The sequence below is a fragment of the Streptococcus dysgalactiae subsp. dysgalactiae genome, from assembly GCF_900459225.1.
GTDB lineage: Bacteria > Bacillota > Bacilli > Lactobacillales > Streptococcaceae > Streptococcus > Streptococcus dysgalactiae.
In genome coordinates, this window is sequence record NZ_UHFH01000003.1 from 1,775,343 (window position 1) to 1,890,685 (window position 115,343).

At 40.6% G+C, this 115,343-nt stretch carries 103 protein-coding genes and 3 pseudogenes (2 of these 106 cut by a window edge); 25 read left to right on the forward strand and 81 right to left on the reverse strand.

The features are described from left to right. From DYD17_RS09135 to DYD17_RS09145, 3 genes are all read right to left on the reverse strand, one after another. Positions 1–340: the 5' portion of a GNAT family N-acetyltransferase gene (locus tag DYD17_RS09135; RefSeq protein WP_003052483.1), read on the reverse strand. 182 nt of this gene lie to the left of the window's left edge; 340 of the gene's 522 nt are visible here — the first part of the coding sequence; it begins with the start codon at positions 338–340; its stop codon lies beyond the left edge, outside the window. Next, a complete protein-coding gene (gene tsaE / locus DYD17_RS09140) occupies positions 333–776 on the reverse strand; it encodes a tRNA (adenosine(37)-N6)-threonylcarbamoyltransferase complex ATPase subunit type 1 TsaE (protein WP_115253266.1) in 444 nt (147 codons plus the stop codon). Before tsaE ends, DYD17_RS09135 begins: the two co-directional genes overlap by 8 nt. Before the next feature lie 180 nt (positions 777–956). Further along, entirely contained in the window at positions 957–2,417 is a 1,461-nt protein-coding gene (locus DYD17_RS09145) for an NCS2 family permease (RefSeq protein WP_115253099.1), read from the reverse strand. A 260-nt stretch (positions 2,418–2,677) separates the two neighbouring features. Here DYD17_RS09145 and DYD17_RS09150 point away from each other — a divergent pair, with 260 nt between their 5' ends. The 5 genes from DYD17_RS09150 (at position 2,678) to DYD17_RS09170 (ending at position 7,146) form a co-directional block, all read left to right on the forward strand. Beyond that, on the forward strand, positions 2,678–3,490 hold the full coding sequence (locus DYD17_RS09150; RefSeq protein WP_003052488.1) for a Cof-type HAD-IIB family hydrolase: 813 nt from the start codon (positions 2,678–2,680) through the stop codon (positions 3,488–3,490). 352 nt (positions 3,491–3,842) lie between these two features. Continuing rightward, positions 3,843–4,835, forward strand: coding sequence for a PTS sugar transporter subunit IIB (locus DYD17_RS09155; protein WP_003052490.1), 993 nt, complete (start codon positions 3,843–3,845; stop codon positions 4,833–4,835). Positions 4,836–4,920: 85 nt separating this feature from the next. Next, complete coding sequence (locus DYD17_RS09160; protein ID WP_003052492.1) at positions 4,921–5,730, forward strand: PTS mannose/fructose/sorbose transporter subunit IIC; 810 nt, start codon at positions 4,921–4,923, stop codon at positions 5,728–5,730. Positions 5,731–5,746: 16 nt separating this feature from the next. Next, positions 5,747–6,658, forward strand: a complete 912-nt coding sequence (locus DYD17_RS09165; protein WP_003052494.1) for a PTS system mannose/fructose/sorbose family transporter subunit IID — start codon at positions 5,747–5,749, stop codon at positions 6,656–6,658. A 113-nt stretch (positions 6,659–6,771) separates the two neighbouring features. Then, complete coding sequence (locus DYD17_RS09170) at positions 6,772–7,146, forward strand: DUF956 family protein (protein ID WP_003052496.1); 375 nt, start codon at positions 6,772–6,774, stop codon at positions 7,144–7,146. Between the two features lie 106 nt (positions 7,147–7,252). On the opposite strand, the pseudogene DYD17_RS09175 reads toward DYD17_RS09170, so the two are convergent. Next, a pseudogene (locus DYD17_RS09175) lies at positions 7,253–8,319 on the reverse strand (acyltransferase). A gap of 422 nt (positions 8,320–8,741) precedes the next feature. Between DYD17_RS09175 and serS the strand changes: the two are divergent. Further along, complete coding sequence (gene serS, locus DYD17_RS09180) at positions 8,742–10,019, forward strand: serine--tRNA ligase (RefSeq protein ID WP_003052500.1); 1,278 nt, start codon at positions 8,742–8,744, stop codon at positions 10,017–10,019. Positions 10,020–10,250: 231 nt separating this feature from the next. On the opposite strand, the gene DYD17_RS09185 is transcribed toward serS, so the two are convergent. The 32 genes from DYD17_RS09185 to DYD17_RS09340 all read right to left on the reverse strand — a co-directional run bounded on the left by DYD17_RS09185 (position 10,251) and on the right by DYD17_RS09340 (position 40,893). Beyond that, the gene (locus tag DYD17_RS09185) at positions 10,251–11,021 is read right to left on the reverse strand and encodes an acetyl-CoA carboxylase carboxyl transferase subunit alpha (RefSeq protein WP_003052502.1); all 771 of its coding nucleotides are present in this window, start codon (positions 11,019–11,021) and stop codon (positions 10,251–10,253) included. Beyond that, positions 11,018–11,884: an acetyl-CoA carboxylase, carboxyltransferase subunit beta gene (gene accD, locus DYD17_RS09190; RefSeq protein WP_046177769.1), complete on the reverse strand. Its 867-nt coding sequence runs from the start codon at positions 11,882–11,884 to the stop codon at positions 11,018–11,020. The genes DYD17_RS09185 and accD overlap by 4 nt, the downstream gene beginning before the upstream one ends. 8 nt (positions 11,885–11,892) lie before the next feature. Continuing rightward, positions 11,893–13,257 carry an acetyl-CoA carboxylase biotin carboxylase subunit gene (locus DYD17_RS09195; RefSeq protein WP_003052506.1) on the reverse strand — a complete coding sequence of 455 codons (1,365 nt, stop codon included), beginning with the start codon at positions 13,255–13,257 and terminating at the stop codon, positions 11,893–11,895. Positions 13,258–13,288: 31 nt separating this feature from the next. Continuing rightward, on the reverse strand, positions 13,289–13,711 hold the full coding sequence (gene fabZ, locus DYD17_RS09200) for a 3-hydroxyacyl-ACP dehydratase FabZ (protein WP_003052508.1): 423 nt from the start codon (positions 13,709–13,711) through the stop codon (positions 13,289–13,291). Next, complete coding sequence (gene accB, locus DYD17_RS09205; RefSeq protein ID WP_115253100.1) at positions 13,708–14,208, reverse strand: acetyl-CoA carboxylase biotin carboxyl carrier protein; 501 nt, start codon at positions 14,206–14,208, stop codon at positions 13,708–13,710. The genes fabZ and accB overlap by 4 nt, the downstream gene beginning before the upstream one ends. A gap of 1 nt (position 14,209) precedes the next feature. Further along, positions 14,210–15,442 carry a beta-ketoacyl-ACP synthase II gene (fabF, locus tag DYD17_RS09210; RefSeq protein ID WP_003052511.1) on the reverse strand — a complete coding sequence of 411 codons (1,233 nt, stop codon included), beginning with the start codon at positions 15,440–15,442 and terminating at the stop codon, positions 14,210–14,212. Positions 15,443–15,456: 14 nt separating this feature from the next. Then, entirely contained in the window at positions 15,457–16,191 is a 735-nt protein-coding gene (gene fabG, locus DYD17_RS09215) for a 3-oxoacyl-[acyl-carrier-protein] reductase (protein WP_003052513.1), read from the reverse strand. A gap of 11 nt (positions 16,192–16,202) precedes the next feature. Next, a complete protein-coding gene (gene fabD / locus DYD17_RS09220) occupies positions 16,203–17,123 on the reverse strand; it encodes an ACP S-malonyltransferase (RefSeq protein ID WP_003052515.1) in 921 nt (306 codons plus the stop codon). Positions 17,124–17,147: 24 nt separating this feature from the next. After that, the gene (gene fabK / locus DYD17_RS09225; RefSeq protein ID WP_003052517.1) at positions 17,148–18,119 is read right to left on the reverse strand and encodes an enoyl-[acyl-carrier-protein] reductase FabK; all 972 of its coding nucleotides are present in this window, start codon (positions 18,117–18,119) and stop codon (positions 17,148–17,150) included. Between the two features lie 198 nt (positions 18,120–18,317). After that, positions 18,318–18,542 (reverse strand): acyl carrier protein, encoded by a 225-nt coding sequence (locus DYD17_RS09230; protein WP_003045024.1) that lies wholly within the window; start codon positions 18,540–18,542, stop codon positions 18,318–18,320. A 60-nt stretch (positions 18,543–18,602) separates the two neighbouring features. Further along, entirely contained in the window at positions 18,603–19,577 is a 975-nt protein-coding gene (locus DYD17_RS09235; RefSeq protein ID WP_115253101.1) for a beta-ketoacyl-ACP synthase III, read from the reverse strand. Beyond that, a complete protein-coding gene (gene fabT / locus DYD17_RS09240) occupies positions 19,578–20,012 on the reverse strand; it encodes a fatty acid biosynthesis transcriptional regulator FabT (RefSeq protein ID WP_003052521.1) in 435 nt (144 codons plus the stop codon). Between the two features lie 76 nt (positions 20,013–20,088). After that, positions 20,089–20,880, reverse strand: a complete 792-nt coding sequence (locus tag DYD17_RS09245; protein ID WP_115253102.1) for an enoyl-CoA hydratase — start codon at positions 20,878–20,880, stop codon at positions 20,089–20,091. Positions 20,881–21,101: 221 nt separating this feature from the next. Beyond that, positions 21,102–22,238, reverse strand: a complete 1,137-nt coding sequence (dnaJ, locus tag DYD17_RS09250; RefSeq protein ID WP_003052525.1) for a molecular chaperone DnaJ — start codon at positions 22,236–22,238, stop codon at positions 21,102–21,104. A gap of 233 nt (positions 22,239–22,471) precedes the next feature. Then, positions 22,472–23,113, reverse strand: a complete 642-nt coding sequence (locus DYD17_RS09255) for a DJ-1/PfpI family protein (RefSeq protein WP_003052526.1) — start codon at positions 23,111–23,113, stop codon at positions 22,472–22,474. Positions 23,114–23,328: 215 nt separating this feature from the next. Continuing rightward, entirely contained in the window at positions 23,329–25,155 is a 1,827-nt protein-coding gene (gene dnaK / locus DYD17_RS09260; RefSeq protein ID WP_115253103.1) for a molecular chaperone DnaK, read from the reverse strand. A 117-nt stretch (positions 25,156–25,272) separates the two neighbouring features. Then, positions 25,273–25,815, reverse strand: coding sequence for a nucleotide exchange factor GrpE (gene grpE / locus DYD17_RS09265; RefSeq protein ID WP_003052530.1), 543 nt, complete (start codon positions 25,813–25,815; stop codon positions 25,273–25,275). 41 nt (positions 25,816–25,856) lie between these two features. Next, complete coding sequence (gene hrcA, locus DYD17_RS09270) at positions 25,857–26,891, reverse strand: heat-inducible transcriptional repressor HrcA (protein ID WP_003052532.1); 1,035 nt, start codon at positions 26,889–26,891, stop codon at positions 25,857–25,859. 134 nt (positions 26,892–27,025) lie between these two features. Beyond that, complete coding sequence (locus DYD17_RS09275) at positions 27,026–27,595, reverse strand: glucosaminidase domain-containing protein (RefSeq protein ID WP_115253104.1); 570 nt, start codon at positions 27,593–27,595, stop codon at positions 27,026–27,028. Continuing rightward, positions 27,592–28,335, reverse strand: coding sequence for a M15 family metallopeptidase (locus DYD17_RS09280; protein ID WP_003052536.1), 744 nt, complete (start codon positions 28,333–28,335; stop codon positions 27,592–27,594). The genes DYD17_RS09275 and DYD17_RS09280 overlap by 4 nt, the downstream gene beginning before the upstream one ends. Further along, positions 28,325–29,032, reverse strand: a complete 708-nt coding sequence (locus tag DYD17_RS09285; protein ID WP_003061134.1) for a histidine phosphatase family protein — start codon at positions 29,030–29,032, stop codon at positions 28,325–28,327. The genes DYD17_RS09280 and DYD17_RS09285 overlap by 11 nt, the downstream gene beginning before the upstream one ends. 305 nt (positions 29,033–29,337) lie before the next feature. After that, positions 29,338–29,574, reverse strand: coding sequence for a GlsB/YeaQ/YmgE family stress response membrane protein (locus DYD17_RS09290; RefSeq protein WP_003052537.1), 237 nt, complete (start codon positions 29,572–29,574; stop codon positions 29,338–29,340). Positions 29,575–29,644: 70 nt separating this feature from the next. Then, entirely contained in the window at positions 29,645–30,586 is a 942-nt protein-coding gene (locus tag DYD17_RS09295) for a DMT family transporter (protein ID WP_003052539.1), read from the reverse strand. A 223-nt stretch (positions 30,587–30,809) separates the two neighbouring features. Then, a complete protein-coding gene (gatB, locus tag DYD17_RS09300) occupies positions 30,810–32,249 on the reverse strand; it encodes an Asp-tRNA(Asn)/Glu-tRNA(Gln) amidotransferase subunit GatB (RefSeq protein ID WP_003052542.1) in 1,440 nt (479 codons plus the stop codon). Continuing rightward, a complete protein-coding gene (gene gatA / locus DYD17_RS09305; protein WP_003052543.1) occupies positions 32,249–33,715 on the reverse strand; it encodes an Asp-tRNA(Asn)/Glu-tRNA(Gln) amidotransferase subunit GatA in 1,467 nt (488 codons plus the stop codon). The genes gatB and gatA overlap by 1 nt, the downstream gene beginning before the upstream one ends. Next, the gene (gene gatC, locus DYD17_RS09310; RefSeq protein ID WP_002988561.1) at positions 33,715–34,017 is read right to left on the reverse strand and encodes an Asp-tRNA(Asn)/Glu-tRNA(Gln) amidotransferase subunit GatC; all 303 of its coding nucleotides are present in this window, start codon (positions 34,015–34,017) and stop codon (positions 33,715–33,717) included. Before gatC ends, gatA begins: the two co-directional genes overlap by 1 nt. A 231-nt stretch (positions 34,018–34,248) precedes the next feature. Beyond that, complete coding sequence (ppdK, locus tag DYD17_RS09315; RefSeq protein WP_115276462.1) at positions 34,249–36,894, reverse strand: pyruvate, phosphate dikinase; 2,646 nt, start codon at positions 36,892–36,894, stop codon at positions 34,249–34,251. Between the two features lie 13 nt (positions 36,895–36,907). Further along, complete coding sequence (locus DYD17_RS09320) at positions 36,908–37,747, reverse strand: pyruvate, water dikinase regulatory protein (protein ID WP_003052547.1); 840 nt, start codon at positions 37,745–37,747, stop codon at positions 36,908–36,910. A gap of 20 nt (positions 37,748–37,767) precedes the next feature. Beyond that, positions 37,768–38,361, reverse strand: coding sequence for a helix-turn-helix transcriptional regulator (locus DYD17_RS09325; protein WP_309543649.1), 594 nt, complete (start codon positions 38,359–38,361; stop codon positions 37,768–37,770). Positions 38,362–38,592: 231 nt separating this feature from the next. Then, positions 38,593–38,892, reverse strand: a complete 300-nt coding sequence (locus tag DYD17_RS09330; protein ID WP_003052552.1) for a rhodanese-like domain-containing protein — start codon at positions 38,890–38,892, stop codon at positions 38,593–38,595. Further along, the gene (locus DYD17_RS09335) at positions 38,885–40,537 is read right to left on the reverse strand and encodes an FAD-dependent oxidoreductase (RefSeq protein ID WP_115253106.1); all 1,653 of its coding nucleotides are present in this window, start codon (positions 40,535–40,537) and stop codon (positions 38,885–38,887) included. The genes DYD17_RS09330 and DYD17_RS09335 overlap by 8 nt, the downstream gene beginning before the upstream one ends. A 17-nt stretch (positions 40,538–40,554) precedes the next feature. Continuing rightward, positions 40,555–40,893, reverse strand: a complete 339-nt coding sequence (locus DYD17_RS09340; RefSeq protein WP_115253107.1) for a rhodanese-like domain-containing protein — start codon at positions 40,891–40,893, stop codon at positions 40,555–40,557. Positions 40,894–41,105: 212 nt separating this feature from the next. Between DYD17_RS09340 and DYD17_RS09345 the strand changes: the two genes are divergently transcribed. Then, positions 41,106–41,366: a metal-sensitive transcriptional regulator gene (locus DYD17_RS09345; protein ID WP_003053835.1), complete on the forward strand. Its 261-nt coding sequence runs from the start codon at positions 41,106–41,108 to the stop codon at positions 41,364–41,366. Positions 41,367–41,432: 66 nt separating this feature from the next. On the opposite strand, the gene DYD17_RS09350 is transcribed toward DYD17_RS09345, so the two are convergent. From DYD17_RS09350 to DYD17_RS09360, 3 genes are all read right to left on the reverse strand, one after another. Further along, a complete protein-coding gene (locus DYD17_RS09350; RefSeq protein ID WP_174221711.1) occupies positions 41,433–41,984 on the reverse strand; it encodes a cysteine hydrolase family protein in 552 nt (183 codons plus the stop codon). Between the two features lie 137 nt (positions 41,985–42,121). Next, positions 42,122–42,904, reverse strand: coding sequence for a GTP-sensing pleiotropic transcriptional regulator CodY (codY, locus tag DYD17_RS09355; protein WP_003053880.1), 783 nt, complete (start codon positions 42,902–42,904; stop codon positions 42,122–42,124). Between the two features lie 264 nt (positions 42,905–43,168). Continuing rightward, entirely contained in the window at positions 43,169–44,383 is a 1,215-nt protein-coding gene (locus DYD17_RS09360) for a pyridoxal phosphate-dependent aminotransferase (protein ID WP_115253109.1), read from the reverse strand. Positions 44,384–44,719: 336 nt separating this feature from the next. Here DYD17_RS09360 and DYD17_RS09365 point away from each other — a divergent pair, with 336 nt between their 5' ends. Further along, a complete protein-coding gene (locus DYD17_RS09365; protein WP_003052566.1) occupies positions 44,720–45,172 on the forward strand; it encodes a universal stress protein in 453 nt (150 codons plus the stop codon). A 162-nt stretch (positions 45,173–45,334) separates the two neighbouring features. Here DYD17_RS09365 and DYD17_RS09370 read toward each other — a convergent pair whose 3' ends face one another. After that, entirely contained in the window at positions 45,335–46,723 is a 1,389-nt protein-coding gene (locus tag DYD17_RS09370) for a Cof-type HAD-IIB family hydrolase (protein WP_003052568.1), read from the reverse strand. Between the two features lie 389 nt (positions 46,724–47,112). After that, a complete protein-coding gene (locus tag DYD17_RS09375) occupies positions 47,113–47,610 on the reverse strand; it encodes a staphylokinase domain-containing protein (RefSeq protein ID WP_003052572.1) in 498 nt (165 codons plus the stop codon). A gap of 659 nt (positions 47,611–48,269) precedes the next feature. On the opposite strand from DYD17_RS09375, the gene DYD17_RS09380 reads away from it, so the two are divergent. Beyond that, the gene (locus DYD17_RS09380) at positions 48,270–49,235 is read left to right on the forward strand and encodes an asparaginase (protein WP_003052576.1); all 966 of its coding nucleotides are present in this window, start codon (positions 48,270–48,272) and stop codon (positions 49,233–49,235) included. Between the two features lie 49 nt (positions 49,236–49,284). Here the strand turns inward: DYD17_RS09380 and DYD17_RS09385 are convergent, their stop codons facing one another. The 19 genes and pseudogenes from DYD17_RS09385 to DYD17_RS09475 all read right to left on the reverse strand — a co-directional run bounded on the left by DYD17_RS09385 (position 49,285) and on the right by DYD17_RS09475 (position 75,698). Beyond that, a complete protein-coding gene (locus tag DYD17_RS09385; RefSeq protein ID WP_003052578.1) occupies positions 49,285–50,202 on the reverse strand; it encodes an aldo/keto reductase in 918 nt (305 codons plus the stop codon). A gap of 197 nt (positions 50,203–50,399) precedes the next feature. Continuing rightward, entirely contained in the window at positions 50,400–52,415 is a 2,016-nt protein-coding gene (gene recG, locus DYD17_RS09390; RefSeq protein ID WP_115253110.1) for an ATP-dependent DNA helicase RecG, read from the reverse strand. A 100-nt stretch (positions 52,416–52,515) separates the two neighbouring features. Further along, positions 52,516–53,970, reverse strand: coding sequence for an ATP-binding cassette domain-containing protein (locus tag DYD17_RS09395; protein ID WP_174221712.1), 1,455 nt, complete (start codon positions 53,968–53,970; stop codon positions 52,516–52,518). Next, positions 53,907–54,587, reverse strand: coding sequence for an energy-coupling factor transporter transmembrane component T (locus DYD17_RS09400; protein ID WP_003052587.1), 681 nt, complete (start codon positions 54,585–54,587; stop codon positions 53,907–53,909). The genes DYD17_RS09395 and DYD17_RS09400 overlap by 64 nt, the downstream gene beginning before the upstream one ends. Further along, positions 54,584–55,177 (reverse strand): MptD family putative ECF transporter S component, encoded by a 594-nt coding sequence (locus tag DYD17_RS09405; protein ID WP_115253112.1) that lies wholly within the window; start codon positions 55,175–55,177, stop codon positions 54,584–54,586. The genes DYD17_RS09400 and DYD17_RS09405 overlap by 4 nt, the downstream gene beginning before the upstream one ends. After that, positions 55,174–56,844, reverse strand: a complete 1,671-nt coding sequence (locus tag DYD17_RS09410; protein WP_115253113.1) for an amino acid ABC transporter ATP-binding/permease protein — start codon at positions 56,842–56,844, stop codon at positions 55,174–55,176. The genes DYD17_RS09405 and DYD17_RS09410 overlap by 4 nt, the downstream gene beginning before the upstream one ends. Next, entirely contained in the window at positions 56,837–58,600 is a 1,764-nt protein-coding gene (locus tag DYD17_RS09415) for an ABC transporter ATP-binding protein/permease (protein ID WP_115276463.1), read from the reverse strand. The genes DYD17_RS09410 and DYD17_RS09415 overlap by 8 nt, the downstream gene beginning before the upstream one ends. A gap of 12 nt (positions 58,601–58,612) precedes the next feature. Then, positions 58,613–59,434 (reverse strand): ABC transporter ATP-binding protein, encoded by an 822-nt coding sequence (locus DYD17_RS09420; protein WP_115253115.1) that lies wholly within the window; start codon positions 59,432–59,434, stop codon positions 58,613–58,615. Further along, a complete protein-coding gene (locus DYD17_RS09425; RefSeq protein ID WP_115253116.1) occupies positions 59,431–60,453 on the reverse strand; it encodes a FecCD family ABC transporter permease in 1,023 nt (340 codons plus the stop codon). The genes DYD17_RS09420 and DYD17_RS09425 overlap by 4 nt, the downstream gene beginning before the upstream one ends. A gap of 1 nt (position 60,454) precedes the next feature. Next, complete coding sequence (gene isdE, locus DYD17_RS09430; protein ID WP_115253117.1) at positions 60,455–61,339, reverse strand: heme ABC transporter substrate-binding protein IsdE; 885 nt, start codon at positions 61,337–61,339, stop codon at positions 60,455–60,457. After that, on the reverse strand, positions 61,323–62,204 hold the full coding sequence (locus tag DYD17_RS09435; RefSeq protein WP_003052605.1) for a heme-binding Shp domain-containing protein: 882 nt from the start codon (positions 62,202–62,204) through the stop codon (positions 61,323–61,325). Before DYD17_RS09435 ends, isdE begins: the two co-directional genes overlap by 17 nt. A gap of 212 nt (positions 62,205–62,416) precedes the next feature. Continuing rightward, positions 62,417–66,241: an NEAT domain-containing protein gene (locus DYD17_RS09440; RefSeq protein ID WP_115276464.1), complete on the reverse strand. Its 3,825-nt coding sequence runs from the start codon at positions 66,239–66,241 to the stop codon at positions 62,417–62,419. Between the two features lie 200 nt (positions 66,242–66,441). Continuing rightward, entirely contained in the window at positions 66,442–67,917 is a 1,476-nt protein-coding gene (locus tag DYD17_RS09445) for a CHAP domain-containing protein (RefSeq protein ID WP_003052610.1), read from the reverse strand. A gap of 88 nt (positions 67,918–68,005) precedes the next feature. Then, positions 68,006–69,106, reverse strand: coding sequence for an alanine racemase (alr, locus tag DYD17_RS09450; protein ID WP_115253119.1), 1,101 nt, complete (start codon positions 69,104–69,106; stop codon positions 68,006–68,008). Continuing rightward, the gene (gene acpS / locus DYD17_RS09455; RefSeq protein ID WP_003052615.1) at positions 69,103–69,459 is read right to left on the reverse strand and encodes a holo-ACP synthase; all 357 of its coding nucleotides are present in this window, start codon (positions 69,457–69,459) and stop codon (positions 69,103–69,105) included. The genes alr and acpS overlap by 4 nt, the downstream gene beginning before the upstream one ends. A 120-nt stretch (positions 69,460–69,579) precedes the next feature. Further along, complete coding sequence (gene secA / locus DYD17_RS09460) at positions 69,580–72,108, reverse strand: preprotein translocase subunit SecA (RefSeq protein ID WP_115253120.1); 2,529 nt, start codon at positions 72,106–72,108, stop codon at positions 69,580–69,582. 134 nt (positions 72,109–72,242) lie between these two features. Then, on the reverse strand, positions 72,243–73,196 hold the full coding sequence (gene manA, locus DYD17_RS09465) for a mannose-6-phosphate isomerase, class I (protein WP_115253121.1): 954 nt from the start codon (positions 73,194–73,196) through the stop codon (positions 72,243–72,245). Positions 73,197–73,290: 94 nt separating this feature from the next. Continuing rightward, a pseudogene (locus DYD17_RS09470) lies at positions 73,291–73,554 on the reverse strand (ROK family protein); the annotation flags it as partial. Positions 73,555–73,814: 260 nt separating this feature from the next. Beyond that, on the reverse strand, positions 73,815–75,698 hold the full coding sequence (locus DYD17_RS09475) for a sucrose-specific PTS transporter subunit IIBC (RefSeq protein WP_003052633.1): 1,884 nt from the start codon (positions 75,696–75,698) through the stop codon (positions 73,815–73,817). A gap of 242 nt (positions 75,699–75,940) precedes the next feature. On the opposite strand from DYD17_RS09475, the gene DYD17_RS09480 reads away from it, so the two are divergent. After that, positions 75,941–77,380 (forward strand): sucrose-6-phosphate hydrolase, encoded by a 1,440-nt coding sequence (locus DYD17_RS09480; protein ID WP_115276465.1) that lies wholly within the window; start codon positions 75,941–75,943, stop codon positions 77,378–77,380. A 4-nt stretch (positions 77,381–77,384) separates the two neighbouring features. Further along, on the forward strand, positions 77,385–78,350 hold the full coding sequence (locus tag DYD17_RS09485) for a LacI family DNA-binding transcriptional regulator (RefSeq protein WP_003052639.1): 966 nt from the start codon (positions 77,385–77,387) through the stop codon (positions 78,348–78,350). Positions 78,351–78,482: 132 nt separating this feature from the next. On the opposite strand, the gene nusB is transcribed toward DYD17_RS09485, so the two are convergent. The 5 genes from nusB to DYD17_RS09510 all read right to left on the reverse strand — a co-directional run bounded on the left by nusB (position 78,483) and on the right by DYD17_RS09510 (position 81,579). Continuing rightward, entirely contained in the window at positions 78,483–78,932 is a 450-nt protein-coding gene (gene nusB, locus DYD17_RS09490) for a transcription antitermination factor NusB (RefSeq protein WP_003052643.1), read from the reverse strand. Further along, positions 78,925–79,314, reverse strand: coding sequence for an Asp23/Gls24 family envelope stress response protein (locus DYD17_RS09495; protein WP_003052647.1), 390 nt, complete (start codon positions 79,312–79,314; stop codon positions 78,925–78,927). The genes nusB and DYD17_RS09495 overlap by 8 nt, the downstream gene beginning before the upstream one ends. Before the next feature lie 45 nt (positions 79,315–79,359). Next, positions 79,360–79,917, reverse strand: coding sequence for an elongation factor P (efp, locus tag DYD17_RS09500; RefSeq protein WP_002993230.1), 558 nt, complete (start codon positions 79,915–79,917; stop codon positions 79,360–79,362). An 87-nt stretch (positions 79,918–80,004) separates the two neighbouring features. Further along, entirely contained in the window at positions 80,005–80,472 is a 468-nt protein-coding gene (locus DYD17_RS09505) for a deoxycytidylate deaminase (RefSeq protein ID WP_003052653.1), read from the reverse strand. A 33-nt stretch (positions 80,473–80,505) separates the two neighbouring features. After that, a complete protein-coding gene (locus DYD17_RS09510) occupies positions 80,506–81,579 on the reverse strand; it encodes a M24 family metallopeptidase (RefSeq protein ID WP_115276466.1) in 1,074 nt (357 codons plus the stop codon). Positions 81,580–81,947: 368 nt separating this feature from the next. Here DYD17_RS09510 and DYD17_RS09515 point away from each other — a divergent pair, with 368 nt between their 5' ends. Further along, entirely contained in the window at positions 81,948–82,697 is a 750-nt protein-coding gene (locus DYD17_RS09515) for an excalibur calcium-binding domain-containing protein (RefSeq protein ID WP_236593270.1), read from the forward strand. Between the two features lie 490 nt (positions 82,698–83,187). Here the strand turns inward: DYD17_RS09515 and uvrA are convergent, their stop codons facing one another. Beyond that, positions 83,188–86,013 (reverse strand): excinuclease ABC subunit UvrA, encoded by a 2,826-nt coding sequence (gene uvrA / locus DYD17_RS09525; RefSeq protein WP_115253124.1) that lies wholly within the window; start codon positions 86,011–86,013, stop codon positions 83,188–83,190. Between the two features lie 202 nt (positions 86,014–86,215). On the opposite strand from uvrA, the gene DYD17_RS09530 reads away from it, so the two are divergent. Together DYD17_RS09530 and DYD17_RS09535 are read left to right on the forward strand one after the other, a co-directional pair. Then, complete coding sequence (locus tag DYD17_RS09530) at positions 86,216–87,160, forward strand: magnesium transporter CorA family protein (protein WP_003052672.1); 945 nt, start codon at positions 86,216–86,218, stop codon at positions 87,158–87,160. Positions 87,161–87,291: 131 nt separating this feature from the next. Next, the gene (locus tag DYD17_RS09535; RefSeq protein ID WP_115245696.1) at positions 87,292–87,951 is read left to right on the forward strand and encodes a DUF1129 domain-containing protein; all 660 of its coding nucleotides are present in this window, start codon (positions 87,292–87,294) and stop codon (positions 87,949–87,951) included. A 136-nt stretch (positions 87,952–88,087) separates the two neighbouring features. Here the strand turns inward: DYD17_RS09535 and rpsR are convergent, their stop codons facing one another. From rpsR to DYD17_RS09560, 5 genes are all read right to left on the reverse strand, one after another. Beyond that, positions 88,088–88,327: a 30S ribosomal protein S18 gene (gene rpsR, locus DYD17_RS09540; RefSeq protein WP_002983142.1), complete on the reverse strand. Its 240-nt coding sequence runs from the start codon at positions 88,325–88,327 to the stop codon at positions 88,088–88,090. 117 nt (positions 88,328–88,444) lie between these two features. Continuing rightward, positions 88,445–88,936 carry a single-stranded DNA-binding protein gene (locus DYD17_RS09545; RefSeq protein WP_003052678.1) on the reverse strand — a complete coding sequence of 164 codons (492 nt, stop codon included), beginning with the start codon at positions 88,934–88,936 and terminating at the stop codon, positions 88,445–88,447. A 21-nt stretch (positions 88,937–88,957) separates the two neighbouring features. Beyond that, a complete protein-coding gene (rpsF, locus tag DYD17_RS09550; RefSeq protein ID WP_002983117.1) occupies positions 88,958–89,248 on the reverse strand; it encodes a 30S ribosomal protein S6 in 291 nt (96 codons plus the stop codon). 545 nt (positions 89,249–89,793) lie between these two features. Continuing rightward, positions 89,794–90,123, reverse strand: a complete 330-nt coding sequence (locus DYD17_RS09555) for a hypothetical protein (protein ID WP_003052681.1) — start codon at positions 90,121–90,123, stop codon at positions 89,794–89,796. A gap of 647 nt (positions 90,124–90,770) precedes the next feature. Further along, positions 90,771–91,064, reverse strand: coding sequence for a hypothetical protein (locus DYD17_RS09560; protein ID WP_003052683.1), 294 nt, complete (start codon positions 91,062–91,064; stop codon positions 90,771–90,773). A gap of 166 nt (positions 91,065–91,230) precedes the next feature. Here DYD17_RS09560 and mutY point away from each other — a divergent pair, with 166 nt between their 5' ends. Continuing rightward, positions 91,231–92,397, forward strand: a complete 1,167-nt coding sequence (gene mutY / locus DYD17_RS09565; RefSeq protein WP_115245695.1) for an A/G-specific adenine glycosylase — start codon at positions 91,231–91,233, stop codon at positions 92,395–92,397. Positions 92,398–92,444: 47 nt separating this feature from the next. Here mutY and DYD17_RS09570 read toward each other — a convergent pair. Both DYD17_RS09570 and trxA read right to left on the reverse strand, forming a co-directional pair. Further along, positions 92,445–93,793 (reverse strand): IS3 family transposase gene (locus DYD17_RS09570; protein ID WP_115276319.1). Its coding sequence is split into 2 segments (ribosomal slippage): positions 92,445–93,352 and positions 93,352–93,793, totalling 1,350 coding nucleotides; the frame shifts between segments, so codons are not numbered across the junction. Positions 93,794–93,884: 91 nt separating this feature from the next. Then, positions 93,885–94,199 carry a thioredoxin gene (gene trxA / locus DYD17_RS09575; protein ID WP_003052691.1) on the reverse strand — a complete coding sequence of 105 codons (315 nt, stop codon included), beginning with the start codon at positions 94,197–94,199 and terminating at the stop codon, positions 93,885–93,887. Positions 94,200–94,425: 226 nt separating this feature from the next. On the opposite strand from trxA, the gene DYD17_RS09580 reads away from it, so the two are divergent. Continuing rightward, positions 94,426–95,745: an FAD-containing oxidoreductase gene (locus tag DYD17_RS09580; protein WP_115253125.1), complete on the forward strand. Its 1,320-nt coding sequence runs from the start codon at positions 94,426–94,428 to the stop codon at positions 95,743–95,745. A 91-nt stretch (positions 95,746–95,836) separates the two neighbouring features. Here the strand turns inward: DYD17_RS09580 and DYD17_RS09585 are convergent, their stop codons facing one another. The 3 genes from DYD17_RS09585 to DYD17_RS09595 all read right to left on the reverse strand — a co-directional run bounded on the left by DYD17_RS09585 (position 95,837) and on the right by DYD17_RS09595 (position 99,185). Next, positions 95,837–98,173 (reverse strand): endonuclease MutS2, encoded by a 2,337-nt coding sequence (locus DYD17_RS09585; RefSeq protein WP_115253126.1) that lies wholly within the window; start codon positions 98,171–98,173, stop codon positions 95,837–95,839. A 155-nt stretch (positions 98,174–98,328) separates the two neighbouring features. Further along, positions 98,329–98,874 (reverse strand): CvpA family protein, encoded by a 546-nt coding sequence (locus DYD17_RS09590; protein WP_115253127.1) that lies wholly within the window; start codon positions 98,872–98,874, stop codon positions 98,329–98,331. A gap of 2 nt (positions 98,875–98,876) precedes the next feature. Then, positions 98,877–99,185: a hypothetical protein gene (locus DYD17_RS09595; protein ID WP_003052702.1), complete on the reverse strand. Its 309-nt coding sequence runs from the start codon at positions 99,183–99,185 to the stop codon at positions 98,877–98,879. 156 nt (positions 99,186–99,341) lie between these two features. On the opposite strand from DYD17_RS09595, the gene rnhC reads away from it, so the two are divergent. From rnhC to DYD17_RS09615, 4 genes are all read left to right on the forward strand, one after another. Next, positions 99,342–100,250: a ribonuclease HIII gene (gene rnhC, locus DYD17_RS09600; RefSeq protein WP_115253128.1), complete on the forward strand. Its 909-nt coding sequence runs from the start codon at positions 99,342–99,344 to the stop codon at positions 100,248–100,250. An 11-nt stretch (positions 100,251–100,261) separates the two neighbouring features. Further along, positions 100,262–100,855: a signal peptidase I gene (gene lepB / locus DYD17_RS09605; RefSeq protein ID WP_003052704.1), complete on the forward strand. Its 594-nt coding sequence runs from the start codon at positions 100,262–100,264 to the stop codon at positions 100,853–100,855. 59 nt (positions 100,856–100,914) lie between these two features. Beyond that, positions 100,915–103,389: an SF1B family DNA helicase RecD2 gene (recD2, locus tag DYD17_RS09610; RefSeq protein WP_115276467.1), complete on the forward strand. Its 2,475-nt coding sequence runs from the start codon at positions 100,915–100,917 to the stop codon at positions 103,387–103,389. A gap of 72 nt (positions 103,390–103,461) precedes the next feature. Further along, the gene (locus DYD17_RS09615; protein ID WP_037585028.1) at positions 103,462–103,950 is read left to right on the forward strand and encodes a hypothetical protein; all 489 of its coding nucleotides are present in this window, start codon (positions 103,462–103,464) and stop codon (positions 103,948–103,950) included. 88 nt (positions 103,951–104,038) lie between these two features. Here the strand turns inward: DYD17_RS09615 and dinB are convergent, their stop codons facing one another. After that, on the reverse strand, positions 104,039–105,136 hold the full coding sequence (gene dinB / locus DYD17_RS09620) for a DNA polymerase IV (RefSeq protein ID WP_003052709.1): 1,098 nt from the start codon (positions 105,134–105,136) through the stop codon (positions 104,039–104,041). A 208-nt stretch (positions 105,137–105,344) separates the two neighbouring features. On the opposite strand from dinB, the gene pflB reads away from it, so the two are divergent. Next, positions 105,345–107,672 (forward strand): formate C-acetyltransferase, encoded by a 2,328-nt coding sequence (gene pflB / locus DYD17_RS09625; RefSeq protein ID WP_003052713.1) that lies wholly within the window; start codon positions 105,345–105,347, stop codon positions 107,670–107,672. Between the two features lie 103 nt (positions 107,673–107,775). Continuing rightward, positions 107,776–108,219: a GNAT family N-acetyltransferase gene (locus tag DYD17_RS09630; protein WP_115253267.1), complete on the forward strand. Its 444-nt coding sequence runs from the start codon at positions 107,776–107,778 to the stop codon at positions 108,217–108,219. Between the two features lie 181 nt (positions 108,220–108,400). On the opposite strand, the pseudogene DYD17_RS09635 reads toward DYD17_RS09630, so the two are convergent. From DYD17_RS09635 to DYD17_RS09645, 3 genes and pseudogenes are all read right to left on the reverse strand, one after another. After that, positions 108,401–109,334: pseudogene (locus tag DYD17_RS09635) on the reverse strand (IS30 family transposase). A gap of 268 nt (positions 109,335–109,602) precedes the next feature. Then, complete coding sequence (locus DYD17_RS09640; protein WP_115253130.1) at positions 109,603–110,526, reverse strand: serine hydrolase domain-containing protein; 924 nt, start codon at positions 110,524–110,526, stop codon at positions 109,603–109,605. Further along, entirely contained in the window at positions 110,523–111,275 is a 753-nt protein-coding gene (locus DYD17_RS09645) for a CppA family protein (protein ID WP_115276468.1), read from the reverse strand. The genes DYD17_RS09640 and DYD17_RS09645 overlap by 4 nt, the downstream gene beginning before the upstream one ends. 214 nt (positions 111,276–111,489) lie before the next feature. On the opposite strand from DYD17_RS09645, the gene DYD17_RS09650 reads away from it, so the two are divergent. Further along, positions 111,490–112,838, forward strand: a protein-coding gene (locus DYD17_RS09650; RefSeq protein WP_115276469.1) for an IS3 family transposase whose coding sequence is annotated in 2 segments (ribosomal slippage) — positions 111,490–111,931 and positions 111,931–112,838 — 1,350 coding nt in all. Because the reading frame shifts where the segments join, the coding sequence is not laid out codon by codon here. A 132-nt stretch (positions 112,839–112,970) separates the two neighbouring features. Next, positions 112,971–113,876, forward strand: coding sequence for a sulfite exporter TauE/SafE family protein (locus DYD17_RS09655; protein WP_003052723.1), 906 nt, complete (start codon positions 112,971–112,973; stop codon positions 113,874–113,876). Positions 113,877–113,978: 102 nt separating this feature from the next. Here DYD17_RS09655 and gla read toward each other — a convergent pair whose 3' ends face one another. Further along, positions 113,979–114,827, reverse strand: coding sequence for an aquaglyceroporin Gla (gla, locus tag DYD17_RS09660; protein ID WP_003052725.1), 849 nt, complete (start codon positions 114,825–114,827; stop codon positions 113,979–113,981). A gap of 126 nt (positions 114,828–114,953) precedes the next feature. On the opposite strand from gla, the gene DYD17_RS09665 reads away from it, so the two are divergent. Next, positions 114,954–115,343 carry the 5' portion of a Xaa-Pro dipeptidyl-peptidase gene (locus DYD17_RS09665; protein WP_003052727.1) on the forward strand. 1,893 nt of this gene lie beyond the right edge of the window, so only the first 390 of its 2,283 coding nucleotides appear in the window; the start codon lies at positions 114,954–114,956; the stop codon falls past the right edge of the window.

The following is a 115,343-nucleotide window of genomic DNA, read 5'->3' on the forward strand; positions in this document are numbered from 1 at the left end:
CCAGTGCAACTTCTAGCAGTAACTGACCGATACCATAACCACGATAAGGCTCGGCTACTAACATAAACAAGTCAACTGCAGCTTTTTTGGCAGACAGCATTTCTCCAGCAAGATTAAGAAGGCCTATGACTTGGCCATCTATTTTCGCCAACAAGCAAAAATCAATCAAAGACTCTTGGCTTCTTGCCAGAAAACTGGCTAAGTCTTGAGGAGTTGCCTCTAACATCGGTTCAATACCAGTGATAAAATCAGTTTCCTCAGCTGCGGCTGATATCAAAGACAATACTGCATTTGCATCTTGCGGCTGTCCTTCTTCAAGCGTAACAGTTTTCTCACTCATGGGAAATTGCCTCAAGTAACTGTTGTGAATGCTCACCATGAGCAACCACGTATAGCCGTCGTCCATCGTTTTGTTTGGTAATGGTAATCTCCAAATAATCCTCTAGCAACCCTTCACCTAACAATTCTCCCCATTCAATAATAGTAACACCGTTACCAAATAGAAAATCATCTAGGTCAATAGAGTCTGGGTCATCGCCAATTCGATAGACATCTAAGTGATACAGCGGAAGCCGCCCTTCGTATTCTCTGACAATGGTATAGGTGGGACTTTTAATCATTTGGTCAATACCTAAACCTTTGGCAATGCCTTTGGTAAGAGTTGTTTTTCCTGCACCTAAATCACCAGTTAAGACAATGACATGTCCCGCCGATAAGCAATTCCCAATCATTTGCCCATAGGCAATCAGGCTATTTTCATTTTCACTATAAAACATAGCCATATTATATCAGAAAAGAAAGAGACTTCCAAGCGCCACCCTAAGGTGTCTTTCAGATTGAAGCGTCCCCTCCTTTCTAAACGTCAGTTGAGGTAGAACAACAATGAAAAATACTCCCTTAATTGGAAACCAAATCCAACTACGAGAGTATTCTCTATGAGTATCATTTTCTTTTTGTTAAAGAATAGCTAAAATAATGAAGTTTAGGATAAACAAGAAGGTTGATCCCCAAAGAATTGGGTGGATTTTGTTAGCTTCTCCCTTCACGATTTTCACTAAGCAGTAAAAGATAAAGGCTGCCGCAATACCATATGAAATAGAATAGCAAAGCGCCATAAAGAAAGCTGCGAAGAAAGCTGGAAGAGCATCTTCAAATCTACTCCAATCGACATCAAGGAAAGAAGAGACCATCATCACTCCAACAATAATTAAAGCTGGCGCTGTTGCTGCTGCCGGAACAATACCTACTAATGGCAATAGTAATGTTGATAAAAGGAAGCACACAGCTGTTGAGACAGCCGTTAAACCTGTACGCCCACCCTCAGCGATACCTGCGGCTGACTCGACGTAAGTTGTCGTATTTGATGTTCCAAACAAGGCTCCGATTGACGTACCAATAGCGTCTGCAAAGAGAGCACGGTCCATTTTTGAACTAAATCCAGTACTGTTTTCAAGGGCGTTCTCATCTTCTTGCGAGAAGATACCTGTACGGCGACCCGTACCGATGAATGTCCCAATGGTATCAAATGTATCTGATAAACTAAAAGCAAAAATAGTCATCAAAACAAGTGGCAGGCGGCTAGAATCACTAAAGAGTGACTGCATACCTCCAAAGGCAGCTAAGAAGGTGGTTCCAAGTTCTGAAAAAGCAGATCCAATGTGATTGCCATCAAAGTTAAGAGTTGATAAATCAACAACTCCCATAGGAATTCCCGCAAGCGTTGTCGCAACTATCCCAATCAAAATAGCACCACGAACATTTCGGATAACCAACACTGCTGTTAATAACAATCCAAAAATAGCTAATAAAACACTTGGATCAGTGAAAGTTGAAATAGCTGGCACTACTCCCCCATTCGCATTAATCGAAAACACACCGTCAGCAAATGTTTTAGCGGTAGCTTTGGCAGGCTCGACACCGTTCACAGTTACAATATTAGCGGCTGAAGCAGAAAAAGTAATGATGTTTGCGTTTTTAAATCCTAAATAGGCTACAAAGACACCAATCCCACCACCAATCGCATGTTGTAAGCTGACAGGAATAGCCTTAATAATACTTTTACGGAATTTGGTAACGGTAATAAAGACATTAAACAAACCACAGACAAAGACCATTGCCAAGGCTTCTTGCCATGAAAACCCAAGTCCAAAAACAACTGTGTAAGTAAAGAAAGCGTTAAGCCCCATCCCTGGTGCTAATGCATAAGGAACATTGGCAAATAGTCCCATAATCAAAGTTGATATAGCAGCTGCAATAATGGTTGCTAAAAACACTGCCTTAGAAGGCATCCCTGAAGCACTCAAAATGCTAGGGTTAACAAATAAAATATAGGACATGGCAAAGAATGTTGTTAAACCAGCCATAATCTCAGTTGAAACACTGGTTCCATTCTCTTTTAACTTAAAAAACTTTTCCATTTAAATGGAGTCTCCTTAACTAATCTTAGGTAAAATCAAAAAAGCCCCTATCTAACCAATAGATAAGCTCGGATTACCTTATTATTAATTGTTCGTATTTTATCGAACGATAAATTTATATTACCATCTTATCGTTCTTATTTCAATGCTTTTTAATTATTTTTTTGATTAAAAAAATAAATTTTAGAATATTTCCTTAATGAATGCGCTTAATTTAGCTTTCTTCTTCCACTGACGACAAAATCTGATATAATTTAACCATGACTAAAAAAATGATTGCTATCGATTTGGATGGAACTTTGTTGCACCATGATAATACCATCTCTACTTATACCCAAAAGACTATCAAAGCCGTTCAAGACAAGGGCCATCAGGTCATTATTTCAACAGGAAGACCTTATCGCATGGCCTTGGATTATTATCTCCAACTTGATTTAAAAACCCCTATTATCACTTTTAACGGCTCTTTAACTCATATGCCAGAACAAAAATGGGCCTTTGAACATAATGTCACCTTAGATAAAGACTATTTGTTAAAGTTACTCAAATATCAAGATGACTTTCAAATGGACTTCATTGCCAGTGAGTATCGTCGAAACTTCTATATTACGATGACTAAACCTGAAAGCATCGATCCTCAACTTTTTGGTGTTGACGAAATCACGCCAGATATGGCTTTGGAAATTACTAAAATTACTCGAAACCCAAATGCTTTACTGATGCAAACGCATCACGAGGACAAATATGCTCTTGCCAAAAACATGCGTGCTTTCTTCAACGATGAGATTGAAATTGATTCTTGGGGCGGTCCTCTTAATATCCTTGAAATTTCATCCAAAAACATTAACAAAGCTTACGCCCTGAATTACCTTCTAGGTATCTTCAATATGGATAAAAAAGACTTAATCGCCTTTGGTGATGAACACAATGATACTGAGATGTTAGCCTTTGCTGGAACTGGCTATGCTATGAAAAATGCAAGTCCAGTCTTACTTCCTTATGCGGATCAACAACTCGATTTTTCAAATGAAGAAGATGGTGTGGCCAAAAAATTGGAAGAGCTTTTCTTATGACAACAAACGAAACCTCTTGTTTTCAGAAAACAAAGGGGTTTCTTGTTGTGGCGTTTACCCAAAAATGAAAACAGCTCTAATTATTTCAACATTTTTCAGCATATTCTTCATTTTATACAGCATGAAAATACCTGTTATATCAATAATCTACCTATTCAGTACTAAATTCTGAAAATTTTTTCATATTTTGTACTATTTTTCCGAAAGGGCTTGATTTTTTAGTGAAAACGTTTTAAAATAGAAACGTTCTTGAATTTCGTTTAAGTGAAAAAGAATTGCCAAAATTTAGTTTTGGAAGGAGATTATTCTTCTTCATTTCAACGAAAAATATTTTAAAGGAGGAAGAACAAGAATGGGTATCGGTATTATTATTGCCAGCCATGGTAAATTTGCTGAAGGTATTCATCAATCAGGTTCTATGATTTTTGGTGAACAAGAGAAAGTTCAAGTTGTTACTTTCATGCCAAATGAAGGACCAGATGATTTGTATGGACACTTCAACAATGCTATCGCACAATTTGATGCTGATGATGAAATCCTTGTACTAGCTGACCTTTGGAGCGGATCTCCATTTAACCAAGCTAGTCGTGTGGCAGGAGAAAATCCTGATCGCAAAATGGCAATCATCACTGGTCTCAACTTGCCTATGCTTATTCAAGCTTACACTGAACGTCTTATGGATGCTGGTGCAGGTGTTGAACAAGTTGCTGCAAACATCATTAAGGAATCTAAGGACGGTATTAAAGCCCTTCCTGAAGAACTTAACCCAGTCGAAAAAACTGCTGCAACTGAAAAAGTTGTTAACGCACTTCAAGGAGCTATTCCTGCTGGAACTGTCATCGGAGACGGTAAATTAAAAATCAACCTTGCTCGTATTGACACACGTCTTTTACACGGTCAAGTGGCAACAGCGTGGACACCAGCTTCTAAAGCTGATCGTATCATTGTTGCTTCAGATGAGGTTGCTCAAGATGACCTTCGTAAACAATTGATCAAGCAAGCGGCACCTGGTGGTGTTAAAGCTAACGTTGTGCCAATCAGCAAATTGATTGAAGCTTCTAAAGATCCTCGTTTTGGTAACACACATGCACTTATTCTCTTCCAAAACCCTCAAGATGCTCTTCGGGCGATTGAAGGTGGTGTTGAAATTGAAGAATTGAACGTTGGTTCAATGGCTCACTCAACTGGTAAAACAATGGTTAACAACGTTTTATCAATGGATAAAGAAGATGTTGCTACTTTTGAAAAATTGCGTGACTTGGGTGTTAAATTCGATGTCCGTAAAGTACCTAACGATTCTAAGAAAAACTTATTTGATCTTATCCAAAAAGCTAACGTTAAATAAGGTTCAAACACTATAAGGTTTTAAAACGGTTGCTCATTACTTAGCTAATAGCCAATCGTTTACTACACTTCGAAAGGATTACAAAATGTCAGATATTTCAATTATTTCTGCAGTTTTGGTCGTTGTCGTTGCCTTCTTTGCTGGTCTTGAAGGTATCCTCGACCAATTCCAAATGCACCAACCACTTGTTGCGTGTACGTTAATCGGTCTTGTAACTGGTCACCTTGAAGCTGGTGTCATCCTCGGTGGTACACTTCAAATGCTTGCTCTTGGTTGGGCAAACATCGGTGCTGCCGTTGCCCCTGATGCTGCACTTGCTTCTGTTGCTGCTGCTATCATCATGGTTAAAGGTGGCGACTTTACTCAAAAAGGAATTACATTTGCTTATTCAACAGCTATCCCACTTGCTGTTGCTGGTCTTTTCCTTACAATGATCGTTCGTACTTTGTCAACTGCCCTTGTACACGCTGGTGACAAGGCTGCCTCTGAAGGTAACTTCGCAGGTGTTGAACGCTTCCACTTTATCGCACTTCTTCTTCAAGGATTGCGTATCGCTATCCCTGCAGCTCTTCTTGTTGCTGTTCCTACTTCAGCAGTGCAATCTGTTTTGAACGCTATGCCAAACTGGTTGAACGAAGGTATGCAAATCGGTGGTGCGATGGTTGTTGCCGTAGGTTATGCTATGGTTATCAACATGATGGCTACTCGTGAAGTATGGCCATTCTTCGCCCTTGGTTTTGCTCTTGCAGCTGTTACTGACTTAACCCTTATTGCTATGGGTGTTATCGGTGTTGCAATTGCCTTCATCTACCTTAACCTTTCTAAAAAAGGTGGCAACGGTGGTAATGCAGCAGGTTCAGCTGATCCAATCGGCGACATCTTAGAAGACTACTAGAAAGGGGTAAGAACAAATGACTGAACAAATTAAATTAACTAAATCAGACCGTCAACGTGTTTGGTGGCGTTCACAATTCTTACAAGGTTCTTGGAACTATGAACGTATGCAAAACATGGGTTGGGCTTACGCACTTATCCCTGCTCTTAAAAAATTGTATACATCTCCTGAAGACCGTGCTGCTGCTCTTGAGCGCCACATGGAATTCTTTAACACACACCCATACGTTGCTGCTCCAATCATCGGTGTAACACTTGCCCTTGAAGAAGAGCGCGCAAATGGTACTCCAATCGATGACAAAGCTATCCAAGGGGTTAAAATTGGTATGATGGGACCTCTTGCTGGTATCGGTGATCCAGTATTCTGGTTTACAGTACGTCCTATCCTTGGTGCGCTTGGTGCTTCTTTAGCTCAATCTGGTAACATCGTTGGTCCTCTTCTATTCTTCATTGGATGGAACCTTATCCGTATGTCATTCCTATGGTATACTCAAGAATTTGGTTATAAAGCTGGTTCTGAAATCACTAAAGACATGTCAGGTGGTATCCTCCAAGACATCACTAAAGGGGCATCAATCCTTGGTATGTTCATCCTTGCCGTTCTTGTTCAACGTTGGGTATCTATCAACTTCACTATTGACCTTCCTGGTAAACAATTGTCAGAAGGCGCTTATGTGGTCTTCCCAGACGGTGCTGTAAAAGGTGCTGAATTGAAAACTATCCTTGGTCAAGCAATGGGTGGTATGAGTCTTGATAAAGTTCAAGCTCAAACCCTTCAAGGTCAGTTGAACTCACTTATCCCTGGTTTAGCTGGACTATTGCTTACATTCCTTTGCATGTGGTTATTGAAGAAAAAAGTTTCTCCAATCGCAATCATCATTGGCTTGTTTGCATTTGGTATCCTTGCTCACGTTGCACATATCATGTAATCAATCTATTGAAGTCTGGGACTCTCTCAGACTTCTTTTTTGATGAGATTTTGAGCAAACTCATGTTTAAAATATGGTATAATAACTAAAACTAATCAGTGAAAGGAACTCACATGGCTCAATCTTTAAACACAAGTGTCGAGTACAAGACAAAGGCCGTTTCCTACCTAGGAATAGGAGGAAAAGTCGGTCACATCTTACTGGGTGACAAGGCCCTTGAATTTTATAACGATAAAAATGTCAATGACTACATCCAAATTCCCTGGTCAGCCATTAATCACATTGGTGCCAATGTCTCAGGAAAAAAAGTCAGTCGTCACTTTGAAATTTTTACAGATCAAGGCAAGTTTTTATTTGCTTCTGGAGACTCTGGAAAGATTTTAAAAATCACCCGCCAACATATTGGCAATGATAAAGTGATCAAATTGCCAACCTTGATTCAAACACTTATAGCAAAACTATTTCCAAAAGCAAAAAAATCAGAGTAGACTAGCTGCTCTGGTTTTTTATCGGTTATTTTTTTACTTTTTGAAGAAGCAATTGAACGAAAATTGAGATCAGTTCACCTAGTGAACCAGTTGTTCTTACAATCCTTTAGTCTTCAAATGGAAAGGTACGATCCACCCACGACAAGACCTGTTGAAAACCAAGTTGTCTAAAAAGAACAATTCGCACCTTTTCAAGCCCAAAAGCTAAAACGTAAATAATAAAACTCACGCCAAAAATCAAAAAAGGATAGACAAAAATAGGAGCGTTGACAAAGGGTTCTGCAAAATCTCGGATAACAAATTTAACGAGCAAAGGATGAAGATGCCCTAAATAGACACCTAAAGTTGTTGGCGAAACTAACAGAATAAAAGACCTCAACAAACTGTTAGGTTGGATAGTCATTTTAGCGAAAAGGATAAAAAGAGCAATGGCCCCCAAAGTTAACGTTGGAGAAACATACCAGTACCAAATATTACCTACCATAAATTTCATGACATAAGTCGCAATCAAGGACAAGAGATAAGTCATTACCAAGTACCTTGTCTTGAAGACCTCTAGGTCAATCCTTCTCAAATAGGCACCAATGATATAAAGAATGATGAGCCAAGTCATTTCAAATCCTTTACTCAAGGAGAATTCTGCTACCCTGTTATTCATGAGTGCAGGCACCAATGAGAAGATCGTCAACATCAGTATCACAAGCCGTTTTAATTGACGATCAGACATGGCTTTCAAGCCACCATTTATCATGGGCATAAAAATCAAGAGCCCAAAGTAAGCTGTCATGTACCAGTAATTACCGCTAACAATAGGAAAAAGAGCTTGTCGCCAGTTAGTTAAGCTCACTGGAAATCCCAGCAAAGCGAAAACCAAGGTCATTCCGAAAGTGTAAAAAAGACCTGCACCCAAACAGAGAGTAACTTAGAGTATCTATAGTGAGAGTGTAGGCCAACATAGCCACTGATTAAAGCGTAACAATTAACCGCACCATAAACAAAAACTTGAATGGCCCAGGTTGTAATAAAATAAGCATCTGCTTGACCTTCTACACTTGACCTCAGACCACCTTTTCCTAAAACATGTGTAATCACAATCATAAACATGGAAATGATACGTAAAAGGTCTAAGCCATAGTGATGCTTATTAACCAATAATGTGTTTTTTTCTGACATAATCTTAGTTTACCACAAGTCTCTTTCTTAAAAAAACATTAAGGTTCTTTTACGACTAGCTTTTTAAGGCTTTACACAAACACTAGTGTTTGTGAATTTAGGAAAAAAGTTCTCCTTATTTGAGTTTACTTTTTCTTGTTTTTTGTTATAATAGTGCTAACGGATAAGTAATATCCCTTTTCCTTTCAGAAAGTCTGTGGTCGCTGTGAACAGATAGGAAAACGATATGAAATTCTACCGTGTCGTCAACAAAATAACAATTAAGTGCACAGATTGTGAAGCTGGATGGAACCGCGCCAAAGCGCTCCAGCAGCTTCATCATCTGTGTTTTTTTATCGTCAGAGAATAACGGACTTAGCCACTTGACTCAGTCTGGTTCACTGACAGCTACTAATAACTATCTATCTCAAAGGAGTTTATTTATGCTAGATCTTAAACGTATTCGAACCGATTTTGACGCTGTCGCTGCCAAATTAAAAATCCGTGGGGTTTCAGAAGATACTCTAACACACCTCAAGAATCTTGATGAAAAACGTCGTGCTCTTCTCGTTCAATCAGAAGAATTAAAAGCAGAGCGTAATATTGCTTCTGCAGCCATCGCCCAAGCAAAACGCCAAAAAGAAGACGCTAGCCAACAGATTGCTGACATGCAAAACGTTTCTGCCGACATCAAAACCATTGATAGCCAGCTCGCTGATATCGACCAGCAAGTGACTGACATCATCACTGTTTTACCTAATACTCCTCACGATTCTGTTCCTGTTGGTGCTGATGAAGAGGACAATGTCGAAATTCGCCGTTGGGGCACTCCTCGTGACTTTGACTTTGAGGTTAAGGCTCATTGGGATTTAGGTGAAGATCTCGATATTCTAGACTGGGAACGTGGAGCAAAGGTTACAGGTGCTCGTTTCTTATTCTATAAAAATCTTGGCGCTCGTTTGGAACGTGCCCTATATAATTTTATGTTGGATGAACATATCAAAGAGGGTTATCAGGAAATCATCACGCCATACATGGTCAACCATGATTCTATGTTTGGTACAGGTCAATATCCAAAATTCAAGGAAGATACCTTTGAGTTATCAGACACAAACTTTGTTCTGATCCCAACGGCAGAAGTTCCATTGACCAATTATTACCGTGGGGAAATTCTAGATGGCAAAGAGCTCCCAATTTACTTTACAGCGATGAGCCCGTCATTCCGCTCTGAAGCTGGTTCTGCAGGACGTGATACACGTGGTCTTATCCGCCTACACCAATTCCACAAAGTTGAGATGGTCAAGTTTGCTAAACCAGAAAAATCTTACCAAGAGTTGGAGAAAATGACAGCCAATGCTGAAAATATTCTTCAAAAGCTCGGCTTACCATACCGTGTTATCGCCCTTTGCACTGGCGACATGGGCTTCTCAGCTGCTAAAACTTATGACCTTGAAGTCTGGATTCCAGCTCAAAATACCTATCGTGAAATTTCATCATGTTCAAATACAGAAGATTTCCAAGCACGTCGTGCTCAAATCCGTTACCGTGATGAGGCTGACGGTAAGGTCAAACTTCTTCACACCCTTAATGGGTCAGGACTTGCTGTCGGTCGTACCGTAGCAGCCATTTTAGAAAACTACCAAAACGAAGATGGTTCTGTTACCATCCCTGAAGTACTCCGCCCTTACATGGGTGGCGAAACCGTCATTTCACCTAAATAATAAACTCACCCCAGAGATCAATTAAAATGATTTCTGGGGTTTACTATTTTAAAGAGTTACCACATCACTTGAAACTCACTACATTGCCCCTTTAACAACACTTTTCTTCACACTAGTTTATCAAAAGTCTTATTAGTATACTTATTTCCTTATTTACGAGACCAGTTAAAAACCCTTTTGGAAAGGCCTCCCTTAGCTTGATAAACACGTAGGGAGACTCCAAAAGGATTTTTAATAGCGACGAAAACGTTGGTAACGTTCTTCTAATAATTGTTCAAGCGGTTTCGCTTGTAAATTGCCCATTTCTTCGATGAGATGGGCTTTTATCATCTCAATAATTTCACTTGAAAAATAACCATGTTCTGGAATAATACGGTCTACTATTCCCATTTTGTAGAGTTCACCCGCTGTGATTTTCATCAATTCAGCGGCCTCGGTCGCCCTTGAACCATCCTTCCATAAAATAGAAGCAAAGCCTTCTGGGCTAAGAACCGCATACATAGTATTCTCAAGCATCCAGACCTGATCGGCAACCGCTAAGGCCAATGCGCCACCAGAGCCTCCCTCACCGATAATGATGGCAATAATGGGAACCTTGAGGTCACTCATTTCCATCAAATTCTTAGCGATAGCTTCTCCTTGGCCACGTTCCTCGGCACCAACACCAGGATAAGCACCAGCTGTATTGATAAAGGTCACAACTGGTCGTCCAAATTTCTCTGCCTGTTTCATTAAACGTAGGGCTTTCCGATAACCTTCAGGATTGGGCTGCCCAAAGTTTCTTGCTAAGTTATCCTGTAAGTTTTTACCTTTTTGGATACCAATAACCGTGACTGGTTGACCTGCAAGGTAAGCTAAACCACCAACGATAGCACCATCATCTGAAAAATGACGATCCCCATGCAGCTCCATAAAATCATCAAAGATAAGGCTAGCGTAATCCAAGGTGGTTAAACGCCCTTGATCACGCGCTTCTTTCAAAACTCTTGATACATCTGTCATTGGCCACCTCCATGAAATGCTACCAAGTGAGCAACCTTGTCTCGCAATTCTGTTCGTTTCACGATAGCATCTACAAAACCATGGTCTTGTAAAAATTCTGCTTTTTGAAAATCATCCGGCAAATTCTCACGTACTGTGGTTTCAATAACACGGCGTCCAGCAAATCCAACCAAGGATTGAGGTTCTGCTAAAATAATATCCCCTTCCATGGCAAAACTAGCTGTTACCCCACCAGTAGTTGGATCTGTCAAAATAGTGAGGTAAAAGAGGCCTGCATTAGAATGTCTTTTCACAGCTGCAGAGACCTTGGCCATTTGCATAAGGCTCATAATCCCCTCTTGCATACGGGCGCCTCCTGAAGCCGTAAAAATCACCACCGGCAGGTTTTCTTCGATAGCCAATTCAAACAATCGGGTAATTTTTTCCCCAACAACAGTTCCCATACTAGCCATAATAAAGTGAGAATCCATAATAGCAAGAGCAATCTTTTGCTCCTTAACCATAGCCTTCCCTGTCAAAACAGCTTCATGCAGACCAGTTGTTTCCTTGGCTTTTTGTAATTTTTCCTGATAACCTGGAAAACGTAACGGATCCTTGGTTTCAATACTTGTAAATAATTCCTGGAAAGAGCCTTCATCAACTGTTAAGATCAGCCGCTCTTGGGCAGAAATCCTAAAATTATAAGAACAAGTCGGGCAAATCTTGGCTAAACCTAAATCTTTTTTGTAAATCATATGCTTGCAAGCTGGGCATTTGGCAAAAAGTTCATCTGGCACTTCTGGGATAACCTGACTCACCGAGCCTTTGAGGGAATTATTGGGAGTAATACGGATGTATTTATCTTTTTTACGAAATAAGGCCATACCTTCTCCTAATCTTTATTGTAATGTGGTAAAAATGTTTCCATCAAGAAGGAGGTATCATAGTCTCCTGCAATCACTCGTTTATCGGAAATCAAGTCCAATTGAAAATCAGTATTCGTAATGATACCTTCAATTTCCAATTCAAACAAGGCTCGCTGCATTTTCATCAAAGCATCAAAACGATTATCCCCATGAACAATGATCTTGGCAATCATACTATCATAATAAGGAGGAATAGCGTAGCCACTGTAAACAGCCGAATCCACGCGTAGCCCTACACCACCACTTGGCATATACAAATCTGTAATCTTTCCTGGGCTCGGCGCAAAATTAAAGGCAGGATTTTCCGCATTGATACGACATTCAATAGCATGTCCAGTAATGGTGATGTCATCTTGAGAGACAGAAAGAGGTTGCCCTGCTGCAATTCTGATTTGTTCTTTGACAATATCAACTCCTGTTACAAATTCTGTGACAGGATGCTCAACTTGAACACGGGTATTCATTTCCATAAAATAGAATTCCCCACTGTCCTCATCCAACAAGAACTCAATGGTTCCTGCATTTTCATAGGCTACAGCTTTAGCTGCTCTAACCGCTGCTTCTCCCATTTCTTGGCGAAGCGTATTGCCAATAGCAATGGACGGACTTTCTTCCAAGACTTTCTGGTTATTCCGTTGCAAGGAGCAGTCACGTTCACCCAAGTGAATAATCGTTCCGTGAGCGTCACCTAAAATTTGCACCTCAATGTGTCTAGCTGGATAGATGACTTTTTCTAGATACATGGCTCCATTTCCGAAAGCACCTAGGGCTTCTTGACTGGCAGCATTAAAAGCTGCTTCCAAATCTGCCTCTGTCTCCACTTTACGAATCCCTTTACCACCGCCACCTGCCGATGCTTTTAACATAACAGGATAGCCAATCTTATTGGCAATAGCTAAGGCTTCTTGGGCGTTATAAACTTCACCATCTGATCCTGGAATAACTGGCACTCCTGCCTTGATCATTTCAGTACGGGCATTGATTTTATCACCCATTTTATCCATAACCGATGCGGAAGGGCCGATAAATTTGATGTTCATCTCCTCACACATGGTCGTAAATTTTGAATTTTCACTTAAAAAGCCGAAGCCTGGATGAATAGCTTGCGCTCCTGTCACAATAGCTGCTGACAAGACGGAATTCATGTTCAGGTAAGATTCCTTGGAACGGGCTGGTCCAATACAGACAGCTTCATCTGCCAAAATCGTGTGAAGAGCTTCCTTGTCTGCTTCTGAATAAACAGCAACTGTGGAAATCCCAAGTTCACGCGCTGCGCGGATAATACGCACCGCAATTTCCCCACGATTGGCAATTAAGATTTTTTTAAACATAAGGGTTTCTTCCTCCGGAGAATCGTTATTCTCATTGCCCGAAGGCAAAGGTCAATATCCCGCTTGCTGCTAGCTTGCCATCCACTTCTGCCTTAGCTTCCACAACAGCAATCGTGCCACGGCGCTTGATAAAAGTGGCTGTCATGACAAGTTGGTCCCCAGGAACGACTTGTTTTTTAAACTTCACTTTATCCATGCCCGCGTAAAAAACCAACTTCCCTTTATTTTCTTCTTTTGACAATTCCAGTACACCGGCTGTTTGAGCCAGAGCTTCCATAATCAGAACACCTGGCATAACCGGATACTGAGGAAAATGCCCGTTAAAGAAAGGTTCATTAATGGTCACATTTTTAATGGCAACAATGCGATCCTCTGACACCTCTAATACACGATCAACCAATAACATCGGGTAGCGATGAGGCAAAACTGCTTGAATTTCTCTAATATCCATCATTTGATCCGCACCAATCCTTGTCCAAATTCAATGACATCTTCATTTGATACCAAAATTTCTGTAATCACACCATCACATGGCGCTGGCACTTCGTTCATCACCTTCATGGCTTCGATAATCACAAGGGTTTGTCCTTTTTTTACGGTATCTCCGACTGCCACAAATGGCGGCTTGTCAGGACTAGCTGCAAGATAGGCTACACCAACCAGAGGACTTTCAATAATATCACCTTCAGCTACAGCTTTTTCTGATGGTATTGTTTCCTCAACGATACTCTCCGACGGTGGGGTTGAAGCAGGCGTCTCCGAAATGACTGGACTCGGGACATTAGTTACCTGCGGCGCAGGCGTTCCTTGCTCTTGACTAGATACAGCTTGGACAAAATGTTGTTCATTTTTACTAAAGGCTAACTCACCTTCATTTGTTTTAAATGAAAATTCACGTAGGCTTGAGGCATCAAACTGTGCCATCAAATCCTTGATTTCTTGAATATTCACGTTAATCCTCCCAACGCTTGAATGCTAGTACCGCATTGTGACCACCAAAGCCAAAGGTATTTGAAATAGCATAGTTGATAGCCGCTTCTTTTCCTTCTCCAAAGATGACGTTTGCTTCAATATCTTCTGACAAGGCTTGAGTACCAGCCGTCATTGGAACGTAGTGATGGCGCATAGCTTCAATAGTTGCAATAGCTTCCACCGCTCCTGCAGCACCAAGAAGGTGACCCGTAAACGATTTTGTTGAAGACACCGGAACATCCTTACCAAGAACGGCTACAATCGCTTGACTCTCGCCTTTTTCATTGGCTGGCGTTGATGTTCCATGAGCATTGACATAATTAATATCACTCGCCTCAATACCAGCTTCTTGTAAGGCTAGGTGAATAGCTTTACGCGCACCCAATCCTTCTGGATGAGGAGAGGTCATGTGGTAAGCATCGCAGGTATTTCCATAACCCACAATTTCTGCTAAGATCGTCGCCCCGCGTTCTTGCGCATGCTCTAGGCTTTCTAAAACGAGCATTCCTGATCCTTCTCCCATGATAAAGCCATTACGATCTTTATCAAATGGAATAGAACTTCTGCTTGGGTCTTCAGTTGTTGACAAGGCTGTTAAACTTTGGAAACCAGCAATCGCAAATTTTGTGATAGCCGCTTCTGAACCGCCAACCATCATCACATCCTGCGTTCCAAATTTAATGGCACGGAAAGCATCTCCAATCGCATCATTGGAAGAAGCGCAGGCAGTATTAATTGATTTACATACTCCTTGTGCTTTCAATTTCATGGCCACATTACCTGCAGCCATATTTGGCAAGGCTTTTGGCAAGGTCATTGGTTTCACACGTTTTGGCCCTTTTTCATGTAGGCGAATGACTTGTTCTTCAATCTCTTGGATACCACCAATTCCTGAGGCAACAATAACCCCAAAACGATCGGCATCAATGCTATCAATATCTAAGTTAGCATGCTCAACAGCTTCCATCGCTGCATAAAGAGCATAAAGAGAATACATATCAAAACGGTTCAAATCTTTTTTCACAAAGTATTTGTCAAATGGAAAATCTTGAATTTCAGCCGCATTTTTGACCGCATAATCAGTGGTGTCAAATTTAGTAATAGGACCAATACCGATTTGACCAGTTTTCAGATTGTTCCAAAATGTTTCAGGATCATGCCCTATTGGAGATGTTAATCCATAACCTGTTACTACTACTCTTTTAAATGTCATTTCACTACGTCTCCTTATTGCATTGTCATACCGCCATCAATAGCGATAACTTGTCCTGTAATATAGTCTTGTCCAGCTAAGAAACTTGCTAGTTGGGCAACTTCTTGCGCTTTTCCGATGCGTTTCATAGGAATCTGTCCTAAAATTTGCTCCTGCATCTTCTCAGAAAGAACGTCTGTCATATCTGATTCGATAAATCCTGGTGCAATAGCGTTTACTCGAACATTCCGAGCAGCAACTTCACGGGCAACAGACTTGGTAAAACCAATCAAACCTGCTTTTGAAGCAGCATAGTTCGCTTGACCAATATTTCCTGTTAAACCAACCACACTAGAAACATTAATAATAGCTCCTTGGCGAGCCTTGGACATCGGCTTCAAGACTGCTTGTGTCATGTTAAAGGCTCCAGTCAAATTGATTTTCAAGACGCGTTCGAAATCTTCTTCCGTCATTTTAAGCATTAATTTATCATTGGTAATCCCAGCATTATTCACCAAAACATCAACTGAACCTAAATGTTCAATAGCTTCGCTGACCATGCGTTTAGCATCGGATGCTTCTGAAACATCTCCAGAAATAGCGACGACAGTTACCCCGTAATCTGCAAAGCTGGCAACGAGGTCATCAGAGATAGCAGAGCGACCATTCAAGACAATATTAGCTCCTAAGCTGGCAAATTGATGAGCCATCGCTAAACCGATACCTCTTGTTGAACCTGTAATAAAGATATTTTTCCCTTTAATTTCCATGAGTTTCCTCTCTATCTATCTAAAAATGAGCGTAAGCTTACCATGTCTTCGATACTGCTGCATGGCAATTGTTTGTTAATTTTCTTCACAAATCCTGTCAAGACCTTACCTGGTCCAATCTCAATAGCCTGAGTCACTCCGTTTTCAGTCAAAGTGGCAATGCTATCATAAAAACGCACAGGCTCCATGACTTGACGGGCTAATAGTTCTGGGATACGGTCTTTTTCCATAATACTTGCTTCAGTATTACCAACAAGAGGAATATTAAAATCATTAAAGGTATAATGTTCTAATTCTCTCGCCAATAAACGGCTAGCTGGTTTTAACAAGGCTGTATGGAAAGGCCCTGAAACATTCAAAGGAATTAAGCGTTTAACACCTTTTTCCTTCAATAATTCAACGGCAACATTCACGGCTTCTGCCTGCCCACCGATGACAATTTGGCTTGGGGTATTATAGTTAGCCGGAGATACCACTCCGTGCACAGCTGCTAGTTGACAAGCTTCTTCGATAATCTGAGCATCTGTATTCATCACAGCAACCATCTTACCAGACCCCGATGGGGCAGCTTCTTCCATCAAGCGACCTCTTTTAGCTACCAAAGCTAACGTGTCTTCAAAAGAAAGAGCTCCAGATGCCACCAAAGCAGAATACTCTCCTAAAGAAAGTCCTGCTACCATATCTGGTTTAATGTGATGCAAACCTAAAACACGATAGATAGCAATCGACGAGGTCAAAATAGCTGGCTGAGTGTAGCTGGTTTGGTTGAGTTTTTCCTGATCACTGTCAATGAGACGACGCAAATCATATCCCAATACTTGACTAGCTTGGTCAAAGGTTTCGCGAACAATAGCAAAGTGATCGTAAAAGTCTCTTGCCATTCCTAATTTTTGAGCACCTTGGCCAGCGAATAAAAAGGCTGTTTTTGTCATTGTCATTATCCTTTACCTTGTAGCTCAGTTATCTAAAGAAGCTGCTTGCCAGCGCTTAGATTCTTCTTGGATAACACTGGCAGCACCGTAGTAAATGTCTTTTAGAATAGCTTCGCAGCTCTCTTCTTCCTTCACAAGACCAGCAATCTGACCTGCCATAACAGAACCATTTACCACATCACCGTCGACAACTGCGTTTCGAAGAGACCCTGCTCCCATTTCCTCAATATCATCTGCCGTTTTTTGATTTGTTAAAAATTCTTTTTCAGCCTTGGCATAAGCTGAGGTCAATTTGTTTTTAATAGACCGAACAGGATGACCCACAACCTGAGCAGAAATCACCGTATCGATATCTTTTGCTTTCAAAATTTTATCTTTAAAATTTTGGTGGGCATTAGATTCTTTAGCCACAACAAAGCGTGTGCCAACTTGGACAGCTTCAGCACCTAGCATAAAGGCTGCTGCTGCTCCACGGCCATCGGCAATCCCTCCTGCCGCAATCACAGGGATAGAAACAGCTTCGACCACTTGTCTCACGAGAGTCATAGTTGTTAATTTACCAATGTGTCCTCCAGCTTCCATGCCTTCAGCAATCACTGCATCGACACCAAGTTTTTCCATCCGTTTGGCAAGAGCCACACTTGGAACCACTGGAATAACAATAATACCTGCCTGATGCAGACGTTCCATGTATTTTCCTGGATTTCCTGCACCTGTTGTGACAACTTTGACACCTTCTTCAATAACCAAATCAACAATATCATCGGCAAAAGGTGACAACAGCATGATATTCACCCCAAAGGGTTTGTCCGTAATCGCTTTAACACGGTCAATGTTGGCTTTAACAACTTCTTTTGGAGCATTTCCCCCACCGATGATACCTAGCCCACCAGCATTGGACACTGCTCCTGCTAAATCACCATCTGCGACCCAGGCCATACCTCCTTGAAAAATGGGATAATCAATATTAAGTAATTCTGTAATATGTGTTTTCATAATAACCTTCTATAAGTAATAAGGAGAATAATTTGATAATCAAACTATCATGATAAGAAGAAAGAGTGAGCTAGATCCTAAAAAGGGTCTAATCTCACCCCAACGGTTTGACTAATACATCTTATATTATCCAGTCATGATAGAGACAGGGGACAGCTCACTTTTAATCAGTTGCTGCTATATCAGTCAATCCTAGTTTTATTTTGTTTTTTCTTCAACGTAGGCAACAAGATCACCCACAGTGTTCAAACCTTCTTCAGTTTCAATTTGGATATCAAAGGCATCTTCGATTTCTGAAATAACTTGGAAAACATCAAGTGAATCAGCATCAAGATCATCAAAAGTTGTTTCTAATGTTACTTCTTCTGTTTCCTTACCAAGTTCTTCAACGATAATTTCTTGTACTTTTTCAAATACTGCCATTTTTATTTCTCCTTAAAAATATAAATTTATTTTTATAAATGTGCTAGGCACATGATATAACTAGATTTTAACAATTAGACTTCCCCATGTCAAACCTCCACCGAAACCGGAGAGCAAGACTTTTTGGGTACCATCTAGTCTAATCTGCCCATTTTGGACAGCTTCTGATAAGAGAATTGGGATACTAGCTGCACTGGTATTCCCATAATGTTCCATATTCTCAAGGAACTTCTCCCTAGGAAAGTCAATTTTCCGAGCCATTTTATCCAGGATACGACGATTAGCTTGATGTAACAGGAGATAATCTAAATCATCATTAGTTAGACCTGATTGCTCAATTATCCCAGAAATGTTTTTAGACACATCTCTAATCGCAAAATCAAAGATAGCGCGCCCATCCATTTGGATAGTGTGGGTAACTTCTTGACTAAGAGAGAATGGGGAAGAAAGTCCCGTTTGCCCCGAAGTCAAATGCTGCCCACGCGCTCCATCTGTATGTAAAGATTCTGCTAAGAGATGCTGGTCTTGACTAGCTTCTAGCAGAACACCTCCAGCGCCATCTCCAAAGAGAACAGCTGTCGTCCGGTCTTTCCAATCAATGAGTTTTGATAAGGTTTCTGCCCCAATCACCATCCCCTTTTGATAGGACCCTGACGAGATGAGCTTATCAGCCATAGTCAAAGCAAAGACAAAACCACTACAAGCAGCTGTTAGATCAAAAGCAAAGGCTCTCGTAGCACCAATAGTCGCTTGAACAATTGCTGCCGTCGAGGGCATTGTACCATCAGGACTAATCGTCGCAACGATAATAAAATCAATTGCATCAGCTGCTAGACCAGACTTTGTCAAGAGTTGTTCTGCGACTCGACTCGCCAAATCACTAGTGAGCTCCTCTCTGACAATATGCCTTTGGGCAATTCCGGTTCGAGAAAAAATCCACTCATGGCTGGTATCCATTATGTTTGCTAAATCATCATTGGTCACTAGCTGTTTGGGAGCATAGTGAGCCACCTGACTGATTTTCGAAAAGACCATTTAAACCAAATCCTCCAAAAATTGATGTAGGTTACCTAGTCCGCGCATTAACGCTTGCATCTCTTCGTCACTCATATCAGCAATCACATGTCCAACCATGTTTTTGTGAAACTTAGCATGAAGGCGATCCAAAAGGCGACCTTTTTTTGTTAGTGACAGGTAAACCACCCGTCTATCTGAACTTGACCGCGTTCTTTCGATGTAGCCTTTTGCTTCCAGTTTATTCAAGCTAGTGGTTACTGTTCCCAATGTCACCATTAGTTCTCTAGCAATGTCACTTGGCGTCACCTGATCATATTTTCCAATAATCTCAATGGTGTGCATCTCTTTTAAAGAGACATCACTAAACTGACTCGTCTTTAAGCTCATTTCTTCGATAACCAAAATCCGGTTGAAAATATCAACTAAGTATTGGTTAATTTTGTCATATTCCAAGTAAACACCTCCTAGCAATAAACTTTGACAATCAAAGTATATCAAAGGTCAAAGTATTTTGCAAACAATAGCTGTCTTACTTCCCTTGGAAATTTGGTCGTCGTCTTTCGCCATAAGCTCTGACACCTTCTTTGAAATCCTCTTTGAAGGCTAGCTCTTCTTGAATGTCAAGTTCTTTTTTAGCATACTCTTCCCAGCCGGTAAAGAAACTCTGCCACACTAAAGTCTTCATTCCAGCATAGGAATTGGAAGACCCACGTCTTAACCGTTTTAACAGTTGAAGACAGACTTTGTCTAACTTATCGGACTCGGCTGCACGATAGACAAAGCCATAGTCAAGCCCTTTTTCTGCCGTCACCCCTTCGCCCGTCATGACAAGATAAGTGGCACGATTAAGACCAACAGCACGTGTTAGTAGAAACAGACCTCCCGCATCTGGTGCCAAACCAACATTCACAAAGGCTTGAATAAATTTTGTTTGGGTACTGGCAATGCAAAAATCCGCTGCCAAAGCAATATTAAATGCTGCTCCAGCTACTGCACCATCTGCACAAAGAATAACCGGTTTCGGAAGTTGTTTGATCGCAAAAGAAATTTCTTGGACTAACTCCGCAATCTTAACCAATGATTGCACGTCATCCTTTTCAACCGCAGTTTGCATCTCAACCAAGTCCCCACCAATGGAGAAAACTTTCCCAACAGCTTTAATCATTAAAAAGCGTACGGATGGATTTTCCTTTACTTTCGTCAAAGCTTGTAAGATTTCTTGGCAAGTTGGAATATTAAAGCCATTTGAAACCTCTGGACGATTTAAGGTTAGCGTCGCAAGGTCGTCTTGAATGTCAAAAATGATATAGTTAAACGGCATCACAGTCCTCTTTTCTGATAATTTATTTGATAACAAAATTATTTTATAAATAAATGATTTGATAATCAAATTAATTACCTAAATATAATACACCAGTTTTTTCTCTTTGGCAAGAAAAAAATTGACAGAAGTCACCGAAAACGTTTTCGCTATCACCATAAAATTAAAAAAAACGTACGCATTTAAAGAAATAACTCTCTAAATGCATACGTTGACGTCGTTTAAATATCTTCTAAAGCATCTTTGACTTTATCAAAGAATCCTTTTTTCTTTGGATGTAATGGTTGTTCACCACTTGCCTCAGCGAAGGCTTTTAAAGCCTCTTTTTGAGCATCGTTAAGTTTAGTTGGAGTGATAATATTAACAGTCACATGCTGATCTCCTTGGCCACCACCACGGAGTTTTGGTGCCCCTTTTCCTTTAAGACGGAAGGTTTTACCAGTTTGCGTTCCTGCTGGAATAGCCATTTCCACATCACCATGTACTGTCGGAATGTCCACAGTATCCCCTAAAGCTGCTTGGGTAAAGGAAATGTCTAGGCTGTAATAAATCGTCGAACCATTTCGCTCAAATTTCTTACTTGGTAAGACATTCAAAATAACGAATAGGTCGCCATAAGGACCTCCATTAAAGCCTGCTTCCCCTTGACCTTGAAGACGAATCTGTTGACCAGTTTCTACACCAGCTGGGATTTTAACCGAAACTTTGTGAACTTTCTTTTCGTGACCAGTACCATGACAAGTTGGGCAGGGTTCTTTAATCTCTTGACCAGTACCATGACAGACATCACAGGTCACTTGTCGACGCATCATTCCAAGTGGGGTTTGAGTATCAACAGTCATCACTCCTGAACCATGACACTTATGACAAGTTACTGGACTGGTACCAGGTTTGGCACCTGAACCTGAACAAGTGCCACAAGTTGCTTCACGATTATAGCTAACTTCCTTTTCAACACCAAAAACCGCCTCTTCAAAGGAAAGATTAACACGGTATTGTAGGTCATCTCCTTGACGAGGAGCATTAGGGTTACGCATGCCACCGCCACCAAAGAAACTTGAGAAAATGTCCTCAAAACCGCCAAAGCCGCCTCCATCAAATCCACCAAAGCCGCCTGCTCCCCCACCGAAGCCACCGTTGGCGCCTGCTGCACCATATTGGTCATAAGCTGCGCGTTTTTGAGAGTCACTTAGCGTTTCATAAGCTTCTTGGACATCCTTATACTTTTGTTCAGCACCAGCTTCCTTATTAATGTCTGGGTGATATTTCTTAGACATTTTTCGATAAGCTTTTTTAATATCATCTTGGGACGCATCCTTAGAAATCCCCAGACGATCGTAATATTCTGTATTGTTCATAATGTAAGATACCAAGCCGTAAAACGGCTCAATGAAAAATAGGAAATCCGACGAAGATACTCTCGTATCTAGGAGGTATTTCTCTTTTTTCGCAGAGTCGTAGGCGTGTGCAAATCCGCAAAAGGGATTTTACACGCTTTGGCCTGTGTTCGAATAATCGAACTTGTATTCCTTTCTTTGAAATTTAGAAAGTAGCCCGTGTTCAGTTAAGAACATTTTCCTTTCTGTAAAGGTTATTTTGAAATGAGATCAGCGTCAAAGTCTGACTTGAAATTCTCAAATTCCTCTTCTGAAAGATTAAAAACTAAGTCTTCTTCTGCGTAGGTCGCTTCTTCTCTGAAGAATTTATTCGCATCCTCTGTTAAATTAAGCGACGTGAGGACTGTTCTTGCAAATTCCTGATGAGCAAAGCCAATTGCTGTCACGATATTTTGGTCTTTCAAAACTGAAAGTGGCTTGAAATTTTCCTTTGGGATAAAGTCAAAGTAATCAAAGAAATTTTGCCAAATTCCTCCAGTGAAAGTTTTGTCTTTTAGAAGCCCTGCTTTCGCCAATAAAATGGGAGCCGATGAAATTGCAGCAATCAGAATAGATTCTTCATTTAGACCAGCTAAAAATGTGAGCAACTCCTTATCACGTAAGGCCGGCTTAAAGTCAATCATTCCTGGTAGGATGAGGCAAGAATAATCATCAATGGAAATCTGCTCAAGAGTTTTTGTAGCCTGACAAGAGAGCCCGTCCTCTGAAACAATGAGGTCTTTGGATGTTGCGATGTAGTCAATATCAACACCAAAAGAAAGAACAAGTGTACTAGTTAAGGCCGTCACTTCATAAAGGGAAAAATATGGATAAATCAGACAAGCAACTTTTTTCATGAAATTCCTCTTTAGTTCTTCTTAGCCAAAAACAGAGGTTGGTTGTCAACCTCTGAGTTTGTACCATATTTGTAAGTTAAATTGAGCACAACCTAAAATCCGAGTGAAAAAGATAAACTTCCTTGTGTGCAAGCACACGCTTTTTTAGTCTGTAAACCTTAACCACTCGCTCTTTGTCTCTAGGCTCATGGGATAAAACAGTCCGCAGGACTGTTTTATTTCTCCGTAAACTCACCGTCTACAACACCATCGTCATTTGATGAATCACTTGTTTGAGCGCCTTCTGCACCTTGCGCTGCTTGTTGTGCTGCGGCTGCTTGTTCATACATTTTAACTGCAAGAGCTTGTGCTTTTTCGTTGAGCGCTTCAAGTTTTGCTTTCATGTCCTCAAGGTTACCTGATTCTTGTGCAGCTTTCAATTCATCAAGGGCTGATTGTGCTTGATCACGTTCAGCGTCAAAGCCTTTACCTTCAGTTTCTTTGATTGTTTTTTCAGTTGCAAAGATAGCTTGGTCAACTTCGTTTTTAAGATCAACTTCTTCTTTACGTTTCGCATCTGCTTCAGCATTTGCTTCAGCGTCTTTCATCATGCGATCAATTTCTTCTTCTGAAAGACCATCATTTGACTTAATAACAATGTGTTGTTCTTTTTGAGTACCAAGGTCTTTTGCTTTTACAGAAACAATACCATTTTTATCGATATCGAATGTTACTTCAATTTGTGGAATACCACGAGGAGCTGCAGGAATATCTGTCAATTGGAAGCGTCCAAGAGTCTTGTTGTCTGCTGCCATTGGGCGTTCCCCTTGAAGAACGTGGATATCAACGGCTGGTTGGTTGTCTGCTGCAGTTGAGAAGACTTGTGATTTAGACGTTGGAATAGTGGTGTTACGATCAATAAGTTTTGTGAAGACACCACCCATTGTTTCGATACCAAGTGACAATGGGGTAACGTCAAGAAGAACAACGTCTTTGACATCACCAGTGATGACACCACCTTGGATAGCAGCACCCATAGCAACCACTTCGTCAGGGTTCACAGATTTGTTTGGTTCTTTACCAGTTTCAGCTTTAACCGCTTCGACAACTGCTGGGATACGAGTTGATCCACCAACAAGAATAACTTCGTCGATTTCTGACAATGACAAGCCTGCATCTGAAAGGGCTTGACGAACTGGAGTTTTCGTGCGTTCTACAAGGTCGCGAGTAAGGTCGTCAAATTTAGCACGAGACAAGCTCATTTCTAAGTGAAGAGGACCAGCAGCACCTGCAGTGATAAATGGCAATGAGATTTGAGTTTGAGTGACACCTGACAAATCTTTCTTAGCTTTCTCAGCAGCATCTTTCAAACGTTGAAGCGCCATTTTGTCTTGAGAAAGGTCAATACCATTTTCTTTCTTGAATTCTTCGACTAAGAAATCAATGATTTTTTGGTCAAAATCATCACCACCAAGTTTGTTATCACCTGCTGTTGCCAATACGTCAAAGACACCATCACCTAATTCAAGGATTGAAACGTCAAAGGTACCACCACCAAGGTCAAAGACCAAGATTTTTTCTTCTTTATCTGTTTTATCAAGACCATAAGCAAGTGCTGCCGCTGTTGGTTCGTTGACAATACGTTCTACTTCAAGACCAGCAATTTTACCAGCATCTTTTGTCGCTTGACGTTGCGCATCGTTAAAGTAGGCAGGAACTGTGATAACCGCTTTGGTTACTTTTTCACCAAGGTAGTCTTCAGCATAACCTTTAAGGTATTGAAGAATCATAGCTGAGATTTCTTGTGGTGTGTATTCTTTCCCATTTGCAGCAACTTTTTCAGAAGTTCCCATTTTTGATTTAATTGAGATAATGGTATCTGGGTTTGTGACTGCTTGGCGTTTTGCAGCATCACCTACAATGATTTCACCATTTTTGAAAGACACAACAGATGGTGTTGTACGATTTCCTTCTGGATTAGCAATAATCTTTGATTCAGTTCCTTCAAGAACTGCAACTGCTGAGTTAGTTGTTCCTAAGTCAATACCAATAATTTTAGACATGTGTCATACCTCTTTTATATTTTTCTTATACTAGTCTAGTTTAACGACTTGGCGGTCGAAGTGTTGTGTTTTCTTTTTGAGCTCAGTACCTTCGCAATCGCTGCGCAGTCACCAAAATTAATTATAAACAACAACCATGGCTGGTCTTAGCAAGCGCTCATGTAGTTTATAACCTTTTTGGAATACCTGTGCAATGCTATCTGCTGGGTGTTCATCATCAGCTGGCAAGGTTTGAACTGCCATGTGCAAATTGTGATCAAAACTTTCCACAGCAACTTCTTCGATACCCTCTTCTTTAAGGGCTTGAACGAGACTTTCTTGAACCATTTCAAGTCCCTTTTTAACGTCGTCTGTTAACCCCTCAACTGCTAACGCACGTTCTAAGTTATCAAGACTTGGGAGAATTTTTTTCGCTAAGTCTTGCGACCGGTAACGTTGCAAGTTTTGACGTTCTTCATTAGCACGGCGTTGGATGTTTTGCATTTCTGCATGAGCACGAAGGTATTTGTTTTCAAACTCCTCGGCACGCTCATTGGCCAATTCCAAGTCTGTTTTTTCAGGAGTTTCCTCAACCACTTCTTCTGTTGATACTTCTTCTACTTCAACAGTTTGGTCAAGTGACTCTTCCTTGACTTGCTCTTCTTTTGCTTTTTTTGACAAGGTAACACCTCTTTCTTACTTTTTCATTGCATCAGCTAGCCTTAGTTAACTTCATAGTGATTACTGTTCAAATAACGGTAGTAATCTCGTAATTTAACAGCTAGAATACGCCCAATAACATTAATCAAGCTGACACTACGGCGATAGTCCATATCAATAGGCCCAATCAGACTAAGTAGTCCAAATCCACGATAAGGAATCAAAAATTTGTAGGTCAACAAGGTCACATTCGCTAAAGCAGCCTCTTTGCTATCTGCTACTCGCACCATAGCCATGTCATCTTCAGCCATGCTTTGCCTAATCGACAAAGCAAGTCTCTGCTCATGGTCAAGGAACTGATAAGTAGCTAGGCCAGCATAGTCCAGAGCTGCTACTTTTCCAGAAACAAAAACGGTCTCTTGAAAAAGCCCTTCAAAAATGTAATCAAATAAATCTAAAACATTGTCAGTCACTGTGAAATACTTTTGAACAATCTGCGGAATTTCTGTTCGTAATTTATAGTGAACATCCATCACATCTCTACCTAGTAAGCGCTCATCCACGATCTCCTTGAGAACCAAAAGATCCTTGCTAAGAAAGTTTTTAGGGATGGCAAACTGAACAGTTATAGGTTTTGATTCATCTAAAGTTAGCACCGCTAAGGCATCATGATTTGATAATTGAACGACATCAAAGGCTGTTAACTTCTGCCTAGCAGGTTCAACATCTAAAATAACAGCCGTATACCCTGTAATATCTGCTAAAATCTGACTGGCTTTAGCGAGAAGATCTTCTAATCTAAAGGCTTCAAAATCGAATGCTTTGACCAATTGATAAACATCTTGCTCATCAATATTATCTAAACTGAGCGAGTGCTCCACGAAATACTTAAATCCTGCTGCACTCGGCATCCGTCCACTAGAAGTATGTGCTTTTTCCAGGAGGCCTAGCCTTTCTAGCTTTGCCATATCATTTCTGATCGTGGCACTACTTGAGTCAATGACTGACTGTAAAGCTTTTGAGCCAACTGGTTCATGAGTCTGTGTAAATAATTCCACGATGAGATTTAAGATGTCATTTTGACGCTCGGTAATCACAAACCAATCACCCCTTTCGCTTAGCACTCTATGTGTTCGACTGCTAATTTATATTTCCATTATACTCCTTCCCAAACACATGTCAAGGAAAAAACTCAAAAAATTAGCACTCTTTTTTTAGAGTGCTAATTTTATCAATCATAACTTGTCAGGTCTTTCTCTTCAATCACTTTAATCAATCGTTTGGCATAGGTAGCCTCCTCGCTATAACGATAATCTTGTAGACTCTGTGCTGGAGCCTTATAACCTTTTTCGGTTGCCAAGCTTCGATATAGTCGTTTATCAATCTGTTGCCCTTGACTAAGCATACTCAAATAATCTCTGATAGAACTTTCCCTATCCTTATACACAGCATATCGGACAACTTGCCCACTTTTTAGGGAATCTTTTAATCTGATGCCGGGCTGACCTAAGTCAGCCTCCTTAGAAAAGAGATTATGATACTTAGCAGCCAGTAAAGTTCTTCCATTGTCAGTTTCTAGAAGAATTTGGCCAATCAAAATGGAAGGCCTAATCCCATAATGTTCCGCTAGAGGTTTAACTTCTGGCGCAAGGTTTTTAATAAATTGGTCTTGATTGTAACCAACGTTGATTTCCTTTGTCGCACTAGCCATTCTACTATTTAGAAGGAGAGGACCAATTATCAAAACTAAAAAGAAGAGGAGCATGGTGATAAAATAGGGAAATTTCAGTCGACTTCTCATTGTTTCTCCTTTAGAGCACTGATATATTCTTCGAGGGTTAGGCGGTGCTTGGTCATGTAGCGAGCGGAGGCTTTACCGACATAACGGTAGTGCCAATCTTCATACCCTACTCCTGTGCTTTTGGTTTTACCATCGGGAAAGCGGAGCACAAAACCATATTCAGGTGCTATTTTTTGAACAGCTTGAGCCACTTGAGGATCACTGGCATTTAAACTATCCACGGTACTCATATCAATGGCAAGCCCTGTCTGATGCTCACTAGCTCCCGCAGGTTGTGAGTAAGTTTGAACCAAAGCTTCGGCAGCCTCCCGAGTCAAACTGGGATCGTTAGCCATTTCTTGATCAATATATGATTGGTACAGCTCTGCTTGGTAAGCTACGGAGCGATAACCTGAAATAAGGTGCTCTTGTGGGTCAATAGCCTGAGCTGCCGCTAAAAAATCAGCAGTAGCCTGTTCAATACGCTTGTCCACCGACACCCCATTCACATCAACCAATTCTGGGCTCAATTCCTCAGTTATATGGTCCCGATTCACTAAAATCAATTCCCAATCTTTTGGAGAGACTTTAGGAAGCCCTGTGGACTCTTTGCTATTTTTGACCACTTTTTGACTGCTTGCCTGTTGACTTGAAGGCGTCTTGGTGGCCTGCTTCTCTGGCTTAATAAAGAGGTAAATACCTCCGACAAAGAGCAGGACAACCAGTGTTTGTAATAATAATTTAAAATGATTATGCTTCATCTGACTTTGCTTCTATTATTTCACGGCCACGGTAGCGATAACTCATATCTCCAATGGTTTTGATGGTAAATTGCCCATCTTCAAATTCGACAACAGTGACACTGCCGTTATCAATATATTGTTTCTCACGGTCAGGATCGATTAGCCACATAAATGTTCCAATAGTCATCCCATGGCTAACCACAAGAGCATTCCCGCCGCCAGCATTTTGAATGGATAAGGCAATCGCCTCAAAACCGTCCCAGATACGCTTGCGAAGAACTTCCCACGGTTCTGCCCAATTAGCTGTATCAACTTCTACGATACTTTCTGCTAATTCAGAATAGGGAACATCACGTAGGTTATCACGGTTTTCAAAGGCTTTTGTTCTTGGAAGGACACCTAGAAATAATTCTGAATCGTAAGCGCCATCTAAGCTACCAAAGCACCACTCACGAATGCGTTTATCGCGGGTGTACGGGAGGAATTCATTTTCAGATTCTCTCAAAATAATCTCCATGGTTTGCATGGTCCGGCCTGAATCGCTAGAAAAAGCAGCTTTAAAAGGTATGCCTGAATCCTTTAAGCCTAAACCTAATTCGCGGATACCTTCTTCTCCTTTTTTGGTAAGAGGTGTGTCACTCCACCCTTGAGCACGCCCAATGGTATTAAACATGGTTTTCCCATGTCTGGCAATATAGAGTCTTGTTTTCGTCATGTTAACCTCCAAAAATCTCTTCTTATTATTATAGCATGTAACAAAAACACTTGCAAAAACAGAGATATTTAAAAATCTCTTATGAGGATTTTTGACTTTTCGAATCGTAGTCGTCCCTGTTCCTCTTGTGACAGTTACATTTTGCAAAAAGGTGTCAAAACGGTAACATGAACAATTTTTTGTTAACTAGCTGATATGAAATCTACATATAAGAAGCCTATAATAGAAAAGCAACCGATAAAAAGATAAGACATTTTATGTTGCAAAAAAGGCTGTTTGGCGCTATGCCATGCAGCCTTTTTTTATTATCGTTTTCCAAATATAGCTGAAACAAGAGCAATCACTATGGCAGCTCCCAAGATTGATGGAAAGACAGCCATGCCAGCTAACTGAATACCCCAATCCCCAAATAAGCGTTGTCCCACAGCTGATCCAATAAGACCAGCTGCAATATTAGTGAAACAACCCATGGATTGACTCTTTTCAGTGATTTTACCAGCTATCATACCAATAAAAGCACCAACAATTAAAGACCAAATCATGTTCAATATTCCTTTATCATATCATCATTTTTAACTGACTTGCAATAAATTAGCGATTAGCAAGACTTCTTCAGAATCTTTTTTGCCTCTTGACTGCTTTTAGTAACCATCTTTCTCTTTGATAAAGCAACAAATCTCTAAAGGAAATCAGTAGAACAGCAACTAAAATCAAAGCCATTCCTAGAAGATCAATAACGTAAAAAAGTTCTTTCATTAGCACAATGGCGAAAAAAACCGATGCTACTGGCTCTATGGACGCCAACAAAGTCGCCTTAACGGGACCGATGAGTGAAGCTCCTTTTAAGAAAAAGGTATAAGCAAAAATAGTTCCAATCCCAATAATTCCAATAAGGGCTATTAGATTATCAGCCGTTAACATAAGGGGATAGCGCCAAGCCCTCGTTACGATTGGAAAAACCACTCCTCCCATTAACATCGCAAGTCCAATAACGATCAAGCTGCCCCAAGTCTTAATCATATTAACGGGTTTAATCACGCAATAAGCATAGGTAAGGGCTGAAAAAACTCCCCAGAAAAGACCAATTGGGCTAATGGCTAAGTGAGATAGATCTCCATGACAAGCCATAATAACTGTGCCAAGTATAGCTAAGAGAATTGCTAGAGATTCTGTGATAGTCGGCAACCGTTTAGCTGTGGCGGACACAAAAATCAACACTAAAATAGGAGATAAATACTGTAACACAGTGGCTGTGCCAGCATTGGAATAACGGATCGCCATCAAATAGGCGTACTGATTGAGCCCCAATCCTAAAAGACTATAAATCAAGAGTTCCTTGAAATGTTTTTTAGTGGTCACAAGGGCAATGACTTTTTCTTTGTGACGCCACAGGACTAGGGCAGTCAAGACGACCCCTGAAATCATGAGCCTTAACGACGTTAGCAAATGAACATCCGTGCCATGAGCCATTAAATATTGACCAAAAGCACCTGAAATTCCCCAAGCTAGCCCTGCCAAAAGAACCATTAAACTACCTTTAACCGTTTTTGACATGCTATCCCCTTTCTCTGCTTCATCACCAACCATTTTAGCATAGTTTTAGAAGCTTTGATAGTCCATCTAAGCCTACAAGTTTTCCTATTTCCAGAACTGAAAAGAATAGCAGGTCACCAACTCCGCTACTTCAATCCTAATCCGCCTAAAACAAATAGACAAAAAGCAGCCCACCTTCCAGGGTGACTGCCTTTTAACAAACTAAAAGTTTGTTCAAAAAAGTTTAATCTAACAGTTTTTGCAATTCTTGAGCTAATAATTGTTGAGCGACTTGTGGGTTGGCTTGACCTTTGGTTGCCTTCATCAAGAAGCCTGTGAAAGCCTTATCAGCATTACGTTTGCCTGATTTGAAATCAGCCACTGCAGCTTCATTATCAGCAAAGACTTGATGAATAATTGGTACCAGAACAGCTGGATCAGAAATCTGAACAAGCCCTGCTTTTTCCACATAAGCACGTGCTGAGCCACCGTTTTTAGCCAAATGCACAAAAACCTTCTTAGCCATTTTAGAAGAGATTGTACCATCAGCAATGATAGCAATCATCTCCACCAAATTTTCTGGTGTCAGAGCGATTTCTTCAATGGTTTTGCCTTCTGCATTTAAGAATTGGGCAACTTCTCCTTGCAACCAGTTAGAGACTTGCTTGGCATCGCCACCAAGACTTACTGCAGTTTCAAAGAAATCTGACAAGGCTTTGGTAGCTGTTAGTTGGCTAGCATCATAAGCTGAGAGGCCAAGTTCCTCTTCGTATTTAGCACGACGCTGAGCTGGGAATTGAGGTAATTGAGCACGCATCTCGTCAATCCAAGCATCATCAATCTCATATAATGGCAGGTCTGGTTCTGGGAAATAACGATAGTCCGCTGCCCCTTCTTTGACCCGCATCAAAATAGTCCCCTTATTCGCTTCGTCATAGCGGCGCGTTTCTTGGCGTATCACACCACCTGAACGCAAGAGTTTGGCTTGACGTTCCACCTCAAATTCAAGCCCTTTACGGACATTTGAGAAGGAGTTCAAGTTTTTCAATTCGGTCTTTGTTCCAAATTGTTCTTGCCCGTAAGGACGAAGAGAAATATTGGCATCCACACGCATGGAGCCTTCTTCCATCTTGACATCAGAAATACCCGTATACTGGATGATTTCTTTCAGAGCTGTCAAATAAGCATAGGCTTCTTCAGGAGAACGCATGTCGGCTTCTGACACAATCTCAATCAAAGGAACTCCTTGGCGGTTAAGGTCCACATAAGAATAACCATCTGTGCCATGAGTGTTTTTACCAGCATCTTCTTCCAAGTGTGCGCGTTCAATACGAATTTTCTTGGTTGAACCGTCTTCCAATTTAATCTCAATCCATCCGTTGTAGCCAATCGGCTCGTCAAACTGTGAAATTTGATAAGCTTTAGGATTATCTGGGTAGAAATAATTTTTGCGGTCGAAATGCATCTCTTTATGGATGTCCATATTAAGGGCAAGCGCTGCTTTTATGCCCGCATCAATCACCCCTTTGTTCATGACTGGTAAGACCCCTGGGAAAGACCAATCAATCACATTCGTGTTGGCATTTGGGTCCTCACCAAAGTGAGCTGACGAAGGTGAGAAAATTTTGGAATTGGTATTTAATTCCACATGGACTTCAAGCCCAATAATGGTTTCAAAATTCATTACTTGTCACCTCCAAAAATAATCGGTTGTTGCTTGTGATAATCTGTCACCGCTTCAAAGGCTGCTGCCGCTTGATAGATGGTTTCTTCAGCGTATTTCGGACCAATTAATTGAAGCCCTACTGGCAAGCCATCGACGAATCCTGCTGGAATAGAAATACCTGGCAGACCAGCCAAGTTAACCGGAATGGTCAATAAGTCGGCCAAATACATGGCAACAGGATCGTGGTTGAGTGTGTCTAAGCCAAAAGCAACCGTCGGTGTTGTTGGGCCTAGAATAAGATCATAATCCGCAAAGACCTTGTCAAAATCTTGAATAATCAAAGTGCGCACTTGACCGGCCTTTTTGAAATAAGCGTCATAATAACCTGATGACAAACTAAAGGTCCCAAGCATGATACGACGTTTAACCTCATCACCAAAGCCTTGGCTACGAGTGTTAACATAGATTTCATCCAAGTTTTTAGCATCGTCAGCACGGAAACCATAGCGAATGCCATCAAAACGTTGTAAGTTTGAGGACGCTTCTGACGAAGCAATAATGTAATAGACAGCCACACCATATTTGCTATGTGGAAGACTAACTTCCTCAACAGTAGCTCCTAAGGCTTCAAATTGTTTAGCTGCCGCAAGAACCGTTTCCTTAATCTCAGGATCAATCCCTTCGCCAAGATACTCTTTAGGAAGGGCAATCTTCATGCCTTTAATGTCACGACCAATCTTAGATGTGTAGTCTGCAATGCGGACAGGCGCTGAAGTGGCATCCTTGATATCGCTACTTGCAATCACATTTAATAATTGGGCGTTTTCTTTAACTGTCGGAGCAAAAGGTCCAATCTGATCAAGTGAACTTCCAAAAGCAATGAGACCATAGCGAGAAACAGTGCCATAGGTTGGTTTCAAACCGACAACACCATTAAATGCAGCTGGCTGCCGAATAGAACCACCAGTGTCTGAACCAAGAGATAAACGGACTTGTCCTGAAGCGACTGCTGTTGCCGAACCACCTGATGAGCCACCAGGTACTTTTGTGTGGTCCCAAGCATTTTTCGTTTTCTTGAAATAAGAGGTTTCTGTTGAACCACCCATGGCAAATTCGTCCATGTTGGTTTTTCCAATGACAATCATGTCTTTAGCGTAGGCATTTGCTACTGATGTGGCATCAAAAATCGGCTCGTAGTTATACAACATTTTTGAAGCGGCTGTGGTTAGGATGCCCTTGGTTGAGATATTATCCTTAACAGCTAGTGGAATACCCGACATGAGGTTATCAGCATCAATACCTTTGGCATCAATTGCCGCAGCTTGTTTAAGAGCAGCTTCTTCTGAAACAGTGATAAACGACCCGACAGCCTCCTCACGAGACTTGATGTCTTCAAGTGTTTTTTGAGTCAATTCGGTTGCGGAAATCTCCTTAGCTACAAGGAGGTCATGCAACTCTTCAATGGTTTTATGATTAAAAGACATTAGGCATCTCCTCCGTCATCCAAAATAGCAGGTACCTTGATAAAGTGATTTTCTTTTTCAGGAACATTTTTAAAGAGCAAGGCACGGTCTGTTCCTTCTTCAGCGACATCTTGACGCATCACATTTTTCTTATCTGCCATGGTTGTTGTAATGGCCACACCTTCGGTATCAACTTCGTTCAGCAATTCAACCATGTCAACGATTTTAGATAGGGTCGTTGCAAAGGTTGTTGTCTCACTTTCTGAGAATGATAATTTTGATAGCTTCGCGACATGGCGAACTTCTTCTTCAGAAATTTTCATGATTTCTCCCATCCAAGATGACAAGAAGTATTCCAATTCCAAAGAACAGCTCTGCCATTCTCCAAAGGTAGCGGAAAAACTCCTCACATCATTTTTACATAGTCTCAATTATTATATCATAATTGCGCCCATTTACCATAGGTGACCGATGCAATTCTAGAAAGCCATACAGCAAAAAACTTCCTGACTAAGGTCAGAAAACCTTAGTCAGGAAGTGTGACAAACTAAACTCTATTTGTCTTGGGTAAGACTGTGGCCTGAAGCTTTGATGGCAGCCTGAGCAGCCGCCAAGCGAGTAAGCGGCACTCTAAATGGCGAACAAGAAACGTAGGTCAGGCCTTGACTGTGGCAAAAGGCAATGGAAGCAGGATCGCCACCATGTTCCCCACAAATGCCAAGTTTCAACTTAGGCTTAACCGAACTGCCTAATGAAACGGCGGTACTAAAGAGACGGCCAATCCCTTTCTGATCAAAGGTCTGGAACGGATCCTTGTCAAAAATACCCCTGTCAACGTATTCCCCCAAGAATTTTCCAGCATCGTCTCGGGAAAAACCAAAGCCCATTTGTGTTAGGTCGTTTGTGCCGAAACTGAAGAAATCCGCATACTGAGCGATGTCATCGGCTGTCACACAAGCTCTTGGAATTTCAATCATCGTCCCAATGGTGTAAGCCAACTCTTGATCTGCAGCTGCCAGTTCTTCTTGCATGGTTTGCTCAATGAGGGGGCGTAAGGCAGCCAACTCTTTAGCGCTGCTAATCAGCGGCACCATGATTTCGGGTGTTACTTCATAGCCTTCTTGTAAAGCTTTGATTGCACCTTGAGCAATGGCTTTAACCTGCATTTGATAAATTTCTGGGTAAGTAATGGCTAAACGACAACCACGGTGCCCCAGCATAGGGTTAAATTCTTCCAAGTCAGCAATGCGTTTGTGAAGGTAACCTAAGGGATAACCCATCTGCTCTGCCAAATCCTTAATCGCTTTTTCCTCATGCGGCAAGAATTCATGTAGTGGCGGGTCTAAGAGACGAATGGTACAGGCTCTCCCATTCAATACTTTAAAAATCTCATAAAAATCCTGACGTTGGAAAGGCAATAGTTTATCCAGAGCTTTGAGACGGTCATCTAAACCATCTGCCAAAATCATTTCACGAACAGCTGGAATCCTGTCTTCCTCAAAGAACATGTGCTCGGTACGGCATAAACCAATGCCTTCTGCCCCAAAGTCAATCGCTTTTTGGGCATCACGAGGGTTGTCAGCATTGGTTCTGACCAGCATATCACGCGCCTCATCAACCCAGCTCATAAAGGTTGTGTAGTTGTCATCAACTGTTACGGAGGTCATGGCTAGTTCTCCCAGATAAACTCTGCCTGTGCTGCCATCAATAGAAAGATAGTCGCCCTCATGAATCTGTCTGCCGTCCATATCAATGGTTTTTGCGGCTTCATTAACCCGTAATTGACTGCAACCGACCACACAAGTTTTCCCCATGCCTCTCGCAACCACTGCTGCGTGAGAAGTCATGCCCCCACGAGCCGTTAAAATACCAGTTGCCTTGACCATCCCTTCAATGTCTTCTGGAGATGTTTCTTGCCGTACTAAAAGGCAAGGTTCCCCTTGTTTGGCATGAGCAACCACATCCTCTGCATGGAAATAAACTCGACCCGAAGCAGCTCCTGGTGAGGCAGGTAATCCTTTTGCTAGACAAAGAGCTTCTTGACAGGCTTTGGAGTCAAAAGTAGGATGGAGCAACTGGTCCAGTTGGCTAGGCTCAATGCGTAAAATAGCTTCTTCTTTGCTAATCAGCCCTTCTTTCACCAAATCAACAGCAATCTTGATAGCGGCCTTGGCAGTGCGTTTCCCATTACGGGTCTGCAGCATATAAAGTTTGCCCTTCTCGATAGTAAATTCCACATCCTGCATATCACGATAGTGTTTTTCCAGAAGTTGGGTGATAGCAACAAATTGATCATAAATAGCTGGCATCTCTTTTTCCAGAGTGGCAATGCTCTGCGGTGTCCGAATACCTGCCACCACATCTTCTCCCTGGGCATTGATCAAATATTCTCCAAAAAGAACAGCCTCTCCTGTGGCAGGATTGCGGGTAAAGGCAACTCCCGTACCACTATCTGCTCCCATATTGCCGAAAACCATGGACTGGATATTCACCGCTGTTCCCAATTGATTTGAAATATCATTGAGCTGACGATAAATACGAGCTCTTGGGTTATTCCAAGACCGAAAAACAGCTTTAATCGCCAATAGCAGTTGTTCCTTAGGATCCTGAGGAAATGCTTTCCCCATTTCACTTTGGTAGATAGCTTTGTATTCTGCTACAATAGCCATGAGATCATCAGTTGTCAAATCGGTATCACTCCGATACCCCTTAGCTTCTTTGATTCGATCAAGCACCGCTTCAAACTTGTACTTAGGGATTTCCATAGCCACGTCCGAAAACATTTGAATAAAACGGCGGTAACTATCATAAGCAAAACGTTCATTTTGAGTACTTGAAGCCAGTCCAAGAACACTCTTATCATTTAAACCAAGATTTAAAATGGTATCCATCATGCCAGGCATGGAAAAAACAGCCCCCGACCGAACAGAGACAAGAAGTGGGTTGTCGTCACTGCCTAATACCTTCCCCTGAACCTTCTCCAATTCCAACAAGGCCTGATCAATTTGGTCTAACACCAGCGAACTGACCTGGCCGTCTTTCTCATAATAATCGTTGCAAGCTTCTGTGGTAATGGTAAACCCTTGCGGCACAGGCAAGCCAATAGCTGTCATTTCAGCCAAATTTGCTCCCTTGCCTCCTAATAAATCACGCATATCTTTGTGACCTTGATCAAACCGATAAACAAATGTCTTTCCCATGATAAGCCTCCTACTACCTGTCGTAATCTTTAACAACAGTTACCCCATTTGACGTCAATAATTCTAAAATAATACTTGCAGTCTCCTCAATCGCCTTATGAGCGACATTGATTACCGGACAATTGAGAGATTTCATGACTGCATCTGCATAATCCAATTCCTCCAAAATGCGGTCCATTTTAGCATAATTAGCTGAGCCCGAGACACCAAGCGCCTTTAAGCGTTCGCTTCGAATATGATTGAGTTTTTCAGGCGAGTTGGTCAATCCGATAATCCGCTTAGGAGATACCTGACTCAATTCCTTAGGAATTGGAATTTCGGGCACCAAAGGGATATTAACCACCTTTAATTGCTTGTCGGCAAGGTACATGCTAAGAGGAGTTTTAGACGTCCTTGACACGCCCAGCAAAATCACATCTGCTTTCAAAATCCCTCTCGGATCCTTGCCATCATCATATTTGACTGCAAATTCAATCGCATCCACACGTTTGAAGTAATGATTGTCCAAACGCCGCAGGATTCCTGGTTCTCCCAACGGCTTAGCACCCGAGATACTAGCCATAGCCTTAATAACGTTTGTTAACAAATCAACATAGACGAATCCTTCTTCTTGGCATCGTTTTTCAGCATAACTTGCCAGTTTTTCATCCACCAAACTAAACATTAAAAAAGCTGTTGTTTTCCTAGCTTCTTCAAAAACCTTGTCAAGCAAGTCGACTCTATTAATATAGGAGAAGCGGCGAAATTCCCAGTGGTCATGATTGGGAAATTGGTAAATACAGGCCTTAGCTAAGGCTCTAGCCGTTTCTCCTAGAGAGTCAGAAACAATAAAAATCGATAGTTGGTCTTCCATGAGAACCTCCTTCAATATCCCTACAATTCTAGAAAAAGACGACTAATAATGGTTTTAGATAACTTCCCTACCACGGTCATTTTATCAGGAAAATCAGGATCTAACCGAACCACGGGTAAGCTATCAACTTCTCGCTTAACCAGTAAATCCGCTGCCTGACCAACTGAGGCATCCTCCAAAACAGTGGTCACATTAGGAACACGAGTCATAACCATACCAATCGGTAGCTTGGTTAGGTCGCTACCTCCTATCGCCGCCTTGAGCAAGTCTTTTCGAGAAACCAAGCCACAAAGGTAATTGTCCTTATCCAAAACAAATACCCCTCCACTATCTTCCATAAAGAGGCTAACAATCACGTCATAAACCGAATCGTCTTGATGAGCTGTGAGCGGGATACCCATGACATCAGATACTTTGACATCTCTAATAGAGGTTTGAGCTGTCGCTAAGACGCCTTCCCCCTGGTAAAAATAGCCAACTTTGGGTTTAGCATCTAAAATGCCCAACATGGTCAGAACAACCAAATCCGATCGTAAGGCTGCTCTAGTAACTTGAAGGAGGTCTGCAATATGCTCCCCAGTGATAGGCTCTTCTTTTTTGACAATCGCTATAATAGTTTGTTGCCGCTGAGTTAGTTGAATAAGATCACAACCTTTCTTATATGTGATATACTATTTATTATATATGCTATATTATATCCAATATTAAAAACATTTTCAAGTAAAAGTCATCACTTTTCTTTTTCAATTACCCCCTTCTGGCCAATTCCTTTTCTTCTAGTCCCTAACAAGTCACAAAAAAAGACCTCTTTAGGTCTTTTTTAACGATTTATATTAACTGGATTTCTAAAAGGTTAGAGCCTCATCCCAAGCTTGAGTTCCACCCTCTACCGACACAGCAGAGTAGCCTTTGCTTTCTAAAAAGGCAACCGCTTGAGCTGAACGTGCTCCTGACTGGCAAATCACGTGGTATTCTTTGCCGTTATCAAGTTCTTGATAATGGTGAACAAAGCTAGACAAAGGCATATTAATAGCACCGGGAACATGACCTGAAGTATATTCGTCAGCTTCCCTAACGTCGATCAAGGCCACGTTATATTTTTGACGTGCTGCTTTTAAAGCTGATATAGATTCTGTTCTAATCATGACTAATCCTTTCTGGGTAAATCGATTGGTATAGGGCATAAGCTCCATCCAGATTGAGCACATCAAAACCATTTTGTTTCAAGATTCTCTCTGCTAAATAGGACCTTAGGCCACTATGACAGCTCACAATGTAGGAAACACTCTTATCCAGTTCTTCTAGACGATCACGCAGTTGATCTAAAGGAACATTAATACCATTATCAAAATGTCCTGCAGCGTATTCTGTTGCCGTTCTAACATCTAATAAACGTTTGCCTTTCTCCAACTCTTCTTCCAATTGGTACCATTGAACGGATTGGCTAAGGCCTTCCAGTACATTCAAGGCAGCGTACCCTAGCATGTTAACAGGGTCTTTTGCTGAACCAAATGGTGGAGCATAGGTTAACTCTAGTTCCGGCAAATCAGCGACGCTTAATCCGGCTTTAATAGCTGTCGCTAGAATATCAACCCGTTTGTCCACTCCTTTAGCCCCGACCGCTTGAGCACCATAAATACGCCCATCAGTTTGACTAAAGATTAATTTAAGGGTCATTGAACTAGCTCCTGGATAATAGGAAGCATGATCATTTCCTGTCACATGCACAACAGCTACATCTTGAAAAGCATCCCTAGCAGCCTTTTCTCCTAGACCCGTTGTAGCTGCAGTTAAATCAAAGACACGCACAATAGCAGTTCCTAAACTGCCTTTGCTCTTTCGAGAAAGCCCAGCGATAACATCGGCTACCTGACGTCCTTGACGGTTAGCTGGACTAGCTAGAGCGATTAAGGCATCTTGACCTGTTAATTCTTGCTTCACTACAATGGCATCACCTACTGCATAAATGTCTGGTTGACTTGTTTGATAAGAAGCATCAACTAAAATACCGCCACGTAATCCCAAAGCCAATCCAGCTTCTTTGGCTAAAAGTGACTCTGGTTGCATTCCCACGGACAAAATAGTCAGTGAGGTCTCTAAACGTGTTCCGTCTTCCAAAACAAGCTTTCTACCTGCTTCTTCCATGGCTGTTAGAGATTGTCCTGTGATAACTGTCACCCCTTGCTTCTGCAACTCTTTTTGAATAAAGCTCGCCATTTCTTCATCCAGAGGAGGTAAAACATGATCAGCTTTTTCAACAATAGTGACGTCGTAACCTTTTTTAACAAGGGCTTCTGCCATCTCAAGACCAATAAAACCAGCCCCTACTATAGTGGCTTTCCCAACTTGTTGCTGTTGAACAACTGCCATAATCTTATCTAAGTCCGGGATATTTCTTAAGGTAAAGATATTTTGAGCATCCGACAGACCATCAATATTGGGAATAAAGGGTTTGGCCCCTGGTGAGAGAATTAATTTATCATAACTTTCTTGGTAGCTCTTGCCATCATGTTCAAGGGTAACCATCTTATTGACTGGATCAATATGCAAAGCTTCTGTCTCAGGTCGGACGTCCAAATTAAATCGAGCTTTTAGACGTTCAGGCGTTTGCACCAATAATTGATGACGCTCAGCGATTTCACCAGATACATAGAAAGGCAAGCCACAGTTTGCAAATGAGACATAAGGCCCTTTATCAATCACGATAATTTCTGCATCTTCCCTTAATCGTCTTAAACGAGTAGCTGCTGACATGCCACCAGCAACACCACCGATAATAAGTACCTTCATTGTTTCTCCTTATCTCTTTATTTCTTTTTCACTAACAAAGTGTTATCAGTCCAATGCGACATGCCACCTTTAACATCAACCACTTGATACCCCTGATTCGCAAGAAATCGGCAGGCCCTTTTACTTCGCATACCTGATTGGCAAATCACATAGAGAGGTTCCTGTTTATCCCCTCGAAATTGTGCTAAATCAGACAGAGGAGTGTTGGTAGCTTGTCGAATATGACCACTTTGATATTCTTTTCGTGTTCGAACATCCACTAGCTGTAGCTTGTCCTGTTTGAGCAGCTCAACTAACATTTCTACTGAAATACTAGGTGTTCTTGAAAAAATGCGTGCTAATAGTTTAGAGATCATGGGAAAGACCTTTCTTTTTTTATACCCCACAGGGTATGTAAAGGGTAACACGTAGACTTTTTAAAGTCAATCAAAAAGTTTGAGAATAGCGAATTCTGAAATCTTCCAATCTCCTTCAAAAACAATATCAGAGTGAGCAGCACAAGCACTTCCTCATAGTTGACAAAGGGAACAAGGACCAGTATAATGAAAATTCAGAAATGAGGTAAGCCATGAAAAGAGAGAAAAAAGACATCCTTAATCGCCTTAAACGGACAGAGGGACAATTACGTGGGGTTCAAAAAATGATTGAAGAAGAACAAGCCTGTTTTGATATTATCACACAGCTAACTGCTATTCGATCAAGTATCAATAGCACAATGGGATTGGTCATAGGCGAGAAAATAGCCCAACTTATTGAGGAGCCGGAAACAGATCCTGTTTTACAAGAAGAACGCCTCAATCAAGCCATTCAACTCATTGTCAAAAAATAGATTATCGTCCAAACGTCGTTTAGCAGCCACTAAAAAGGAGACATCGTCTGATGCCTCTTTTTGTTGTTACTCAATAATGGTCGCGCCCAAAACCTGTTCAAAATGAGCCAAGGCCCACTGGTGTGATTGATCTGATATACTCGCAACTGCTGAACGAACAACCTCCAGCTTGTAACCTAAATTGTAAGCGTCAATGGCAGTATGCAAGACACAGATATCGGTTAGAACTCCTGTTAAGACTACTGTATTAACACCACGTTCGCGCAGCCGAATATCCAAATCTGTCCCCGAAAAAGCAGAATAGTGACGCTTATCTAACCAGAATACTTTAGGGTCTTGTTTTATCTGTTGATAGACTTTGTCCAAAGGACCATAAAGCTCACGCCCTTTACTTCCCTTAAGATTATGAGGGGGGAAAAGTTTGCTTTCTGGGTGCCATGGATCGTTCTCATCATGACAATCAATAGCAAAGAAAATATAGTCCCCTCGCTCAAATGCTTTTTCGGTCACCTCAGCTATGGTTGACGAAATAGCGTGGGCAGCTTTTCCTGCGCTCAACTTCCCATCATCTGCGACAAAATCGTTTGTGTAGTCAATTGAAATCAATGCTCTCATCAGTATCTCCTAAACAGGGGAACCCCCCTTATCTCCTCTATTGCTCTCAATTGTAACAAATTTCTTTACAGGTGTCAAGACATCCGACTCCACCCAAAACAGAAACCAAAAAACACCTCTTAAAAAGAGATGTTTTCAGCTTAAAATTCTTTCAATTTATCAAAAATTCCCTCATTAATAACCTTGAGGTAGGTTCCCTTCATGCCCAGAGAGCGACTTTCAATAATACCAGCACTTTCCAATTTACGAAGGGCATTGACGATCACAGATCGTGTAATACCGATACGGTCAGCAATAACAGAAGCTGTTAAACGGCCTTCGTTACCATCCAATTCACCAAGAATAGCTGCAACAGCCTTCATTTCTGAATAAGATAGGGTGTTAATAGCCATGTTGACAGCTGTTTGCTTGCGGATCGTTTCTTCCAGGTTTTCTGTTTGAAGATTTAACAGCTGAATCCCAACAACCGTGCTTGAAATTTCAACCAAGATGAGGTCCTCATCACTAAACTCATTATCGTTGCGCCAAATAATAAGAGATCCCAGTCGCATACCTCCACCATAAATCGGTGCAATCGTTGTCAAACCATCTGGATAGATGTCTTTCGATTCCACAGGAAAAATGGTTAATTCACTTTCCACTGAAAGATTGGCCTCAGTATCGTAGACACGGCTAGCTGCTTTGACATAAGTATCTGGAAATTGCTTAGCTTCAAAAAATTCCTCAACACGATCTGTATTGGTTTTATATTTCATGGCGTAACCAAGTAGGGTTCCTCCGCCATTTATAATGCAGGCATTACAGTCAATAATATCTGCCAAGCGAGACGCCATCGTATTATAAGGGAGTTCTGTCTCCAAGCTATCTACAGAGCGCTGTAGAATAGACGTAATTTTACGAGTTTTTTCTAATAAGTTAGGCATTTTCTTCCTTTTCCTTCGAATTATTTGCTTTTCAATTATAACAAAACCAGTCTACTTTTGCAAGGAATTATCAGAAAATTATCTATTCTTTTGACAATTCAAAGTAATAGTGGTAACTTTCTCAGTTTATCTCATAAAAGTGACCAGATAAATGATAGTTAGTGTCACACATTATAAAAGCCATTACTCTCGTATGCATCACAAAAGAGACCACATCAATTGTGATCCCTCGTATTTTTTGATTAAGTGGATATGAGAAATATATTAGCGTTTGTACTGATGTAAGACGCGGGTGATTTTTTCCTGAACATCTTCTAATTCTTCCACGGTTGGTAAGTACACAATTCGGAAGTGGTCTGGGTCCTTCCAGTTGAAGCCTCTGCCATGAACCAACATCACCTTTTCTTGTTTTAATAATTGGAGCACAAATTCTTCATCGTCATCGATACGATACATATTACGATCAATCTTAGGAAAAAGGTAAAGACCTGCTTTGGGTTTGACTGCAGATAAGCCTGGAATCGCATTAATGGCTTCATGGATAAAATTACGTTGCTCAAAAATACGTCCACCTGGCAACAAGAGCTCATCAACGGACTGACGACCGCCTAGAGATGTTTGCACTACCTGTTGGGCCAACACATTAGAGCAGAGGCGCATATTCGCTAGCATGTTTAATCCTTCGATATAGCCTTTCACGTGATTTTTTGGCCCAGATAAGACCATCCAACCTACTCGGAAACCAGCAATACGATGGGATTTTGATAAACCGTTCATGGATACACAAAATACATCTGGCGCTAAACTAGCAATGGCAATATGCTCCTCTCCGTCCATAACCAATCGGTCATAGATTTCATCGGCAAAAATAATCAGCTGGTGCTCTCTTGCAAAGGTAACAATATCTTCTAGGACTTCTTTAGGGTAAAGGGCACCAGTCGGATTGTTAGGGTTGATGACCACAATAGCTTTGGTGCGACTCGTGATTTTTGATTTGATATCAGCAATGTCAGGATACCAATCCGCTTCTTCATCACACAAGTAATGCACAGCCTTTCCGCCACCCAGACTGACACAGGCTGTCCATAGAGGGTAATCCGGCATAGGAACCAACACCTCATCCCCATCATCAAGCAGGGCTTGTAATGACATGGAAATTAATTCTGACACTCCATTTCCCAAATAAATATCTTCAATATCTACCTCTGGGAAACCTTTCAGCTGACAATATTGCATAATGGCTTTGCGGGCAGAAAAAATACCCTTGCTATCTGAATACCCTTCACTAAGCCTCGCATTGACAATCAAATCATGGATGACCTCATCAGGAGCCTCAAACCCAAAAGCCGCTGGGTTACCGGTGTTTAATCGAAGGATTTTTTCACCATTAGCAATCATACGGTTGGCCTCGTCTAAAACAGGACCTCGAATGTCGTAGGCGACATGTTCTAATTTTGATGATTTTTCAATAATTTTCATAGTCTCATTTACCTCGTATCCCATATTATAAACCAAAATAAGTAAAATAGAAAGAATTTATCAATTCCAAGTCCCGATATCAGATAGGGAATTTTCAGTCTAAAAACTTCAAAAACGACCTTATAACATAACCGATTAGTAAAGCAAATTATGCGGGGCGTATACCAAAAAGCCGTTGTAGGAGGGGGTTAGTATTTTGGTAACCTCATTTGTTACAAGGAATCCTTTTTCTTTCAGGAAAAACATTAAACCGCTTTCATAATCAAACAAAAAAGAGTATAATAAGAGTAACAATAAAAGTTATTGTTTTGACAAATGGTAAAGGAGGGCAATCTTATGTCACAAAAATACGAACGTATCCTCGTCGCTATCGATGGCTCCTACGAGTCTGAATTAGCCTTCAACAAAGGTGTCAACGTTGCATTACGCAATGGGGCTTCTCTCTTTTTGACTCATGTGATTGATACACGCGCACTTCAAAGTGTTGCTACTTTTGATACCTATATCTACGAAAGATTAGAGCAAGAAGCCAAAGAAGTTTTAGGCGACTTTGAGAAACAAGCCCGAGCTGCGGGTATCGAAAACGTCAAACAAATTATTGAATTCGGCAATCCCAAAACCTTACTTGCTCACGATATTCCAGATCGCGAAAAGATTGATTTAATCATGGTCGGAGCTACTGGTCTCAACACCTTCGAACGCCTCCTTATCGGTTCATCTTCTGAGTACATCATGCGTAACGCCAAAGTGGATTTGCTTGTGGTGCGTGATACCTCAAAAACCCTTTAAACAAAACTTACAACTAGGTTTTAGATGAACTAATCAAAAAAAGGTCAATTACTCCCTTCATGTCAAAAGCAACGCCCTATGGGCGCTGCTTTTTGTTTACTAATGATACCTATCATTTATTTATCAAGTATTATGCTATTGAAGGACATTTAACCATCCGATTTATTTTTCAAGCCGCTGCAAGGATTTTTGGAGCTGTTTATCTAGTTCTTTTTTTATCGCTGATTCAGGAGCATAACGCTCTTCCCAGTCATCAGGCTTTTGAACTTTATGCGTGACAGGATCAAAATGAGCCTTACCATCAGGAAAAATCTTACCCATATTAGCTTCATGCACCGTCTCGAAAATAGGCTGAGGGTCAACCCCCATTAAGACAAATGAACCGTAAGTGAAATAGAGGAGATCCGCCAAGGCGTCCACTTGCCCCACCAATGGTGACTCTGTTCGTTTTTTATCTTGAACTTTACTGGCAGCTTTATCAATGGCTCCATGTAAATTGAGGAGAGATTGGGTAAACTGCTGCTTATCTCCCTTACTAGCAGCATAGAGAAATTCCACGATTTCTTCAACCTTAAAATCAGCGCGATGTCCTGCTTCTGTCAAGGCGTAACTTCTTGGTGTCTCAATCGTATCTCCATCCATCAAACGATGGAAGTCCTTAACCTTATTAAAATTCTCATCACGGCTCTTAAAGCTTTTTTCCACATCAAAATGGATGAGTCCATAGTGAGCCAAAGCTTTAGAAATGCCATCATGATTATTTGAAGCGGTGGTAAAATGAGCACCACTTTTAACCACAGCTTCGGCATTTCCCATGGCGACACCAACACCAACACCTGATAACATTTCCAAGTCATTATCTGAGTCACCAAAGGCCATCACCTCTGATAGCTCAAATCCAAACATCTGACCTAGACGCTCAATTCCCTTGATTTTGGATTGGTCTACCGAAATCAAATCTAAAGAATAAGGGCTACTTCGTGTAATCTTGATGTGGGGAAATTTTTCTTGAATCTTACTGGTTTCGTCAGCTGATGCCACTAGCACAATCTGGTAAATCGGCTCACGCATAATGGTCACCAGGTTGCTAAAACTTTGAGGTTTGACTCTACGAACCAAATGCTTAAAACTCCCCTCAACCGTCTTCACCCAGCTTTTAGGCACAATACTACTAACCACTTGCCCAAATTGGCTAGTTCCCATGTCAATAATGCGAGACCCTGCTAAACCAGAAGCAGTCCCCAAAGAGACCTCTCTTTTTTTATCACTGGCATACCGAATAATCTTATAAATCATGGACTTGGGCAGTTGATTTTGGTAGAGAACCTTATCTCGGGTCAAAATGTATTGCCCATTATAAGTAACAGCAAAATCAAGCCCAAAATTTTCTAAAAAAGGCTGCACAAAACCAGGCCCACGACCAGTTGCTAAACCAACCATAATGCCTTGTTTTTTTAACTGTTGAATAGCTTTTTGTGTCGTTTTTTGGACATTTTTGCGATCATTGAGAAGGGTTCCATCAATGTCGAAAAAGACTGCTTTTATTGTCAAAACCTTCTGTTCTCTCTTCTATACTAAGATAGAATAGATTATATCACATTTTTAACATAGATATGAACCATTTTTTATCTGTAACAAATTACTTGTTAACTTAAGATGTTTAGATTTTAACACTATCATCTCTATCATTCATCTTTTAAAAACAACAAAACCAACAATCTATTAAACTTTAGGTATAGAATACCTACTTTTAACGGTGCAAAATGAAGCAACATTGAAACAATTGTAAACATCCAGCAAAAAGTTTATTTATTTTTTACCTCAAATGAGTGGAATGATTTTGAGTCCTAATATTCCTTTTAGCATTTTTGATATTAAGAGAGCTCGATGTTACTTAACAGAAAATGCCTAATTATAACAAAATTAGGCATTCTTCTTAATTAGTTTACTTTTTCAATCTCAATATCTGCCACTAAATTAAAACTAGGATTTTTCTTATATTCAGATAAATCTGGAACTACAAAGCCACTTTCTGTAATTGGATAAGACTTCGTCACATAATCCTTTTCAGCTTTATCATAGTAAGTCACTTGAATTTGTGCATCTTCTGGAATTTTGACAATACGATATTTATCAACAGTAACTGCATATATTGACCACTGAATATACTTAAGAATCGCTTCTTTATCCACAACTTCTCCAGGTTTTAAATTAATCTCCATAAATGGAGGGGTTAGAATATAATCGCCTTTATTATTGACCCCCATCATGTTAATCATTAAATGTGGTCCTGCTGGCTCACGATATTCTTTTCCAACACTTCTGTACTGGTTTCCACTATCTGAGGTTATTGCACTAGCTTCATTACCTACGAGGCTAGCCATCAACATAAGACCAGCTAAGCTTGACAATCCTAAAATCTTCACATATTTTTTCATATGCAACCACTCCTTTTTAAATTTTATAATTCATTATATCATACAACATTTATTAAAGTAAATAGTTTTTTTATTTTTTTGCCATTTGTTAAAAATTTAATAAAAATATAATTTGGTAATTTTGTTTAAAAGGTTCGGTATTTGCAGTTGATTTTCTCAAAAATAATTGAAATACGAAAATTCAAATCACTAAACCGATTAATGATTAAATATCTTATTTTAAAACCACTTCCTAAATATAGGTAAACGTCATTTTTATCGGTTTAGGTAAGCAATCGCCCTTTTAAAACCAATTAAATATTAGAATATACAAGAAATAAATGTGAACAAGATAGTGATTCATGAGGTATATGATAAAATGATTTTCAGAAATGATTAATGAATATCTCTGCTAATTTCTCTAAAAACTACTTATATCTTTAAAGATGACACTCAAGCATAGCATTTAGAAAAATTCTGACAACATTTTTGATGATTCAACTTTTGACTATCGAGAAATGTGTAAGATACTCAGAGAAGTTTAGTTTACGACAATTTAAGTGCAACTCTATCAAAAACATAGTAAAATAGGTTTAATAATTAAAAAATTTATACTATTTTTCTCCTTAAACTAAGCTATCGTCCAAAATTAATTTTAATTAAAGAAAGTATCCAATAAAATGAAAAAAATCCTTGTCCTACACACTGGGGGAACTATCTCCATGCAGGCTGATAATTCTGGGAAAGTAACCCCAAATCAACAGAATCCTATGACTCAAGTTGGCTTGACAACCCAAGACGTTCACCTTACTGTGGTGGAGTTTTTAAACCTTCCAAGTCCTCACATTACTCCTTATCACATGCTAAGCATTTATCATTATATCCAAAAAAAGGCAGAGCATGTAGATGCTGTGGTCATTACCCACGGAACCGATACTTTGGAAGAGACAGCCTATTTCTTAGATACTATGGCTTTGCCTGCCGACTTGCCCATTGTCATCACAGGAGCCATGAGATCCTCAAATGAAATTGGGAGTGATGGGATTTACAATTACCTTACTGCCCTTAGAGTAGCAAGTAGTGACAAAGCTAAAGGTAAGGGCGTCCTAGTGGTTATGAACGATGAAATTCATGCTGCTAAATACGTCACAAAGACCCATACCACTAACATTTCTACCTTTCAAACACCAACTCATGGTCCACTAGGAGTGGTTATGAAAAATGACCTCCTCTTTTTTAAAACTGCCGAACCCCGGGTTCGCTTTGATATTCGCAGTATTTCTGGAACGGTTCCTATTATTAAAGCTTATGCGGGAATGGGAGACGGGAGTATTTTAAGCCTCCTCACACCCGATCGCATCCAGGGGTTAGTTATTGAAGCTTTAGGAGCTGGAAATGTTCCCCCTCTAGCAGTCACTGAAATTAAACGTCTGATTGCTTTAGGTATCCCTGTCGTTCTTGTCTCTCGTTGCTTCAATGGGATGGCGGAGCCAGTTTATGCTTATCAAGGAGGTGGAGCCATGTTACAAGAGGCTGGCGTCATGTTTGTGAAAGAGTTAAATGCACCTAAGGCCCGCCTCAAACTCTTAATCGCCCTCAATGCTGGGCTTAGGGGGCAAGCATTAAAAGATTATATTGAAGGCTAACTAGCTATTAAAAGAATTCCCACTAATGGTTTAGCGGGAATTTTTTTCGTTAAGGCAAGGCATTCCCTGCACTTCGATAAATAGCATACCAATCTTGACGGCTAAGTGCTATTTGGGTAGCCTTTGAAATCTTTTTGAGCCTGTCAGGGCTCATGGACCCAACAATAGCTTGCATCTTGGCAGGATGTCTTAAAATCCAAGCAATCACTACGGCTTCCACAGAAACTTGGTGATGGTCCGCTAAACGAGTAAGGGTTGCATTTAAAGCGACATAATCAGGATGACCTGCGAAAAGACCTTTTCCCAGATCAATTTGGAAAGGCGACCAAGCTTGTATAGTGGTTTGGTTCAATCGACAATACTCGATAGTCCCATTATCACGGTCTATAGCAGCTTGATTGCGCATGTTCACATTCAACCCTGCATCAAATAAGGGAGTATGAGCTGGTGATAATTGCAATTGATTGACTGCCAGAGGATCGTCTAAATAGGTTTGTAGCAGTTCCATTTGAAAACGATTTTGATTACTAACTCCAAAGTGTTTCACTTTACCAGCTTTTTTAAGTTGGCTGAAGGCTTCTGCCACCTCCTCAGGCTCGACCAAGACATCTGGACGATGAAGAACAAGGAAGTCCACGTAATCCGTTCCCAACCTTTCTAAACTTGCATCGACCGATGACAGAATATGCTCTTTAGAAAAATCAAAATAGCCATCACGAATACCGCATTTGGTCTGCAAGGTAAACTGATCACGGGATAACCCTAAGGCCTTGGCGGCGTCTCTAAAGCGAACTTCAGATTGGCCACCACCATAAATATCCGCATGGTCAATAAAGGTCATACCCGTATCCACTGCCGTTTTTAAGACCTCTTTAGCAGAGGTGAGGTCTAAAGCTGCTAGACGCATACAGCCAAGTGCAATACGCGAGCCTTGACAGTCCGTTTGACCAATTTTCTGTAACTCCATTTGATGTCTCCTTCGTCCCATGATGCTCATATTATATCAAATAGAGATAGACTTAGCTCTTTCCAACTCTATTAGTGAGATAGCATGTGCCGTAGCGCAGCTATTCTTCAAAAAAACATTTCTCATTAGTTACTTCAACTCACACTTTTGGAAAAGGTAAAGGTGAATAGCCCTAAATAATCAATGCTCCCCTGTTCTTAATCAAAGTCTGCAGTCGTATCAAGATAATTCAGCACCATCTGCCATTCTTTCTGTTGCTCCCAGTGAGGCTCTGAGGTAATCATCGTCGCTACTTTGCGAGCTTCTTCCAGAATCGCGTAGTCCTCTACAATATCTGCGGTTTTAAATTCGGGAAGACCTGATTGGCGGGTTCCAAATATTTCGCCAGCGCCCCTCATTTTGAGATCTGCCTCAGCAAGAACAAAACCATCATTGGTTGTTGTCATAATGGTCATGCGTTCTTTACCTGATTCCGTTTTAGGATTAGCTACTAGAATCGCATAGGACTGCTTGTAACCACGTCCGACACGGCCACGAAGCTGATGCAGTTGACTAAGTCCAAAACGATCCGCATCCATGATGACCATGATACTAGCATTGGGAACATTGACACCAACTTCGATGACTGTTGTTGATACCAAGAGATCAATCTCTTGAGCCTTGAAAGCCTGCATAATGGCTTCTTTTTCGTCTGCCTTCATCTTACCATGCATAAGGGCTATACGGGCTGATGCTTTAAAATAAGCTTTTAATTCAACCTCCAAAGCCACAGCATTTTTAAGGTCCAAAGCTTCAGATTCCTCAATCAAAGGCGAAATCACATAGGCTTGTGCCCCTTGCTCCAGTTCCGTTTTCATCCAAGCCAAAACGGTGTCCAATTGTTGGTGCTTAACCCAGCGAGTGACAATAGGTTTTCGACCAGCTGGTAACTCATCAATAATAGAAACATCCATTTCTCCATAAGCTGTAATAGCTAGTGTCCTTGGAATAGGGGTTGCCGTCATCATGAGCACATCTGGATTATCACCTTTTTCGCGGAAAATACGGCGTTGTTTCACTCCAAATCGGTGTTGCTCATCTGTGATAACAAGCCCTAATTTGTGATATTGAACGGCATCTTGAATGAGCGCGTGGGTCCCCACAATCATATCCACAGACCCATCTGCAATGGCTGCTAAAGTCGTCCGTTTTTCAGGAGCCTTCATACCTGATGTCAGAATGGCAATAGAGAGGTTCGGAAAAAGTTTGATTAGACTATCATGATGCTGCTCAGCCAAAATTTCTGTTGGCACCATTAGTGCCGATTGAAGCCCTGCTGTATAAGCAGCATACATGGCAAGACTAGCAATAACTGTTTTCCCAGAACCAACATCCCCTTGCAACAGCCGATTCATATGGGCACCTGAACGCATATCCCTCAAAATTTCCTGTAAACTACGTTCCTGCGCTTGAGTTAAAGGAAATGGCAGAGCAGCAATTTGATGATTTATTTTTTCCTGATCAAGTGCGATGGCTAATCCACTGTCTTCTGACCTATTGGCTTGTTTCAAGACCTGCAGTCGCAGTTGAAAATAAAGGAGTTCTTCGAACTTAATGCGCCTCAACGCCTGCTTATAGTCAGTCAAGGTTTTAGGAAAATGCATGGCATAAACAGCCGCTTGTCTGGGCATTAACCGATATTTTTCAAGGAGACGATTTGGAATATTCTCTTTCAATTCGTCTAAAGCACCACTATCAAAAGCCGCTTTAATGGCTTTAATGAGTGCTGCTTGACTGACTCCCTGAGCTACATGATAAACTGGTTGCAAGTCCTCCTCCACAGTCATCAGCAATTTCATACCTGTTAGAGCTGTTTTTTTCTGGTCCCATTTTCCAAAAACAGCAACTTCATTGCCCAGCGTTAATTTATCCTGTAAATAGGGTTGGTTGAAAAAACTGACCCCTATCACTACCTCTCCTTGTTTGATTTTAAAGGTCAGCCGGTTTCGTTTGAACCCGTAATATTGCACATTCGGCGGGGTCACAAGGGTTCCTGTGATAACGGATTTTTCACCATCTAACAGCTCTAACACCGACTTGCTCTTAAAATCTTCATAACGAAAAGGATAGTAGAGCAAAAGGTCTTCTATCTGATAAATACCTAATTTTTGAAATTTTTCTGCTGACTTGGGTCCTAGACCTTTTAAGTGAGCAATCGGAGCTGTTAATAACATTTTTCTTCCCTTCACAAAAACTCTTGTATCTATTATACAAGAGTTTCAACTTATTTTCAGATAAAAGCCTCTTGACCATTCAAGAAGTTTTTACCTCTGCTCAAGGGGTTAGTTGATAAATGCTGTCACAGACCAGACTCAAAAGTTCTTCATCATGTGATATCACAATAACCACCTTGTTTTGGCTTTTTAGTTCTTTAAGAAGCTTAGCCAGGGCGTGCATCTGCAACACATCAAGTCCACTACTTGGCTCATCAAAGATAAAAATCTCTTTATCGGACAACAGACTAGCTGCAATCATAACCCGTTGTTGCTCGCCCCCTGATAGACTGGCAGGGTGACGATCAACCAAATGAGTTAAGGCTAATTGTTCAAGCACTGCTTCCGTCATAGGATGCTTGTCATGCCCTAGGTTGACTTCTTTCAAAACAGACTCCGCAAACAATTGTAGACTGACATCTTGTAAGACAAGACTTGTTTTGGCTAATCGTTCTTTAGCTGTCAGCACTTGATGCTGAAAACTGATTTGAGCATTTGGATCTTCCAAAACACCTGACAAGTAAGCAACTAACTGGGACTTCCCTAAACCATTTGGTCCAATAATACCTGAAATTTTCCCTGCTGCAAAACTAAGCTTATCAATCTGTCGGAGGCGTTTAGAGCCAGCTCGGACAGTTAAATTGTGAATACAAAGGTCATCCTTGTCGCTATAGTGCTGACTTCTGCTTTTTCCTATTAGAATAGGAATGACATCAGAGAGGTCCAAACTGCGCAAGCCCATGGCTTGACGATCTGGATCGGACAGGGCCAGTAACTCCTCCCTTGTCAGTGTTTTGGTCAAACGGCCTTGACTAAAATAGAAATAAGCATCGACCAGATCCGTCAAGTAATGCAAGCGGTGTTCTGCTACAATGATGGTCTTTCCGGCTGCCTTTAATTGACACAGGTAGGTTTTGACAGCTTCTATACCTGCTTGGTCCAAGTTGGCAGTTGGCTCGTCAAACACTATAATCTCTGTACCTTGCATGATGGCGGTAGCAATAGCAACCCGTTGCTTTTGACCGCCAGAGAGGTGAAACATATCGCGAGTTAACACGTCTTGAACGTCAAAATCTTGAGCCAAAGTCTTCAAACGTTCCATGATCAGATTGGGATCAAGCCCTTGATTTTCACACGGAAAGACCAATTCGTGCTGAACTTCGCGATAGAAAAATTGGCTAGCAGGATTTTGAAAAACGGAGGCCACAGACCGGGAAAATATTTCAACACTGTCTCTGCCTGCTTGGCAATCAGCAACCTTTAAACTGCCCTGCAATGCTCCAGTATAATAATCAGGAATTAGGCCGTTAAGTAATTTCAAAAACGTGGATTTCCCAGAGCCTGACTGACCACAAAGAACAATCAACTGACCAGCAGTCACCTCCTGATGACTCACTTGACAGGCTACCTTGTCACTTTGTTGGTAAGCGAACTTCAGATTTTTAGCTGTTATTATTGGAAGACCATGATGGTGATGGTGACGATAATCCAAAATTTTACCCCCCAATCCTGCCATGTTAGGCGTGAGATAAAGCATTCGCTAGCACCTTTTTTGACCGCCAATCCTTTGGTTAAACTGGCTATCGTAAGGTCTTGGCTACTCCTTAGTAAAGATAACAGTAATGGCACCAACACATACTCCAAATAGTGCCTTGGTTTAGTCAACACTGCCCATTTATCCAAAAAAATTCCTCTAATTTTTAAGGATTGATGAATCACGCGTGTTTCTTGTTTGATGATGGGCAAAAAACGAAACATAACAGCAAAGGTCAATAACCAAACCTCAGGAAGACGCCATTTGCGTAAGCCGTGTACCAGCTCATAAATCGTTGTCGTCTTAATCACAATCAAAGCTGCCAGCAGAGAGGGGTAAATCAACTTCCCCACAACGGGCAAAAAACTTAATAAATGGTAAAAATAGGATGGTAAAGCTGATAATGGTGCAAGAGATAAAGCAAGCAGTGAGAGGTAAATGAGCCCCATTTTGAGAGATAAGACTCTTTGGCCCAAGCCATATAAAAGAGCTAATAAACCTGCTACTACCATTAGTTCCAGCCAACCTTCGATACGAAAAAAGAAGCAAACATTGGCTAATACTAACAACAATAACTTTGTACGGATGTCAAGCCTCATGATAACAATCCTGATTTCATAAAGTGTTTTCGCAACAAATAATGGGCAAAAGCTGACCCAAGTAACGCTCCCACGAGAACTGTCCCTACGAACCAAGTGACATGCCCAAAGCTAAAGTCGTACATGACACGATTGATATAGGTCATGTCCTTACCACGCGCCAACAAGCTTTCCACGTAAGCATCTTTCAGCAACCACATTAACAGAATAGGACCGCTATTAACAAAGGCGAATACAAGGTAGGACAAATTGTTAAGGACTTTGGATTTGTATTTTCCTAGAGATGCGATGACATCTGCTAAGAAACCAAAGATGATACTAGGGAACATGGCCGCAAAAAAATGGCCACTGAGAAAGAAAAAACCGCCCATCACAAGTCCCAATAGGGTTACTGGACCAAATTTTTGTAATTTAACAATTAGGAGGAAATAAACTGTCCCTCCCAGTAGAGCTGCAAATGCCGGGGCGTATAACATGTTTCCCGAACGGTCAAAAAAGAGACCAATCAAGGTGCCTAGGCCGACACAAATAAAGTAGAGAGCGGCAAAAGCGCCCGTTGTCATAATATCTTTAATGGTTAATTGTTTCATCGTTCTTTCACCTCTGTTAGGGTACCGTTTTTCATGTCGTATAATTGATCAACACAAGCCAAGGTTGAAGACCTGTGCGAAATCAAAAAGACCATTCCTTGACAATGTTTCTTGATTAAATCAATGAATATAGCTTCATTTAGAGAATCTAGATGAGAGGTTGGTTCATCAAAAATATAACAGCTGGCATGTTTCAAGAGGGCTCGCATCAATTCTAGTCGCTGACCTTCACCAGCTGAGAAATCTGTCGTACTCGTGATCACCGTGTCCAAGCCCTGCTCACAAGCCAGAAGACGTTCTTTCATACCACAAACCTCAGCCAGATCCCAAATCTCCTCATCTGAAATAGCTGCTTGACCAAAGGTCAAATTTTCACGAATCGTCTGTTGGAATAGCTGCGCGGTTTGGGGAACGTAGGCAATATTAGTCTGCAATTTAGCTGCACTCAGCAACCGACTGTCTACATCACATAGAAAAATATTTCCAGCCTCCCAATTATACCATTTCATGATGAGTTTCACCAAGGTGGACTTTCCAGATCCAGACTCTCCTTGAATGCCGATAATACCTTTTCCCGAAAAAGCAACCGATAAGTGCTTAAAAATCCGTTCTTGACGCTGAGGGTAGGCGAAACTAACATCTTCAAAGGCAATTTGAGTTATCTCTGCTACTTCCTCTGTCCCCTCATCCACCACAACCATTTGATCTAAAAGCCCAAAAATGTTTCTAGCTGCATTCATGGCTCGCTTAAATCCTAAAGGTAAGCGGCCTAATTCTAAAAAAGGCGCGAAAGAAGCCGTAAAAGCTACAAAAGATAGTAACCCACTCTCAAAGGACAAGTCTCCTTGGCGGATTCCCTCAAACACTAAATAGGCAAAACTTAAAATGGTGAGCCCAAGCCAGAAAAAGGTTAAAGCCATCTGTAAGAATTGTGCCTGCGCTACCTTACGATCAAGGGCATTGACCAGCTTACTCTTTTCAGTTAATTGGGCAAACTGCTCTTCCAATACTTGGAACTGTAACAGGTCTTTGACCGCCCGTAAACTTTCCAAGAAATAAGAAAGATAAGCCTTTCGTCCTTCATTTTGGTTTGCCAACAGAAGCTGTAATAGCTTAGCAAAATAAATTGGAATAAAAATAGCCAGACAGGCATAAGTCAACATCGCTAAGATGGCTAGTTTCCAACTCATCTGCCAAAAAAAGAAAAACATCAGGCCTGCTGATACTAAAGCTGTGCAAACAGGAGCAATAGTATGAGCAAAGAAGACTTCCAAGGCCTCAATATCTTCCCCAATCATTTTAAGCAGATGCCCACTATCTTGGTGATCTAGATGAGCCGGAGATAAGGCTCGTAATTTCTTGAAAATCATATTCCGAAAAGCAGCCAGGCTATGAAAGGCAACAAAATGACCAAAATAATGTTCCCCGTATCGGGCTAATCCTCGTAAAATAGCCAAACTAAGCAAAAGGTGTAAAAATCCTATAGGGATTGGCTGTTGCCTAATAGCTAACAACCCTAAATAAGCCAGTCCTGTTGGAATACTAACAGTAATGATAAAACCCATAACAGCAAATATTACCGCCAAGGCAATCCAAGGAAGTAGAGCCTTCATCAGACGTAACAAACGTCCAACCAAGGTCATAGTAGATGGTGCCTGTTTAGCCATAAAGACATTCCTCCAATCTTTCTTGAGTATCAACGAGTTGACGATAAGAAGGTTGATGACGATAGAGCTCCTGAGGCTTTCCTAAACAAGCTGGCTGTTCTGAACTTAAAAAGAGCACTTGATCAGCCCTTTTCAGACGTGACATTTTATGCGTAATCACAATGACTATTGCCTTCTTAGCGAGTTGCTCAATCAAACCATCAATAATCCGTTCGTTCTCAGCATCTAGGCTAGAGGTTGCTTCGTCAAAAATATAAAGAGAGCGTTGGCTAAGCAAAGCCCTAGCACAAATAACTTGCTGTCTTTGACCAGGTGACAACAGATTGCCGTTTTTACCAACCAGTGTATCAAGACCATCAGGCAACCAATTAATAAACGTCAATAAACCGTGTTGGTTAATCCATTCCAGCACTTCTTTTTTAGACAGTTTCGCTGCCAATGTTAAATTGTCATAAATACTTCGATTCAACAGGGTAGATTGGTCTGACACATAAAGCAACTGCTGATTAAGACTGTCCATTGACACCTCTTTACTGTCGACATCATCAAAAAGAATGTGGCCACTTGTAGCCTGTTGCCGCTTTAAAAGCAACTGAGCAAGGCTAGTTTTCCCTTGTCCGGAAACGCCTGCAATCGCTGTTAACTGCCCTTTGATCAACGTCAGGGAAATAGTATCGAGCACTACTTTTTCCCCATATGCCAAGGTCAAGTCCTTGATAGTAATCTGACTAAACACTCCTAAGTCTTTTGTCTGGTTATCTTTTCTTTCTGGAACACTATCTAAAAAAGTAAAGATGCGGTCAGCCATCTTAGTCGTCATCATCACCAAATGCATGCCATAGCCTTGCTCACGAATAGGAGCAAAAAATTCTGTTGCGATTAAAAGAAAGAACAAAAAGTGAAAAAGTGAAAGACTCCCAATTGCCAAAGCTTGAACAGCTAAAAAGCCTGATAAACCAATGCCGAGATACATCACCGCATCCATATAACCAACGGCCTGTAATTGAAAACCTAGCAGGGACATAGTCGCTTTTCGAAATCGCTCCGCCTTCGTTGTAAATTCACATTCATAGCGTTCCGCTACCTGATAAGAATAGAGGGTATTAAGGCCCTTAAGATCATCCATAAACAAGTTTCCCACATCCATATAAGAAGACCAGTACTGGCTCATGATTTGCTTAGACCGCTTTTGCATGGCTACAATCGATAGAGGAATTAGAGGTAAAGTCAATAGGAAGATCACTCCTGCCAAAGGATAAATCAAACAAACCAGTAGCATAACCGTACTACAATTCCACTTGGTTCTCATTGATAAAGACAGATAGTAAGAATAATAAGTATCGAGACTATCAATCCCTTGTGAAGCCAGCGTCAAAATATCTGCACTGCTAGCATTGGCATCAAATTGCCCGTCTAACGCCACAAATGCCTCAAAAAAGGATTGTTTCAACGAATCTCTAGCAAATTGTGAAGCGATTCCTTGCAATCGTTTGGCCAGGAGAGCAAGGGCGAAGCCGGTCATGTTTAAAAGTAATAACCAACCTACTAGCGAGCCCAAAGCAATAGCTTGTCCGACCCAAAAGGCTGCAAATGTTTTGGCGATAAGGTAAAAACTGATAACCCTCATTAAAAATTGTAACCAAGCTAAAAATGCTGATACATAAAGCAAGCCCCTCTTCGGGGCAACCCTCTCTCTCAGCCGTTTAAGAAGTGAACGTCGTTTTTCTTTTGATATCGTATTTCTTGTTTCCTTCATCTATTTTGCTTTCTATGTCTCCTTCTGATTACTAATAACATCGGTCTCATTGACCAACGAGGTAATGACAAAATTCCGTCCATCTTTTTCAACAAAAGGAAGATCAATGTCAAAAACCTCTCGGATAAATGTTTCTCCCACTAGTTCTATGGGGTGGCCCTGTGCATAAAGACGACCATCTTTTAAGGCAAGCAGGTGATCTGAAAGAGACAGGGCTTGATTAATGTCATGTAAAACCAAAACAATTGTTATCCCTAAGTCTTGATTAATTCTGGTAATAAGCCTCAGAATATCTATCTGGTACTTGATGTCTAAATAGGTGGTCGGCTCATCTAAAAAGATGATATCTGTCTCTTGAGCGAGAGCCATCGCAATCCACACGCGCTGTTGCTCCCCGCCAGACAGACACTGGAGATCACGGTAAGCATAATCACTTAACCCTGTCACCATTAATGCCCAGGCAATTCTCTCCTTATCTTTCTTGCTCAAAGCCTTTAAAAAGGAGCAATGAGCCCGCCTAGCCATAGCAACCAATTCGCTAACTGTCAAATCATCTACTATCCTATGGTACTGATGCACTACGGCAACTTTTTTTGCGAAGGCTTTCAGAGAAATCTTGTCTAATACTTCCTGCTCCAGCCAAACCTGACCTTGTTTGACAGGAAGGTTTTTGGTTAACAGATGCAAAAGAGTCGACTTGCCACTGCCATTTGCCCCTATAATAGTCGTGATTTTGCCTTTTGGGATGGTAAAGTTCAAATCATCCAAGACAAGCCTTTCCCCATAGCCGAAAGAAAGGTTCTGAACTTTCATATGATAAGCAGTCTTTGTCATATCACATCAGACCTCCTTAACAAGTAAATAAAGTAAGGCCCGCCTATAATACTCATGATAATAGCTGGACTGATTTCTAAAGGATAGGCCAAACGTCTACCTAGAGTATCTGCTAGCAAGAAAACAAAGGCTCCCAATAAGGCCGAAAATGGAATTAACACCTGATGTTTGCTTCCCACCAGTAAGCGACTGATATGCGGAACAATTAATCCTAAAAAAGAAACCACCCCAACTACTGACGTTGCTGCAGAAGCTAGTAACACCGCAATCAGAGATATCCCCAAGCGTAGTAGGTGACCGTCCATCCCTAAATTGCGAATCACCTGATCATCTAGCAACAGCAAATCGCAGATTCTCGAAAATAGCAGAGCTAATCCTAAACCGACAAGGGTGTAGGGAAGTAAGACGCCAACATCTACCCATGTTTTTTGGCTAATTTGCCCTGACAATAAAGCATTGACTAAAGGACTTGCAGAAGCCGAAAAACTCGTTAAGGCAGTTGACAACCCCATAAATAAGGCATTGATAGCAATTCCAGTTAAAATAATACGGACAGGATGTAATCCCTTTTTCCATGCTAAACCATAAATAAGTAAGAAAGAGACTCCCCCACCTAAAAATGATAAGATTGGACCATAGAGCAGCAACTGTGGTAAGAGTAAACTGGACAGTAAAACCAAAAAACTGGCACCACTACAAACCCCTATAATAGCAGGATCCGAAATCGGATTTTTCAAGACTGCTTGAAACAGCACTCCCGAAACAGCTATCCCAGCTCCTGCCAGTAAAGCAATGACAACCCTTGGGAACCGCAAATCGTAAATCAAAGCAACTTGAGGATCATAAGCCACAAAAAGGCCCTTTACTATTGCTCCATAAGAAACCGATAAGCCCCCTAAGGAGAGGGCCACAGCACTCAAAATAAGCAAAGCCAAACATAACATGATGACGTAAATTGTTCTTTTCAACCGTTTTTTCACATGAAAAGCTAGGTCTTGTTGTAAATCTAATGTTGCCATTCTATTGTTTACCCTCTACTTGGTCAAACATCTGAGCCAAGGTTTCCAAGGCCTCTGGGTAGTTGAATTTGGCACTCATGCCAAATAATTGATTATCCAAGTCATAAACCTTCTCTTTTTGGACTGCCTCAAAGTGTTTCCAAATGTCATTTTCCGCAAATTCCTTATCAAACATGCCTTTTACCTTATCCGGAATAGCATGCGCTGTCCTTAAAATCAAGTCAGGTTTCTTAGCCAACATGTCCTCTGGGTTAGCTGATAAGAATTCTTTGTCGCTAGATTGATAGACATTTTCACCACCTGCCAGCTCTAAGAGGTTGCCAACGTAGGACTGATTGGTAGCAATCAAGTAACTGCCTGGTAAGCCCATAAGAATCAGCACTCTTGGTTTTTTCTTCCCTTGACGCTGGGTTTGATAAGCTCGGTAAAAGTCTTGGTAGTCTTTCCACAAGGCTTTAGCTTCTTGTTGACGGTCAAACAATTCCCCTAACTCCTTAATGGACTGGTACATGCCCTCCACACTGCGTAAATTCAAAAAACCGTACTCGGTATCCAATTGCTGATACTTAGGTTCCAAATCTTCTTGCAAAGAATTTGGGCTTAAAATCCAAGTGGGCTTCAAAGAAGCTACAACTTCCATATCAGGATTCATGGGTAAGCCAACACGCTTAACCTCGTCATAACGTTTTGGAAGCTGATATAATTTGCTATCGCAAACCCCGACTAAATCTAGGTTTAGACAATCACAAATATCGGCAACTGCAACCGAAGTCGCTACAATCCTCTGACCATTAGATGCTTTCATTACCTTCGGGTGTTGATTGACACAAGCTGTTAAAAGAAAAGCTACCATAGCTAGAGCCAATAACTTAAATTGTTTGATCATTCGTTTTTCTCTTTTTCCATATCCATAACACCATTCCCCCTACTATCAAGATAAGAGTTGGGAGGTAATAAACAATGACCGGCAAAGTCTTCTGAGCAGGAGCCTTTGTTTGATTCTTGTCTAATGAGGTCACCAATCCTACCTGAGACGCTCCCTTGGAACCTGTTAATTTGGAAGGTCCTTTTGCCTTAGCTTTTGATTTTAGTTTTAGTGGCTTGTCAGGTGCTTTAGCCGCCTGAGCAATGGCTTTGTGTTCCTCTCTTGTCTTATTCTCAGAAGCTTCTTTGGTGGCAGGAGTGTGTTGGTCCTGGTGCTCAGTTCTGTCGGTTACCAATTGCGTTATCATATTTCCAGAATAACCTTCTTCAAGTCCAGCAGGAGAAAGGTAAAAAATCACCTCTCTTCCCATTGGCTCTACAAACATACTCCCTCGAATAACACAGTTAACATCGGGTAGGCTAATAGAGATATCTTTGGTTGTTCCATTATGATCTGTACCTTGTTGCGTTATGCTATAAGCTACTGCTTGAAAACTCCCTCTACCCCCAGGCTGCACCCAGAAATGGTAGTCTCCTGAAAAATCTGCTAAGCTCATGCGAAAGGTTAACAGCAAGTCTCCCGAATCTGAAGTCTCTAACATGCCATTTTGATAAACAGTCCCTTCAACCATTCCCTGACCAATGTCAAAAGAATTCTCTCCACCACTATCTTCAATATCTCCTGATACCGGATGACGGTAATTTCTCTGAATGAGACAACTATAAATTTGCCCCCTATCCGCAAAAACCTTTCCTGCCATCACTGATAATCCTAAGATAACCACTATTAATCCTTGCAGAATCCGCTTTGTTACCACCTTTGTCATTTCTTCCTCTCATCTATTTCCTTGTTGGTATCGCCTAAGTGTTGCACCATTTTAGCTGTTTTCTTGACTAAACACACCTCATCCATCTATAAGCCTATAAGACGCGAAAAACACACCTAGTCTTCGACCGCTATAAATCAACGATTTCAGCACATCAATTATAGGCATGTTATTCGCTCCGACAAATCATCACTGAGTGTTTGTGAAGAAGCTTATTTGAATAATTTTTTTCTACCTAAAACTAAACCTAAAACAGCAATGACAAATGTAGACAAACCAGCTATCAGATGATAGCGATTAGGGCTATCTTTAAATTTTGGCAGTTGATCTGAATGACGTTTTGTCTCGCCTGATGTGGATTGTTTCCCTGTTGACTGCTGTTCGCCAAGTGAAGATTGATGATCAGAAACCAAGCGCTTCAATTTATCCGTCTTAGTTGACTCATCTTTTTTTGTAGCATCGTCTGACTTAGCTTGAGCAGACGGCTTCTTAGCTAGTAGGTCTGTTAAGTTAGCTATTCCAGCACCTGATGATTGACGAGGTGCTGTTGAAGTTTCTTGTTTTACAGTCGGTTTATCTATTGATGGACCTACAGGCAACGCTTCCCCAGTATTTCTTTGAGAAGGTTTTTCTTCTGTAATCTTGCTCTTGTCTGTTGTGAGACTTTGCCAATCCAGCTGCATAAAGACCGTTTGGAAGCCTGAACCTTTTGAAATAGAATCCATAATAGGAACAAAAACTTGCAGTGGTACCAAACCATCTTTTTTAGCTTGTTCAATCAATTTAAAGCGAAGCACCTTAGGGTATTGTTTTCCATAAGCATCCTCAAGCGGATTACCTGTGGCATCGGTCACATAAGAAATGACCCCAGCTTTTTCCTTCTGACCGACAGGCTTTCCAGCTAAATCTCTTTGATAACCGTCAAGGAAGAAACTCAATTCTCCAAGATACCCTAACATCTTACCAACTGTCATGCCCTTAAATTCAATTTCTAAGTAAGGTACCCCTTTTTCCACAATAAGGGTGACGCGGTTATTAATCGCCTTATTTGACATTGACTCTGATACCAGATCAGTCTTCAACATTTTGGCGTTGAGGTAGTAAACCCCATCTTTCAATTGATCCTTGTTAAGGGAGGATATTCCCTCTTGAGTCCCAGTTTCTTGTTTGGGTGCCTGTTCTTCTGTCACCAAAAGATCATTTGACACCAAGTAGATGTGCTCGCGTTTCTTAGCAAATTCCTTGGTTAAAATGGCTTTGCGAATACGATAAGTTCCTGCCCCTTTGAGAGCAAAACTGCCTTCTAATTCATCCTTAGGATCGTTGGCCAGGACTCTTTCTTGGACCGTGACATATTGCCCGTTCGACGTTTTTTTCTGCAACTGGATAATAATATTCCAATCTAACTTCATATCATTAATCAAAGAAGTCACATCCGCTTCGTTTTCTTTTAACAATTGTTGATACTCTTCAATAGTTGAAATTTCTTCATCGCGCGCCGAGGTTGTTTTGTGTTCCCAGTAATATAAATCTAATAGGCTCAATCTCTGTTTATAGAAGATATTATCTTCGTTTAACTGTCCCTCTAGGTTAGCAAACTGCTTTTGAGGAGTAGTTTTATTGGTTCCAACCAAATGTTTTAGCTCTTGACTAATATCTGTCAAATGGTTGAAACGTAAATCCAAATTTAACTTAGCTACAGAAGGGAAATCTGTTTCTTTAAGGCTGGTTAACAGATTATTAAATAAATTTATCTTAATTAATTTATTATTGTGCGCAAAAATCCCCTGAGACAGACTTGTCAGCTCATTAGATGATAAATCCAAATTAGCTAGCTTAGATAATTTGGCAAAATCAATTTTATCCACCGAAATCAGTTGATTCCGACGAACGTTAAGAGTTTCCAACTGACTGAGCTGATCCAAGCCGTCCGGTAACTCTGCCAATTTATTCTCCGAAAGATCAAGGAAGGTTAAATTAGTCATAGGAGTCAAGGTATGACTAGCAATGGTATCCAGCTGATTTTCAGACAAGGCTAGAGATGTTAAACGAGATAAGTCTTTAAAGACACTGTTGCTAAGAGCGTTCATCCTGTTCTTAGACAGGTCTAGTTGATCCAACTGGGTTAGGGTCTCAAAGGTTCCCTCTTCAATACCCGACAGAACATTACTTGATAAATAGAGTTCTCTCAGCTGGCTATTGTGAGCAAATGTTTCCTTGTCAAGAGTTGTTAAGAGGTTGCTTCTCAAGTTCAAGAAACGCAACTGGTTCATCTGACTAAAGGTTTCCTTGGGAATAGCCGTAATCTGATTCCCTTCCAAATGCAACTCAGTTACATTTTTGACATGTTTCAAAAGAGAAATATCCGTCAAATCATAGTGGTCTAGTCGTAACTCTCCTTGAATTTGACCTAATTCAGCTACTGATAATTTACCATCTCCATCCAAGTCTTTGCCCAGCTTAATCAAGACCTTTTCAAGCCGCTCTGAACCGACTCCTTTTTCCTTGTCATCGATTTCTGCCTGATAGCCTGTCCACCCCTTACTGATACTTGTCTCAAAGGTCATATCAAGTTTGGTGTATTTGTCATAGTGGTGCAAGTCACTTTCTTGTCCACCCATAGCCGATACCAATACAGCACCTTTGTGTAATTTATCCAAATCATCAATAGGCATAGTAAATTCACTTCGGATATAGTTGTTATTAATGTCTCGTTTCCCAACTTGGGTTCGGATTGCCTTTGGATAAGTCCCTTTGCTCTCAATTGAGAAATCAATCAAAAAATCTCCCAAGGCGGTATTGAGCATAGAAAGCTCCATCTTACCATCTTCTGTCACCACCAATTTGGCCTTTTTATCAAAAGCTCCCTGTAACATAGAGGATTCTTCCGTGTTCTCCTTGTTAGCCTTAAAACTCAGGGTATAAGTCCCCGCAGTGAGATTATTGATAGATAAATCAGCCATTTGATAAGCCTTAATAGCATCTTTCAAGAGACGGTAGGTATCCGCAAGTAATTTGCTGTCTTTAATATCTTTGTAAGATTCTTTAATCACCTGAAGCTTCTCAGACAAGTCCTTGACCAACTCTTTATTGCTTTCTTTTTCGATAATGGCATCCGATTCTGCCATAGCTCTTTCCAGCGATGTCATATCCAGTTCTGATGACGGATTTTCATCAGGGCTTGTGCTTTGCTTTTGTTTAGCCGACACAAAATGATAGTGCCCGTCTTTTCTGGTAACAGTAATCAGAATATCTTCAAATCCTTTAGAAGACAGGACAATCTTATTTTCCCCATCTTTAAAAGCTTTGGCCCCAAGGTAAAGCCCCTTCATGTTAGACACAAATCCCTGAGTACCCTTAACAGCATCCGAAATCAAATCCTTATACCGTTCGTCATTAACCCTAACTTCTGTGATTTGCTGAATAAAGCTTTTCAGTTGCTTATGATCAGAATAACGGTCAATTTCTGGAAATAAAATCGCCCCATCTTCTTCAACAAGTTTTGTAATCAATGAAAAGTCGTCAGCTGTTTGACCAGACGGAGCACTCTTGGTCTCAGTTTTTTTTGTTGATTTGTAATCAAGAGCAGAGTCTTGATTAACGTCGTCTAGCGAATCTGTTGTTTCTAGTTTATGAGCAGACAAAAAGGTCACTTTATTACCGGTTTTTTCAAAGTTGACTAAAATCCCACCATCCTTTTTATTGACAATAATCAAGTCATGCTTGCCATCTTTTATTAGCTTAGCATTTACCTTAATCCCTTGATAATTGATGTCAAAACTACGGTCGCCTTCTAATCCTTTTTCGTAAATCTCCTCATCAAGAATTATCTTCTCAATATGTTTATAGTATTCTTTTCCCGCTGATTGATCAGCGTAAGGGCCAATCTCTTCAAACAAGAGAACATCCTGAGCTAGTTTCATCGTCGTGACAAGCTGCGACGGAACCAAACGTTCTTCGGAATTAACGATTTGACTAGAATGCGCCAGCAATAGAGCTGACATTGCCATAAGGGTGTATTTGCTGATTTTTTTCATTTTCAATCAACTTTCTAAAAATTTTATAAAGTTATGAACTTTTTTATTAACTGCACTTAATTTAACACTTTGTGATTACTTTGTCAAGATGATTTTAAGAGCACTTTCTCAGACAGATTAGCATTTATCAAACCTATACCACTCAAAAAAGACCCAACTCTCATTTAAGAGAATTGAGTCTGGAGAAAAGTGATTACCGTTTATTTTTTACCAACCACGTAGGTCAATTGGTCTGCTTGTTGGGCAGTGAATGTTCTGTAGGATACTTTTCCTAAGCCTATACAGTTAGATTCTGAGATAAGGATAGAGCCGTCTTTTCTGACATCTTCCACAATAGAGACATGGCCGTACATCCCATCAGCACCAGCTTGACCTGGCGCAAAAGATACTGCATAACCAACTTTTGGTGTCTTAGAAAGAGCATAACCTGCCTTGTATTTCCAGTCCCCACCATTTCCCATGAATGGATCGAATTGGTAGCCCAGTTCTTTGGCGCGGTTATAAACATACCAAGTACATTGACCCCAAGCGTAACTAGATGCTTGATAACTCAAAACATCGTAACTCTTAGAGAGTTTGTAGCCTGTTGGCACTTCTGCAAAGCTCGAAGAAGATTGAATTTTCAATTCTGCTGGGATAGCTGGGGTGCCTCCATGAGCATCAATCCATTCATCCATATCTTCCATGATTTGGGCACGACGTTTACCACTTCCAGTGATGTCAGTAAAGTAAACTCCACCGTCAGTCGCAAAGTTCAACTGTCCTAGTGAGAACTTAGCAGCTTTTGCATCTTGAAGGGCAAAATTAGTATTTTTATTCTTGATGATAGTTTCTTGAGTCATTTTTATGATAGCCACATCATCGTTAAATTTACTCGCCTGTGTTGGGTCTATGTCAAAGGCCGCATAACCAAACATATTGGCACCAAGTAAGGTAGCAACACCTTTGGTTCCCAAAGAACTTTCTGACATGGCAATAGCAACAATGGCACGGACATCTAGTCCACTTTTTTTCTCCCATTGCAACAATTTCTCACCATTGATACGAGTTTTATCATAAGAAATGCCTGTTGATTTCAAATAACCATCAATTTGCTCTGCTTTGATGCCATAACGACGGGATAAGAGATTATGCGTATAAGCATCTTTACCACTCCAATGCTCCACATAGGCCGCATAAGTATTAACGGATGGAAGTACTGGTATCTCCAAATTTAAATCAGAGGCAAAAGGTGACCACGGAAGAGGTGTCACAGTTGCCGGAACTTGTGGTGCAGGGCTAACGGGAACAGGGCTTTCCTGAGGTGTTTTAGATGGCTCTTGACTGCTAGGAGTCTTGTCGTGCCCTTGATCTTGACCAGGAATAGTATCATTAGGTGTTGTTGACTGATCTGTTTGGTCTTCAGGTTCTGGACGAGTAGGCTCTGCAGGATTAAGAACATCAGATTTGGCAGAAATATCGTCTGATGAAACTGGGTTAGCTTGATCTTCTGTCGTCACATTAGGGTCTTTTTCTTTCTGAGAGTCCGAGTCAGTACTTGTGACGTCATCAGTGCTTGTCGCAGTTGCTTGATTGACTTCAGGCAAAGCATCCTGAGCTAATACCGTCACACTTCCAGCAGTTGGAGCTAAAAGGCTTAGTAGCATCATCACTCTTAATAACTTGTTTTTATTCATGTATTAATTGACTGCTTCTTTCTAGTTTTCTAGACTTTATTATAACACTAAGCAGAAGTAAAATGCAATCATTTTTTGTACTATTATTCTAATACACTCTTGGAATGCGATCACTAAGGAGACATAGAACCTCATAATTAATAGTGTTACGATAGTTTGCGATATCTGTTGCAGAAATCACTTTTTCTTGGTCTTGACCAATCAGGGTAACCTTTGTTCCAAGCGGATAGGCTCTAGGAAGGCGGATGGTCATCTGGTCCATAGAGACCCGACCAATGATTTCACAGATTTGTCCTTCAACAAGCACAGTGAAGCCTTGCATATCCCGCGTCCATCCATCTGCATAACCAATGAGCACCGTCCCCACATATTCCCTAGTCTGAGCTTTGTAGGTCGCCCCATAGCCTACCGTCTCACCAGGGGCGATTTCCTTAACATGTACTAAGACAGATTCTAAATTAAAGGCTTCTTTTAAGGGGAATGGCAGAGCTAACTCTGAACCGCTTGGGTTTAACCCATACATGACAATCCCTAAACGAACCGCATTAAAAATAGTCTCACTGTGCCAAAGACTAGTCGCTGAATTGCTAGCATGAACCAAACTTGGCTTGTCGGCAAGCTGATCAACCAAATTGGTAAAGAAAGTCAATTGCTGCTCAAACTTTACGGTATCAGCTTCATCAGCTGTGGCAAAATGAGTGAAAATCCCTTCAACTTCTGTCCCCATGCTCTTCAAACCAGCAATCAGGTTATCAACTTCTGTTACTGAGCGAAGTCCGATTCGTCCCATGCCTGAATCAATTTTGATATGGACCTTAAGCCCTTTCAAATCTGGCCATTCTTGCTTGGCCATCGCCAGCCACTCTAAACTAGCCACTGTCACTGTAACCTGGTGAGTAATCGCCAACTCTAGCTCATTTGGCAGCAAAACCCCGAGAATTAAAATCTCTTTATCAATACCTGCTTGACGTAATTGCAAGGCCTCATCAAGATTTGACACACAGTACCCATCCACTTGAGGGAGGAGTGCTTTTGACACCTGGACAGCACCATGACCATAAGCATCAGCCTTGACAACTGCATACGTTTTTACCCCGAGTGGAATATGCTCTTGGACACTGGCAACATTCTCCTTAATAGCTTGTAAATTGACCCTTGCAACTGTTGGGCGATGGAAACTCGAAATCATTTGTTTTCCTCCAAAATAACACTGGCTTGCACATAGTCTCCGCTATGTGAAATACTGATAAATGCTCTGCCTTCAAAATGAGATTGGGTTAATAAGGGACGTCCCTTGGCATCATTTAAGATTTCAATATCTTGAAAAGTAAGCCGCCCAATACCTGTTCCCATAGCCTTGGCAAAGGCCTCCTTGCCTGCCCAACGACCCGCCAAATAACTGATTTGACGCTTATAAGGATATCCCTTAAAAACAGCCATTTCTTGCTTGGTCAATACTTTTTGCGCAAAGCGAGGATTTCTTTGATAAGCCTTTTCAACGGCTGACATATCTTGTAAATCTATTCCATGTCCAACAATCATTTTTTGTTTCTCACCCTTTATCTCGTTTTTTGGTAAAAAGACCTAAACAGTGAGAAGCCGAGAAAATTTCCCAGCTTCTTTCTAGTATCATAATCATGTCATGAGGCTACTGTGCTGTCTTTAGAAAGCTCTGCGGCCATGACAATTTTTGAATTTTTTACTTGAACCACATGGGCAGGCAGCATTACGCTCAACTTTTGAAAAATCAACATCTCCCTCTCTATCGTCGATAAAAGCCTGTGATTGAATGTTTTGAGGTGCTGCTGTTGTGGCATGTTGACTCGCACGTTCACGTTCTTGTTCGTGAATTTGCGCTTTCATCATAGTACGGGTCACATCAAATTCAATGGCACCAATCATGTCCTGGAACATTTTGAAACCTTCTGCTTGATACTCTACCACAGGGTTATTTTGAGCATAACCACGCAGACCAACAGCATTGCGGAGCTGGTCCAAAGCATCAATGTGTTCTGTCCACTTATTGTCCACAATCATCAAAATCAATACTTTTTGGAATTCGATAATAGCTTCTTGATCGCGAAGTTTTGAGACTTGTTGATCATAGATGGCAAGAGCTCTTTGATAGAGGGTTTCTTTGATTTGATCATCTTTCAAGCCACGTAACTCTTTAGCACCGATAGATTCTTCGGGAACAAGTGACGTGCGTGCAAAGGTCACAATCGCATCCACAGCATCCTTACGATTGCTACGTGAGTGGGCCTCGACCGCACGGTCAATGGTGCGCTTAATCATAGCTTTGATTTCTGGACCAAGGTCACGGTTGGCAGTGATAACATCACGACGGTTAGCGTAAATAATCTCGCGTTGCTCACGCATCACATCGTCGTACTGCAAGACTTGTTTACGAGTATCGTAGTTGTTCCCCTCAACACGTTTTTGAGCAGATTCGACTTGGCGTGCCAACATACCTGACTTGATGACAGTATCTTCTTCGTCTAATTTCATACGGTCCAAAAAGGCCTTGATACGGTCTGAGCCAAAACGTCTCATCAAATCGTCTTCTAGTGATAGGTAGAATTGTGACTCACCTGGATCACCTTGACGTCCTGAACGGCCACGAAGCTGGTTATCAATACGACGGCTTTCATGACGTTCAGTACCAATCACGCAAAGCCCACCAAGTTCACGAACGCCTTCACCCAGTTTAATATCGGTACCACGACCCGCCATATTAGTGGCAATGGTCACCGCTCCACGCTGGCCAGCATTCATAATGATTTGTGCTTCTTTGAAGTGATTTTTAGCATTTAAGACTTCGTGAGGAATACCAGCCTCCACCAATTTGCGAGAAATTAGGTCACTTGTCTCAACAGCAACGGTACCAACAAGGATTGGTTGTCCTTTATCATGACGCGCTTTGACATCTGCTACCACAGCTCTGAACTTAGATTCTAGAGTTGGGTATAGTAAGTCCGTGTGGTCAATACGCGCAATTGGGCGGTTAGTTGGAATTGGAATAATGCGCATGTTATAAACTTCGCGGAATTCTTCTTCTTCAGTTTTAGCGGTACCCGTCATCCCTGCCAATTTTTTGTACATGCGGAACATGTTCTGGTAGGTAATTGAGGCGCTGGTTTTTGATTCTTCTTGGATACGAACGCCTTCTTTGGCTTCAATAGCTTGGTGCAAGCCATCTGAGAAACGACGACCTTCCATCGTACGACCAGTAAATTGGTCAACAATGAGAATTTCACCCTCTTCGCTGACCACATAATCAATGTCTAACAACATGATATAGTTAGCACGAAGGGCATTATCAATAAAGTGAGTTAAAGCAACATTTTCAATATCATACAGATTGTTTAAATTAAAGTAACTTTCCGCCTTGTCAATCCCTGAATCACTCAAACCAATTGTTTTGGTTGGGACGTCAATGATGTAATCATCTACTGTCAAGGTTTTCACAAACATATCTGCACGGATATACAATTGATTGGTTTCTGAGCTAACAGCTCCTGAAACAATCAAAGGTGTTCTCGCTTCGTCAATCAAAACGGAATCGACTTCATCGACTAAGGCAAAATTGAGCGGGCGCTGCACCATATCCTCTTGACGGACAACCATGTTATCACGCAAATAGTCAAATCCGACTTCAGAGTTAGTTGAGTAGGTAATGTCACAGTTGTAAGCTTCACGTTTTTCTGCCGGAGATTTCGCTGCTAAGTTAATCCCCACAGAAAGACCTAGCCAACTATACACTTCACCCATTTCAGTCGCATCACGGGTTGACAAATACTCGTTTACAGTGATAACGTGAACGCCTTCACCTGCAAGGGCATTGAGGTAAACAGGCATGGTCGCAGTCAAGGTTTTCCCTTCACCGGTACGCATTTCAGGCACATCTCCGTTGTGAAGGACAACTCCCCCCATGATTTGAACACGGTATGGATACAAACCGAGCACGCGTTTTGAAGCTTCACGGACAACAGCAAATGCTTCGGGAAGTAATTGTTCAAGGGTTTCCCCTTTTTGATATCGCTCTTTAAATTCTGGTGTTTTTGCTTGTAGATCTCTATCTGATAATGACGCCATGTGGTCTGCGTAAGATTCTACTTTTCTTGCAATTTTTTCTAATTTTCTTAGTTCGCCTTTGTCATTTTCGATGACTTTGCGTAGAATATTGGCCATTCTCTTTCCTTTCGATCGTCTAATCATTTCATTTTAACATAAATAGGCAGGCAGTTCAAGAAATCATGATAAAGATGTCGAAGAAAAAGGAAGCCTAAAACGCTTCCTTTTTTTCTCATTTTTCTGCCATGAAATTACATCGGATGGTTGGGATGACTGACAATCATTTCCAATTGTCCATCGAATGACCATGACTTCACATCGTTTGGCAAGATAAAGTGCATGCCTTTCTCCAGGTCATAAGCCTCTTGGTCAACATACAATTTTCCTTGACCATTTAAGACACTAACGAGCAGATAAGGGGCAGACTGTTTCATATCCACCATTTGAGTCGTTAACCACTTGTAAACAGTAAAAAATGGTGTTGATACTAAGGTTGTTGCTGTGATATTATCTAAAACCATGGTAGCAGGCACGCTATTTTCAGGCTTACCAATAGTTAAAACATCAATCGATTTTTCAATGTGTAGGTCACGACGATTACCATTGGCATCTTTGCGGTCAAAATCATACACCCGATAAGTGGTATCAGAGGATTGCTGAGTTTCTAAAATAAGAATACCCTTGCCAATCGCATGCATAGTGCCGCTCGGAACATAGAAAAAATCTCCTGCTTTGACTGGTATGCGACTCAGTAAATCATCCCACTCGCCAGCTTCAATCATGGTACGAAGTTCTTCTTTAGACTTGGCTTGATGGCCATAAACAATCTCTGAGCCTTCTTCGGCAGAAATAATATACCAGCATTCTGTCTTGCCTAATTCCCCTTCACGCTCAAGTCCATAAGCATCATCAGGATGAACTTGGACACTTAGCCAGTCATTAGCGTCCAAAATCTTAGTCAATAAAGGAAAGACCTCTTCTTTAGGATTACCAAATAAAGCAGGCTCATCAGCATATAATGTGTTTAGAGTTTGGCCTTTATAATGCCCATTGGTTACTGTGGAAACACCATTCGGATGAGCAGAAATAGCCCAATACTCACCAGTTGTTTCGCTTGGAATGTCGTAAGAAAAGACATCTCTTAACTTGGTTCCTCCCCAAATTCTATCATGCATGGTTGATTTTAGAAATAATGGTTCTGACATAAGTTTCCTCGTTTCTGATAGTATTCTTTGTTTATTATAGCACGTTCTGCTGAGCTCTGCTTTCTTTTTCCTAACCTGCAAACAAGGATATTTCCTACTTGCCTTCTGCCGCCAATTTAGCTAAGGCAAAATTCCCCAAGGTAGCAGAGCCATTATCAGCAACTGCTGGCGTGACAATATAGTCTGCCAAATCAGGGACAGGAAGATAGTCATTTAAGAGGGTTTTAAACTTTTCGTACACGCGCAACACCATGTGTTCTTGCGTCATAACTCCACCTCCAAAAATAATCACTTGTGGCCGATAGAGCATTGTCGCTTGTAGGACTGCTTGAGCAATATAAAAGGCTTGAACGTCCCATGTAAACTCCTCATCACCCACATCACAAACAAACTTTGTCCCACCAGCTTCAATACTTCCATATAATTTTCCCATATTTTCTCCTTTTTATGATTACCCTTGTCATTTCGCCTATAGTATAACAACACCTTCTCAAAAAAAACAAGGTACAAAGTATAGGTAAAATAACACAAATTTAAGGTTTTTAGGATGTTATCATTTTCTTGTCATTTTTTCATCACTTACATGGAAAAAGAGTTGATTATCCAACTCTTTTCACTTTATCTTACAATTGCCAGTTGATCACCAACCGCAACTTTTCCTTGAGCTAGGAGATTAATGTTGTGGTAGTCGTTACTGTTGGTTACGATTATCATCGTTGTATCATCCAACCCTGCCTGCGCAATCTTGGTAGAGTCAAACTGTCCAAGAAGGTCACCTTTTTTAACCATCTGTCCTGCTGTCACAAGAGAAACAAAACCATCTCCCGCCATTGAAACAGTTTCAATGCCAATATGGAGTAATATTTCTGCTCCCTGTGTTGAAGTGATTGCGTAAGCATGACCTGTTTCAAAGACAATTTCAACTTTGCCATCAACTGGCGAGTATAGGGTATTATCTTCTGGCTTAATTGCTAAGCCTTGACCCATAGCACCTGATGAAAAAACAGGGTCTGAAACAGCTGCTAAATCTACAATTGTTCCATTCAAAGGACTATATAAAGTTTCCTCTGCTAAGGCTGGCTGATCAGGCGTTTGATCAACTTCGACAGCTGGTAACGGAAGGGTTTCTCTATCTTGATAACCCCAAGTATAAGCCATCGCAAAGGCTACCCCAAGACCGACAAGCATAGTCATAAGGTATTGTAATAATTGGCCATTCAAGTAGAGGAGAGTTCCTGGTAAGACTGTAATCCCAAAACCAGTTCCTGCAATGCCAAAGAGCCCAGCGACCCAACCACCTAAGGCACCACCAATAAGACCTGAAACAAAGACTTTTGGATAACGGAGATTGACCCCAAAAATAGCTGGTTCAGTAATCCCTAAAAGAGCTGACAAGGTTGATGGAAAGGCCAGACCTTTTAGTTTTGTTGATTTGGTTTTAACAGCAACAGCTAAGGTAGCTCCAGCTTGAGCAGCTGTTGCTGCTGTTAGGTAAGCATTGAAAGGATCTTTTCCAGTATTGGCAATCAGCTGCGCTTCTAGGAAGTTAAAGATATGGTGAATACCAGTCACTACGATTAATTGTTGGATTCCCCCAACAATCAAGCCTGCAATACCAAACGGCAAATGCAAGACAGCCTGTGTACTAGCCAGAACAAGGTTTTCAAGAGAATGAAAGACTGGTCCAATAATGAATAACCCTAAAGCACTCATAATAGCAAACGTTAAAAATGGTGTGACCAATAAGTCCAAAGCTTCTGGCACTCGTTTATGTAACCATTTCTCCAGTTTCGCCCCTACCAGACCAACAAAGAAGGCTGGCAACACAGTTCCCTGGTAACCAACAACAGGAACGAATCCAAAGAAAGTAAGTGGTTTAACATCCCCACCAGAGGCAACTACCCAGGCGTTTGGCAATTCATTGGAAACCAACATCAAGCCTAAAACAATACCGATAATAGGGTTACCCCCAAATACCCTAAAGGCTGACCAAGCCACTAAGGCTGGCAAGTAGACAAAGGCAGTATCCGTTAGGATGCGGGTATACATGAGGAAGTTTTCTCCGTATTCATGTACCCCAAACAAATCCATGATGGCTGGCTGAGTCACCAAGCCACGAACACCCATAAAGAGACCTGTTGCCACAATAGCTGGAATAATAGGAACAAACACATCCCCAAACGTACGAATCGCCCGTTGGAACACATTGCCCTGCTTAGCAGCTTCTGCCTTTTGCTCACTAGTAGATGATGTTGGTAAACCAAGAGCAACGACTTCGTCATAAATTTTATTGACGGTACCTGTCCCAAAAATCATCTGATATTGACCAGAGTTAAAGAAAGCTCCCTTTACTTTATCAATAGCTTCTGCTTTTTCTTTATCAATTCTTCCTTCATCATGAACCATCACGCGAAGGCGAGTTGCACAGTGGGCAACACTTCTCACATTTTCTCGGCCACCTAAAGCCTCAATCACTTCAGTTGCAATCTGACGATTATCCATGGCTACAACATCTCCTTTTTCATTTGGTGTCAGCCTTCACCAATTCTACAAGCTTTGCTGCTGAGAACCTACTTGACCGACGGTAGTGAATCCGCTTCACTTCTTGACTATCATTTTATCACTAATATTTTTTATGTCAAGCGTTTAACATATTTTTGTTTTATTTGCATTAAATTGTTGATTTTTAAAGAGAAAACGTTTAGTATATTAATAACAATAACTGTCAAACAAGGAGCTTTCTTATGGATCTACCACAAGCTGTCCGCTACCGCCCCTATGAGGAATGGAGCCAAAAAGACTATGAGGCCATCATCAAAAAAATAGCCCAATCTCCTTGGAGAAGTCGGTTTCACGTTGAGCCCCGAACAGGACTACTCAACGACCCCAATGGCTTCTCTTATTTCGATGGTCGTTTCCACCTCTTTTATCAAAATTGGCCTTATGGCGCTGCTCATGGTTTGAAGCAATGGGTACACATGACCTCCACAGACCTTGTCCATTTTACGGAAACAGGGAGCCGTCTTTTGCCAGATCATCCTCACGATAGCCATGGTGCTTATTCCGGCTCTGCTTATGCCATTGATGACAGGCTTTTTCTCTTTTATACTGGTAATGTTCGAGATGCCAATTGGGTCAGAACACCATTACAGGTTGGCGCGTGGATGGATAAACAAGGAAATATTTCCAAAATTCCACAGGTATTGATTGAACAACCTGATGACGTGACCGAACACTTCCGAGACCCGCAGGTTTTTTCTTATCAAGGGCACTTTTATGCCATTATCGGAGCTCAAGGTTTAGATGGCAAAGGGAAAGTCAAACTTTACAAAGCTGTAGACAATCATGTAGATAACTGGCAATTTATCGCCGACTTGGACTTTGACGATTCTGGTACGGAGTACATGATCGAATGCCCTAATCTTGTCTTTGTCGACGACAAACCCGTCTTGATCTTCAGCCCACAAGGACTAGCCAAGTCCGAATTAGATTATCAAAATATCTACCCCAATACCTATAAAATCTTCAAAGACTTCAATCCAGAAACTGGCGAATTGCTGGGAGGTGGTCCCCTGCAAAACCTTGATTTTGGGTTTGAGACTTATGCTACTCAAGCCTTTAATGCTCCAGATGGCAAGGCTTTAGCTGTATCATGGATTGGGCTACCAGATATTGATTACCCAACAGATTCTTATGACTATCAAGGAGCTCTTAGCTTAGTAAAAGAATTAAGGATTAGAGACGGCATTCTCTATCAAGCACCTGTTTCAGCCCTAAAAGAGCTTCGAGGGCCGGCAGAATTATTCCATAATAAAATAGACAGTTCCAACTGTTACGAATTGGAATTGGCGATTCCGAGCCAAGAAAAAGTCAGCTTAGTCTTATTTGCAGACCAAGCTGGCAATGGGCTAACCCTAACGATAGATACAGACCAAGGGCAAATCAGCATTGATCGAAGTAAAGCTGGGATCCAATACGCCCAGGATTATGGTACCGTGCGCTCTTGCCAAATGCCTCAAGACCGTGTTACACTTAATATCTATGTGGATAAGGCTATCCTTGAAATCTTTGTTAACCAAGGACAAAGGGTTCTCACCAGCCGTGTCTTTCCACATCAGGGGCAAACAGGAATCCAATTATTGGAGGGACACATCTCTGGGTATTATTATGAAATGAGGTATTAGGCAAGTGGTGGCAAAATTAACAGACGTAGCAGCCTTGGCAGGGGTCAGTCCGACAACGGTGTCACGTGTGATCAACAAAAAGGGCTACTTATCTCAAAAAACAGTGGATAAGGTCAACAAGGCCATGCGAGAATTGGGGTATAAGCCCAATAACCTAGCCAGAAGTTTACAAGGAAAATCAGCTCAGCTCATCGGTCTAATTTTTCCTAATATCAGTAATATCTTTTATGCCGAGCTTATCGAACATCTAGAAATTGAATTGTTTAAACACGGCTACAAAACTATTATTTGCAACAGCGAACACAATCCTGTCAAAGAACGCGAATACTTAGAAATGCTCGCCGCTAATCAAGTAGATGGTATCATTTCCTCTAGTCACAATCTAGGTATTGATGATTACGAGCGTGTCGAAGCACCAATTGTAGCCTTTGACCGTAATTTGGCTCCTAACATTCCAATCGTTGCCTCAGATAATTTTGAAGGCGGAAAACTAGCAGCCCAAACCTTACAAAAACATGGCTGTCAAAAAATTATCATGATTACAGGTAACGACAATTCCGAATCGCCGACGGGTCTTCGTCAATTAGGTTTTAACTACCAACTGAAACGAAGTGCTGAAATCATCAAATTACCAAACGACCTCTCCCCTATCCGCCGTGAAATGGAAATCAAATCTATTTTGGCAACCCGAAAACCTGACGGTCTCTTTGTTTCGGACGATCTCACTGCTATTTTAATCATGAAGGTCGCCAAGCAGCTAGACATCGCTATCCCACAAGACATGAAAATAATTGGTTATGACGGCACTACTTTTGTGGAACAATATGTTCCTCAATTAGCAACCATCAAGCAACCTATCGAAGAAATCGCAAAACTCAGCGTCGAGGTACTTCTCAAAAAAATTAAGGGAGAGAAAACCAGCAAGGATTATATTTTGCCAATTACCTTACTCCCAGGAGAAAGCATTTAGTGTCCCTCAGAAATTACTCTAAAAAAAGCAAACCGGAGAACTCTTTAAAAAGACGAGAGCAGCCTGTTTGCTTTTTTGATAGTCACAAGACAACACAAAATCGGACCAATTTAAGATTGGTCCGATTTATCTTTAGTTACTTGCTGAAGAAGCTTCTGAAACAAATTGGCTAAGCAAGCCATTAATAAATTTGGCAGACGTTTCATCAGAATATTTTTTAGCAACCTCAATAATTTCATTTAAGGCCACACGGTCAGGTGTCTCGTTGAAATACTTGATTTCAAAAAGTCCTAAACGTAACAAGGTTTTATCAGTCACCGTTAAGCGTTCTAATGACCAACCCGTCTTCAAATGTTCTGAAATCGTGCGATCAAGCTCTTCTTTGTGATCGTTAACCCCGTTGACAAGATTTAATAAGAAAATTGGCAATTCCAAAGCCTCATTGCCTTCATCCACGACCTTATCATAGTCATAAGCAAATTGAGAGGCAACTAAGAAATCACCACCCATTTCCATGCTGAACAAGGCTTGAAAAGCACGCTCACGTAAGTCTCTTCTTGAATTTTGAAAACTTTTAGTCATCCAAAAAATCCTCATCAAACAGTGACTTCAAATCTGGTTTTGGTGTCTTCTCAGGAACAATTCCTTCGACATGGATATTGACCGCTGAGATTTTCACTTCTGCCATATCATACACCGCTGATTTAACAGCTTTTTGAATAGCCATAGAGACCGTAGGAACCTTAACACCATATTGCAAATAAACATAGATATCTGCAGTTACGCTATCGTCTTCTTGTGTTTGAAGGTAAACCCCTTTGCCTAGACTTGCTTTATTAAAGCTATCTGCCATTTTTTTGTTATGAAGGGAATGAACGCCTTCAACTTGTGTGGTAGCAATCCCAGTAATAACCTCAAGTACTCGTGGTGAAATAACGATTTCACCGATATGTTCAGTTGTCATAGCATTTCCTTTCTCTTCTTTAGACTAACCTGTTCTGACAAAGGATTAAGCACGAGAAACGTAAGTACCTTCTGCAGTGTTGATGATTAGTTTTTGACCAGCTTCGATAAAGTCTGGAACGTTGACCACAAGACCTGTTTCAAGAGTTGCAGGTTTACCAGAACCTGTGACAGTTGCTCCTTTGATAGATGGTTGTGTTTCGGCAACAGTCAATTCAACGGTTGTTGGAACAGTCACTCCAATCACTTCACTTCCATAGAATTGGATTTTAACGTCTGAGTTTTCAAGAATGTAAAGCAACTCTTGCTCAACGTTAGCAACTGGAATTTCGTACTGATCGTAAGTGTCAGTATTCATGAAGTAAGCAGTGTCATCCATTTTATATAGGTATTGTGCTGGAACAGTTTCAATGATAGCTTGCTCAAATTTTTCATCTGGGCGGTAAGTTGTGTCAAAGGTAGACCCTGTACGCACATCACGCAATTTCATACGCATGATTGTGTTTCCTTTACCTGGTTTATGGTGGCTAGCTTCAAGGACACGAATTAATTTTCCTTCTGATTCGAATGTCATACCGGCTTTAAGCTTACTTGCTTCAATCATTATTATTTACCTCTTACTAAAATATTATCACTTCATTTTACCACAAAAGCGCCCTAGGCTCAAATCTTTTATGACCATTCGCCCAAGCTAATCATTAGGTCCTTCCTTACCACCCAAAATGATGTGAGGCACGTCATGTTGCACGTACGCAACTCCCTTTTTCTCCATTAGTTCAATCGCAAACGGGTGTGGACGATAATGTGCTTTGTAAGTAATCTTTTTAATCCCAGCCTGCAGCAGAGCCTTGGTACAGTTGATACAGGGAAAGTGCGTTACATAAATTTCAGTTCCGTCAGTCGAAATCCCTTCTTTGGCACATTGAATCAAAGCATTCATTTCAGCATGAACTGTCCTGATGCAATGCCCATCTTCCATATAATGACCCGCTTCATTACAATTATCTGTGGCAGAAACACCACCATTATAACCCGTGGCAATAATACGATTATCCTTTACCAAAACAGCTCCCACAAAAGCGCGGTCACAAGTAGAGCGTTTGGAAATAAGCTCTGCATTGGCCATAAAGTAATCTTGCCATGATAAACGACTTGTCATTGCTTCGCCCTTCTAATCCTTCCCTAAGATAATTTACAACACAATCAGTTCCTTTGGTGCCAAGGTCAATACTTGACAACCAGTTTCTGTGATGACCAAGTCATCTTCAATACGGACGCCATATTTATTATCCAGATAGATTCCTGGCTCGTCTGTTACCACCATTCCTGCTTGAAGAAGTTGCTCAGATTTCCCAAAAAACGGATTCTCATGAATGTCAAGCCCGATACCATGACCAATGCCATGTGTGAAGTGGCTACCATAACCAGCCTCCGTGATGAGTTGGCGCGGAATACCGTCAAAGTTGCTATAAGTCATGCCAGCGCTAGCTTTATCAATGAGAGCCTTATTAGCAGCCAGAACAAGAGCATAAATCTCACGTTCTTCATCAGTAACTTGGCCAATATGAATGGTCCTCGTCATATCACTAACATAGTGGTTGTAGTAGCAACCAAAATCCATGGTCAAGCTCTCTCCATTCTGGATAACCTTGTCACTGGCGCGTCCATGAGGCATAGCAGAGCGATAGCCTGAAGCTGCAATGGTATCAAATGACGTTCCGGTAGCACCATACTGACGCATGCGGAAATCTAAAAAATTAGCAAGGTCACGTTCAGTGGTTGTCCCTGGTTTAATAAAATCAAGGGCATCTTCAAATGCCTTGTCAGAGATCGAGCAAGCTGTAGTAATGGTCTCGATTTCAGAAGTATCCTTAATGAGACGTAATGTCTCCATAAAGCCTGACTGAGCAAGCAAGGTTATTCCTGACAGTTCTGTTTGTATGGTCTGATAAAACGAAAAGGCAACTTGGTCTTCAAAACCAAGGGAATCTACTCTATCAGCCTCTAACAATTCTGCCACAACCTTGAGCGGCGTGCGGCTTTCGATAATATCAAAGCCTTGAACGCTAGCTTTAGCAATCAAAGTATAACGTGAGTCTGTGATGAAAACACGACGACTGGCTGTTATTAAAACAGTAGCTGCAGTCCCCGAAAAACCTGTCAGGTAGTAAATATTGGTTAAATGAGTAACCAGAAGAGCCTCTAGTCCCTTCTCTGACATCAACTTTTGGCATTGACGTAATCGATGTTCTAAAAATCCTGACATAGCTAACTCCTTTGATAACTTTTGAGAATATTGTAGCATGAAAAGGTACCTAATAGCTAGTAAGCATTTCAAAAGATAGATTGATTATCTAAAATGAAAGTTCTAAAAATGATATCTTTTTTAAATAAACGTTTACATAAAAAATTAAAAAGTGTAAAATTAACATAAAAACCAAGGGATGAATTCAAAAATGAAACACAAAGGTTGTCTCGCCATTATTTTGTACTTTATACTAGGAATCATTGTCCTTAGCATCCTTTTAATGCTAATGCCTTTTATTTTAGTTGCAGGAATTATCGGATTATGGTTTTATACTAAAAAAAGACCTGATAACAAACGACGAAACTATGCGATTACAGCTATAGTTGTTGGCTCAAACTGCAATTAGTAAAGCATCTCAGAAACCAGAGAAGCAATCAAAAAAACAGATTTCTCAAAACGAAAACAGAAAAGTCCAAAAAGCTCAGCGTGCACTTATTACTTTAGAAAAAGATACTAATCGAACGAATCTGGAAAAAGCAAGAGAAGCCATCGGACAAGTCAAACATTCGAAAGATAAGGAATCACTACAAAGACAATTTAATATTTTAGAACAAGCTATCTATTTTACAGAAGCTACCATTAAAGAATTAGAAATCAAGAAGACCAAACATTTGATCGAAAGTGCTAAACAAAAAGTAAACCTTGTTTCTAATACTAATAAGCGAAATGCTCTACGTAATCGTATTGATTCAGTGACAAAGGCAATCGAAGACCAAGAAGTTCAACAAGCGGCTGCAAACAATGCTGAAATAGCCATTCAGCAACTTGAAAATAATCAAATTCGCGATAATATTGGTAGCGCTCAAGCTAAAGTTAATCTTCTTTCAGATGTTGACAAGAAAACTGCTTTCACTAATCGTATAAACGCGGTAGTTTCTGCAATAGAGACTCGTGAAGCACAGGAACACGAGGCGCAGGCAGCTGTAGCAACACAACAACAATTTGCTCAAACACCTCGCACTTACTATGCTAACTGCACTGAAATGCGGAGCGCTGGAGCAGCGCCTATTCAACAGGGGCAACCCGGTTACGCAACACATTTAGATCGTGATCACGATGGTTGGGCTTGTGAATGATTAAAAAACGATCGCTTTTGATATTCATATTGTTACTGACACTTTTACAGCCTAATATTAGCCATGTTACCGCTAAAGACTATTTATCAGATAATGAAGCTAAGGCTATCTCGTCTTATCAAAAAAGCAGTCATTTCTTAAAATCGGTCTCTATTAGTGAGATACAAACCATGATGGCAAACAATAAAACATTTTATCTCTACACAGGGCGGGCAACATGTTCTCATTGTAGACGCTTCATGCCTCGTTTAATAAAAGCAACACAAGAATCCAAAATACCCATTTATTATCTGAATTCCGAAAGTATGTCTCTTAATTTAGACTTAAAAACTTTCAGAAACCATTATCATATAACTACTGTACCTAATCTGTCACGATTCCAATCTAATTATCTCACTAAAACCCTCGAGAAGCCAAGTCTAGTTAGTAAAGAGGATATTATTATTTTTCTCACTCAATAAAAAATCCAGTTTAACACTGGATTTTTTCACTATAATAATTTGACTTTCAAATAATGACCAGTATAACTTTCTTTGGCTTCAGCAACCTCTTCTGGTGTCCCCGTCGCAATAATCTGACCTCCACCAACACCGCCTTCTGGCCCTAAGTCAATGATATGGTCGGCAGACTTAATAACATCCAAGTTATGCTCAATCACAAGAACCGTATTGCCATCGTCTACAAAGCGTTCTAATACCTTCAAAAGCCTTGCGATATCATCTGTATGCAAGCCAGTCGTTGGTTCGTCCAAGATATACAGACTCTTTCCTGTCGACCGCTTGTGCAATTCACTAGCCAACTTCATCCGCTGTGCTTCTCCCCCAGAGAGAGTGGTAGCTGGTTGACCTAAGGTCACATAACCAAGTCCAACATCCTTAATCGTTTGAATTTTTCGAGCAATTTTAGGAATAGCAGAGAAGAATACCAAGGCATCATCCACAGTCATATCAAGGACTTCTGCGATATTTTTTCCTTTGTAATGCACTTCAAGTGTTTCAGAATTATACCGCCTGCCGTGACAAACCTCACATGGCACATAAACATCTGGCAAAAAGTGCATTTCAATCTTGATAATCCCATCACCTGAACAAGCTTCACAACGCCCACCCTTGACATTAAAAGAGAAACGTCCTTTTTTGTAGCCACGAATCTTAGCTTCATTGGTTTGAGCAAACAAGTCTCGAATATCATCAAAGACCCCTGTATAAGTTGCTGGATTTGAGCGCGGCGTCCTCCCAATCGGACTTTGATCGATGTCAATCAACCGTTCAATATGTTCAATACCAGAAATAGACTGATACTTCCCAGGCTTGTCGGTATTGCGATGAAGTTTCTGAGCGACAGCCTTTTTCAAAATACTATTAACCAAGGTAGACTTACCGGAACCCGAGACCCCTGTAACAGCAATAAATTTGCCGAGAGGGAATCTAACATCAAGGTGTTGAAGATTGTTCTGTGCTGCTCCTTTTATTTCAATGAATCGGCCATTACCAGAACGGCGCTCTAAAGGCACTGGAATGAATTTTTTACCAGACAAATATTGACCTGTGATGGATTTTTTATTCCTAGCCACTTGTTTCGGCGTTCCAGAGGCAATAATTTCTCCACCGAACTCACCTGCCCCTGGCCCCACATCAATCAGCCAATCCGCTTGCATCATGGTGTCTTCATCGTGTTCTACCACAATTAAGGTATTACCCAAATCACGCATCTTTTTCAGACTTTCAATCAAACGGTCATTGTCTCTTTGATGCAATCCAATAGAAGGCTCATCCAAAATATAGAGCACCCCTGATAGGTTAGAACCAATTTGTGTTGCCAACCTGATTCGTTGACTTTCACCACCTGATAAAGTCCCAGCAGCTCGTGACAAGGTCAGATAATTCAGTCCCACATTATTTAAGAATGTCAGACGGTCATGGATTTCTTTGACAATCGGTTTAGCAATGGCACTTTCATTTTCTGTGAGTTCCAATCCTTCCAACAACTGCAAGTGGTCGGCAATAGATAATTCTGAAATTTGACCAATATGAGGTCCTTTTTCGCCACCCACATGCACACACAAAGCTTGGTCATTCAAACGGTAACCATGACAAGTCGCACAGGTCAATTCGTTCATATAACCACGCATCACATTGCGCGTATAATCACTATTAGTTTCGTGATAACGGCGATGAACATTGGTCACAACCCCTTCAAAAGGAATATCAATGTTCCGCTCACCACCAAAATCATTCACATAGTGAAAATGAAATTCTCGGTCCCCTGAACCATAAAGAACTAAATCTCTTTCTTCCTCAGTCAAGGCCTCAAAAGGTGTATCCATATCCACCCCAAAACTCGCCATAGCTTGCTCAAGCATGGTTGGGTAATAATTGGAGGAAATAGGATTCCAAGGCGCCAAAGCTCCTTCTCTCAACGTCTTACTTGGGTCAGGAACAACCAAATCCAAATCCACTTCCAGTTTAATTCCCAGCCCATCACAGGTTGGACAAGAGCCGAACGGCGCATTAAAGGAGAAGAGTCTTGGCTCCAATTCAGGAATCGTAAACCCACAGACAGGACAAGAATAGTGCTCAGAAAAGAGCAATTCACTGCCATCCATAGTATCAATGACGACATAACCATCTCCCAGCCTTAAAGCTGCTTCAATGGAATCAAATAATCGACTGCGAATGCTATCCTTATTAACCAGACGGTCAATAACCACCTCAATGTTATGCATCTTACTTTTGGACAACTCTGGCACTTCTGTCACGTCAAAAATATCCCCGTCAACGCGCACACGGACATAGCCGTCTTTTTGAATTTTCTCAAAAACTGTTTTGTGTTGCCCCTTCTTCCGACGAACAATAGGAGCTAAAATCTGCATTCGTGTCCGTTCAGGGAGGGCCAAGACCTGTTCAACAATTTGCTCCACAGAAGACGCCGTGATAGCACCATGCCCATTGATACAGTAAGGTGTGCCTACACGCGCATATAGTAGACGTAAATAATCATTGATTTCCGTAACCGTACCAACCGTTGAGCGAGGGTTCTTACTGGTGGTTTTTTGGTCAATGGAAATAGCAGGGCTAAGACCGTCAATGGAATCCACATCTGGTTTTTCCATATTACCCAAGAATTGCCTAGCGTAAGCTGATAAACTTTCTACGTAACGACGTTGCCCTTCCGCATAAATAGTATCAAAGGCTAGACTAGATTTTCCTGAACCTGATAACCCTGTCACGACAACTAATTTGTCTCGTGGAATTTCCACGTCAATATTTTTTAAATTGTGGGCTCTTGCCCCATGAATAATTAATTTATCTTGCATCTTGAATGTGCCCAAAGGCACCCTCCTAATCGAGATTTCTTATATTATAACAGAAAATTATGAGAACTAGTTGCCCCAAACTTTACGATTTTTGGTATAATAGATAAGTATTGAGAATTTTTCAGAAAATCCTTGAGAAGGCTTTATTATCAAGGTTTGATGTCAATCTCTACCAGTTAATCATCAAAAAGGAGGGCTTGTCATGAAACAAATGTTTCTTTCATCGGCAATTGAATTCAAAGAAATAGAAACATTCGAGCCAGGAGCTTGGATTAAACTGGTTAACCCTTCCCAGGAAGAGTCTATGGAGATCGCCAATCAATTTAACATTGATATTTCTGACTTGCGCGCCCCTTTGGACGTGGAGGAAACCTCACGTATTGCTGTGGAAGACGACTACACCTTGATTATCGTCGACGTCCCAACCTATGAAGAGCGTAATAATAAAAGCTACTATATTACCATGCCTTTGGGTATCATCGTCACTGAGAACGCTGTTATCACAACCTGTCTACATGATATGACCCTTTTCGATCATTTTCACAACCGTCGGGTCAAAAATTTCTATACCTTTATGAAGACACGCTTCGTTTTTCAGATTTTGTATCGCAATGCCGAGCTCTTTCTGACTGCCTTGAGGACCATTGACCGCCAAAGCGAACGTTTGGAAGCTCAGCTTGAAGCAGCTACGCGTAACGAAGAACTTATCGACATGATGGAACTTGAAAAATCCATTGTCTACTTAAAGGCTTCCTTGAAGTTCAACGAACGCATCGTTAAGAAATTATCCAGCTCAACCAGCTCCCTCAAGAAATACATTGAGGATGAGGATTTGTTGGAAGATACCTTGATTGAAACCCAACAGGCGATTGAGATGGCTGGCATTTATGAAAATGTCTTGAATGCCATGACCGAAACCACTGCTTCCATTATCAACAACAACCAGAACACCATTATGAAAACACTGGCCTTGATGACCATGGCTTTAGATATACCAACTGTGATTTTCTCTGCCTATGGTATGAATTTCCAGAACAATTGGCTACCGCTAAATGGTTTAGAACATGCTTTTTGGTATATTACCTTGATTGCTATGCTCCTTAGTTCCTTTGTTGTGATTTACTTTATTAGAAAAAAATGGTTCTAGAGTGGAGCAAGCTGCACAATGCAGTTAACACCTGACAAAACTCTGCGTCAAACGGCTAGCTCCAAAGTTTCATTACCACTAGCTAATATCATTGACTTACTGTAACTAACCCATATAAAGAAGGGATTCCCATGGAATTACAAGAACTTACCAAAAAAAATCAAGAATTTATCCACACCGCTACCAACAAATTGATCCAAGATGGCAAGTCCGATGAGGACATTAAACTGATTCTCGAAGAAGCCATTCCAACTATTCTCGAAAACCAGAAAAAAGGAGTCACCGCTCGAAATCTATTAGGGACTCCGACCGCTTGGGCAGCTTCCTTTAGCCAAGACCCTAATCAAAAACAAACTGCAGAAACTGACAAAAACACCAACCCTTGGTTGATGTGGCTCGATACCTCTTTATTGTTTATTGGGGTGGTTGCTCTACTAAATGGCATTATGACCTTCTTCAACACAAACGCTACAGTTACAGGATTGATCTCTTTATTAGCACTAGGTTTTGGTGGAGGAGCTTCTATGTATGCTACCTACTATTTTATTTATCGCCATCTCGGCAAAGATAAAAGCCTTCGTCCAAGTTGGTTCAAAATCATCGCAGCCCTGTCATTAGCCATGTTGATTTGGATTGCCTTGTACTCTTCAACTGCCTTTTTACCAACCTCTCTTAACCCACAGTTGCCTCCTCTCGCCTTGCTCATTATCGGTGGTGTTTCCCTTGCCTTACGCTACTACCTACAACGCAAATACAACATTCAAAACACTATGTCACCTATTAACAAATAACAACTTTTTAATCCTTGCTGTCTACGCAAGGATTTTCGTTTACTATCATTCTCTCTTTTAGACAAAACTCACCTAAACGCCTAGACTAATCCTAGTCAACTAAAAAACAAACAGTCCGAAATGGACTGTTTGTTTTTTAGTCTTCGTTTACGTAAGGCATAAGTGCCATAACGCGAGCACGTTTGATTGCTGTTGTTACTTTACGTTGGTTTTTAGCTGAAGTTCCAGTTACGCGACGAGGAAGAATTTTTCCACGTTCTGAAACGAAACGGCTAAGAAGCTCAGTATCTTTGTAATCAACATATTCAATTTTGTTAGCTGCGATGAAGTCAACTTTTTTACGGCGTTTGAATCCGCCACGACGTTGTTGAGCCATGTGTTTTCTCCTTTATATTTTTCAAGATATAAATTCGCCAGAGGTCACAGTAAGAAATCCCACTCTAAACCATCAGCAAATTTATTCAATTCAATGTATTCGTTCAACCCATTCTGACTAGAATGGAAGATCGTCATCTGAGATATCCATCGGGTTTGAATTGCCAAATGGGCTATCATCTCTTCCAAAGTTAGGTGTTTGTTGTGCAGGCGCTGAGTAACTGTTCGATGATGAAGTGTTATTGTTAAATCCACCATTAAATGAGCCAGTTGAGCCACCTTCACGTGTAGCACGGCTTTCCAACATTTGGAAATTATCTGCAACAACTTCTGTTACATAGACACGTTGTCCTTGTTGGTTTTCGTAGTTACGTGTCTGAATACGACCCGTAATTCCAATCAAGGCACCTTTTTTAGCCCAGTTTGCTAAATTTTCAGCAGGTTGGCGCCAGATCACACAGTTAATGAAATCTGCCTCGCGCTCACCACTTTGGCTTTTAAAGGTACGGTTAACAGCAAGTGTGAAGGTAGCCACAGCTACTTGACTTGGTGTGTAACGAAGTTCTGCATCCTTGGTCATGCGACCAACTAGTACTACATTATTAATCATAAACTACCCTCTTAGTTGGAATTAAGCGTCAAGTTTAACGATCATGTGACGAAGAATGTCACCATTGATTTTTGAAAGACGGTCAAACTCGTTAAGAGCTGCTGCGTCAGTCGCTTCAAGGTTAACGATGTGGTAAAGTCCTTCACGGAAATCGTTGATTTCGTATGCAAGACGACGTTTTTCCCAATCTTTTGATTCAACAACAGTTGCACCGTTGTCAGTCAAGATAGAGTCAAAGCGTGCTACCAAAGCGTTTTTAGCTTCTTCTTCAATGTTTGGACGAATAATATAAAGAATTTCGTATTTAGCCATTGATGTTTTCCTCCTTTTGGTCTAATGACTCGCTACCTTTGTAACGAGTAAGTGAGGGATGCTCACAGATTACTAGTATACCTGAAACTGACGTTAAAATCAAGGGAAATTTGTTTTTTGTCATAAAAAAGATACCCACTGCACACCATGGGTATCTTATGATTATTTTTTAGTGATATTCTCCCTTCTACAATCATTTCATAAGGAGTTGTATTACTCGTTCCTCTAAAGAGGAGATAAGGTTTTGATTTTTAATGCGCAATCTCCTTTCTATGAATCAATGAAATGGTTTTTTTAAAAGGATATCTTGTTCTTGATTTTCGTTTTTTGTTCAGTTGTTCGTAAACTTTACACAGGATTCACCCCTTACGCTATTTTTTGCAATAGGCTATGGTGTCTCCGTTTTTGTATCTTGCTACGTTCATAAGACCCTCCTATTTCGAAATGCAGTATTCCCTGAGTGACAATAACAACACATTAAAATAAGTAAATCTTTCACATTGAGTGACAATAATAACTGGAATATGTTTGTAGTAAACTAACCGTTAAACGAGTCCTAAAAAGGTTCCAGTCAATAGAGTTATCCATAGATAAGCAAATAATAAATGCAAGAAAAGCAACGCAACGAGATTGTAATATGGCTTTATAGCTTTCTTATTCCTTAAATATCGAATACTTGAAAGAATAATTGGCACATACAACACCATATAGACTAGCATATGTAGATTATCTGGGATTTGATTGAGAAGAAAATTATAGCCAACCATCACTAAAATAAATAAGATTATTTCAACGGTGTGGCTCTTAACACCTCCAGCTAGGCCATATACCACTAATAAAAGCAAAGCATATAACACTGCTGACATCAGAACCATTGCTATTTCCTCCAATATCCAGCTTACTTATTAATTGTTAATGGCGTTCTTGTTCCACACATTATTATAAGCTAATAGATGTCTCCGTTTTTGTATCTTGCTACGTTCATAAGACCCTCCTATTTCGAAATGCAGTATTCCCTGAGTGACAATAACAACACATTAAAATAAGTAAATCTTTCACACTGAGTGTCAATAACAATAATTGAGGATGACTAGTGACGAGTTAACTAGTCTCCATTTTTATAGCGTCCTTTATTGAATCTTAGCATAACATACGTCCTTTCAATATTGGAGATTTTTCAAACTTATACTGTTTAGAGCGCTCCTTTGGCCAAATCGGAAATCTCGATAAGTTTTAGCATGTGATCACATTTAATAACGTTGTAAAATTGGTTTGCCTACCGTTTGTTGGAGTTTTTAATCTCCGTTTTTGTACCGTGCGACATGTCCGTTCATCATAAGAATACCTCCTATAATTAGTTGTCACTTGTCATCCTTCTTTATAGTTCCATTATAATGTAAGCGTTTGCTAAAGTCAAGTTTTTAGAGTCTTTTCTTTTATCAAAAAAGGTTTAGGACCTAAACGTCCTAAACCTTCATCAATTCAGTTGACTGCTTCCTCTGACGAGGTCTATTATCATTGCTTAAACACCTAAAAAATAAGTAAAAAAAGAAAAGGCAATAAACAATTTTATCCAGAGGGCAAAATATAAAATCAATGCTAAAATAAAAAGATTAAGTTTTCGAAAAAGAATAGCAACAAAAGCACACAAAATGCCCAAAGCAGGAAACACTTTAGTCATCATAAACCACTCCAGTTGAAGGCCCTCTAATGACGTATCAAAAGGGTAAAGGTAATTCAAAAACAAAATCAGTATCATGAAGGCAAAAAATAGCCATGAATACTGATCTACAAGATGTTTTAGCTTTAAAAACATACTCCCTCCTCTCAATCTTTATTATCTCTTTTATTAATTTAATACGGCTTATCCCACATACAGATGAGATATTCTTAATCTTATTATAATCTATTTTAGGCAAATGTGCAAATCTCATGGAACAATTTTTTCTTATTTTTTTGAAAGGCTATGTTACAATAACAACATGATTGAATTAACGGATTATGGTATTGACATGTGGGACGACGAAACTATTGCTTCTTTCCGTCGCACTCTTTTAAATTGGTATGATCAAGAAAAACGTGATTTGCCTTGGCGCCGAACCAAAAACCCTTATCACATTTGGGTTTCAGAAATCATGCTTCAGCAAACTCAGGTGATTACGGTTATTCCTTATTACGAACGCTTTTTAATTTGGTTTCCAACCATTGACAAATTAGCCAATGCTGATGAAGAACGCTTGCTCAAAGCATGGGAAGGCTTAGGCTATTATTCCCGTGTCCGTAACATGCAAAAAGCGGCGCAGCAAGTCATGACAGAGTTTGGCGGGGTATTTCCCTCCTCCTACGAGGACATCTCCAAATTAAAGGGAATAGGCCCATACACTGCTGGAGCTATTGCCAGTATCGCCTTTGACCTTCCTGAACCTGCTGTCGATGGGAATGTGATGCGTGTTATGGCCCGTCTATTTGAAGTGAATTATGATATTGGAGATCCCAAGAACCGAAAAATTTTCCAAGCATTGATGGAAAGATTAATCGATCCCGGCCGCCCTGGAGATTTCAATCAGGCCTTGATGGATTTAGGTACGGATATCGAATCGGCTAAAAATCCTAGACCAGACGAGTCTCCTATCCGCTTTTTCTGCGCTGCATATTTACATGGTACCTATGATAAATACCCTATTAAGGAACCAAAGAAAAAACCACGTCCTATTGAGGTTCAAGCTTTTATTATCGTCAATGCTGACGAGGAACTACTTTTAGAAAAAAATACCAAAGGGCGATTACTAGGTGGTTTTTGGTCCTTCCCTCTAATGGAAACTAGCTTTGTGAGTCAACAGCTAGACCTTTTTGAAGAAAATCACCCTGATCTCATAAGAGTTCCTAAAGCCAACCTTTTCGAAGAAACTTACGGGTTGGTGCCCCGGTGGACAACTGACACTTTTCCTCTGGTAAAACACACCTTTAGCCATCAAAAGTGGACCATCGCTTTAACAGAAGGCCTGATTTCCCAACAAGAACTTCCCAAAGGGAAAGAAATGGCTTGGGTCAAGCTCTCTGATATGGAAAACTATCCTATGGCAACGCCTCAAAAGAAAATGCTAGAGGCTTATCTAAAAGAGAAAGAATCAACTGTGACGTCAAGATAAAAAAGAACCGAGAGGTGAAGTGACCCCCAAAAGTTGGACATTATATTTTAAGTTAAGGATTGAGTTCTGTATTGCACAGGACTTAGTCCTTTTAATGTAAGTTTGATTCGTTTAGTGTTGTAGTAGTTGATATATTCTGAAATAGCTGTTTTTAATGTTTCGAGGGAAGTAAATTCCTTCTCAAACCCATAAAACATTTCTGTCTTCAATGTTCCAAAAAAAGATTCCATCATGCCGTTATCTAAGCTATTTCCTTTACGCGACATGGACGGTCTCATTCCATGCACCTCAAGAAAATGATGGTAGTAAGTGTGTTGATATTGCCATCCTTGGTCACTATGTAAAATAGTGCCCTGGTAAGTTTGTTCAGGAAAAGCCTCGGAAAGCATCGTTTTAAGTTGTTGTAAGTTTGGCGAGGTAGATAAATGATATGCAATAATCTCACTGTTAAAGCCATCAAGAACTGGTGATAGATACAATTTTTGATCACTAGCAGGAATTGAAAACTCTGTGACATCGGTATAACACTTCTTAAGTGGTTGGGTAGCTTTAAATTGACGCTTAATGAGATTATCAGCTTTCTTGCCAACCTCACCTTTATAAGAGTTATAGCGACGTTTCGCACGGATTCTAGCTTTCAAACCAAGTTCTGTCATCAAACGTTGAACTTTCTTATGATTAACTTTATAGCCTCGATTTTTAAGTTCGAGGTGAATTCTACGGTAACCATATCTCCCTTTGTTCTCAGAATAAATATCTTGAATAGCTTCTTTTAATTCTTTGTTGTTATCTCCCTGAGTTAGACGTTTAACCTGATAATAGTAGGTTGATCGAGACAGCTTCAAAATATTAAGTAGGATTCTTAAATCAAATACATTGATTAGTCCTTGAATGATTTCTGTTGCTCTTTGAGCCTTGCTTCGTCCCTCAATCGGAGTTCTCTCAACTTTTTTAGTACGGCATTCTCCGCTCTAAGGTACTCATTATCATATTGAAGACGCTCTAATTCAGTCATTTCTTCAAGTTTTTTCTTTGGTTTGCGTCCCATCTTTACAGGTCTCCCTCTTGATTTCTCAAGAATAGTATACCCGTTTTTCTTGTATTGCGCTATCCAATTAGGAAGCATTCCCTTGTTTGGTAATCCATAATCTAGAGAAACCTCTAGCTGAGACCTACCTTTCATCAGAACTTCGTTTATGATTTCCTGCTTTAGTTCAGGAGAATAATACCTATTTTTCCTTTTACAAACACTTTCCAATCCGTGTATATCAATAAGGCGGACCATGTATTGAAGGTTATACTTACTCATATTAAATGTTTGACTGATTTTAGGCCATGTCCAACCAGATTGTCGTAAGCGATAGATTTCAATTTTATCTTCATAACTTAATTTCATAGAAAAACACCCCAAAAGTTAGATTTGTTGTCTAACTTTTGGGGTGCAGTTCAAGGTTTAATCCTCTTCAGTTCTTTTGTTTTACTTTCTTTTAGCTTAATTCAGCCACAATTGCCTTAATTTGGTCTTTGGTATGAACACCCGCCACTTGTTTCACCACTTTACCGTCTTTTTTGAAAAGCAAGGTTGGGATAGACATAATACCAAATTGTTGAGCAGTATCAGGGTTTTCATCTACATCCAATTTCACAATTTTGAGTTCATCTTCGTCCAATTCTCCAGCTAACTGGTCAAGGATTGGCGCTTGCATCAAACAAGGTCCACACCAAGTTGCCCAAAAGTCAACGAGAACTAAACCATCATTTGTTTCTGCTTCAAAAGTAGCATCTGTTACAATATGTGCCATAAGTTTTTCTCCGTTCTTCAAGTTTATAAGCCTATTGTAGGGCAAATAGGCTGATAATGCAAGAATCTGCTACGCACTGCCTATCCTCCAAGAAAAAGGTCTTTGTGTCATTTTTTCTAGCAATATTTTTATACAACGACTGTCGTAGCGATTTTAAGACAAGTTTGGCTACTTTTGTTAAACTAGTACTAGTTAGATATAATTAATTACAAAGGAGGTTATTTTTATGGAACATTACGACCTTGTTGTTATTGGATTTGGTAAAGCAGGTAAAACATTAGCCGGCAAGATGGCTCAGCTAGGGAAGCGGGTTGCCCTCATCGAGCAAAATGACCATATGTATGGTGGTACCTGTATCAATATCGGCTGTATTCCAACCAAATCATTAATTGTTGCAGCAGAATCTAATGCAACTTTCGAGCAGGCAATGGAGCATAAAGATACAGTTGTTAGTCGGCTTCGTCAGAAAAACAAAAACGCTTTAACAAGCTCGGGTGCTGTTCTTTACAATGGGAAAGCGCGCTTTTCAGCTAATAAAACAATTCTCATTGAAGCCGGTAGTGATCGACTTGAATTGGAAGGAGAAACAATTGTCATCAATACAGGGGCCGTCTCTAATCAGTTCCCAATTCCTGGCTTAGCTGATAGTCATCATGTGGTTGATAGCACTGGCCTTCTGTCCGTAAAAGAACAACCTCAACGCCTGGCTATTATCGGTGGAGGAAATATCGGGCTAGAATTTGCTAGTCTTTACGCTAAATTAGGTAGCCAAGTGGTTGTGTATGAGGCTGCTCCAGAAATCTTAGGACGTTATGAACCAAGTGTCGCTAAATTAGCAAAACGTTATTTAGAAGAAGACGGTATCAGTTTCCATCTATCTGCGTCGGTTGAAGAAGTTAGCAATAATGAGGCTGGTCAAGTTCTTGTTAAAGCTAATGGAGAAACGGAAGCTTTTGACCTATTGCTCTACGCTATGGGACGAAAACCTGCTACGGAAGATTTAGGATTAGAAAAAACCGATATCACAGTGACAGATCGTGGTGCTATTGCCGTTGATGATTACTGTCAAACAAGCGTTAAAGGGGTTTATGCCGTTGGAGATGTAACTGGTGGTCCTCAGTTTACTTACACCTCTTTAGATGATTTTCGAATCGTCCTTGGGCAATTAACAGGAGCTAGTACCTACAATCACAAGGAACGCGGGCCAATCCCTACAACGACCTTTATCGAGCCACCTTTATCTCAGGTTGGTTTGACAGAAAAAGAAGCTCAAGAAAAAGGAATTCCCTACAAAGCCAATGAACTTTTGGTGGCTAATATGCCACGGGCTCATGTCAATAATGATCTTCGAGGTCTCTTTAAAGTCCTTATTAATACAGACACCAAAGAGGTTCTAGGGGCGACCTTACTAGGAGCGCAGTCCCAAGAATACATTAATCTTATCAAGATGGCTATAGATAATCATATCCCTTATACTTACTTAAAACATCAAATCTTCACCCATCCATCAATGGCAGAAAACCTCAATGATGTCTTCAATATCTAATAACCATATTCAAAAACAAGCCTGTCTCAACTGTTACTTTCAGTAGAGGCAGGCTTGTTTAGTTATCTTTTCAGAAAGAGTGTGAACTATCTCACCCTAAGTTCGCAATGGTACACCCTGATCCACCCGCATTCTGTGGAGCATAACCAAAGCTTTTAACATGTTTGTTTCGTCTGAGGTATTTGGTAACAGCTTCACGGATTACACCAGTGCCAATCCCATGAATAATATCCACTTGGCTCATGTTATTTAAGAGAGCTTGGTCAATAAAGGCGTCTAGTTCTTGCATCGCTTCTTCATACCGTTTGCCACGCAAATCCAGACGGGCACGAGGACCACCACCAGTAGCAGCCTTCTTGACCACGTTGATAGCTTTTTTCTTTGGTTTTTGAGCTTCCTCAACAACCTTCACAAGACTAAATTCATCTTCTTTGAGGGTCATTTTGATCAGTCCAACTTGTGCTTCCCACTTCTTATCTTTGAGTTCTTTTACCAAGGTTCCTCTTTGGCCATAGGCTGTTACAATAATATCGTCTCCTACTCGAGGAGCTCGTAATTGCTTCGCTTTCTTTAGGACCTTGTTTTGAGAGAGACTCTTTTCTGGCACTAACTGTTTGAGTTGCCCCTTGGCTTCAATAACTTCGTGAGGTTTAAGTGCAGCTTTGTCATGCAACTGGTTTAAAATACTGTCACTTTCTGCTAAAGCTAAGTCTACAATCTCACGCGCTTCAAGGGTAGCTTTTTCAATTTCCTTATCTTTGGCCTGTGAGAACTCATTGTACAATTTTTTGACCGCACGGTTAAATTTGAGGTTATCTTGCTCCACTTCTCGAATATGGTCAAGCCGCTTACGACTCTCCAAAGTTTGTTTCTCTAACTGTTCGATAATACGGTTAACATCACTATCGGTGTCCGTCATGGTTTGAGCTTCTTTGACAATGTGCTCTGCCAACCCAAGTCGTCTAGCAATTTCAAAGGCATTTGAACGACCTGGAACACCCTGCATAAAGCGGTAAGTTGGTTTTAAACTCATGCTATCGAACTCCATACTGGCATTTTCCACATAGGGAGTTTCGATGCCATATGCTTTTAGTTCAGGGTAATGGGTAGTCGCCATGGTTTTGACATTAGTCAAGCGTAACTGCTCCAAGATTGCCATAGCAAGACTTGCTCCTTCTTGCGGATCTGTTCCTGCCCCCAGCTCATCAAAGAGTACTAAACTGTCTGCATCAGCTTGATTCAAAATAGCAACAATATGAGTCATATGGCTAGAGAAAGTTGATAAGCTCTGCTCAATGGATTGTTCATCGCCAATGTCAGCAAAAATACCACTAAAAACAGCAACTTTGGAACCTTTATCTGCTAGAATAGGCAGACCCGATTGGGCCATTAGCTGGGCTAAACCTAGCGTTTTTAGCATGATGGTTTTACCACCAGTATTCGGACCAGTAATCACAATAACAGCCAAATCTTTAGAGAAATGCAAATCATTAGCAACTGGCTCCTGCAAAAGAGGGTGGCGCACATTTAACAACTGTAAACTTTTATCATCCGAAATAGCCGGAACCGTGGCCTTATTGTCTCTCATATAGAGGTATTTGGCTCTGATAAAATCCAGGTGCCCCAGAATCCAAGCATTATTGGTAAGAACTCGACTATGAGGTCTAATCAGGTCTGATAGGGTTTGAAGGACACGTGACACTTCATGACGTTCGTCGGCTTGTAACTGCGTCAGCTCTTCATTTAGTTGAACAAGAGCTCGTGGTTCAATATAAACCGTATTTCCTGAAGCCGAAATATCGTGAACGACCCCTGCCACCTTATTACGGAAGGTATTTTTGACAGGTAAGACACTACATCCGTTTCGGCTAGCAATCAAGCTTTCTGACAAATAGTCACCTTGCTTTTTGAGTAAATCTTGTAAGACATTCCGGCTCGCATGTTCTTTGTCTGAGATGCTACGACGAATTTTTTCTAACTCGGGACTGGCAAAACTTTCCACAAAACCACCGTCATTAATAGCCTGAAGACTGCCTTGAAGGCTAGGGAAAAGCTCCAGATTTTCAAATAAACGCTTCAAAGCTTGCAGCTGAACGTTTTCCAAATCAACATAAAAGCGACTCGCTTCTGCTGATACCTGAAGTATTTTTTTGACTGCTAATAATTCGGGAATGCTCAAATCAGCTTCCAGTTCCAAACGTCTCATGCTAGCTGAAATGTCAGACAGCCTGCCCAATGCAAAGTGATGATGCTCTACAAAAATGCCAGCCATTTCTTCAATTTCTAAAAAGTAATGTTTGATTTTCTCATGATGATTGAGGGGTTCGAGTTGGTCTAATTCACGGTTCCCCTGCTCTGTCTGCAGGTAGGCCCGAAATTGTTCTTTGACCTTATCAAATTCTAACTGTTCTAAAATCTTTTTATCCATATAAATATTATACCTAAAGTTATTTAAAAAAGGGCAAGAAAGTCGTTCTCCATCAACGACTTCTCAGCACTGCCATTCTATCAATAGCCTTTCTAATAAAAAAACCTATGACTAACTAGCCACAGATTCTATCGTGTTATAATCAACACTGTTTATTAGACAATCGCCTGAATCCAAAGTTTGTGAATAACCGTTGTAAAAGGCGGGAAATGTTCAATCAACAAGCGACTGAGAGAACTAGCCTGCAAGTGATTCTGAATAAAAGGCATAGGAATCGTTGCTAAAATAGACAAGGCCATGCTAACAAACAGAAGTGATACCAGAAGAGCTAGTATACCACTGACAACTTTTGCTCTTTGGTTGTCAAAATAATCAATTGGGAAAAAGTGCACCAGTACCCCAACAAGCCGTACCACAGCATAAGTTCCTAAAAAAAGAGCAAAAAAAGCGATGCCAGCATAATAGACCTTGCTCAAATCAAACAAGTCGACTTCCTTAAAGAAGAAAGTGGTCACTCCTTCTACAGGGTTAGAGTAGGGGATCCACAGGGTAATCTTGTAGGCTAGACCGACATAGAAATGGTGAGCCACCAACAAAGAAACTAAAGCTCCCAAAGTATAAAAACTTTGAAGAATAATCCCTCTATTGTAACCAATATAGATATTCCAAATCAAAACAAGCACAATTAGTACGGATAACATGACTAAACCTCATTCACATCTACTTGATTAGCCTTTTCTTGAAGACCCGCCAAGGCTTTTTGACGGAGGTCTAACAGTTCCGCCTCCATTTTTTCAATTTCAATTTCTCGACTTAATTGTGTTGATAAGGTATTAATAGTCATCAAGATAGCAATGGTCTCATTATCAGCTTCCGGCAAATGCTCTTTGATGGTATGGTATTTTTCCTTAGCCACACGTTCAACTTCTTCCATAAAAAGATTGTCTTTGTCTGTTGTTAATGTTAGTGTTTTTTCACCAAAGGTGAATTTATAACGATTAATACTTTTCATAGGGTCACCTCTTTAGCATTATACCGTAAAATCAAGCTTTCGTAAAATGTTCACGACTACTAGGCCCAGCTTTTTAACGAACTACGAGTCTCTTTTCTCCCAAAAATAAACTTGGGAATCGACCATAGTCTGTCATTTTATGTTAAAATAGTTTCTATGGACACCTTAGTTTTGAAAATAGATGCTCAATTGAGTCAATCGCTAAAAGAACAGTTAGTTGCTAATCAAATCAGCAATCGAAACCCGTATGTGGCCTTCGCTGCCAAAAAAAACGGGGTTACCTTACTCTTATATACCTCTGGCAAATTGGTCTTGCAAGGTTCATCAGCTGATGTTTTGGCAGAAGAACTCGGTTTGCCAGTAACCAATTCAAATTCCCAAAATGCGAGCACCAACCAAAATTTGCCCATGATTGGGAGTGATGAGGTAGGAAACGGTTCTTACTTTGGTGGCATTGCTGTGGTTGCCAGTTTTGTGCGTCCTGAAGACCATGCCTTTCTCAAACAATTAGGTGTCGATGATTCCAAAACCTTAACCGACCAGATCATTCGGCGGATTGCACCTATTTTAGAGGAAAAGATTCCGCATAAATCCTTGTTACTTTCTCCAAAAAAATACAACGAGATGGTGGGGAAAGACAAACCCTACAATGCGGTTTCAGTCAAAGTAGCTCTCCATAATCAGGCCATCTACTTGCTTTTGCAAGAAGAGATCAATCCGGATAAAATTGTAATCGATGCCTTTACTAGCCAAGCCAATTACCAAAAACACTTAAAAAAGGAAAAAAATCAATTTCCTAATCCCTTAACCTTTCAAGAAAAAGCTGAGAGTCTTTATTTAGCAGTAGCGGTTAGCTCGATTATTGCTCGAAACCTCTTTTTAGAAAACCTTGATGCATTAGGTCAAGAATTAGGCTATCGTTTACCAAGCGGGGCTGGACAAGCCTCTGATAAAGTCGCCAGCCAACTCTTAGCCGCTTATGGCATGTCTAGCTTAGCATATAGTGCTAAACTCCATTTTGCCAATACTCAAAAAGCCCAAGCGCTTCTCAATAAACATCATTAAAAAGGAATTATATGAAACACTTTATTAAAGAATGGGGCCCATTTACCCTCTTTCTCATCCTCTTCGGTTTATCTCGTCTTTTCTTGTGGCAAGCTGTTAAAGTTGATGGCCACTCCATGGACCCTACGTTATCCCATGGGGAACGTCTCATTGTTTTAAACCAAGCTAGAATTGACCGTTTCGATATTGTTGTTGCCCGCGAGGAAGAAAATGGGCAGAAAAAAGAAATTGTCAAACGAGTTGTCGGCATGCCAGGTGATACCATTGCCTACAACGATGATACGCTTTACATTAATGGTAAAAAAACAGATGAGCCTTACCTAGTTAACTACCTTAAAGAGTTCAAAAAGGATAAGCTTCAAAAGACTTACGCTTATAATAGTCTATTTCAGCAATTAGCTGAAACATCGGATGCCTTTACCACTAATGCTGAAGGTCAAACACGTTTTGAAATCAGCGTACCAGAAGGTGAATACCTCCTTCTTGGAGATGATCGAATTGTCTCACGCGACAGCCGTGAAGTTGGTAGCTTTAAAAAAGAAAAACTTATCGGTGAAGTCAAGGCTCGCTTCTGGCCGCTCAATAAAATGACTCTTTTTAAGTAAAAAATAAGCCTGCCTTCGGGCAGGCTTTCGACTATCTTGCATAGACAGAAAGGTCCTTTATGGAACACTTTTTTACAGGTACTGTTGACCGCATTATCTTTGAAAATGCAGCTAATTTTTTTAAAATTCTCCTCCTTGCTATCGAAGACACAGATAGTGATATTGACGACTTTGAAATCATTATCACAGGGACGATGGCTGATATTATCGAAGGAGATGACTACACCTTTTGGGGAGAATTGACCCAGCACCCTAAATATGGACAGCAACTCAAACTAAGCCGTTACCAAAAAGTCAAACCTAGTTCATCTGGTTTGGTTAATTATTTCTCTAGCGACCATTTTAAGGGGATTGGAAAGAAAACAGCGGAGAAAATCATTGCCCTCTATGGCAATAATACTATTGACCATATTTTAGAAGACCCAAGTAAATTAGAAACTATCTCTGGTCTGTCCAAGGCTAATCGTCAAGCCTTTGTCGCTAAACTGAAATTGAATTATGGCACAGAGCAACTGATTGCTGGTCTCGTCGAACTTGGCCTTAGCAACCGTTTTGCCTTTCAAGCGTTTGAGAAGTACAAAGAAGAGGCTCTTGACCTTGTTAAAGAAAATCCCTATCAGTTAGTCGAAGATTTACAAGGTTTTGGGTTTAAGATGGCAGATGCTATCGCTGAAAACTTAGGGATTGAGAGTGACTCTCCAAAACGTTTTCGTGCCGCTCTACTGCACTGTCTCTTGGAAGAGTCCGTCAGTCGAGGAGATACTTATGTCCAAGCACGACAATTATTAGACTTTACCATCACACTCCTTGAAGATGCACGTCAAGTAGAATGTGACCCTGCTGCTGTGGCTGAACAACTAAGCGAGTTAATCATAGAGGGCAAAATCAAAAACAGTGACACCAAATTGTTTGATGCTAGCCTTTATTTTGCTGAAGAGGGGATTGCTAAGAATATCTCTCATCTCTTAGATACCCCTTTAAGTCAGTCATTTAGTCATGATACCATCCAAACAACCGTCCAAGCCGTTCAGGAAGACTTTGCTATCACCTATGACCAGGTGCAGCAAGAAGCCATTGCTAAAGCCTTAACCAGCAAGGTATTTCTCCTAACAGGTGGTCCCGGAACAGGGAAAACAACTGTTATTCGAGGTATTTTACAGGCTTACGCTAACCTGCATCAGATTGATTTGGATAAAAAAGACCTTCCTATCTTGTTAGCAGCTCCAACAGGTCGGGCTGCACGTCGTATGAATGAGTTGACTGGACTTCCTAGCGCAACCATCCACAGACACTTAGGCCTCAATGGCGACAACGATTACCAAGCCATGGAAGATTATCTGGACTGCGACTTGCTGATTGTCGATGAATTTTCAATGGTGGATACCTGGCTTGCCAACCAATTGTTAGCAGCGATTAGTTCTACAACTCAAGTAATTATTGTCGGAGATAGTGACCAGCTTCCTTCGGTTGGACCCGGTCAAGTCCTGTCAGATCTTTTAAAAGTCAATAGCCTACCCCAAATCGCCTTGCAGAAAATCTTTCGTCAATCCCAAGAATCTACTATTGTAGATTTGGCAGACCAGATGCGTCGAGGAATCTTAGCTGCTGACTTTCGTGATAAAAAAGCTGACCGTTCTTATTTTGAAGCCCAAGCCTCTTTCATCCCGGACATGATTCAAAAAATTGTTCTATCTGCTATTAAAAGTGGCATCCCTGCTGAGGAAATTCAAATTTTAGCGCCTATGTACAAAGGACAGGCTGGCATCAATCATCTTAACCAATTGATGCAAAACCTCCTCAATCCTTTGGAAGGGCAAACGGAATTTCTGTTCAATGATACGCATTTTCGTAAAGGTGATAAAGTCTTGCACTTAGTCAACGATGCTCAGTTGAATGTCTTTAATGGAGATATTGGTTATATTAAAGATTTGATTCCTGCTAAATATACCGAATCTAAACAAGACGAATTAATCTTAGATTTTGACGGTAGCGAGGTAACATATCCTAGAAATGAATGGCTAAAATTAACCCTAGCCTATGCCATGAGCATTCATAAGTCGCAAGGGAGCGAGTTTCAAGTGGTAATTTTACCCATCACACGCCAAAGCGGCCGACTTTTGCAACGAAATTTGATTTACACAGCGATTACTCGATCTAAAAGTAAATTGATTATGCTAGGCGAAATCGCTGCCTTTGATTACGCCATCAAAAATGAAGGAGATAAGCGCCAAACCTACTTGATTGAACGTTTTCAAGAACAATCCGACTTAGTCTCCTCTCAACCTAACCAAGAGCTAAAATCAAAAGAGCAGACCTCCCTTTTTTCTAATACGGCCACCCTTGAGGACGACTCTCAAAAATCTTCCTCTCAACCAACAAACTCTAATCCCACTGAGAACTCTCAGTCAGATAATCACAATCTTAGGTTAACACCTGAGAATTATTCGACTATCGATCCGATGATAGGGCTTACAGACTCAGATGTTGCCCTCTTTTTCCAGAAAAAACCTAAAAAAACGGATATTCTCGATTAATCTATGATATAATATTCTTGTATTAAACAATTGTACAATTTCAAACTAAGGACCAAACTATTGGAGGGTTATATGATTTCTTATGAAAAAGTGCGTCAGGCACTCAAAACGTCTACTATTGCCATTATTATTCTAAACGGGCTTGGAGTTGTACTGTCATTAATAGGATTTGCAGGGATTTTCTACTTACAAAGCCAACTCAAGAATGAAGAATTCAGCTCCCAATTCACTGCTGAGCAATTAGCACAGATGCAAAGCACCATGACACCATTTATGATTTTCCTTTCTGTCTTAAATGTACTTGCTATTATTGCTATTATTGTCTTTTGTGCTCAAAACTTGTCCAAATTAAAACAAGGTCTAACGGTTAGCTATATTCCTTATATCTTAGGACTTATCCTTTCTGTTACTGGCTTAGTTAGCCAGTTCACAACAAGCTTGTCAATGGTTGGAACTATTCTTATCCTTGCACAAGCTGCTCTTTATGGCTTTGCTTTTTACAAAGCCAAAACCCTTAACGAAAAAGACACCGATATCGACCAAGACCAAACAATACTGTAATATCACACGAAACAAGATAAGCTGACTAGGACTTTTCCTAGTCAGCTTATTTTTGTCTCTAAAAATAGGAAAGGGGAAAGCCTTCTTCCTACGATAAATCCAAAGCGATATCTGCCATCTTGTCCTCCAAGTTGGTCATGGTAACTCCCAACAAACGAATACCTACCGTATGTTCTGGTAAGGTATCAAAGATAGATTCGGCCACCTGCTCAATTTGTGCGGCATCCCTTGTCAGTTCTGGTAGGGTGACTCGCTTAGTTAAAGTAGTAAAATCAGCATAACGCACCTTAAGCACAATGGTCTTCCCTAACTTTTTATGGTCTTGTAGGAGAGCAGCCACGCGCCTAGCATTTTTACTGATTTCTGCTTTGATATCGGCTTCTTGATAAAGGAGTTTGGCATAGGTTCTCTCGCTACCAATCGACTTTCTTATACGATTGGGTTTGACTGGAGAGTGGCTAATGCCTCTAGCTTTACGGTAAAGATCAAAACCAAAGCGGCCAAAATGGTCAATCAAGGTCATTTCAGGAACTTCTAACAAATCCTGCCCTGTGTAAATCCCCATCTCATGTAATTTTTCAACTGACTTTTTACCGACACCATGAAACTTTTCAATAGGAAGGTCGGCTAAGAAGGATAGGGCATCTTGGGGCAAAACAAGCGTTAATCCATGCGGTTTTTCAAAATCACTGGCTAGTTTAGCTAAAAATTTATTATAAGAGACTCCCGCCGAGCAAGTAAGGTGAACTTCATTCCAGATATCATGCTGAATCAGTTTAGCGATTTTCACAGCAGACTTAATCCCCAACTTATTATCAGTCACATCAAGGTAAGCCTCGTCAATAGACATAGGTTCAACCAAATCAGTATAACGTTTAAAAATATGGCGAATTTCCTGACCAACACTTCGGTATTTTTCGTAATTCCCAGAGATAAAGATAGCTTGAGGACAACGCTCATAAGCCTCTTTAGAGCTCATAGCAGAATGAATCCCATATTTCCTAGCTTCATAATTACAAGTAGAGACAACACCGCGTCCCCCAGTCTCTCTAGGATCTTTCCCAATCACAACCGGTTTCCCTTTTAAGGCTGGGTTATCTCTTTCCTCAACTGCAGCAAAAAAGGCATCCATGTCAATATGAATGATTTTTCGTGACGTGTCATTAAGCAGTGGAAAAATAAGCATCGGCCCCTCCTGAATATATTATACTCCTTAGAGCATCTAAAGCCAAAAGAATACATTCTAATACAGTTTGTGACTGTTTCAACAATCTGTATTATAAAAGAATCTTGGATTTGTCAAGAATTTTGCTTGGGAAAACGTTTCCTATATGTTAAACTTAGAATTGTAAATGTAACAGATCGCTTTGTTACTAGAATTTGAGGAGAAATATATGGCAACTGTTAAAACTAACACAGATGTTTTCGAAAAAGCTTGGGAAGGCTTTAAAGGAACTGACTGGAAAGAAAAGGCAAGTGTATCACGTTTTGTACAAGCTAACTACACGCCATACGATGGCGATGAGTCTTTCTTATCCGGTGCAACTGAACGTTCATTAAAAATCAAGAAAATCATTGAAGACACTAAAGCTGAGTATGAAGCAACTCGCTTCCCATTTGATACTCGTCCTTCTTCAATCGCTGGCATTCCTGCTGGATTCATCGATAAAGACAATGAATTGATTTATGGTATTCAAAACGATGAATTGTTCAAATTGAACTTCATGCCAAAAGGTGGTATCCGTATGGCGGAAACGACTCTTAAAGAAAATGGTTATGAGCCAGACCCATCAGTCCATGAAATCTTCACTAAATATGTAACAACTGTTAACGACGGTATTTTCCGTGCTTACACATCAAACATTCGTCGTGCGCGCCACGCCCACACTGTAACTGGTCTTCCAGATGCTTACTCACGTGGACGTATCATCGGTGTTTACGCACGTCTTGCCCTTTACGGTGCAGACTACTTGATGCAAGAAAAAGTGAATGACTGGAATGCCATCACTGAAATCGATGAAGAATCAATCCGTCTTCGCGAAGAAGTTAACCTTCAATACCAAGCACTTGGTGAAGTGGTTAAACTTGGTGATCTTTACGGTGTTGACGTTCGTCGCCCAGCAGAAAACGTTAAAGAAGCTATCCAATGGGTAAACATCGCTTTCATGGCAGTATGTCGTGTGATCAACGGTGCAGCAACTTCTCTTGGACGTGTGCCAATCGTTCTTGATATCTTTGCTGAACGTGACCTTGCTCGTGGTACCTTTACAGAATCAGAAATCCAAGAATTTGTAGATGACTTCGTACTTAAACTTCGTACTGTCAAATTCGGACGTACGAAAGCTTACGATGCGCTTTACTCAGGTGACCCAACATTCATCACAACTTCTATGGCTGGTATGGGTAACGATGGTCGTCACCGTGTAACTAAGATGGACTACCGTTTCTTGAACACGCTTGATAATATCGGTAACTCTCCAGAACCAAACTTGACTGTTCTTTGGACTGATCAATTGCCAGAAGCATTCCGTCGCTACTGTATGAAAATGAGCCACAAACACTCTTCTATCCAATATGAAGGTGTGACAACAATGGCTAAAGAAGGTTACGGCGAAATGTCATGTATTTCATGTTGTGTATCTCCACTTGACCCAGAAAATGAAGAACAACGTCATAACATCCAATACTTTGGTGCTCGTGTAAACGTGCTTAAAGCCCTTCTTACTGGTCTTAACGGTGGTTACGATGATGTTCACAGAGACTACAAAGTGTTTAACGTTGTTGAACCAATCACATCAGAAATTCTTGAATACGACGAAGTTATGGCTAACTTTGAGAAATCACTTGACTGGTTGACAGATACTTACGTAGATGCGCTTAACATCATTCACTACATGACTGACAAATACAACTACGAAGCTGTTCAAATGGCCTTCTTGCCAACACATCAACGTGCTAACATGGGATTCGGTATCTGTGGTTTCGCTAACACTGTTGATACTTTGTCAGCAATTAAATACGCAACTGTTAAAACTATCCGCGACGAAAATGGTTACATCTATGACTACGAAGTTATCGGTGACTTCCCTCGTTACGGTGAAGACGACGACCGTGTTGATAACATCGCTAAATGGTTGATGGAAGCTTACCACACACGTCTTGCAAGCCACAAACTTTACAAGAATGCTGAAGCTTCAGTATCACTTCTTACCATCACTTCAAACGTTGCTTACTCTAAACAAACTGGTAACTCTCCAGTTCACCGCGGCGTATTCTTGAACGAAGATGGTACAGTTAACACTAGCCAAGTAGAATTCTTCTCACCAGGTGCTAACCCATCTAACAAAGCAAAAGGTGGCTGGTTACAAAACCTTAACTCACTTGCTAAACTTGAATTCTCACACGCTAATGACGGTATCTCATTGACTACTCAAGTATCACCTCGTGCTCTTGGTAAAACATTTGACGAACAGGTTGACAACTTGGTAACAGTTCTTGATGGTTACTTTGAAAATGGTGGTCAACACGTTAACTTGAACGTTATGGACCTTAACGATGTTTATGACAAGATCATGAGCGGCGAAGATGTTATCGTGCGTATCTCTGGTTACTGTGTCAACACCAAATACCTTACACCAGAACAAAAAACTGAATTGACTCAACGTGTCTTCCACGAAGTGCTTTCAATGGATGATGCCGCTGAAGCTATCTCAGGTCAATAATCAGACAAGGCTCGTTATGCCTTTGATAACGCCCTTAGTCATTCTTATAGAAGCAGGACATCAAACAGTTGTCCTGCTTCTTTTTTTAACTTATAATAACCTTATGATAATCAAACAAACTCGAAATACTCTAGCTGATACTTATTTAGATGCTGTAAAAATCAGACGTCAAGTCTTTATTGGTGAACAGGGAGTTCCAGCTACTATTGAAATCGACCGTAATGAGGCTTACTGTCTTCATTTTGTTCTTTACAACGATAATGGCAAACCTTGTGCTACTTGTCGTCTGCTGCCTGATACCAATCAGAAAACCGTTACCTTACAACGCATAGCTGTCCTCAAAGAATACCGTGGCCAGTCCCTGGGACAAGAGTTAATGACTTACGTCCTAACCTATGCCCAAAAACAAGGAATTGAACGTATCAGCCTGCATGCTCAGCTAAGCGCTCGAACTTTCTATGCCAAATTAGGTTTCCAAGAAGAGGGAGAGCGGTTCGAAGAAGCAGAAATTGAGCATATCACGATGACAAAAATCTTGTATAGATAGTTTTTTCTAGCAACTAAAGCCCTAGAACTGACTCATATACTAACCATGAGGTGACTGTCTCTGATGAAGCCTTGCCAAAGGTTGATCCACTAAATCAAGCCCTTTCACACTATGAAAAAAGCAAAGTATCATTTGATGATTTACTCTGCTTTTTAAGCTTAATTTTTACTGAATTGTCAAATTAAGTTGGACAGTCTATCTCACTCAGAAAAATTTGATAGGGTGTTCGATAGTTTAGGGATTTCTTAGGAATTTTATTTCTCTTATCAGCTATGTTTGATAAGACTTCTTGAGAAATGCCACTAAAATCCAGTTGTTTGGGTAGGCCGTGTCTTCTTAAGAGTCCATTCGAATGCTCGTTAAGACCACGCTGACCTGGACAACCAGGATCCGCAAAGAAAATGTCAATATCGTGTTCATTGGACAGTGATTTCCAGTTTACCACAATCAAAGGTGAAGGACTTGAAAACATGCTTCGGTAATCCAGCCATCCAACAATGGATGGCGCCTTCAATATCGCTAGCTTTTCGTCCATTGGTTTGAAGGGTAATGATGGCTTTAGATAAGCGTTCTACTAATGTGATAACAGCACTCTTATGGTTCTTACCGACAATAGTATCGCCTTCTAAATGACCAAATTCTGTCTCAAAGTCTGGGCTTTTCTCAGCTCTCTCACGTAGGTTACGACGAAAAGCTTGTTTCCCCCGCTTCTCTGAATGACCATTCGGTTTCCGTTTACCTTTCCAAGGCATGTCTTCTGCCTTGAAAACACCACGGTCTACCAAACGATACAAGGTTCTCATAGAAGAAGAAATGCGGTCTGGAAAGGTCCCTTTGATCACATCGAGGCTCCAGTCTTGCTTCAAATAATCTTGGATGAAGATCTTTTCATCATGGGAAAGAATAGCTTTTCATCGCCAGCAACGAGATTTATTGGTCTTATAATTCTGATAATAGTCATTGGTTGACTTTCCTTGTTTTAGGAAGTTCACAACCTTATGGATTGTTTGCCGACTTCGTTTAAGTGATTGAGCAATCTTAAGAACCGATATGCCATTCTCAACATATACCTCTATCATTACAAGTTCGGTTGTGGTAAGATGGGTATAGGTCATCTATGTTATTCCTTTCAGACGAATGTAGTGTTTATCTGAGCCTAACATAGATGGCTTTTTCTGTCTAACTTAATTTTACAAATTAGGTTTTCTTGTTGTCTTTTTAAAAAGGATTAACCATAAAAACTAAATTCATAGCTATCGAAGCCTGTGAATCAATGACACTTCCCCTTCTCTGTTAATCAAAAAGGTCACATTTTTACAGTGTGACCTTTGTTTTTTCATGATGCTGATTAAACACATGACAGACATAAGACTAGTAATTATTTTACAAGTAATCAATGATAGCGTCTCTAATGCGACGACGTTCTCGAATCCAAAGGGGACGATCATCTTTTTCATAGGTTCGATTTGTCAAGAAGATAGCTGCTTTTTGCTCTTTCTTATTCAACATGATAAATGGACCCGTATATCCCGTATGGTCAATCCAATCCTGTTCCAAATTCCAACCAAGGGAACGCGTTTTTTCTTGGAGACTGTAGTTTGTCCATAGCGAATCTGAAAAGGAATCCTCGAGGTAATGCATAGCAAAATGTTCCAAATCGTTGAGGGTTGAAAACAATCCCGCTGATCCCGCCTGTTTTCCTAACACTTTGGCTTTAGGATCATGAACATGCCCGTCGTTCACTCCTTTTAGAGTAGGTACAGCCGTATGTCTTGGACCAAATGAGGTTTCTGGCATATCAAAAGGCTGAAAAACCAATTCTTGAAAGAGTTGCTCCAAAGACTTGCCGCAGTAAGTTTCTAACATAAAACCAAGCAGTAAAAAATTCACATCTGTGTACTGAAATGTCTTATCCTTTTTAAGGGATAACTGATTTAAGGCTGCTTGTAATTCCTGTACCTGAAGGTGATCTCGATTCGGAATATAAGGGTCTAGTCCACTGGTGTGGGTCAATAATTGGCGAATGGTTACTTCCTCATGAACTATGTCTGGATAATAGTTTTTTAGGGAGTCATCGAGTTTTAGTGCTCCGCTATTGATCAAGAAAATACAGACAGTCGCAACTCCAACCACCTTTGACACGCTAGCTAAATCATAGACCAAGCCTGGCTGAACAGGCTGGTCTCCATCTATTGTCCCCAAATAATACTCCTGCCACTGACCAGACTGAAAAAGGGCTAAGCTAGCCCCTCTGTATAATCCTTGTTGCATATGGTCATTTAGTTGTTCTAATAAACCAAGGGTCATTTCATAAACCAAATTTCTATCTGACTTGGATCAGAAATCACCAAGACCTTATGCTTTTTGTCTACATAAACGGAATGACTCGCTTCTTCCAAATGTGTTTTTAAAGCTGCCATGTCATAATCGGCAGGCACTTGAAACTCTAGAATCTCTAAATCCCAAGCAATGTGAGGATCGATGGTTAAATCCGGACCTTCCTCTTGAACAAACTCCATCGCAACGGGCAGTTGATCACCAAATAACTCGTGGTAAAAGGTTCTTGATTGTTCCTCGTTGGGAACGTTTAGGACGATAATATCAAAGCTAAATTGACTAAGACCCTTGAAGTCTTCATCTTTTGTGAAAACAGGCAATTCTACTCCTTCAAGGGTTTCGATATCCTCTTCAGCATGTAGCAAGAAGCGATCCCCTTCTGGAGAAACGGTTTCAAAAGCATAGCCTTTTTCCCCTTTAAATAAGGTCTCATAGCTAGCTCCATGAGCGAGTAATTGTTCGATATCTTTAGGATGGGCTGTTTTAATCACAATAGTGTTAATTTTTTTAGGCCCTTCTACTGCACGTGTTCTAGCTGAAGGAGATTCTTCAATTACAAATCGTTCCTGCCCTCTTCCCCACGATGAAAAAATCGCAATTGCATTTTCTTCTGACACTAGACGAAGACCTAGGGTCTTTTGGTAAAATGTAATGTTCAAGTCACGGTTGTTAACACGTAACACTGGGGTTTTAAAGACAAGATTCTTAAACAAAGTCATAATTCCTCCTAATCCTCTGTTATTATAGACAAAATTCTGATTTTTGACAAGAAATTATGTGTTTCTTATAAAGCACTATAGGAACTTAATTATTCACCTTAATAATCTCAGTAATTTCTAAAAACAGTGAGACAATCGGAAAATTTTTAAAGGCTATGATGTGAACTGCACCCCAAAAGTTAGACAACAAATCTAACTTTTGGGGTGTTTTTCTATGAAATTAAGTTATGAAGATAAAATTGAAATCTATCGCTTACGACAATCTGGTTGGACATGGCCTAAAATCAGTCAAACATTTAATATGAGTAAGTATAACCTTCAATACATGGTCCGCCTTATTGATATACACGGATTGGAAAGTGTTTGTAAAAGGAAAAATAGGTATTATTCTCCTGAACTAAAGCAGGAAATCATAAACGAAGTTCTGATGAAAGGTAGGTCTCAGCTAGAGGTTTCTCTAGATTATGGATTACCAAACAAGGGAATGCTTCCTAATTGGATAGCGCAATACAAGAAAAACGGGTATACTATTCTTGAGAAATCAAGAGGGAGACCTGTAAAGATGGGACGCAAACCAAAGAGAAAACTTGAAGAAATGACTGAATTAGAGCGTCTTCAATATGATAATGAGTACCTTAGAGCGGAGAATGCCGTACTAAAAAAGTTGAGAGAACTCCGATTGAGGGTCGAAGCAAGGCTCAAAGAGCAACAGAAATCATTCAAGGACTAATCAATGTATTTGATTTAAGAATCCTACTTAATATTTTGAAGCTGTCTCGATCAACCTACTATTATCAGGTTAAACGTCTAACTCAGGGAGATAACAACAAAGAATTAAAAGAAGCTATTCAAGATATTTATTCTGAGAACAAAGGGAGATATGGTTACCGTAGAATTCACCTCGAACTTAAAAATCGAGGCTATAAAGTTAATCATAAGAAAGTTCAACGTTTGATGACAGAACTTGGTTTGAAAGCTAGAATCCGTGCGAAACGTCGCTATAACTCTTATAAAGGTGAGGTTGGCAAGAAAGCTGATAATCTCATTAAGCATCAATTTAAAGCTACCCAACCACTTAAGAAGTGTTATACCGATGTCACAGAGTTTTCAATTCCTGCTAGTGATCAAAAATTGTATCTATCACCAGTTCTTGATGGCTTTAACAGTGAGATTATTGCATATCATTTATCTACCTCGCCAAACTTACAACAACTTAAAACGATGCTTTCCGAGGCTTTTCCTGAACAAACTTACCAGGGCACTATTTTACATAGTGACCAAGGATGGCAATATCAACACACTTACTACCATCATTTTCTTGAGGTGCATGGAATGAGACCGTCCATGTCGCGTAAAGGAAATAGCTTAGATAACGGCATGATGGAATCTTTTTTTGGAACATTGAAGACAGAAATGTTTTATGGGTTTGAGAAGGAATTTACTTCCCTCGAAACATTAAAAACAGCTATTTCAGAATATATCAACTACTACAACACTAAACGAATCAAACTTACATTAAAAGGACTAAGTCCTGTGCAATACAGAACTCAATCCTTAACTTAAAATATAATGTCCAACTTTTGGGGGTCACTTCAATGCTCTGTTTTCTTTAGTTTTCGTAAAAAGTAAAAGAAGTGTTAATATGTCAAGAAAGTCAAATTGACGGCACTGCATTTTTTTTGTAAACTAGAACATATGAATGAAATGATTATTCTTAGACTGATACAAGCTTTGCTAGTCTTAGCAATGCTTTTTATTTTCCTAATACTGGTTAGGCATATCCGAAAAAACAATATCAATCCTTTTAAACGATTTTGGACCGGTTTTTGGATTGGATTGGTAACCGATGCGCTTGATACCCTTGGGATTGGCTCTTTTGCCACAACTACTACATGTTTTAAATTAACAAAATTAGTAATAGATGACCGAAAACTTCCTGGAACTATGACAGTTGGACATGTTCTACCTGTTCTCGTCCAGTCCCTATGCTTTATTTTCGTAGTTAAGGTTGAAGTCATGACCTTGGTCACTATGGCAGCAGCAGCCTTTATCGGAGCTTATTTTGGAACTAAAATTACTAAGAATTGGCATACTCCAACTGTTCAACGTATTCTTGGCAGTCTCTTAATCTTAGCCGCATTTATTATGATTTTCCGAATGATATTTCACCCCGGCGATAATCTATCTGACACTATCCATGGTTTACAAGGTATTTGGTTACTTATTGGTATTGCCTTTAACTTTACCGTTGGTGTTCTAATGACGATGGGTTTAGGTAATTACGCTCCAGAATTGATTTTTTTCTCACTCATGGGGCTCAGCCCAACTGTGGCTATGCCTGTTATGATGCTGGATGCTGCTATGATTATGACCGCCTCCAGCAGTCAATTTATTAAAGCAGATCGTGTCAGTTGGGATGGCTTTGCTGGCATTGCTCTTGGTGGTATTATTGGAGTTTTACTCGCTGTCTTCTTTCTGACTAATTTGGATTTGAATAGCTTAAAACTTCTAGTTGTCCTAATCGTTATTTTTACAGGAAGCATGTTAATTCGTTCTTCACTCAACCCATCCATTGCTAACAAGCAGAAACAACCTCATTAATAGTAATTTCCCCCAAATCCTTTCAAGCATTAACTTTGAAGGATTTTTAAATTGACTAGCAAATAACTATCAAAAAAGAGGCCTGAGCCTCTTTTTTGATAGTTATTTGATGTAAAGGAATTTAAATAGCGCTACTGCAGCGATTCCAGCGAGAATAGGTGCCACGACAGGAACCCATGAATACCACCATTTTGAGTCGCCCTTAGCTTCCCCAAGCACTGATTTAGGCAAGAGGTGGTGAATAAGTCGAGGACCAAAGTCACGTGCAGGATTAAGGGCTGGCCCAGTAGGACCTCCAAGAGAAGCAACAAGTGCCATTACCAGGAAACCAAGACCGATATGAGCAACCGCAGTACTACCGGTTATATATGGAGCTACCTGTTGAGAAGCGATGACTTCGTCGTAACCAGCATCAAGTAATTTACCGATTAATTCTGCACCAAAGAAGTTCTTTGTAAGGGCAAGCGCACCAAAGAAAAGAACGAATGAGCCGGCAAACTCGTTAGCAAAGCCATTGATGACCGACGCTTTATGGCTAGCTTTTGTTCCATCGTCAAGAGCTGAGATAGTCGAGAAGGAACCCAAAACTGGATTTGGATTTTCTGTCTTTCTAAAGTAAGGGCCATAAACACCAACTAATACAAGTTGACCAAAGATTGCTCCAAGTACCTGTGCGATGATGTATTGCGCAACGTGTGCCCATGGGAATAAGCCAGAAACAGCTAGTCCCAAAGTAAAGGCAGGGTTAATGTGGTTTCCTGAAACATTACCAAACATTAAAGCTGGCATCATAACAGCAAGACCGTAACCCAAGGCGATGATAATCCATCCTGAGTTATTCCCTTTTGTTCCTTTTAAATCAACGTTTGCAACGGCACCATTCCCTAAAATAATAAGCAAGGCAGTCGCAAGAAATTCTGTGATGTACTTCACAGTCCATGTAACATCCATGTGTCTTTAGTTCCTCCATTTTATGATATTATTTAGACAAGTACCATTCTATCAAGTATAATAGATAATGTAAAGCTTGTTCACCTAATAAAAACGTTTACTTTCAAGAAAGGATTTGACGCAAATATGAAATATAATCAATTTTCTTACATCCCTACTTCCATTGAAAATGGCCTTGAAGAACTCCGCTTTTTAGGCTTTGACCTAGGGATGAAAAAGAGCCCAAAAGAGAATCTAGAAGCTTTTTTGCGTAAGTTCTATTTTCATTTTCAAAACACTGATTACCCACTAAGTAACTTAATTGCTAGTGATAGCATGGATTTGCTTACTTTTGTGACATCAGATGCTCCTCTAACGAGGGATGTTTTTGAATTGGTTGCCTTGCAATTACTTGGGTTTATTCCAAATGTGGATTTCACATCAGCTAAAGACTTCAGCGAATCAATTGGTTTTCCTGTCCAATTTGATGGTCAAAATATCATCAGCTCCCTTCATCATTTATTAGCCACTCGTATG

Bases quoted from the DNA above. Each gene is read 5' to 3' on its own strand.
- dnaK (WP_115253103.1), bottom strand. From the start codon at position 25,155: ATGTCTAAAATTATTGGTATTGACTTAGGAACAACTAACTCAGCAGTT.
- fabK (WP_003052517.1), bottom strand. From the start codon at position 18,119: ATGAAAACACATATTACAGAATTACTTAATATTGATTATCCCATTTTT.
- DYD17_RS09275 (WP_115253104.1), bottom strand. From the start codon at position 27,595: ATGAGAAGTCGACTGAAATTTCCCTATTTTATCACCATGCTCCTCTTC.
- DYD17_RS09435 (WP_003052605.1), bottom strand. From the start codon at position 62,204: ATGACAAAGGTGGTAACAAAGCGGATTCTGCAAGGATTAATAGTGGTT.
- gatB (WP_003052542.1), bottom strand. From the start codon at position 32,249: ATGAATTTTGAAACCATTATTGGGCTTGAAGTCCATGTGGAATTAAAT.
- recG (WP_115253110.1), bottom strand. From the start codon at position 52,415: ATGTTATTAACAGCTCCGATTGCTCACTTAAAAGGTCTAGGACCCAAG.
- DYD17_RS09320 (WP_003052547.1), bottom strand. From the start codon at position 37,747: ATGGAAGACCAACTATCGATTTTTATTGTTTCTGACTCTCTAGGAGAA.
- DYD17_RS09155 (WP_003052490.1), top strand. From the start codon at position 3,843: ATGGGTATCGGTATTATTATTGCCAGCCATGGTAAATTTGCTGAAGGT.
- DYD17_RS09345 (WP_003053835.1), top strand. From the start codon at position 41,106: ATGAAAAGAGAGAAAAAAGACATCCTTAATCGCCTTAAACGGACAGAG.
- DYD17_RS09615 (WP_037585028.1), top strand. From the start codon at position 103,462: ATGATTTCTTATGAAAAAGTGCGTCAGGCACTCAAAACGTCTACTATT.
- DYD17_RS09335 (WP_115253106.1), bottom strand. From the start codon at position 40,537: ATGAAGGTACTTATTATCGGTGGTGTTGCTGGTGGCATGTCAGCAGCT.
- DYD17_RS09440 (WP_115276464.1), bottom strand. From the start codon at position 66,241: ATGAAAAAAATCAGCAAATACACCCTTATGGCAATGTCAGCTCTATTG.
- manA (WP_115253121.1), bottom strand. From the start codon at position 73,196: ATGTCAGAACCATTATTTCTAAAATCAACCATGCATGATAGAATTTGG.
- DYD17_RS09195 (WP_003052506.1), bottom strand. From the start codon at position 13,257: ATGTTTAAAAAAATCTTAATTGCCAATCGTGGGGAAATTGCGGTGCGT.
- DYD17_RS09425 (WP_115253116.1), bottom strand. From the start codon at position 60,453: ATGGCAACATTAGATTTACAACAAGACCTAGCTTTTCATGTGAAAAAA.
- gatC (WP_002988561.1), bottom strand. From the start codon at position 34,017: ATGAAAATTTCTGAAGAAGAAGTTCGCCATGTCGCGAAGCTATCAAAA.
- rpsR (WP_002983142.1), bottom strand. From the start codon at position 88,327: ATGGCTCAACAACGTCGTGGCGGATTCAAACGCCGTAAAAAAGTTGAC.
- DYD17_RS09630 (WP_115253267.1), top strand. From the start codon at position 107,776: ATGATAATCAAACAAACTCGAAATACTCTAGCTGATACTTATTTAGAT.
- efp (WP_002993230.1), bottom strand. From the start codon at position 79,917: ATGATTGAAGCAAGTAAGCTTAAAGCCGGTATGACATTCGAATCAGAA.
- DYD17_RS09165 (WP_003052494.1), top strand. From the start codon at position 5,747: ATGACTGAACAAATTAAATTAACTAAATCAGACCGTCAACGTGTTTGG.
- DYD17_RS09475 (WP_003052633.1), bottom strand. From the start codon at position 75,698: ATGGATAATCGTCAGATTGCAACTGAAGTGATTGAGGCTTTAGGTGGC.
- tsaE (WP_115253266.1), bottom strand. From the start codon at position 776: ATGTTTTATAGTGAAAATGAAAATAGCCTGATTGCCTATGGGCAAATG.
- secA (WP_115253120.1), bottom strand. From the start codon at position 72,108: ATGGCCAATATTCTACGCAAAGTCATCGAAAATGACAAAGGCGAACTA.
- acpS (WP_003052615.1), bottom strand. From the start codon at position 69,459: ATGATTGTTGGACATGGAATAGATTTACAAGATATGTCAGCCGTTGAA.
- accD (WP_046177769.1), bottom strand. From the start codon at position 11,884: ATGGCCTTATTTCGTAAAAAAGATAAATACATCCGTATTACTCCCAAT.
- DYD17_RS09255 (WP_003052526.1), bottom strand. From the start codon at position 23,113: ATGAAAAAAGTTGCTTGTCTGATTTATCCATATTTTTCCCTTTATGAA.
- DYD17_RS09150 (WP_003052488.1), top strand. From the start codon at position 2,678: ATGACTAAAAAAATGATTGCTATCGATTTGGATGGAACTTTGTTGCAC.
- DYD17_RS09505 (WP_003052653.1), bottom strand. From the start codon at position 80,472: ATGACAAGTCGTTTATCATGGCAAGATTACTTTATGGCCAATGCAGAG.
- uvrA (WP_115253124.1), bottom strand. From the start codon at position 86,013: ATGCAAGATAAATTAATTATTCATGGGGCAAGAGCCCACAATTTAAAA.
- isdE (WP_115253117.1), bottom strand. From the start codon at position 61,339: ATGATCAAACAATTTAAGTTATTGGCTCTAGCTATGGTAGCTTTTCTT.
- DYD17_RS09380 (WP_003052576.1), top strand. From the start codon at position 48,270: ATGAAAAAAATCCTTGTCCTACACACTGGGGGAACTATCTCCATGCAG.
- DYD17_RS09235 (WP_115253101.1), bottom strand. From the start codon at position 19,577: ATGGTCTTTTCGAAAATCAGTCAGGTGGCTCACTATGCTCCCAAACAG.
- DYD17_RS09415 (WP_115276463.1), bottom strand. From the start codon at position 58,600: ATGAAGGAAACAAGAAATACGATATCAAAAGAAAAACGACGTTCACTT.
- DYD17_RS09420 (WP_115253115.1), bottom strand. From the start codon at position 59,434: ATGACAAAGACTGCTTATCATATGAAAGTTCAGAACCTTTCTTTCGGC.
- mutY (WP_115245695.1), top strand. From the start codon at position 91,231: ATGATTGAATTAACGGATTATGGTATTGACATGTGGGACGACGAAACT.
- DYD17_RS09160 (WP_003052492.1), top strand. From the start codon at position 4,921: ATGTCAGATATTTCAATTATTTCTGCAGTTTTGGTCGTTGTCGTTGCC.
- DYD17_RS09655 (WP_003052723.1), top strand. From the start codon at position 112,971: ATGAATGAAATGATTATTCTTAGACTGATACAAGCTTTGCTAGTCTTA.
- recD2 (WP_115276467.1), top strand. From the start codon at position 100,915: ATGGAACACTTTTTTACAGGTACTGTTGACCGCATTATCTTTGAAAAT.
- codY (WP_003053880.1), bottom strand. From the start codon at position 42,904: ATGCCTAACTTATTAGAAAAAACTCGTAAAATTACGTCTATTCTACAG.
- DYD17_RS09495 (WP_003052647.1), bottom strand. From the start codon at position 79,314: ATGACAACTGAACATATCGGTGAAATCGTTATTTCACCACGAGTACTT.
- DYD17_RS09375 (WP_003052572.1), bottom strand. From the start codon at position 47,610: ATGAAAAAATATGTGAAGATTTTAGGATTGTCAAGCTTAGCTGGTCTT.
- DYD17_RS09290 (WP_003052537.1), bottom strand. From the start codon at position 29,574: ATGATTTGGTCTTTAATTGTTGGTGCTTTTATTGGTATGATAGCTGGT.
- DYD17_RS09400 (WP_003052587.1), bottom strand. From the start codon at position 54,587: ATGAGGCTTGACATCCGTACAAAGTTATTGTTGTTAGTATTAGCCAAT.
- DYD17_RS09405 (WP_115253112.1), bottom strand. From the start codon at position 55,177: ATGAAACAATTAACCATTAAAGATATTATGACAACGGGCGCTTTTGCC.
- dinB (WP_003052709.1), bottom strand. From the start codon at position 105,136: ATGCTTATTTTTCCACTGCTTAATGACACGTCACGAAAAATCATTCAT.
- fabD (WP_003052515.1), bottom strand. From the start codon at position 17,123: ATGACAAAAACAGCCTTTTTATTCGCTGGCCAAGGTGCTCAAAAATTA.
- DYD17_RS09545 (WP_003052678.1), bottom strand. From the start codon at position 88,936: ATGATTAATAATGTAGTACTAGTTGGTCGCATGACCAAGGATGCAGAA.
- DYD17_RS09645 (WP_115276468.1), bottom strand. From the start codon at position 111,275: ATGACTTTGTTTAAGAATCTTGTCTTTAAAACCCCAGTGTTACGTGTT.
- DYD17_RS09510 (WP_115276466.1), bottom strand. From the start codon at position 81,579: ATGTCAGGATTTTTAGAACATCGATTACGTCAATGCCAAAAGTTGATG.
- DYD17_RS09280 (WP_003052536.1), bottom strand. From the start codon at position 28,335: ATGAAGCATAATCATTTTAAATTATTATTACAAACACTGGTTGTCCTG.
- DYD17_RS09170 (WP_003052496.1), top strand. From the start codon at position 6,772: ATGGCTCAATCTTTAAACACAAGTGTCGAGTACAAGACAAAGGCCGTT.
- DYD17_RS09245 (WP_115253102.1), bottom strand. From the start codon at position 20,880: ATGCCGTTTAACTATATCATTTTTGACATTCAAGACGACCTTGCGACG.
- DYD17_RS09640 (WP_115253130.1), bottom strand. From the start codon at position 110,526: ATGACCCTTGGTTTATTAGAACAACTAAATGACCATATGCAACAAGGA.
- fabZ (WP_003052508.1), bottom strand. From the start codon at position 13,711: ATGATGGATATTAGAGAAATTCAAGCAGTTTTGCCTCATCGCTACCCG.
- nusB (WP_003052643.1), bottom strand. From the start codon at position 78,932: ATGACTAAAAGTTTTCAAAATTCAAGAAGAGACTTACGTGAGCGTGCT.
- rnhC (WP_115253128.1), top strand. From the start codon at position 99,342: ATGGACACCTTAGTTTTGAAAATAGATGCTCAATTGAGTCAATCGCTA.
- DYD17_RS09295 (WP_003052539.1), bottom strand. From the start codon at position 30,586: ATGTCAAAAACGGTTAAAGGTAGTTTAATGGTTCTTTTGGCAGGGCTA.
- DYD17_RS09560 (WP_003052683.1), bottom strand. From the start codon at position 91,064: ATGTTTTTAAAGCTAAAACATCTTGTAGATCAGTATTCATGGCTATTT.
- DYD17_RS09145 (WP_115253099.1), bottom strand. From the start codon at position 2,417: ATGGAAAAGTTTTTTAAGTTAAAAGAGAATGGAACCAGTGTTTCAACT.
- DYD17_RS09360 (WP_115253109.1), bottom strand. From the start codon at position 44,383: ATGAAAATTATTGAAAAATCATCAAAATTAGAACATGTCGCCTACGAC.
- DYD17_RS09595 (WP_003052702.1), bottom strand. From the start codon at position 99,185: ATGAAAAGTATTAATCGTTATAAATTCACCTTTGGTGAAAAAACACTA.
- lepB (WP_003052704.1), top strand. From the start codon at position 100,262: ATGAAACACTTTATTAAAGAATGGGGCCCATTTACCCTCTTTCTCATC.
- ppdK (WP_115276462.1), bottom strand. From the start codon at position 36,894: ATGGGAAAGACATTTGTTTATCGGTTTGATCAAGGTCACAAAGATATG.
- DYD17_RS09230 (WP_003045024.1), bottom strand. From the start codon at position 18,542: ATGGCAGTATTTGAAAAAGTACAAGAAATTATCGTTGAAGAACTTGGT.
- DYD17_RS09385 (WP_003052578.1), bottom strand. From the start codon at position 50,202: ATGGAGTTACAGAAAATTGGTCAAACGGACTGTCAAGGCTCGCGTATT.
- DYD17_RS09285 (WP_003061134.1), bottom strand. From the start codon at position 29,032: ATGACGAAAACAAGACTCTATATTGCCAGACATGGGAAAACCATGTTT.
- gatA (WP_003052543.1), bottom strand. From the start codon at position 33,715: ATGTCTTTTAATCATAAAACCATTGAAGAGTTGCATGACCTCCTTGTA.
- DYD17_RS09365 (WP_003052566.1), top strand. From the start codon at position 44,720: ATGTCACAAAAATACGAACGTATCCTCGTCGCTATCGATGGCTCCTAC.
- DYD17_RS09185 (WP_003052502.1), bottom strand. From the start codon at position 11,021: ATGACAGATGTATCAAGAGTTTTGAAAGAAGCGCGTGATCAAGGGCGT.
- DYD17_RS09555 (WP_003052681.1), bottom strand. From the start codon at position 90,123: ATGGTTCTGATGTCAGCAGTGTTATATGCTTTGCTTTTATTAGTGGTA.
- DYD17_RS09340 (WP_115253107.1), bottom strand. From the start codon at position 40,893: ATGATCTCTAAACTATTAGCACGCATTTTTTCAAGAACACCTAGTATT.
- rpsF (WP_002983117.1), bottom strand. From the start codon at position 89,248: ATGGCTAAATACGAAATTCTTTATATTATTCGTCCAAACATTGAAGAA.
- DYD17_RS09535 (WP_115245696.1), top strand. From the start codon at position 87,292: ATGGAATTACAAGAACTTACCAAAAAAAATCAAGAATTTATCCACACC.
- fabG (WP_003052513.1), bottom strand. From the start codon at position 16,191: ATGGAAATTAAAGGGAAAAATATCTTTATTACAGGTTCAACAAGAGGT.
- trxA (WP_003052691.1), bottom strand. From the start codon at position 94,199: ATGGCACATATTGTAACAGATGCTACTTTTGAAGCAGAAACAAATGAT.
- alr (WP_115253119.1), bottom strand. From the start codon at position 69,106: ATGATTTCGAGTTTCCATCGCCCAACAGTTGCAAGGGTCAATTTACAA.
- serS (WP_003052500.1), top strand. From the start codon at position 8,742: ATGCTAGATCTTAAACGTATTCGAACCGATTTTGACGCTGTCGCTGCC.
- DYD17_RS09395 (WP_174221712.1), bottom strand. From the start codon at position 53,970: ATGGCAGGATTGGGGGGTAAAATTTTGGATTATCGTCACCATCACCAT.
- DYD17_RS09330 (WP_003052552.1), bottom strand. From the start codon at position 38,892: ATGATTAGAACAGAATCTATATCAGCTTTAAAAGCAGCACGTCAAAAA.
- DYD17_RS09585 (WP_115253126.1), bottom strand. From the start codon at position 98,173: ATGGATAAAAAGATTTTAGAACAGTTAGAATTTGATAAGGTCAAAGAA.
- DYD17_RS09530 (WP_003052672.1), top strand. From the start codon at position 86,216: ATGAAACAAATGTTTCTTTCATCGGCAATTGAATTCAAAGAAATAGAA.
- DYD17_RS09480 (WP_115276465.1), top strand. From the start codon at position 75,941: ATGGATCTACCACAAGCTGTCCGCTACCGCCCCTATGAGGAATGGAGC.
- gla (WP_003052725.1), bottom strand. From the start codon at position 114,827: ATGGATGTTACATGGACTGTGAAGTACATCACAGAATTTCTTGCGACT.
- DYD17_RS09410 (WP_115253113.1), bottom strand. From the start codon at position 56,844: ATGGCTAAACAGGCACCATCTACTATGACCTTGGTTGGACGTTTGTTA.
- pflB (WP_003052713.1), top strand. From the start codon at position 105,345: ATGGCAACTGTTAAAACTAACACAGATGTTTTCGAAAAAGCTTGGGAA.
- DYD17_RS09590 (WP_115253127.1), bottom strand. From the start codon at position 98,874: ATGTTATCCGTACTAATTGTGCTTGTTTTGATTTGGAATATCTATATT.
- fabF (WP_003052511.1), bottom strand. From the start codon at position 15,442: ATGACATTTAAAAGAGTAGTAGTAACAGGTTATGGATTAACATCTCCA.
- dnaJ (WP_003052525.1), bottom strand. From the start codon at position 22,238: ATGAACAATACAGAATATTACGATCGTCTGGGGATTTCTAAGGATGCG.
- DYD17_RS09580 (WP_115253125.1), top strand. From the start codon at position 94,426: ATGGAACATTACGACCTTGTTGTTATTGGATTTGGTAAAGCAGGTAAA.
- DYD17_RS09445 (WP_003052610.1), bottom strand. From the start codon at position 67,917: ATGAATAAAAACAAGTTATTAAGAGTGATGATGCTACTAAGCCTTTTA.